Below are 110,232 nucleotides of genomic sequence, written 5' to 3' on the forward strand. Positions count from 1 at the left end.
CAAGCCCATGGCGCGGCGAGGATAGGTAACCGGCGCCTTGTCGGCGCCCCCCTTATCGAGCCAGGTCCGATGGACGCCGGTGACATGGCCGTCCTCGTCGGTCACTGCCGCGATCATCGCAGGCCATGCGGACCGACCTCCGGGCTCATCGTCCTTCGAGGGACGATAGAAGCAGCGCGGATGAAAGCGCAGCGGATCGCACTCGCGCACGTCGTTAATCGCCCGGGCAGCGAGATAGTCCCGGACCAAAGTGCCGGCTGTCGGTCGACAACTCGCCCAAAGCCGCTGTGCCGCTTCGGGCGACCCTTGCGCCCCTTTTCTGGCTTTCGGTCCCGCAGGCGTCATCTCCGGCATCGGCAGGCTCAGGAAATGCCGCGCTTCATTAAGCGTGTCGCGAAACCCCATGTGTGCACAACTCGCAGCAATGACGTCGAGAAGATCGCCATGGTCTCCGGTCGCGGCATCGGTCCACTTGCCTGCCGCCCCGCCGCCCGCGGCGCGCGTGGCGAGCCGGACATAGAGACTTCGGCCCGGACTATTGCTTATGTCGCCAACCATCCAGTAATTGCCTTCGCGGCGGCCGTTGGAGAGATAGCGGCGGCACACCGCTTCGGCATTGTCGGCAAGTCGGCGCGCGATATCAGCGGCGGAACTGGTCATGCGGGGCTCCTTCAGGCGGCCTTGCATTCGAGGGCTCGCGCGATCGGAAATCGATCGACGAGCGCCAAGAACACTTCGGCGCCAGCAGCCCCTGCCGGCACGTAGAACTTCAATTTTCACGAGACGATCTCCAAAATCAAGCCCCCAGCGCTCTGCCGATAAGAATCAGCGCGGTCCGGCCCAATATCGGTGAGCCCGACTATCATGCTGCGCTCCACCTGATCGCTGACGAGAGGCACCAAAGCGATATCAAGACGACACCAGCGGACGATAAGGCCCGCCCTCGTCCATATCCTCCGCCCAAACTTCCATTTGGAAGTCGTCGAGAGTGACACCGCACTGCTCAAGCATCCAGGCTGCGAGGGCCGGATGGTCGGCAACGGCCTCGGCGAACGCGTCGCCATGGCTGCGGCGATCGAACCACCAGCGATCATCTTCGACAATGGACGGATCGCGTTCGATCACGAGCTTCGACGCATCGATTTCGAGCATGGCGGCGAGCAGTTTCTCGCAGTGGACGACATCCAGCGTCTCGCGAGGACCGTGCTGGCGTTCATAGCCGACCGAGAGGTTTGTGCATTCGGGAATGATCCCGGCATATTCATTGGTGTCGGTATAGACGCCCGTATTGTCGGGCCTGTAACCGAAGTCCCGGTTGAGCCCATTGAGCTCCAGTGCGAGGCTCGATGCGAAGGCGTCGGAGCATGTTCGACCAAAGCTTTGATGGGTGATCACGTCATCCACTCCGGCACGATCGAATGCGATGGCCGCTTCGATGCCGCAAAGCAGGTCCGGGCTGTTCCGCTCGATCCAGCGAGATCCCAGGCAGCCCTGCTCCTCTCCGCGATGGAAAAGATATCGTCCAGGGCGGGCCGCAGCGATCATGTTGATCATGATCCATAATCCGGCCCCGTCGTCGGCGCCCAGCGACATGCCGGCCTTGCCGTCACACAATGACGCGACGCCATTCTCATCGATCCCGACAGCCTGCTGCCCGCCTTTGGCAGCTACGGTATCGACGTGGCAGCTCCACAGGACGTGGGGCCGGTCACCGACGGTCAGCATTCTATTTCCGAAGGCATCTGAGCGCATGCCGGTAATTCGGTCGAGATATTCGCGGCAGAAGGCGCGTTCGGTGGCGCTGTCATGGGGGCGAGCCCATGAGAGGATTTCTAGCAGGCCCGCTCGGCCCGACAGGTCATAGGTCATGGAATCAAACTCCTGCGAAGAGTGGAAGTGCGGCAGCAGCCAATTGCGGTGCAGGGACGCGTGACGGATGACCGTCGCCCCGAGACACTTCGAGGTTGGCGGAGACGCAATCGTAGCCGGACCGTTCATGCGATGCACAGCAGGGCGCGTTTTGAAGAGGCTGCTCCCCAGGGTGCTGCGCACGCCGGAGCCACTCTGCGCGCGCCCGATCGCCGGCCGCCTGCCATTTGGCGACCTCAGCCGCGATGCCCGCCATATCCTCTTGGAACTGGCGGAAGGTCAGGACATGAGCGTTGAGCAGGAACGCGTCGTCGTCGGCGAATGCCACGGGAAGATGGTCGTCGCAGAGCCATTCGCCATGATACTCGGTAAGGTCGTCGGCATGGTACCAGTCGCCGCTGGCGTCGCATTGTCGGCAGCAGGTCGCGAGCCACCAATCACCACGATCTTCGACATAGACAGCCCCGAAAGCGTCGACATCCTCCTCGAGCACATCATGCTCGTCGCCATCGGCGAACACGGTGATGAAGGTTTCCGCGTCGCTGTATGGGCGCTCATTGTGGGCGCAGAAGACCGTGTGATCGGTGAAGCAGTGATAGCACCACTCCTCCGACGATCCGTCCCTAAAATAGACGATGTCGTGCTCGCTGCCATCTTGCTCGCAGCGCGGGCAGTACCAGATTCTATCGCCTAGGCCGTTGGTGTTTTCCGACGGAATGCTTCCATGTCCGACAATGAGGAATTTGCCGTCATCGGCCAGATCGTCTCCAGCATCGATGTAGGGGACGACGAAACTGTCGCCGTCCACGATACGCCGAATGCGTGCGCCATTCAGGCTGCCTTTGGAGTACCCCGCATTTTCTAGAAGCAGCTTGAGGCGAGATACGTCACCATAGATGCTGGTATAGATTTTCAGCTCAGGCCAGACCACGCTGCGAGCTCGCGCATCCGCCCGTGAGCCGATGTAGGCGATGGCGGTATCCGGACCGGCATAAACCCTCGTCGGATGGCAGAAGCTGTCGAACTCGTTCGTCTCATGCGCCATGCAGCTCGACGGTCCGCCGACATAAACATCTTCTATTTCGTCAGCATCTTGCGTGATTTTGAGCGTGTCTTCATCGAGCTGCACCGAGAGCCGCGCGCACCAGCCCTCAATTGCGTTATTGTCGAGGTCTGAGGAGAAAAAGCGGTGAAGATAGCGCCCGGGCGACATAACTAGCTGGCGATCGACCTGCCCCTTGGCCGCATTTTCCGTGAAAGCAATTTTCCCGAGCTGTTCAGTTGAAACGTGGCAAAAATGCTCTTCATGCCTTGCTTGGTACCAGGCCTCTTCGTGCCAGGGCGTCGGCGCATAGGTGCCATCGGCAAATCTTAGCTTTTCTCGAGTGGGCCAATCGACGTCGCCGATGTCGGCACCCGCAAGTGCGATCCGAAGCTGGGCGCCCGGCGAATTTGCAAGCAATTGGCGCCGGGCCGCCTCAGCCTCCTCGAAGGAGGGCCAAAGATATTGCTGATCGCCTGTCGGAGCGAAACGGAAATCGATGGTTATCGGCCGCCACTCGTTTTCCGAGTGGGGGCACAGGATTTGAAACTGGGCCATGGACGTGACTCCGCGCAGCCGCGCGCATCAAGGCGCGGGCTGGTCTGATGTGTGAGATTTCGGAATGGTGCGGCGGCGCGAGATCAGCCCGCCGGCGGCGACCGCTGGATCTTGCGGGGTGGGCTCAATCGCTCGATAGGAGCGTCAGGAGGCGGACGCGGGGTGAAGTTTGATACCGAGTGAACCATGGGTTTTCTCCATGGCGAACCGCCACAAGACTCTCTCTTGGCCTCAGGCTCGCCACGAGAATCCCCGTCTTCTCTCACTCTCGGCCTCGCAGCGCGGGGCCGGCGGCGGGGAGGCACGGCTTCTCGCGGCGGGGAAGGGCTGAATGTGATTACGCGGCCAGCGGCAAACCTCGCCACTGGCCGCCGAACTGACAGGCTGCCGGGGGTGTCGCGGCGGGGCACAGATTACTTGAGAAACAGCATTCGCTTTGAATTCAGCTTCCCGCGAAATGCTTCGGCGCGGATCGCCGGCGCGGCAACGAGCTTCGCCCGGCGGTCACGCTGCCTTACGGCGCAGCCGGATCGGAGCGGGCCAAATAAAGCTGTTGCAGGACCCGCACGACCAACCTTTATCGGGCAGTGGCATGGCGCCAAAACGTTCTACGCGATGCCGCGTGTCTGGATCACCGAGCAGTTCCTACACTCAGGTTTCTCTGGAGCATTGAAGTGAATTGGCTCGCCGCTTGCGATCCAAGCGTCGATGAGAGCGCGGTTCGAATACAAAGAGGACGGGCTAGGCTTCCACCATTAGCTGCTGCGCTTCGACACTTTTCCCACACTAGCCGTTTTCGTCGCCCGCCCCACGAGCGAGGCAATAATTTCCCCATGCGCGCATGAGATCGATACGAGCTCCCGGTTTGTCAGCAGTGCCAAGATATGTTGTGCGGCGATAGGCCGCTTGCACGGCATCGGGGGTCTTGTGGGCGAGCGCCGCTTCCACAACAGCATCGGGAAAACCCTCGTTCGCCGCCCAATCGGTGAATGTCGAGCGAAAGCCATGGACATGAAATGGCTCAGCCATGTCACGTAGCACCTTGAGCAGCGTCATATCGGACATCGTCTTCCCACTCGCACCGGGGAAAATCACGTCTGTGTCCGGGAGCCTGAAAGCATGCGCTTTTGCAATCACTTCCAGCGCGGCATCGGACAGCGGCACGATATGCGACTTGCCACGCTTCATATGATCGGCGGGCACAGTCCATAGCCGCGCTTCGATGTCGAGTTCGTCCCAGGTCGCCAGACGCACCTCCTGGCTGCGCGCACCGGTCAGGATGAGTAGTTCCAGCGCAAGCCTGCTGTAGGATGGCTTGCGCTGCAGTGCAGTGATGAAACCGGGCAAAGCCGCATATGGCATAGCCTTGCGATTCTCGGTCTTCTTGAGTTGCCGCGGCAAGCCACGCCCCGCTTTCAGGCTGCTATTACCTGAGGGAGCCTCGCGTGAACGCCAGCCCTTTGCATGCGCATAATCCAGCACGGTGCAGATCCGGTTGCGCACCTGACGGGCGGTGTCGGGTATCTCCTGCCAGATCGGCGTGAGCACGTTTATGATGTCAGCCGCGACAATCGCACCGGTCTGCTCGTCGCCCAGTTTCGGGAAGGCGTAATTCTCAAGGCTGGAAAGCCATTGGCGGGCGTAGATCTCGCTCTTCCATCCCGCCTCGTTCTCGGCGTGATATTGCCTCGCCGCCTCGCGAAACGTCACCTTGGCAGACGCCTCGTCCTTCCGCTCAGCCAATATGTCGCGCCGGTCGACCTTGACCGCCTTGCGAAGCTCACCGGCCTTCTCGCGGACCTGCGCCAAAGTGAACAACTTCGCGCTGCCCAGCCCGATGTCCTGACGCTTGCCGTCGCGCTGCAGGCGAAGGGTCCAAGACGCCCCTCCCCGCTTGTCGACCTTCAAAAACAAGCCGTCACCATCCTGATAGGTGCCCGGATTCGCAAGAGCGGCCTTAACCGCAACCGCCGTGAGTTTGCCCATGGGAATCTTCCCCCACACTTTCTCCCCACATTCTGGGGAACACGAGTGTGGGGGAAAGACAATCTTCCCCCACACTTCCCCCACACTACGCTCCGGCTGCAGGCAAATTGCCCCGGACGCATGCGGACGATGCGTGGATGATACGCTAGGTTTTCCGGGATTTCTAGGGGGTTCGGCGGACACCCTCGGATGGGAGGATGGTGGACAGGGCTGGATTCGAACCAGCGTACGGAAACCCGGGCAGATTTACAGTCTGCTGCCTTTAACCACTCGGCCACCTGTCCATGGGGTCCGCTTTGGGAAGTGGCCCAATGGCGAAACGAGGCTTGCCTGTCAATGGCAGTCATGGGAAAGGCGCGGCCATGAGACAATTTTCCCGTCATCGCCGTACGCAGGGCCCGAGCACGCGCGGCCAGCCCATCCGTTTCTGGGGCCGCCACGCCGTCCTCGCCGCGCTCGCCAACCCCGAACGCACCGTCAAGCGCATCTGGGGCACCCGCGAAGCGCTGGGGCAGCTCGACCTGCCGCCGGTGATTCCAATCAGCTATGCCGAGGTCACCGACCTTGCGCGACTCGTCGCGCGCGATGCGCCGCACCAGGGGCTGGTGATCGAGGTCGACCCGCTCGAGAGCATCTATCTTGGCGACCTGCTGCAGGAAGAGATCGATTCGGACAGCCGCCGTCCGATCATCGTCCTCGACCAGGTCACCGACCCGCATAATATCGGCGCGGTGCTGCGTTCGGCCGCCGCCTTCGATGCCGCAGCGATCGTCACGCAGGACCGCCACAGCCCGCCCGAAAGCGGCGTCATCGCGCGCTCGGCGTCGGGCGCGCTCGAAATCGTGCCGTGGATTCGCGTCGTCAACCTGTCGCGCGCGCTGGAGGAGATCGCCGAAGCGCAATATTGGCGCATCGGCCTGATGGGCGACACCGACACGACGCTGGGGTCGGTCTTGGACGGCAGCAAGGTCGCGCTCGTCCTCGGCTCCGAAGGCGACGGCATGCGCCACAATGTCATGGAGCATTGCGACGTGCTGGCAAAACTGCCGATCTCGCCGCGCATGGAAAGCCTGAACATCTCGAACGCCGCGGCGGTCGCGCTCTACGCGGTCGCGACGGCGGGAGCGTAGCACCGGTAAACCCCGTCATTGCGAGGAGCGAAGCGACGCGGCAATCCAGAGCAGGCGGTAACCGCCCTAGATTGCTTCGCTTCGCTCGCAATGACGAGCGGTTTGATGGAAGGTCAGTCTTCCGCCGCGATTCGCACCTTCAGCCCGTCCATCGCCTCGGTGAAGGGCAGCTGGCACGACAGACGCGATGTGTCGTCGCGGTCGGTGGTCGAATCGAGCAGGTCGTTCTCGTCCTCGCTCATCGCGGGCAGCTGGTCGGTCGCGCCAGCCTCGACATGAACGTGGCAGGTCGCGCACGAACAGCAACCGCCGCACAGCGCGAGCAGTTCGTCGAACCCCGCGTCGCGGATATTTTCCATCACGGTCAGGCCGGTGTCGCCTTCGATCTCATGTTCGGTCCCGTCGCGCGTCACGACAATCAGCTTGGCCATGTGCATCCCCATATCGTTCGATTCGAGTGCGCTATGTCGCGCGTTGCGCGGCAAATCAAGCGCTGCTAGTTAGACAACTCGGAACAAAAGGAGAATATCGGCATGGGCCTGACCCAGCAGCAGCTAAACGCCGGAATCGACGCGCTCGCCGGGATCGAGCCGGGATTCGCGCGCGCGCTCGGCCATGCCGGCTATCCCGAGCCGCGCATCCGCGCCCCCGGCTACACCACCCTGCTGCGCACGATCGTCGGCCAGCAGGTCAGCGTCGCCGCCGCGAACTCGATCTGGAACAAGCTCGAGGCGGCGTTCGGCGAGGGTTGTCCGGTCGAGGTGATGGCGGCGGCCGAATATGACGCGCTGCGCGCTTGCGGCCTGTCGGGACAGAAACAGGGCTATGCGAAAAGCCTCGCGCAACTGATCCTCGACGGCGAGCTGCAATTCGACGCGCTCCCCACCGACGACGAGGAGGCGATCGCCTTGCTTACCAAGGTCAAGGGCATCGGGCGCTGGTCGGCCGAAATCTACCTGCTCTTTGCCGAGGGACGCCCCGACATCTGGCCCGCGGGCGACCTCGCGGTGCAGGAAGCCGTGGGTCGCATCATGCAGCACGAAACCCGCCCGAGCGAAAAGGCGATCCGCGAGATCGCCGAAGCCTGGCGCCCCCACCGCGGCGCCGCCGCGATCTTCAGCTGGCATTGCTATAATATGGCGGTGATTTAGCGCCGAAATATCACAAACTTCGTCATTGCGAGGACCCCGGACTTGATCCGGGGGACGCGGCAATCCAGCGTTCCCTGGCACCGCCCTGGATTGCTTCGCTTCGCTCGCAATGACGAGCTTGAAATTGGGACCGAATAGCCATGACCACAACCCGCGACATCGTCACCGCTTATTATGCCGCCTTCAACGCGGGCGACACCGACGCGATGCTCGCGCTCGTCGCCGACGATCTGCGCCACGACGTCAACCAGGGCGAACCGCGCCACGGCAAGGCGCTGTTCGCTGACTTCAACGCGCATATGACGCGCTGCTATCGCGAACGGCTCACCGACATCCTGATCCTTGCCGAGGGCGAGCGCGCCGCCGCCGAGTTCATAGTCAATGGCACCTATCTCGCCACCGACGACGGCCTGCCCGAAGCGACGGGCCAGACCTACCGCCTGCCCGCCGGCGCCTTCCTGTCGGTGAATGCCGAGGGGCGGATCGATCGCGTCACCACCTATTATAATCTCTCCGACTGGCTGAAACAGGTCGGCGCATGACGGTCACCGTCGCGCCGGTCACGGGCGGCGCCCTCGCCGACGTGCTGCCCGCGCTCGCGCGTCTGCGCATCACGGTGTTCCGCGACTTCCCGTATCTCTACGATGGCGACCCCGCCTATGAAGCCGCCTATCTCGCCGATTTCGCGGCCGCCGCGGGCGCCGTGATCGTCGTCGCGCGCGACGGCAGCGAAATCGTCGGCGCCGCCACCGCGGCCCCGCTGGCGACGCAGGACACCGCCTGGCGCGCGCCGCTCGCCGCCGCCGGCTTCGACATCGCCCGCACCTTCCATTTCGGCGAATCGGTGCTGCGCGGCGAATATCGCGGCCAGGGCATCGGCCACGCCTTCTTCGACCATCGCGAGGCGCAGGCCCGCGCGTGCGGCGCCACCCACGCCGCCTTCTGCAGCGTCATCCGCGCCGCGGATCACCCTGCCCGCCCCGCCGATCACCGCCCGCTCGACACCTTCTGGCACCGCCGCGGCTATGCGCCGCTGGCGGGCGTCACGGCGTGGTTCGACTGGAAGACCGTCGGAGGCGGAGAAGAGCGGCACGAATTGCAATATTGGACGCGTCAACTCTGACAGCGGGCGATCAATCCCACCAGAAATACCACCAGTCCGACGCCATCAATCCCGCCGCGAGCGTCGCAATGTCCTCGACACCCTGATCGACGATGTCGGCGCAATAGGCATATTGTTCGCGCGCCAGTGAAATCGCTTCTTCGCGGGTCGCGGGGCGGCGCTTCACCCGCACGTTGATGACGTCGCCGGTGATCCCGACGATCTCCGCGCCATAATCCTCGCCCCAGCGCCGCATCGCCGCGACATGGATTTCGGGCGGCGGGCAAGCGTTCCATCCACCCCATTTCAGATAGGCGGGCACTTCGAAGGACTGCACGGTGGGCAGGAGCAGGATATGCGCGTGCGGATAAGGGCGCCGGGTCAATATGTCCTCGGCAACGGTGAGCCCCGTTTCCTGCGGCGGCACCGCAGGCCAGTCGCCCAGGTCGGCGACATAGTCCTCATCTTCGGGGCCGAGTTCGGGATGCGCCTTCAGATAGCCGTGCCAGTCGGCCTTCTCCTTGTCTCGCAGGTCCCACAAACTCTTGGGATGCGCGAGCTTCGCCGCCGCCGCCAGCGTGGTCGCGGCCGGTGGCAGGTCGGTCATCGCCATCTGGTCCGCGATGCGGGCCAGATCCTCGTCCCCGCCGACGATTACTGGCCAGACGTCGGGCCGCGCCGTGCGCAGGGCGTCCCAGCGCGCCATCGCCTGCGCCCCGGGCACCTCGATCCGTTCATAGGGTATCGCTTCGATCGCCTTCGCCTCCTCGGGCTGCCAGCGCGGCGCGGGCGCGGGTTCGGCGGCGCGCGTACAGGCGGGCAGAAGCGCCAGCAAAGCGGCCCCCTGTGCGATCATCGCGCGGCGCGAAAGCTCTGATCGCTCGATCCCCATCTCGCATCCCCCGAATTCCGGACACGAAAAAGGCCGGCAGGACCCTGTCCTACCGGCCTTTTTCAGCGACGGCCAGACCGTCTTATTTCTTCGCCGGAGCCTTCTTCGCGGCCGGCTTCTTGGCAGCCGGCTTTTCCTCGGCTTCGTCGGCCTTCGGAGCAGCCGCCTTCTTCGCCGGAGCCTTCTTCGCCGGCGCCTCGGCAGCGGCTTCTTCGGTCACCGCGTCCTTCTTGGCGGCGGGCTTTTTCGCCGCCGCCTTCTTGGCCGGCTTGGCGTCGTGGTCATGATCGTGACCGCAGCCCGGGCCGTGAACGTGGCCGCCGTCGTCGTCGGCTTCGATCGCCGCTTCGATTTCTTCGCGGGTCACTTCGCGATCGCTGATCTCTGCCTTTTCGAACAGGAAGTCGACGACCTTGTCCTCATAGAGCGGAGCGCGGAGCTGGGCCGCGGCGAGCGCGTCCTGCTGGACATATTCCAGGAAGCGCTGGCGGTCTTCGGGGCGATACTGCTGCGCCGCCTGCGAAACGAGACGCTGCATTTCCTGCTGCGACACCTGCACACCATGCGCCTGGCCGATTTCCGAGAGGAGCAGGCCGAGGCGGACGCGGCGGACGGCGATCGAACGATATTCGTCCTTGTCCTTTTCGAGCTCGGCCTTCGCCGCCTCGACGTCTTCCTCGTGGCTCGCTTCATGCTCGAGCTGCTGCCAGATCTGGCCGAACTCGGCCTCGACCATCGTCGGCGGCACTTCGAAGTCATGGCTCGCGGCGAGCTGGTCGAGCAGCTTGCGCTTCATATGGGTCCGGGTCAGGCCGTTCAGTTCCTGCTCGACCTGGTCCTTCATGATCTCCTTGAGCTTGTCGAGGCTCTCGAGACCCAGCGTTTTGGCGAACTCGTCGTCGATCTTCGACGCGGCGGGAACCTTCACTTCCTTCACCGTGACGGCGAATTCGGCGTTGGCGCCCTTGAGGTCCGCGACCGGATAATCGGCGGGGAAAGTCACCTTGACGATCTTGTCGTCGCCGACCTTCACGCCGACCAGCTGGTCTTCGAAGCCGGGGATGAGCTGGCCCGAACCGATTTCGACCGCCATGTCCTCACCGGTGCCGCCGTCGAAGGCGACGCCGTCGACCGACCCTGCGAAGTCGATGATGACCTGGTCGCCGGTTGCGGCCTTCTTGGTATTCGGCGCCTCTTCGAAGCGCTTCATCTGGGTGGCGAATTCCTCGATCTTGGCCATGACCGCGGCATCATCGGCGGGCACCGTCAGGCGCTCGAGCTTCAGCCCGTCGATCGACGGGGTCTCGATGACCGGCAGCACTTCGAGCGCGACGGTGATCTCGGCGTCCTTGCCGGTCTCATACCCCTCGTCGAGCGTGACCGCGGGCTGCAGCGCGGGGCGCAGCTTTTCGCTGGTCATCAGGTCGCGAACGCCGGCTTCGATCGCCTTGTTCAGCGCGTCGGCCGACAGTGCGGCGCCGTGCATCTTGCGGATCAGGTTCGCCGGCACCTTGCCGGGGCGAAAGCCGGGCATGCGCACCGTCGGGGCAATGCTCTTCACTTCGTCATCGACGCGGGCATCGATATCCTTGGCGGTGATGGTCACGCGATATTCGCGCTTCAGGCCTTCGTTCAGCGTTTCGACGGTCTTCATTGCCTTGGTCTTATCCTTGCTCAAAATCTCTATCCGAACCCCGTCTCGACGACGGCGTTCCCCATTTCCGTGCCTCTGCTCGCGAAGATGGTGCGGGCGAAGGGACTCGAACCCCCACATCTTGCGATACTGGTACCTAAAACCAGCGCGTCTACCAATTCCGCCACGCCCGCTTGAGAAGCTTCGGCCGGATGCACGAATACGCGCGAAAAAGCCGCGCACGCCCGTGCGGGCCGCGCGGCGCTATAGCAGACGGACGGATGAGGGCAAGGCCCGCAACGCAGCCGGAACGTCGGGGCGTGCCGGACGTTGGTCGGCTAAGGAGACGAATGATGACAAGCTATAGCGCCAGCCTGCACGTCCATGCGGCCGACCCGCTGCCGAAGCCCAAGCCCGACACGATCGAACCGATGGCGCCACCCGAACATCCGGTCCAGCCGACCCCGCAGGAGGACCCCGCCGGCCAGCCGCTCGAAATCCCCGGGAGCCCCGGCGGCGGCGGCATCGACCAGCCGGGGCGCGGCCCCAGCGAAGTGCCGCCGCAGCAGATATAGAGGCCACCCCCGCCTGTTGCACAGCGATCGGGCGGAGAGAAAATTAGCAAACGAACCACTTGACCCACTCCCTCTCCCGCCGCCACGATGCGGGCGGGGAGAGACGATGATGAAAATATCGACCGGGGCATTTGCCCTGATGCTCGCGGCGCTGGCCGCACCCGCCATTGCGCAGGACGCCACGATTTACTGTGGCGGCCCGATCGTGACGATGGACGGCGATACACCGCAGACGGTGGAGGCCGTCGTGACCAAAGACGGCAAGATCGCCTTTGCCGGGTCGGAGGCGGAAGCGCGCCAGGTCGCCGGGCCTGCTCCCGCGATCCATGACCTCAACGGCGCGACCATGCTCCCGGGCTTCGTCGACGCCCATTCGCATTTCACGGCGGCGACGATGAGCGCGGGCGGGCTCGACCTGCGCGACAAGGCGCACGCGGGCGTCACCGACATTCCCGCATTGCAGGCCGCGATACGCGACTATGCGAAATCGTTTCCCGCCGACCGATGGATCGTCGTCTGGCAATATGATCATGAAACCCTCGCCGAAAAGCGCCACATTACCCGCGCCGAACTCGACGCGGTCGCCGCCGACCGGCCGATCGTCGTGCTCCATGTCTCACTCCATGGCGCCGTGGCGAACAGCGCCGCGCTCAAGGCTGCGGGGATCGACGAAGCGACCCCCGTCCCGCCAGGCGGCATCATGCTCCGCGACGACGCGGGCAAGCTCAACGGCGTTCTCCTCGAAAAGGCGATGTATCTGCTGTTCGCCAAAATGCCGCAGCCGACGGCGGAACAGAAGCTCGCGGCGCTCGACGCCGCGCAAAATGCCTATTTCGCTGAAGGCTATACCCATGCGCAGGACGGCGCGACCCAGCCCCCCGACATCGCCTTCCTGACCAGCCCCGCCGCGCGCGAGCGGCTGAAAATCGACCTTGCCCTCCTGCCCTTCTCGACCGGCCTCGATGCGCTGCTAGCCGATCCGGCGGTCAAATTCGGCGTCTATCAGGACCATGTGAAGCTGCAGGGGATCAAATTCGTCCTCGACGGATCGGTCCAGGCGCGCACCGGCTATTTCACCCGCGACTATCAGCGCGGCAGCCCCGACGGTTCACACCCCTGGCACGGCCAGCCCGTCCTTTCCGAGGAGGAATTCTGCACCCAGGCGCGCAAGGTCCACGATCGCGGCTGGCAGATCTTCGCCCATGCCAATGGCGACGCGGCGATCGACATGGCGATCCGCTGTTTCGACGCGCTCGGGATCAAGGCCGCCGACGATCGCCGCCCGATCGTCATCCACTCGCAGTTCCAGCGTCCCGACCAGCTCGCCGCCTACAAGCGCATCGGCGTCGGTCCCGCCTATTTCTCGAACCACACCTGGTATTGGGCCGATGTCCACCGCACCAATTTCCCGAAAGAGGTCGTCGATTTCATCAGCCCCTTCCGCTCGGCGCGTGCGGCGGGCCTGACGCCATCGAACCACAGCGACTACAGCGTCACCCCGCTCGACACGCGCTTCATGCTCTGGACCTCGATGGCGCGCGTCTCACCGACCGGCGTCGTCAGCGGCCCCGACGAGCGGCTGGGCGCCTATGAAGCGCTGCAGGCGCTCACCACCGCTCCCGCCTGGCAGGTCTTCGAGGAGAAGCGCAAGGGTCGCATCAAAGCCGGCCTGCTCGCCGACTTCGTCGTCCTCGATCGCAACCCGCTGACCACGCCGGTGGACGGCATCAAAGCCATCAAGGTCCTGGAAACCATCAAGGAAGGCCGCAGCGTGTGGAAGGCGGAAAAATGATGCCAGAACGGGAGTTTAATTTCGGCATAGCCGCTCGGGCTTGATTGGAGCTGGCGCCGGTTTCTGATAGGATCGGGGCATCTCGCGACTGGAGAGTCCCTATGCGTTTCCCGCTCGCTATCCTCCTCCTCGCTTCCGCCGCCGTCCCGCTCGCCGCCTCGGCCCAGCCGGCATCCGATGTCGCCGACCTCATCGGCGCGCGCGCCGCGGGCGGCGAAACCCAGTTGCTCGCGCGCGGTTATGAATCGCGCCATTCGACGACCGTCGGCGAACAGCGCTACACCTTCTGGTGGAACCAGCGCACCGGCCGCTGCCTGTCGGTATCGACCGTCGACGGCCGCTATGGCGCGCTGATCGCGGTGCCCCCCGAAAATTGCGATAACGGCCCGCCGCGCGATGCCCATATGCCTCAACCGCACGCCTATGACCGGCCCGCCGAAAGCGGCTATCGCGACCCCGGCTCGCTCGTCCTCGTCTGTTACGGCGCCGGCACCCGTCCCACCGTCGATGTCAAACCGACCTACAAGTGGAACCCGTGGGATCATAAGTGGGAGTGGAGCAACCAGGTCGGCAATAGCGCGCAGGGCTTCACCAGCGACGTCCAGATCGAACTCTACGGCGATCAGGGGCGTATCCACCTCGGCCCGAAGCTCGTCGCGCCGATCCACAGCGGCGACGATCATGGCTGGTGGGACCTCGACAACCTCGTCCTCACCCCCGACCGCATCACCGCCAGCTATCGCATCAACGGGCTCAACAAGCCGAAGCTGACCGTCGACCGCCGCTCGGGCCGGATCACGATCGACGCGATCACCAATTTTTCGGGCCAGTGCAACAGCGGCGACTGGGGCGCGGGCCAGCGGCGTTTCTGAGGCCCAAGCCCCCTTGGCCGCTTAGCCTTCGGTACCCGTCGCCGCGACGGGTGTCGTTTCGACCGCTCCGGCATCCGGCGTCGCGGCGGCGGCCGCCTCGGCCTGCGCCTTCAGGTCGATCACCTTGTCGCGGTCATAGGCGAGGATGCCGGCAACCCGTGGCATGCGTCCGATGGCAAGGCCGAAAAAATTGTCGAGTTTCCCATGGGCGCGAAAATCCGCCTGTTCGTTGGGATAGGATTGCAGGGAAGCGGGCAGGCCAAAGGCGAGCATCCCACCGGGAAAAAATTTCCCGGTGTCGGTGATCCTTCCCGCCTTCACCTCGAACGAAACCGTGCCCATGCAATAGCAGGTTCCGCTCAAGCCGCCCGGTTTCTTGGAAATCGGACCGTAATAGGCATAGCGCCCCGGCTCCAAGCGCAACAAATAGCTGTAGCTCTGCGGGCTTTCGGTCGAGGCCGAGATATGCAGACCATAGAATACCGGATTGCGTTCTTCGATGGGCCCGATCGAGAAATTCTCCGGCGTCGGCTCGATCGGCTTTTCCGGCAACTTTTGCCCCTTGCCGTGGGCGAGGCGGGTGCGAAACTCCCAATCCTCCAGCTTGGCGGGATATTTCTGCTGAACAACCGCCAGCGCCGCCGTCCATTCCGCTTCGTATCGGGCGATCGCCGCCTCATCGGGCAAAAGCAGCAGTACGCCGCCTTGCGGAATCGGACTGCGAATATAGACATAACCGCTCTCCGGCTCGATCTTTTCCTTGCCCGACAACAGGTCCCGCTCCTGGATCGTGTCGGCATAGCCGGCCGGCTTCGCGCAGGCGATCGACGAGACGGCGACCGCCACAAACGCCAGCGCGGGCGTCACCATACGGATCATCGTATCAGAACCTCCGCCGTCGGCTTGGGACCGGACGCCACCCGCGCCTGTTTCATCAGATAGGCGGTACGCTTGTCGTCATCGACGCGATTGAAGCCTTCCTCGAAATGAAAGGCTTGCCAGCGCTCCCTTTCCAGGCCGTAGCGGTCATATCCCTTATATCCCATGCAGTTGCGCATATTGAGCCGCCGAATCTTGCGACGCTCGGTCGACCCAAGGATCGCATCGTCGATTGGCGCGGTGATCACGTTGCTCAAAGCCCCGGCAAGTCCATATTGTGTGGCATAATAACTCGCCAGGACCGGATCACGCCCCGCATAATAGATAAGCCCGCTGGCCAGCGCATCGCATTCGCTCAGATCGTTGAAGGCGGCATCGAAATCCGTGCCGTCGCGATGGAAATAGAAATATTTGTCATATGTCTTGATATCGTCGGGCGTTGCCGCGAACGCGGTGTCCGGCATGGCGACCGCCGCGACTTCCTCGGCGGAGAAGGCCCGCATCGGGGGCGGCGGCTTGATCGCCTGCGCGAAACCCACCGATGGCGTTATCGCCAGACAGATCGCCGCGATCGCGACCGATAGATGGAAATTCCGCATTTCACCCCCACATGCGCACCGATCATCGACCCCCACCGGTCCGCTGAGCGCCTTCCCGGCCTCATCGACCAACTGCAAAGGCCTTGGCTATTTGGCCGCCGCTGCCGACGCAGCCTTCTGCGCGGCGCGTTTGCGCGCCGCTTCCACCCGGTCGGGCGGGTTCATCTTGTCGATGGCGGCCAGGGCTTCGGCTTGCGTCATCGGCGGCGCGCTTTCCATCGGGGGCAGGCTTGCCGCACGATTGATCAAGCCCTGGCACCGGTTTTCCATGCGGAAATCGGGTGAGAGCGCCGCCTTGGACACCGGAAAACTGGCGAGTTCGGCGGGCAGCGCCGGCGTGCCGTCGGCGGGCGCGGCGAACAGCGCGGTCGACATGACGATATTCATCATCGTCCCGAATTCGACGAGATCCTGAGACAATGTGACGCCGGCAAGTTGCGGAACGGCGGACTTTCCATCTTCGCGAGCCGTCCACAGGCTCCCGATATCGGCGACTTCGCCCTGCTTGACCTCGAATTGATAGGTGCCGAGTGACAGGCAGGTTTCGCCGACGTTCGAAATGATCCACTGACCGGGATAGGCCGACAGCAAATAAACCGACTGGCCATCGACTTCCCCGAAACTGCGTCCGGCGTTCACGACAACCAGCACCGTCCGGTCGAAATTGGGCACGGCGGCTTCTTCGTCGCCCGGTTCGAACGGCTTGCCGGTGGCGGCGTTGATCCGGACGAACGCGACGGGAGTGGGCTTTTCGCTGGCGTTGCTCGGACCCATGCGAACCAGGATATAGCCCAATCGCGGATCGAGCTTGATCTTTCCGGGCTTCAGCGGCTCCAGCTTGATCTTCGGAACCTTCGCCGGCTTCTCGGCGGCGGAGGCCGTCGTCACCAGCGGACCAAATAGCATCGCGGCGACGGCGAGGCCGATTGCACTTTTCCTGATCATCGCGACAATTTCTCCGTCGCGGGCACCGGCCCGCTGGCATAGGCGGCCATGCGCTCGACGACTTCGGCGCTCACCAGCCCATCATTGTCGAGGACGATATCGCCCTCGTTGACGAGCGTTTTCCACTGTTCCTGCGGCATGGCGTAACGATCGTAATTCATCATCCCCATGCATTTACGCATGGCGGCATTGCGCATCCGGAACCGGTCGATCTCCGCCATCCGGCCATTGATCATCGCGCCCAACAGCCCGCCGCTGCCGCCGTAACGGTCACGGAACGACAGGATCGGTCGCGCCTGACCGATGCAATAGATCAGGTCGCCTCGCGCCTGATCGATGGAAACCCCGGCCTTGTGAAACAGAAAGAATTTCGCGCCATCGTCGCCCGCATCCGCTTGCTCGGCCTCGGACTCAGGCGCGGCGGCCAGGGCCACCCCCGACCACGCCGGACATGACGATAAAAGCAGCAGCAACGCTGCCGCACCCGTTTTGCGACCCACTGAAAACCCCCGTTTTTCCCCAATAACGGCTTGCTATGACAGTTTTTGCGGGGAGACAAGGGCCTTTGCGGCCACTTTACAACGAACCCTGGACCCTCGCGTCAGCCGAGCGCTTTTTTCAGCAACTCGTTGACGACCTGCGGGTTCGCCTTGCCCTGCATCGCCTTCATCGTCTGCCCGACGAAGAAGCCGAACAAGGCTTCCTTGCCGCCCTTATACTGCTCGACCTTGTCGGCGTTGGCGGCCAGGATTTTGGCGATCTCGGCCTCGATCGCGCCGGTGTCGCTCGTCTGCTTCAGCCCGTCGCGCTCGACGATCGCGCCCGCACCGTCGCCGCTTTCGAGCATCTTCTCGAACACCGTCTTGGCGATCGTCCCCGAAATCGTGCCGTCGGCGACCAGGCCGAGCAATTCGCCCGCCTGCGCCGGGCCGACCGGGCAATCCTCGAAGCTCTTGCCGAGCCGATTGAGCGCCCCGAACAATTCGCTCGTCACCCAATTCGCCGCCGGGGCCGGCTTCGCGCCGGTCGCCAGCAGCGTATCGAACCACAGTGCGCTCTCGACCTCGGCGGTCAGCACATCGGCATTATACGGCGAAATCCCGGCCGCCAGATAGCGTGCGCGCTTGGCGTCGGGCAGTTCGGGCAGGCTGTCGCGGCACTCGGTCAGGAAATCCTCGTCGAGGATCAGCGGCAACAGGTCGGGATCGGGGAAGTAGCGGTAATCATGCGCATCTTCCTTCGACCGCATCGAGCGCGTCTCGTTGCGGTCGGGATCGTAGAGCCGCGTTTCCTGCACCACCGTGCCGCCGCTTTCGATCAGCGCGACCTGGCGCTTCGCCTCGCCCTCGATCACCGCCATCACGAAACGCACCGAATTGACGTTCTTCGTCTCGGTCCGCGTCCCGAATTCGTCGCCAGGCTTGCGCACGCTGACGTTGACGTCGGCGCGCATCGAGCCTTCCTCCATATTGCCGTCGCACGACCCGACATAGCGCAGGATCGAACGCAGCTTGCGCACATAGGCCCCCGCCTCGGCGGGCGAGCGCATATCGGGGCGCGAGACGATCTCCATCAGCGCGACGCCCGAGCGGTTGAGGTCGACATAGGACATCGTCGGATGCTGGTCGTGCATCAGCTTGCCGGCGTCCTGCTCGACATGGATACGCTCGACCCCGATCACCTTGGGTTCGGGGATGCCCGCCTTTTCATCGGCCTCGATCGTCAGCAAACCTTCGCCGACAATCGGATGATAAAGCTGCGAAATCTGGTAACCCTGCGGCAGATCGGCATAGAAATAATTCTTGCGGTCGAACCGCGAATATTTGTTGATCTGCGCCTCGATCGCCATGCCGGTGCGCACCGCCTGGCGGATGCACTCGCGGTTCGGCACCGGCAGCATGCCGGGCATCGCGGCGTCGACCAGCGACACCTGCGTGTTCGGCTCGGCCCCAAACGCCGTCGCGGCGCCCGAGAACAGCTTGGCGTTGGTGGTGATCTGGGCGTGGACCTCAAGGCCGATCACGACCTCCCATTCGCCGGTTTCACCCTTGATGCGATAATCGCTCATCTCTCGTCTCTTCGATTTGAACGGATAATCTCGCGCCAAACCTTCCGCTTGTGCCGGGCACAATCCTGGTCGGTTAGCTGAGAATCCTTCTTTCCAGGTCCCGATAGGAGTTCGCCAATGGCCTGAATAGCCGCTTCGACGATTTCTCCTAATGCGCTCACCACCACTTCTCCGCCCGCGCTGTAAACCCAGCCCGCTCTTCGATCGCCAGCCCGGCGTTCAGCACGCCCTGCTCGTCGAAAGCCTTGCCGATGATCTGCAGCCCCAGCGGCAGCCCTTCACGGTTCAGCGCTGCGGGGACCGACATCGCGGGCAGCCCCGCGAGGCTCGCGGGCACCGCGAACACGTCGTTGAGGTACATCGCCAGCGGATCGGCCATCTTCTCGCCCAGACCGAACGCCGCCGACGGCGCGGTCGGCGCGAGGATCACGTCGCACGCCGCAAACGCCGCGTCGAAATCGCGCGCGATCAGCGTCCGCACCTTCTGCGCCTGCGTGTAGTACGCGTCGTAGAAACCCGCCGACAGCACATAGGTACCGATCATGATGCGGCGCTTCACTTCCGGGCCAAAGCCGTCGGCGCGCGTCGCGGCGTACATATCCTGCAACCCCGCGCCCTCAGGCAAGTCGCGCAAACCATAACGCACGCCGTCATAGCGCGCGAGGTTCGACGACGCCTCGGCGGGCGCGATGATATAATAGGCGGGCAGCGCGTACTTCGTGTGCGGCAGGCTGATCTCGACGACCTCGGCCCCCGCATCCTTCAGCATCGCGATGCCCGCGTCCCACATCGCGTCGATCTCGGGATCGATGCCCTCGAGACGATATTCCTTGGGAATACCGACCGTCTTGCCCTTGAGATCGCTCGACAAGGCCGCTTCCCAATTTGGCACCGGCAGGTCGAGGCTCGTCGCATCCTTCGGATCGAAGCCCGCCATATTTTCGAGCATGATCGCGCAGTCGCGCACATCGCGCGCCATCGGCCCCGCCTGGTCGAGCGAACTCGCGAACGCCACGATGCCCCAGCGCGAGCAGCGGCCATAGGTCGGCTTGATCCCCGAAATGCCGGTGAAGGCCGCGGGCTGGCGGATCGAGCCGCCGGTGTCGGTCCCCGTCGCCGCGGGGCACAGCCGCGCCGCGATCGCGGTCGAGCTGCCGCCCGACGACCCGCCCGGCGCGAGTGCGGCATTGCCGCCATCCTTGCGCTTCCACGGGCTGATGACATTGCCAAAGTAAGAGGTTTCGTTCGACGACCCCATCGCAAACTGGTCGAGGTTCAGCTTGCCGAGCATCCCCGCCCCCGCGTCCCACAATTTCGCCGAGACGGTCGATTCATAGCGGGGCACAAAGCCTTCGAGCATATGGCTCGCGGCGGTCGTCTGGACGCCATCGGTGCAGAACAAATCCTTCATCCCGATCGGCACGCCCGACAAGGGCTTCAGCGTCCCCGCCGCGCGATCGGCATCGGCCGCCTTCGCCGCCGCCAACGCATGCTCGGGGGTCTCGACGATAAACGCATTCAATGCCTTCGCGCCCGCCACATTGGCGCTGAACGCCTCGGCGACCTCGACGGCGCTGAAATCGCCCGCGCGATGCCCGTCGCGGATCTGCGCTACTGTTAGATTCGTAAGATCAGTCATTTATCTCACCGTTCCCCGGCGAAGGCCGGGGTCCAGAGCGTCACAGCGCCCAATTTTTCGTTTCTGGATCCCGGATCGGTCGCGGCTACGCCGCTGTCCGGGATGATCGAATGATGGACCATCATTCGATCACCTTGGGCACGCCGAAAAAGCCGTGCATCGCCGCCGGCGCGTTCGCCAGCACATCGTCGCGGCGGTTGCCGCCGGTCAGCGGGTCGGCGTCGATCACATCGTCGCGCAACCTGAGCGTGTTCGGGATCACCGCGGTCATCGGCTCGACCCCGGTCACATCGACCTCGCCGAGTTGCTCGACCCAGCCGAGGATGCCGTTCAATTCGCCTTCCATCGCGGCGGCTTCCGCATCGCTGATCGCGATGCGCGCCAGCGACGCGATTTTCCTTACCGTTGCCTGATCGATTGCCATTCATCTTGCCTTTGCGGGAGAAGCTGCGCCGCTAGCATCACCGCCGAAATGCTTCAACCATGATCCTCCCTGTGGCGAAGCCATGGGGAGGTGGCAGCGCGAAGCGCTGACGGAGGGGCATTGGCGCGACGTTGCGGCCCCTCCACCATCCGCTTCGCGGACGGTCCCCCTCCCCATCGCTGCGCGACAGGGAGGATCAGATCACTCGAAATCCTCACCGACCGGCTTGCCGTCGACAAAGACCTGCTGCCGCGTCACCGGCCGCACCTCGACCACCGCCTTCTCCAGTTCGTCGATCGTCAACCCCCGCGTCATGTCCCCCGACCGGAACGCGTCATAATTCTCGGACCATTGCTGCGTCTTCGCATCGCGCACCAGCAGCCCGACATTGCCGCCGCGGCTGACCACCGCGATGCGGCTGTCGCCCAGCACATAGGCGATGCACGGCGCGGTCTTGCACTGGCCCTGCGCCGCCAACGCGGCATAGGCCTCCGCCGGCAAGCTACGGCCCGCGGGGAAAATCCGGATCTTCTGCTCGATCGGCTTCGCGCCATAGACCATGTCGCTTTCGTCGATCGCACCACCCGATCCGTTCAATTCCCAGCGATCCTTCGCCTTCAGCGCCCATTCGGCGAGGCCGGCGCGCGTCTTGTCGACCGACTTCGCCAGATCCTTCAGCGCCGCGCGCCCATCGGGTCCGAAATCGAACGCCAGCGCCGCCCAGTCGAATTTTTCCGACGCCACCGCGCCCGATTTCAACCGCGCCACCTGGTCGCGCGTCGAAATCGCGCCGAAATCGACGATCGGCAGCGCGAGGAACAGCGCGAGCAACGTCAGCCCGATCGCCAGCTTCTGTTGCAACGGCCGCAGCACATCGTCGAAGCCCCGGCGCCCCTTCGCCACCGACCACAATCCCGCGACGCCATAAGCCAGCGCGATCATCGCCGCGACGACGCCCCAGATCCGCTCGGGGGTCCAGCCGTACTGGATCACCCGCAAATGCATCGAATAATAAGCAATCACCGCGAGCGGCAGCACCGCGACGACCAGCACCGCCGCCGCCACGCGCAACAGGCTATTGTTCGCGCGGTCGTCGGTGCCATTGCCGATCACCGCATTGGCGAGCAGCACCGCGAACGCCGCCACCGCCATCATCAGCGCCGCGGTCGAGAACCCCGAATCCCACAGCTTGGTCAGCCCGGTGCCGAGCAGCGACAACAGGAAGATCACGAGCGCCGCCGCCAGCACCGGCGCGAGCACCGCCAGCACGATCATCACCAGCCGCTGGAGCGTCGACACCAGCCTGTCGCGCTCGCGCAGCAAACCCACCGCGCCACCGAACGCCGCCCCCGCCAGCATCCACGGGAACCAGCCCTTTTCGAACAGCGTCATGACCAGGTCGATCCCGATCAGCTGGAACATCTGCCCGATCAGCAGCACCAGCAGGAAGGTCAGCCCGGTGAACGCCAGCGCCGCGGCGCCGATCACCGCGTCGGTCCACGCATGACTGTGCAGCCGCTCGTAAGGCATCGCCCACAATTTCCAGAACCGCCAGTCGGGCGCGACGTCGCGCCGCGTCTGGAACAACGGCGTCGCGATCAGCACCGCGAGCAGCCCCGACCAGAAGGGCCATTCGAACACCGACGCGTTCACATTATAGCCGATCGACGTCCACACGATCAGCGCGATCACCGCGCCCCACAACAACGAAAAGCCCAGCGCCCAGTGCCAGCGACGCAGCTCGACCCCGAGCACGAAGACCAGCGTCGAAACCGTGAGGAACGCCGCGAACGCGTTGCGCCCCGGATCGAGGTTGGGTTCGTACCGCCAGTCGATCGTCAGGTGAAAGGCCAGACCGGCGACCGCGCAGATCGCCGCCATGATCCACGGCCGCTGCGGCCAGGGCGCGTCGCTGTCGTCCAGGCGGTGCGACGGATGCGGCGAATCGGGCGCGGGCGCGCTTGCGGGGATGTCGGTCATTCCCCACATCTGGGCTTGTTTAAGCCGCGCGCGCAAGCCAGATAGCACGCGATGGCGCCGGACGACCGGACTGTTGTTTCCGTTCGTGTCGAGCGAAGTCGAGGTACCCCGCAGGCATGCGTCGCCGAGGGGCGGCTCGACTTCAAGCGATCCGAACGGGTAAAGAGGCGCCGAACCCCATCTCTCCCCGTCCCCAATGGAGCCCAAATGGCCCGCAAGTTCCTCTACCTCATCGCCGCCGTCATCTTCCTCATCCTCGGCGTCGGTCTTGCCTATCAATTCGCGCCGGGCTGGTTCGCGCGCACCGCGCTGGTGCCCAGCGCCGAATTCGTCGAACAGACCGCGGCGGCGCCCAATGCCTATGACGATCCGAAAATGTGGTTCTCGCGCCCCGGTCTCGAAAACGACCCGTCGGACTGGCGCCCGCCCGCCGAAGGCGACGAAGCCCGCGCCCCCGACAGCGCCAAGGCGGCGACCGACAAGCTGATCCCGCCCGCGAGGGCCGCCACCGCGGCCACACCGGCCGAAACCGCATCGGCGGACATCGCCCCGCCAAAGGGCGACGCCGCGATCTTCTTTGTCCACCCGACCAGCTATTACAGCCGGTCGAGCTGGAACGCCCCGCTCGACGACCGCGACGCCAATTACCGCGCGACTTTGTTCATGCAGGGCATGGCGAGCGCATTCGGCGATGCCGGCGAAGTCTGGGCTCCGCGTTATCGCCAGGCGACGCTCGGCGCCTTCCTCGCCGAGGACCGCGTCACCGCGGGCAAGGCGATCGATGCCGCCTATCGCGACGTCGAACAGGCGTTCGACGCGTTTCTGGAAAACATCCCCAAGAACAAGCCGATCATCCTCGCGGGCCACAGCCAGGGCGCGCTGCACCTCACCACCCTGCTCAAGAACCGCATCGCGGGCACCCCGCTCGCCAAGCGCATCGTCGCCGCCTACATCATCGGCTGGCCGGTCAGCGTCGACACCGACCTCGCCGGGCTCGGCCTGCCCGCCTGCGAGACCCCCGAACAAAAGGGCTGTATCCTCAGCTGGGCGAGCTTCGCCGAACCCGCCGATCCGTCGATGGTGCTGGGCGCCTATGACGGCACCGTCGGCTTCGACGGCCGCCCGCGCCGCGACACGCGCATGCTCTGCACCAACCCGATCACCGGCATCCCCGACACGACGGCGAAAGCAAAGGCCAACATCGGCACGCTCAAGCCGATCGACGGGTTCAAGGGTGGCTCGCTGATCGCGGGCAAGATCGGTGCCCGATGCGACGACACGCGCGGCCTGCTGATGGTCGGCAACGCCGATATCGCCAAGGACTATGCGCCGAGCTATGTGCTGCCGGGCAACAACTACCACGTCTTCGACATCACCCTGTTCTGGGCGAATGTCCGCGCCGATGTGCTGCGGCGGCTGGCGACCTATGAAGGCAAACCCTCGCCGGTGCCGCCGGCGGCGGAGCCGGTAGCGGTGCCCGCGGCGGCGACGCCAACGCCCAAAACCCCTACCTCTCCGACCTCGTCATCCCGGACTTGATCCGGGATCCATGGCCCGATCTCGCGACCTCGGGCCATGGATGCTGAAACAAGTTCAGCATGACGAAAATAGGGGATAGAGGCAGGTCGATGATCACCACCGCCGCCCCCGATTTCGCCGCCACGCTGCCGAACGGCGGCCGCCTGATGGGCCTCGACGTCGGCACCAAGACCATCGGCGTCGCCGTCTGCGACGCCGGCTGGTCCTTCGCGACCCCCGACAAGACGATCATCCGCAAGAAATTCACCGCCGACCTCGCGACGATCCGGGCCTTCGTCACTACGCAATCGGTCGTCGGCCTCGTCGTCGGCCTGCCGCTCAACATGGACGGCAGCGACAGCCCGCGCACCCAGTCGACCCGCGCCTTCGCGCGCAACCTCCTCCCCCTCGCCCTGCCGATCCTGCTCTGGGACGAACGCTGGTCGACCGCCGCGGTCGAACGCGCGATGATCGCCGCCGACGTCAGCCGCGCCAAGCGCGCCGAACGCGTCGACAGCGCCGCCGCCGCCTTCATCCTGCAGGGCGCGATCGACGCGCTCACGCGCGGATGACCCCATATATCGTCTACTGGCTGATCGCGGCCAACCTTATCGCCTTTGTCCTGATGGTGCTCGACAAGCAGAAGGCAGAGGCCGGCGACCGGCGCATTCCCGAAGCGACGCTCCTCCTCTGGGCCTTCCTTGGCGGGGCGTTCGGCACCGTCCTTGCCGCGCGCCTCGTGCGCCACAAGACGCGCAAACAGCCCTTCGCGACCTGGATGCTGATCTGGCTCTGGCTCGAGATCATCCTGATCCTCGCCTGGTGGCTCGGGCTTCTCGATCAATTGATCCTCCCTGTCGCGCAGCGATGGGGAGGGGGACCGCTCGCATAGCGAGTGGTGGAGGGGCCAGCAGCGCCGCGCCATAGCCCCTCCGTCAGCGCTTCGCGCTGCCACCTCCCCATGGCTTCGCCACAGGGAGGATCACGACTTGCGATTCTCGCAACTCCTGCGTAGACGCTCGGCTTTAATGACAACCTCCACCACCCGACCCGCCAGCGACTATCCGCCCGGCGGCGATGCCTTTCGCCATCGCCACCTGATCGGCATCGCGCAGCTGACCCCGTGGGAGATCAGCTATGTCCTCGACGCCGCCGAGCAATGGGTCGAACTCAATCGCAGCGGCGCCGCGAAGCACGACGACCGGCTCGCGGGCCTCACGATTATCAACGCCTTTTTCGAGAACTCCACGCGCACCCTGCTGTCGTTCGAAATCGCCGGCAAACGCCTCGGCGCCGACGTCGTCAACATGCACGCCGCGCAGTCGAGTGTGAAAAAGGGCGAGACGCTGATCGACACCGCGATGACGCTGAACGCGATGCGCGCCGACGCGATGGTGATCCGTCATGCGTCATCGGGCGCGGTCCAACTCATCGCCGACAAGGTCGACTGCCCCGTCCTCAACGCCGGTGACGGCCGCCACGAGCATCCGACCCAGGCTTTGCTCGACGCGCTCACCATCCGCCGCCGCAAGGGCAAGGTCGAGGGGCTGACGATCGCGATCTGCGGCGACGTGCTGCACAGCCGCGTCGCGCGCTCGAACATCCTCGCGCTCACCCTGCTCGGCAACGAGGTGCGCATCGTCGCGCCGCCGACGCTGACCCCGCCCGCGATCGAGCGCATGCATGTGACCAGCTTCACCGACATGGACGAAGGCATAAGGGACGCCGACGTCGTGATGATGCTCCGCCTCCAGAACGAGCGCATGGACGGCGCCTATTTGCCGTCGCCACGCGAATATCACGCGCTCTACGGCCTCACCCCCAAACGCCTCGAAAAAGCCAAACCCGATGCGATCGTCATGCACCCCGGCCCGATGAACCGCGGGGTCGAGATCGACAGCAGCGTCGCCGACGATCCCGTCCGCTCGACGATCACCGAACAGGTCGAAATGGGGGTCGCGGTGCGCATGGCGTGCCTCGACATCCTCACGCGCCGCAAGCGGGGAGTAGCAGGATGGGCGTGACCCCGCTTCACATCGTCAACGCGCTGCTGGTCGACGGCGACACGCCGCGCCCGGGCAGCCTGCTCGCGGCGGGTGGCCGCATCGCCGCGATCGACCCGACCGAGCTTCCCGATGGCACCGAAACCGTCGATGCCAGGGGCCAGTGGCTCGCCCCCGGGATCATCGACCTCGGCGTCTTCGCGACCGACAAGCCCGCCTTCCATTTCGGCGGCATCACCCGCGCCGCGCTGATGCCCGACAGCGGCCCGCTCGACGGTGCCGGCCTTGTCGAGCGCGCCGCCAAGGGCGGCAAGCCCGACCTGTGGGTCCATCCGATCGCCGCCGCGACCAAGGGCCTCGAAGGCCGGGAACTCGCCGAAATCGGACTGATGAAACAGGCCGGCGCGCGCGCCATCGCCACCGGCCGCGCCCGCATCGCCGACAGCGGCGTCATGCGCCGCGTGCTGAGCTATGCCGCCGCGCTCGGTCTCGTCACGATCATCCACGCCGAGGACGAGGGCCTCACCGCCGGCGCCGTCGCGACCGATGGCGAGATGGCGACCCGCCTCGGCCTCGCCTCCGCCCCCGCCATCGCCGAGGCGATCGCGATCGCCCGCGACCTCGCGCTCGTCGAGGAAACCGGCGCCCCCGTCCATTTCCGCCAGGTCACCACCGCGCGCGGGCTCGACCTGATCCGCGCCGCCAAGGCGAAGGGCCTGCCCGTCCTCTGCGGCATCACCCCGGCGCACCTGCTGCTGTCCGACACCGCGATCGGCGATTTCCGCACCTTCGCGCGCCTCTCGCCGCCGCTCCGGTCGGAGGATGATCGCCACGCGTGCCTCGCCGCGATCGCCGACGGCACGATCGACGTCCTCGCCTCGGGCCACGACCCGCGCGGCCCCGAGGACAAGCGCCTCCCCTTCGCCGAAGCTTTGCCCGGCATGGCCGGCGCCGAAACGCTGCTCGCGCTCGGCCTGAATCTCGTCCGCGACGGTCATGTCACGCCCGGCCGCCTGTTCGAACTGCTCGCGGCCACCCCCGCCGGCCTGCTCGGCGTCGAAGCCGGAAAACTCGCGACGGGCAAGGAGGCCGACCTCATCCTCATCGACGCCGACACGCCCTGGCAGGTCGATGCGAAAAAGATGGCGGCATGGGCCGGCAACACCCCCTTCGACGGCATGCCGGTCCAGGGCCGCGCGACCGCACTCTGGAAGGGTGGCCAAAGAATTCGCTGACGCACTGACGATAGGAAGCGCCCTCTTTCCGCTCGTGTCGAGCGAAGTCGAGACACCCATCGGGGCAGCGCAAGGCCTAGGGGCATCTCGACTTCGCTCGATGCGAACGGGACCGGGGTGCGCGCGCTGAAATGCGCGGCCCGCTCACCCACAAAAAGAAGCCCGCCGGGAAACCGACGGGCTTCAAGAAAAACAGGATGGCCGTTTCCGGCCATCCTGTGCTTGGGTCGCCCCCATGGAATGACCCATTTGACCCCCGCTCGCGCTACCCATATGGGTAGGATCGAAACTTTTTTGCAGGATATGATTATCCGCTGATAAATGGGGACATTCTTCCCCATCCGACCGTCCCGCCCACCGCTGTCGTCTTTTGGGGAAGCCGATGCCGAACGATCAGGTCCAGATTGCGCCGTCCGGCCATAATGCGTCGGCCGAATGGGAGGTCCTCAACGGGCTGATCGGCGAGATTTACGATTCGGTGCTGCACCCCGAACGCTGGAACGAAACCCTCGCCAACATCAGCAACGCGCTCTGCCCGCTGAGCTGGGACGCCGCCTTCATCCTGTGGGAAAGCAGCAATCCGCCCGGCGCCCGTTTCGTCGCGGCGACCGGGCTCGCCGCCGGGGTGCAGGAAATCTATGCCGCGGTCTATGCCGGGCGCCATGAATGGTCGCACAAGATGATGCGCTACGGCAATGGCAGCGTCATCGACAGCAACGACATCATGACCCGCGAAGAGTTTGCCGAGACCGAATTTTCGCGCAATTTCCTGGCCCCCTGGGGGATCGACCGCCTGATCGCGGTGCTGCTCGACCGTCGGGGCGGCGAGCGTCTGGGGCTATTGCTCCCCGGCCCCGGCGACCGCGATGTCGACCGGCTGAAGCGCGGTCTGCGCACGCTCGCGCCGCACATCCAGCGCGCGATGCGGATCAGCGACCGCCTCGCCACGCTCGAACTCGCCGCCGGCGCCGCACGCGCGGCCGCCGACGCCGCGCCCTTCGCGATCTTCAGCCTCGACGACCAGCTCAACATCCTCGCCGCCAATAGCCGCGCCGGGCAATATGAAAAGGCGGGCTTCATCCACATCGCGGGCGACCGCTTCGCCTTCGCCCATCCCGCCAGCCAGAAACGGCTGCACGACCTCTTGCGCAGCCCCAATCCGGCCGGGCTCGCCTTTCAGGCGCTCGGCAAGGACGACCGCGAATGCCCCGTGCTCGTCGCGCGCATCACCCGGCAATCGGCGCCGCAGATCGGCGGCGTCGTGCTCGGCGCGTCGCTGATCGTCACGTTGGGCAGCGCGCCCGGCGAGACCCCGGTGGTCGAGGTCGACCGCGTCGCGCAATGGTTCGGCCTCACCCCGTCCGAAGCGCGCCTCGCGGTCGCGCTCGTTGCCGGCCAGTCGGTGCAGGACTATGCCGCGCGGCGCGCGATCAGCGTCAACGCCGCGCGCTTCCTGCTCAAAGGCGTGTTCCGCAAGACCGGCGCGACCAGCCAGGCCCAGCTCGTCGCCACCCTCGCGCGGCTGCCGGCGGCGAAGGACGGGTAATCCAAATCCTCCCTGTCGCGTAGCGATGGGGAGGGGGACCGCCGCGAAGCGGTGGTGGAGGGGCCGAAACCTTGCACGACGCCTGACGGCGTCGGCCCCTCCGTCAGCGCTTCGCGCTGCCACCTCCCCATGGCTTCGCCACAGGGAGGATGATCAAAAGCAAAAGGGGCGCAGCCTCGCGGCCACGCCCCCTCGTCTCTCCCAAAACCGGAAAGCGCTATATCAGCGCGACGCCAGCCGCACCGGGGTGCCGCGCGCGGCCCACTGGATGCTCTCGCTGCCGCCCATCTGGCGGATGAAACATTTCTGGCCGTCCGCGCGCAACTGGCCGCACAGCCTGTCGGCGTCGGCGCGCGTCTTGATGCCGTTGACGGTCAGACGATAGAAGGTGCGGCCCTTCACGGTCGCGGCGTGGCTCGACGCCGGGAAATTCGCCAGCATCGCGTTGCGCGACTTCAGCGAACCCCATTTTTCCTTGGCGATGCCCAAGCTGTCATAGGCGCCCAGCTGCACCGCCCAGCCCGCGGGCTTTTTGGCGTCGAAGGCCAGCTGCGGCAGGAATTTGGTCGCCAGCGCGCGCGCTTCTTCGTGGAACGGACGCGCGGCGGCGGCTTCGCCCGCGACGCGCGGCGCGGCGCGATAGGGCGCGGCGTTGGCCATGATCACGGGGGCGGCGGCGGGCACCGGCAGTTCGGTGACCGGCACGACGCCATTGGCATCGCGCTGCGGCATCGGCAGTTCGACAGTACGGATCGCGGCGGCTTCGACCGCCGGCGGCGGCGGCGCGAAGCTGTCGACCGGCGCCGGATCGGCGCTCGCCAGCACCATCGGCGCGTCGGCGGCGGCCATCTGCGTGCCGGTGAAATTGCTGAGCGCGAGGCGCACCGGCATCCCGCCATCGGCCTGCGCGGTCACGCCGATCAGGCTCGCGACGCGCAACGCACTGTTGTTGTCATTGGCGAGCTTCGACCATTCGGCCATCCGCCCCTCGACCTTGTCGAGCGACAGGTCCTGCGACGCCAAGATGCGCGCCTGCGCCCAGCGGCCCGACAGCGCGAGCGCGAGCGCGAGATTCTGGCGCGTGCGCGCGGTGGCGCCTTCGGCGCGGGCCGCTTCGCTCAGCACATAGATCGCCGACTCGCTGTCGCCCGCGAGCGCCAGCGCCAGCCCCATGTCGGGTGCGGGCAAGATATCGCGATGCGCGTTGAGCAGCGCCATCGCTTCGCTCGTCTTGTTCTGCGCGAGGTTGGCGAGGGTCAGCGCGATCACCGTATTGGCATCGGTGGTGCCCAATTCCATCGCTTCGGTCAGCGCGGCGGAGGCCGAGGCGAACCGTCCGTCGCTGAGGTAAGCCTGGCCGAGCAGCGCGCGATAGGCGCCGTCGCGCGGGCTCGCCGCGACCGCGGCTTCGGCGTAGGCGACAGCCTTGCTGACCTTGCCGTCGGTAAGCGCGTCGCGCGCCTTGTCGGCGGACTTCACTGCGGTTTCGGGTTTGCCGAGTGCGTTCGACGGCGCATTCGCCATCTTGTTCATGCTGCAGCCGGTGGTCGTGAGGCCGAGCACAAAGCCCGACACGGCAAGCTTCATCAGCATATTGCGGTTCATGACAGGTCCCCCTTGTTCACTTAGGACTGCATCGTCCGGCGCGACGGGCGCGTGGCCGGCAGGCGGCTCGCCATCGCGTCGATTTCGGGCAGCGTTGACAGAAATTCGTCGAGCAGATCGGTCAGGATCACCTGCGAAGAGCGGTTGGTCACCGCGCTCGCCAGCCGCAGCCGCAGATGGCGTTCGGCGTCGAGGCGCAGCGTGAACGCGGCCTTGTCGCGGGCGCGCAGGGCGCGCGACGCGCGCGGCGCCTTCGGCTCGGCGGGCCGCGCTTCGACCTTGCGCGCTACCGCGGCGACGCGGTCGCTCAGCGATTCCTGCTGGCGGACGATTTCGGGAATGACCGGCAACGGCGCGGGGACGAATTCCTCGGCGGCTTCGCTTTCGCCGAGCCAATCGACGACCTCGTGGCCGGCGCTGTCCTCGACCGCATGTTCGGCCTCCAGATTATGTTCGGGCACCGATCCGCTGAGCAAAGGCTTCAGGTCGACCATATGCGTCGGTTCGCTCGACTGTACCGGGTCGACGTCATAGCCCATGTCGTTCCAGCCCAGGTCGTCGTAACCGACCGTGTTGACCGGAACCGGGCCGCTGCCGAGCGGCTGGCGGCGCATCGCGGGGCGCGCGGCGCCCTTGCGGGCGAGCAGGCCGGCGTTCAGCGATGCGAGGGGTTTGGGTTCGCCCATGGCTTCCATCTCCCCTTACTGACCGGCGATGCGGCGGCCGAAACCACCGCCCATCGGACGGACGGCGCCATAGCCGCCTTGCGACGGCATCGGCGCACCGCTGAACACGGTGCGGCGGAAATTCTTTTCCAGCCGGTCGTTCATATAGGACCAGAGCTGGCGGATCTCGTCGGCCGAGCGGCCGTTGGGGTCGACCTCCATCACCGTGCGGCCGTCGATCATCGACGCGGCATAATCGGTGCGGTGGTGCAAGGTGATCGGGGCAACGGTGCCATGCTGCGACAGCGCGACCGCGGCCTCACTGGTGATCTTGGCTTTCGGCGTCGCGCCGTTGACGACGAACACCAGCGGTTTGCCGGCGCGTTCGCATAGGTCGACGGTGGCGCCGACGGCGCGCAAATCGTGCGGGCTGGGGCGTGTCGGGACGACGATCAGCTCGGCAACCCCGATGACGCTCTGGATCGCCATGGTGATCGCCGGCGGCGTATCGATGACCGCGAGCTTGAAGCCCTGCTGGCGCAGGATTTCGAGGTCCGAGGCGAGCCGTGCGACCGTGGTCTGGGCAAAGGCCGGAAGGTCGGTTTCGCGCTCGTTCCACCAGTCGGCGAGCGAACCCTGCGGATCGATATCGATCAGGACAACGGGCCCTGCTCCGGCGAGTTGGGCCTGCACCGCAAGGTGCCCCGACAATGTCGTCTTACCCGACCCGCCCTTTTGTGAAGCCAATGCCAAAACGCGCACAGCTGTCCCCCTAATGTGACCACGAATTGGCGGTGGAATGCCACGCGGGGGCCTAAGATTGGGTTAACGATGTGAAAATGACGGTAAACGGTCCGTTGGACATCATGGTAAACAGCGACTTAAGATAAAACTGTGCCGTATCGGATCAGAAACACTCTGGTCGACGCGTCGCTAACGGGGTGTTAGCCATTACCCCCTAGCGCCGGGCCGGGGACTGTCGCCGCCCGGGTCCGGGCTGCTGACGTCAGTGGAGATTGTCATGCGTCTATTCCGCACCATCGCCTTGCTTCCGTTGCTGTCGGTTGCGATGTCCGCCGCACCCGCCATCGCGGCGCCCGCGACGCCCGCGGCGAGCAAGCCCGCCGCCGCGACGCCCAGCGTCAAGGACGGCGTCGATCAATGGGAGGCCGGCAACGCCCAGCAGGCGGTGTCGATCTGGCGCCCGCTCGCGCTCGCTGGCGATCCCGATGCGCAATTCAATCTCGGCCAGGCGTACAAGCTCGGCCGCGGAGTCCCCGCCGACCTCGCGCAGGCCGAAAGCTGGTACCGCCGCGCCGCCAAACAGGGGCATCTTCAGGCCGAGGACAATCTCGGCCTCGTGCTCTTCACCGCCAACCGCCGCGAAGAGGCGATGCCGATGATCGTCCGCTCGGCGGCGCGCGGAGAGCCCCGCGCGCAATATGTCCTCGGCACCGCGCACTTCAACGGCGACCTCGCCGCGCAGGACTGGCCGCGCGCCTATGCGCTCACCAAGCGCGCCAGCGACGCCGGGCTCGGCATCGCCTCGGCGCGCCTCGCCCAGCTCGACAGCCTGATCCCGCTCGAACAGCGCCAGGCGGGGCTCGCGATGCTGCCCGAGATGGAAAAGGCCGAACAGCGCGAACGCCTCGCCGCGGTCAACGCCGCCGCGCCGCCGCCGCCCAGGCCCGCCGCCTCGCCGGTCAAGACCGCCAGCCTGCCCGTTTCGGTCCCCGGCACCAGCTACACGCCGCCGCCGGTGATCAAGGCCGACCCGGGTCCGCCGCCGCCCCGCGCGCCCGACCACCTGCCCGCGCCGCCGCCGCCCGAGCCGCGTCCCGCGGTGCCGCAACCGATCAAGACCGCCGAGCTGCCGCCGTCGGCCGCCGCCAACGCCGCGGCAAACGCCGCCGCCGAAGCTGCCGCTGCCGCCACCGACGCGAAGGCGGCGCCCGGCACCAGCTACGCCGCGCCGCCCGAAAGCGGCGACCTGCCCCCCGCCGCGCCGCCGAAACGCGCGGCGCCGAAACCCGTGCCCACTCCGGTGAAGGCCGCCCCGCCCAAACCGCAACCCGCCCCGCCCGCTGCTGCGGTTCACGCCGCCGGCGCGGACAATTGGCGCGCCCAGCTCGGCGCCTTTTCGCAGGACGGCAACGCCCGCAATCTGTGGGCCGCGCTCGAACGCAAATATCCCGGCCTCGCCGACCGCCAGCCCTATCTCGTCAAGAACGGCAAGCTCACCCGCCTCCAGGCCGGAAATTTCGCGACCAAGGCCGAAGCCGACAAATTCTGCGCGACCGTCGGATCGGCGAGCCAGCCCTGCGTGGTGATGCGCGGCAAATAGGCGAAACCAATCCTCCCTGTCGCGAAGCGATGGGGAGGTGGCAGCGCGAAGCGCTGACGGAGGGGCCGACGCCGTCAAAAGCTGGCGCAAGGCCGCGCCCCTCCACCACCGCTTCGCGGCGGTCCCCCTCCCCACGGCTTCGCCGCAGGGAGGAATTTCTACCCCCGCAGGATCTTCGCCATCGCCTTGCCCTTGGCAAGCTCGTCGATCAGCTTGTCGAGATAGCGGATTTCGCGCATCAGCGGCTCCTCGACAGTCTCGACCCGCACCCCGCAAACCACCCCGGTGATCAGCGACCGCGACGGGTTCAACGCCGGGGTCCGATCGAAGAAATCCTCGAAATTCGTGCCTTTCGCCAGTTCGGCTTCGAGCGCCGTCTGGCTATATCCGGTCAACCAGCGGAAAATCTCGTCGACCTCGGCCTTGGTGCGCCCCTTCTTCTCCGCCTTGGCGATATAATGCGGGTACACGCTCGCGACGCTGATCGAATAGATGCGGTGCTGGGTCATGCGATCCTCCGACCCGCACGATACCCCCCTTGCCCATCCCCGTCACCCCGGACCTGATCCGGGACCCGCCGTCATATGTCGGATTTGGGGGTGGGGAGCGGCCGTCGCCGATCGCCCCTACCCCATCACCCACTGCCGCCGCGGATAACCCTGCGCCCACAGCAATGCCGTCAGATCATGGTGCCGGATCACCGCCGCCGCCGCCGCGCCCGCCGACGGGTGCGGATAATAGCCCACGCCCAGTCCCGCCGCGGTGATCATCGGGATGTCGTTGGCGCCGTCGCCTACCGCCAGCGTCTCGGCGAGCGGCAGGCCGTGCTTCGCGGCCTCGGCCTTCAGTGTTTCCAGCTTCGCGGCGCTGTCGATAATCGGTTCGAGCACCCGCCCCGACAATTTGCCGCCCGAAATCTCCAGATGGTTGGCGACCACCTTGTCGAAGCCGATCGCCTCGCCCACCGGGTCGGCGAAGGCGGTGAAGCCCCCCGACACCAGCACCGAATAGGCGCCATGCGCCTTCATCGTCTGGATCAGCGTCCGGGCGCCGCGGGTCAGCCGCACCCGCTCCATCCGGCATTCGGCGAGCACGCCTTCGGCGAGGCCGCCGAGCAGCCCGACGCGCTCGAACAGCGCGGCGCGGAAATCGAGTTCGCCGCGCATCGCGCGCGCCGTGATCGCCGCGATCTGGTCCTTGATCCCGGCATAATCGGCGAGTTCGTCGATGCATTCGACGGTGATCATCGTCGAATCCATGTCGGCGACGATCAATTTCTTGGTCCGGTCGCCCAGCGGCTGCACCACGACGTCGAGCGCGCCATGGTCCATCTTCGCCAATTCGGCGCGCGCGCTGACCAGGCTGCCCTGGAACACGATATCGGCGGCGTCGCCGACGTCGAGCCAATGCGGCGCGCCGACCTCGTGCCCCGTCGCGTCGAGCCGGTCGATGCCTTCGCGAACCACCTCGTCGGTCAGCTTCCCGGCTGCTATCAGCGTCGCTACGAACATGGCATCTCCTTCACTCTCTTCGGCCGCGAGGCCGCCCATCGCGCTTATCGCCGGACCGACCGCCAGCGGCAAGAGCGCTTTGGCGGTGGCCCTTGCCGAGGCGCTTGGCAACGGCGTCGTGATCAACGCCGACGCCAGCCAGGTCTATGCCGACCTCGCCATCCTCTCGGCGCGTCCCTCGACCGAAGAGATGGCGGGGATTCCCCACCGCCTCTTCGGCCATATCGACGGCGCCGAGGCGCATAACGCCGCACGCTGGGCCGGCGAGGCGCGCGCGGCCATCTCGGACGCCCAAGCCGCGGATATGGTTCCCATCCTCGTCGGCGGCACCGGCCTTTATCTGCGCAGCCTGCTCTACGGCATCGCTCCCGTCCCCGAAATCGACCCCACGGTGCGCGACGCGGTGCGCGCGATGGACGTCGCCGACGCCCACGCCGCGCTCGCCGCCGCCGACCCCGCCGCCGCCGCGCGCCTCAATCCCGCCGATCGCACCCGCGTCGCCCGCGCGCTCGAGGTCGTCCGCTCGACCGGCCGCACCCTCGCCGACTGGCAGGCGGCGCAGGAGGGCGGCATCGCGGGCGACATCGCGCTCGCCCCCCTCCTCCTGCTGCCGCCGCGCGACTGGCTGCGCGCGCGCTGCGACCTGCGGCTCGAGGCGATGTTCGACGACGGCGCGATGGCCGAGGTCGAGGCTTTGCTGGCGCGCCGCCTCGACCCCGACCTCCCCGTCATGCGCGCGATCGGCGTGCCCCAGATCGCGCGATATCTGCGCGGCGCGATCGACCGCGCCGAAGCCCTCACCCTCGCCCAGGCCGCCACCCGCCAATATGCCAAGCGCCAGTTTACGTGGTTCCGCCACCAGCCACCCGCCGACTGGCCACGCCATGCGGAATCATTAAACAAGGATTCTATCAACAAAATGGCAATAATATTACGTGATATGATGTTGACAGGATAGAATCATACACCTATTGCCCGCCGACCTGTTGCAGCGCACAAGCCTCGCCTTTGTGCGCAACGATCGAGAAACGAGGAGTATAGTCGTGACGGAAATGAGTGGTGCCGACATGGTGGTTCAGGCGCTGGTCGACCTCGGGGTCGATACAGTGTTCGGCTATCCGGGCGGCGCGGTCCTTCCCATCTATGACGCGCTCTACAAGCACCCCACGATCAAGCACATCCTCGTCCGCCACGAACAGGCGGCGACCCATGCGGCGGAGGGTTATGCGCGCTCGACCGGCAAGCCCGGCGTCGTGCTCGTCACCTCGGGACCCGGCGCGACCAACGCCGTCACCGGCATCACCGACGCGCTGATGGATTCGATCCCGATGATCGTGCTCACCGGCCAGGTGTCGACCGCGCTGATCGGCACCGACGCCTTCCAGGAATGCGACACCGTCGGCATCACCCGCCACTGCACCAAGCATAATTATCTGGTGATGGACCCCGAACGCCTCGGCCCGATCCTGCACGAGGCTTTCCATATCGCGACCCACGGCCGCCCCGGCCCGGTGGTGATCGACATCCCCAAGAATGTGCAGGTCGCGACGGGCAATTATGTCATCCCCGAAAAGATCGCGCACAAAAGCTATCGCCCGCAGGTCGAGCCCGACGCCGCGGCCATCGCCGAAGCCGTCGCGCTGATCGCCGCGGCAGAACGCCCGATCTTCTACACCGGCGGCGGCGTCATCAACGCCGGCCCCGATGCCAGCGCGGCGCTGCGCCAGCTGGCGTCGCTCACCGGCGCGCCGGTCACCTCGACCCTCATGGGCCTCGGCGCCTTCCCGTGCGACGATCCCAAATGGCTCGGCATGCTCGGCATGCACGGCACCTATGAATCGAACATGGCGATGAACCGCGCCGACCTGATCATCGCGGTCGGCGCGCGCTTCGACGACCGCGTCACCGGCCGCCTCGACGCCTTCGCGCCCGAAGCCAAGAAGATCCACATCGACATCGACCGCAGCTCGATCAACAAGATCGTCGCCGTGGACCTCGCGATCGTCGGCGACGCCGGCCGCGCGCTCGACGCGATCATCGCCGGCTGGCAGGAGGCGGGCCACAAGGCGCGCGACCTCGGCGAATGGTGGCGTCGCATCGACGGCTGGCGCGCGACGCGCTGCCTCGACTTCCCCGAAAAGAAAGAGGACGCCGCCGAAATCATGCCGCAGCGCGCGGTCCGCGCGCTGTTCGACGCGACCCGCGGCCGCGACCCGATCATCACCACCGAGGTCGGCCAGCACCAGATGTGGGCGGCGCAACATTTCGGCTTTTCGGCCCCCAACCGCTGGCTCACCAGCGGCGGGCTCGGCACGATGGGCTATGGCTTTCCCGCCGCGGTCGGCGCGCAGATCGCGCACCCGAACCGCCTCGTCATCTGCGTCGCGGGCGAAGCCAGCATCCAGATGAACATCCAGGAAATGAGCACGGTCAGCCAGTACCGGCTGCCGGTGAAAATCTTCATCCTCAACAATGAATATATGGGCATGGTCCGCCAGTGGCAGGAACTGACCTATGAAAGCCGCTATTCGAACAGCTATTCGGACAGCCTGCCCGATTTCGTGAAGCTCGCCGAAGCCTATGGCTGGACGGGCCTGCGCATCGACACGCTCGGCGACCTCGAGGACGGCATCGCGAAGATGATCGACACCCCGGGACCGGTGATCGTCGACTGCCGCGTCGCCAAGCTCGCCAACTGCTTCCCGATGATCCCGTCGGGCGCCGCCCACACCGAAATGCTCCTCCAGCCGAGCGACGTCACCGGCACGATGGACGACGAAGCCAAGGCGCTGGTGTGATGCAGCAGAGCGACAATATTCTCCCCTCCCGCTTGCGGGAGGGGTCGGGGGAGGGCCTGTTGGCCAGCCCCATCCCTCAGACACGCCCTCCCCTAGCCCCTCCCGCAAGCGGGAGGGGGAAAGAACCGACATGAAAATCAAAACCGAAGCGGGCGAGCGTCACGTTCTCGCCGTCACCGTCGACAACGAGGCGGGCATTCTCGCCAAGATCACCGGGCTGTTCTCGGCGCGCGGCTATAATATCGAAAGCCTGACCGTCGCCGACATCAGCGCCGATCATGCGCTGTCGCGGATCACCATCGTCACCTCGGGTCCGCCCGCGGTGATCGACCAGATCATCGCCCAGCTCGATCGCCTCGTGCCCGTCCACAATGTCGTCGACCTCGCCGACCAGGGCGCGCATGTCGAACGCGAGATCGCGCTCGTGAAGGTCGCCGGCACCGGCGAAAAACGCATCGAGGCGCTGCGCCTCGCCGACGTTTTTCGCGCCAAGGTCGTCGACACGACGCTGACCAGCTTCATCTTCGAAATCACCGGGAACAGCGACAAGGTCGACCGCTTCATCGCGCTGATGCGCGAATGCGGGCTGGTCGAAGTCGGCCGCACCGGCGTCGTCGCCATCGCCCGCGGGGCGGAGGCGGTTTAGGAATAATTCCAACCATTGTCATTCCCGCGAAAGCGGGAACCCAGGGCGGGGTCAGCCGACGCAAGCTCTGGGTCCCCGCTTTCGCGGGGATGACGAATAGATGAATATATGAAGGGACTTATCCAATGCAGGTTTATTACGATCGCGACGCCGACCAGGATCTGATCAAGAACAAGAAGGTCGCCGTCGTCGGCTACGGCAGCCAGGGCCACGCCCATGCGCAGAACATGCGCGACAGCGGCGTCAAGGAGGTCGCGATCGCGCTCCGTCCCGGTTCGGCGACCGCCAAAAAGGCCGAAGCCGCGGGCTTCAAGGTGCTGACCAACAAGGAAGCCGCCGAATGGGCGGACGTGATCATGATCGCCGCTCCTGACGAGCATCAGGCGAAAATCTACGCCGACGACATCGGCCCGAACATGAAGCCCGGCGCCGCGCTCGCCTTCGCGCACGGCCTCAACATTCACTTCGGCCTGATCGAAGCGCGCCCCGACATCGACGTCTTCATGGTCGCTCCCAAGGGCCCCGGCCACACCGTGCGCAGCGAATATCAGAAGGGCGGCGGCGTCCCCTGCCTGATCGCGGTCGCACAGGAAGCGCAGGGCGCGGGTTCGTCGGGCAACGGCTTCGCCAAGGCGCTCGCCCTCTCCTACGCCTCGGCGGTCGGCGGCGGTCGCAGCGGCATCATCGAAACCAGCTTCAAGGAAGAGTGCGAAACCGACCTCTTCGGCGAACAGGCCGTGCTCTGCGGCGGCATCACCCATCTGATCCAGGCGGGTTTCGAAACGCTCGTCGAGGCGGGCTACGCCCCCGAAATGGCCTATTTCGAATGCCTCCACGAAACCAAGCTGATCGTCGACCTCCTCTATGAAGGCGGCATCGCGAACATGCGCTACTCGATCTCGAACACCGCCGAATATGGCGACATCAAGACCGGCCCGCGCATCATCACCGCCGAGACCAAGGCCGAAATGAAGCGCGTGCTGCAGGACATCCAGTCGGGCCGCTTCGTCAAGGATTTCGTCCTCGACAACCAGGCCGGCCAGCCCGAGCTGAAGGCGAGCCGCAAGGCCGCCGCCGCGCACCCGATCGAACAGGTTGGCGGCGAACTGCGCGCGATGATGCCGTGGATCGCCAAGAACCAGCTCGTCGACAAGTCGAAGAACTGACGGAAAATCCTCCCTGTCGCGAAGCGATGGGGAGGGGGACCGTTCGCGAAGCGAATGGTGGAGGGGCCAGCGACCTCGGCGTCATCGCCCCTCCGTCAGCGCTCCGCGCTGCCACCTCCCCATCGCTCCGCGACAGGGAGGATCGCACGGCCTTCCGCATTCGCAGGCAAAGAGCTAGGACCGCGGCATGTCCTCCGACCTCGCCTTCGCCTGCCAATGCGGCACCGTTTCCGGCACCCTCCTCAACGTCGGTCCGGACCAGGGCGACCATGTCATATGCCATTGCACCGACTGCCAGGACCTGACGCGCCACCTCGGCCACGCGAACCGCGTGCTCGACGCGCACGGCGGCAGCGCGCTCTACCAGTCGCGCTGCGCAAAAATGCGCCTCGACACCGGCCGCGAGCGGCTCGCCTCTGTCCATCTGACCGACAAGCCGACGCTGCGCTGGTATGCGACCTGCTGCGGCATGCCCTTGTTCAACAGCTATGCGAACGGCAAAATCCCCTACATCACGACCCAGCTCGCCGCCTGCGACCCCGCGACGCGCGACACGCTGGCCGGCCCGCCGCGCGGCCACCTCTTCACGCACGACGGCATCGGCGACACCAGCGCGCTGCCCAGGATGAGCATGGGCCGGCTGATGCGCCGCTTCTTCCCGCGGATGATCAAGGACATGCTCTCGGGCGATCGCCGCCGCTGCGAACTGTTCGACGCCCGGACGCTCGAACCGATCGCCACGCCACACCGCCTGACCGGCGAAGAGCGGCGGGCCTTGCGCCGCTAAACTTCGTCATTGCGAGCGAAGCGAAGCAATCCAGAGCGGATTACGCGACTCTGGATTGCTTCGCTTCGCTCGCAATGACGAATGAGGATTAGGATGCCAAACGCCCCCTTCGCCGCCCACCACGCCGACCTCGCCGCACTCGCGGCGGACGACCGCCGCCGCACCCTCGTGCCGCGCGCCGGCATCGACTTCGCCTCGAACGATTATCTCGCCCTCGCCGGCTCCTACGTCCTCAACGAAGCCGTCGCGCGGGGCCTCCAGCGCGGTCTGCCCGCCGGCTCGGGCGGCTCGCGCCTGCTGCGCGGCAACCACGAAGAGCATGAAGCATTGGAGGCCCACGCCGCGCGCCACTACGGCAGCCAGGCGGCGCTCTTCTTCCCCACCGGCTTCGCCGCCAACGCCGCGCTCTTCGCGACGCTGCCGCAGCGCGGCGACCTCATCGTCCACGACGAGCTCATCCACGCCAGCGCGCACGACGGCATGAAACTCGGCCGCGCCGACCGCGCCGCCGCCGCGCACAACGACCCGCAGGGCTTCGACGACGCGATCACCGGCTGGCGCGCCAAGGGCGGCACCGGTACCCCGTGGATCGCGGTCGAAAGCCTCTATTCGATGGACGGCGACCGCGCCCCGCTGGCCGACCTCGCCGCGGTCGCCGACCGCCATGACGCGGTGCTGATCGTCGACGAAGCGCACGCCACCGGCGTCTACGGCCCCGCCGGCGCCGGCCTCGCCCACGCGCTGGCGCCGCGCGACAATCTCATCACCCTCCACACCTGCGGCAAGGCGCTCGGTTGCGAAGGCGCCCTGCTCTGCGGTCCCGCGATCGTGCGCGATTTCATCGTCAACCGCGGCCGCCCCTTCATCTTCTCGACCGCCCCTTCGCCGCTGATGGCATGGCTCGTTCGCCAGGCGCTCGAAATCGTCGCGGGCGAACCCGAACGCGCCGCGCGCCTCCACGACCTCGTTGCCCACGCCGAAACCCGCCTCGCCGCGCTCGGCCTGCCCGCCAGCGGCAGCCAGATCATTCCGGTCGTCATCGGCGACAACGCGCGCACGATGCGCATCGCCGGCGCGCTGCAGCAAGCCGGCTTCGACGTCCGCGGCATCCGCCCCCCCACCGTCCCGCACGGCACCGCCCGCCTGCGCATCGCGATCACCCTCAACGTCGGCGAGGCCGACATCGACCGGATGACCGACACCCTCGCCGCCGCGATGGCCGACGCCTGATGCCGCGCTTCGTCGTCACCGGCACCGACACCGGCATCGGCAAGACCGTCTTTGCAGCCGCGCTCGCGGGGGCGACCGGCGCCCCCTATTGGAAACCGGTACAGGCTGGCCTCGACGACGAAACCGACAGCGAGGTCGTCGCCCGCCTCGCCAACGTCGCGGTAGTGCCCGAGGCCTACCGCCTCGTCACCCCCGCCTCCCCGCACCTCGCCGCCGCGATCGACGGCGTGACCATCGACCCCGACCAGCTCACGCCTCCCGAGGGCGACCTGATCGTCGAAGGCGCCGGCGGCGCCCTCGTCCCGCTCACCCGCACCCTGCTCTACGCCGACATGTTCGCGCGCTGGCGGATCCCGGTGATTATCTGCGCGCGGACCAGCCTCGGCACGATCAACCACAGCCTGCTGACGATCGAGGCCTTGCGCGCCCGCGGCGTCCCGATCCACGGCCTCGCCTTCCTCGGCGACGCGGTCGAAGACAGCGAGGCGATCATCGCCCAGATTTCGGGCGTGCGCCGCTTAGGCCGTCTGCCGATCATCGATCCGTTGACGCCGCAAAAGCTGGCGGCGGCGTTCAGCGCGAATTTCGATCTCGCGGACTTTCAATAGATACTCGTCATCCCGGCGAAGGCCGGGATCCCGCCCTCGCATCCTTTCGCACCGGTGAGATCCCGGCCTTCGCCGGGATGGCGGACTAGTATAAGGCGCGCGAATGACCACCCCCCCTTCCCCCATCTGGCACCCCTTCACCCAGCACGGCCTCGGCGACCCGATCCCGCTGATCGCCCGCGGCGAAGGCGCGCGCCTCTACGATGCCGACGGCCGATACTGGATCGACGCCATCTCCAGCTGGTGGGTCAACACCCACGGCCACGCCCACCCGCGCATCATGGCCGCGATCCGCGCCCAGTCCGAAAGGCTCGACCAGCTCATCTTCGCCGGCTGGACCCACGAACCCGCCGAGACGCTCGCGGCCGAACTGATCCGCATCACCCCCGCCCCGCTCACCCGCGTCTTCTTCTCGGACTCGGGCTCGACCAGCGTCGAGGTCGCGCTCAAGATGGCGCTCGGCTACTGGTACAACATCGGCGAGCCGCGCAGCCGCATCCTCGTCCTCGAACACAGCTATCATGGCGACACGATCGGCACGATGTCGGTCGGCGAGCGCGGCGTCTACAACCGCGCCTGGCAGCCGCTTCTCTTCGACGTCGATACCATCCCCTTCCCCCACGAAGGCCGCGAACAGGCCACGCTCGACGCGCTCGAAGCCGCCTGCGCCCAAAAGCCCGCCGCCTTCATCGTCGAACCGCTCATCCTCGGCGCCGGCGGCATGCTGATCTATCCCGCGTGGGTGCTCGCCGAGATGCGCGCCATCTGCGCCCGCCACAAAATCCTCTTCATCGCCGACGAGGTGATGACCGGCTGGGGCCGCACCGGCACCCGCTTCGCCTGCGACCAGGCCGGCGTCATCCCCGACATCGTCTGCCTGTCGAAGGGGCTGACCGGCGGGAGCCTGCCGCTCGCGGTCACCCTCTGCATCGAACCGATTTTCGAGGCGCACTGGTCGACCGACCGCGCCAAGACCTTCTATCATTCGTCGAGCTACACCGCGAACCCGATCGCCTGCGCCGCCGCCAACGCCAACCTCGAAATCTGGCGCGACGAGCCGGTGCAGCAGCGCATCGACACCCTCGCCGACGCACAGGCCGCGCACCTCGCGATGCTCGGCCACGACCCGCGCGTCGAAAACCCCCGCCGCCTCGGCACCATCGCCGCCTTCGACATCGCCCAGCCCGACGGCGGCTATCTCTCGGCCCTCGCCCCGCGCCTGATCGCCTTCTACCGCGACCGCGGCGTCCTCCTCCGCCCGCTCGGCAACACGCTGTACGTCATGCCCACCTATTGCATCACCCCCGAAGACCTGGCGCAGGTGTGGACCAGCATCGCCGCCTCGCTCGACGCCTTGTAAAACGATCCTCCCTGTGGCGAAGCCATGGGGAGGGGGACCGCTCGCAAAGCGAGTGGTGGAGGGGCCGCGGCCTTGCGCCAACGCCTGCCGCCTTCATCAGCCGGAACCGAACCGCTATCGCCCCGATCCCGCGGGCGTGACTTGCCCGCGGGTTAGGCTTAGGTTCATCTCGCCCGCCTATCGTCGCCACAGGACGGGGACGGTTCGAGGGAATGACGCCAGAATGACCACGCCTGCCCGCCTCCTGCTCCCGCTGCTCGCCGCGCTGGCGCCGATGACGCTCGCCTTCGCCGTACCCGCGCAGGCGCAAGCGCAGGACGACAGCCTCGCCATGTCGTCGCAGCCGCCCGAAAAATTCTCCTTCCTCATCGCCTATGGCAAGGACGAATGCCCCGAGGCCCAGGGCGACGAGATCGTCGTCTGCGCGCAGGAGCCCGAGGCCGACCGCTATCGCGTGCCCAAGGAATTGCGCGAGGAACTGCGCGAAGAGGACAATGTCGGCGGCGGCAGCTGGGCGTCGAAGGTCGAGGGTTACGACGACATCGCCCGCCTCAGCCGACCGAACAGCTGCTCGGTGGTCGGCACCTACGGCTTCACCGGCTGCACCAGCGCGATGCTGCGCCAGTGGTTCGCCGAGCGCCGCTCCACGCCCTAGCGGATCAGCGAAGCGCCGGCATAAGGATCGTTGGGCTGATAGGGCGGCGGTGCGGGCACCGGTGCCGCGGGCGGCACGCTCGCCGCGAACTGCGCCCCGGAGTCGCCCCCCGCCCCCGCCCATTGCATGAACGCCCCCGCGATCGTCGGCGCGCCAAAGACGATGAAACAGCCCAGCACCACCACCGCCCCGCGCCGCACATCGATCCGCCCCGCGAGCATCGCAAAGCCGACCGCGGCGATCGCGATCGTCGCGACGCCGGTGGCGACGGGCCCGGTCGCGACCGCGGCCACCCACTGGCCCGCGGCGACAAGGGCGCTGTCCGGAGCCGGACTCATCGGGATGCTGTTTTCCTGCCGCTTGTCATGACGACGGGACATTAGCCCCGATCGCCCCGATCACATAGCGGATGATGACGCGCGGCCCGATCGAGCCGAATGCCCCGTCGCGCGCGGCCACGCGTTGATGAAGCCCGTATAGTGCCGGTGAACGTGGCGAAAAGTCTGGCGCAATCCATCCTCGTCGGACGGCACGGCGACGATGTGCACATGGTTGGGCATCAGGCAATAGGACCATATCTCCACGCTGGCCCGACGCGACGCATCCGACAGCAGGTCGAGATAAAGTTCATAGCCCCATCTTCAAAGAAGGTCCGCTCGCGCCGATTGCCGCGCTGCGTCACATGATGCGGAACGCCGGGAAGAACGAAGCGAGGAAGCCGGGCCATGACCGCATAATGCGGACGCCGCCCCACCGGCGTCAATGCCATGCGCCCTCAGATGGCGTCACAATGGATCAATTGGGGTTGTTGCACCTGTCACCGTAATTCCGCTCTCACCGCGACTCCGACGCGACAACGAACTTTGAGTTATTGTGGATCAATAATTCGCCATCCTCGCCTTTCACCTCCCAAGATTCGCCATCTTCCGGCCACCTAGGGAACGAAACTCGATCAAAAGCAACCGCCCTTACAGTGAGCCCGGCCCTTTCCCTAGCAACAACAGAAAAAACTGGATAACCGTTTCTTTTATCTTTCAGAATGCGAATGGGAAGAACAACTCTATTTATCAAACCCAGTTCTGTTAATTCACCATTTTTTTCAGAAACTATAGATAATTTACACCCCCCCGATCCACATATGTCCTCACTCATGTAATATATTACAAATATATTGAAATCTTCAACGTACTTATAACTAAATTTAATTCTATCTCTGTAATCATGCCCTCTATACTTATTTAATAAGTATTCCGAAATTTTTAATTCTATTTCAATTTTTGGAAGATGATATTTATTTTCAATGCTTTCATTGACCGTCAATTCATCGCTATTATTTATCTCTTGGCCGCAAGAGCAAATGAGGCCCGCTGAAAGTATAACAGATAGGCGAACTAAAGCCCTCCTCATGTCGGATATGGCATTCAAATGAAACATGACATTATGCCGACAACGCTTGCACCGTAATCCCCGCCGGTAGTGCCCTCATCGATCTTGCTTACATCCCCCGAAAAACTTCCGGCACCAAAATTATAAGCTGCCGCAGCCGCTTGATTCATTACGCCCGCTTGCACGAAATTAGGGTGAGATTACGGTGACAGGTGCAATAACCCCTGAATTGATTTCGGCTTCGGCCCCCGCTTTTGCGGTCGGAGGGTCAGGCCGGTTCTGGCCTCCATATGCTCCAGCCATTCAAGAGAACCGACGGGCCGGCCGATGCTTTCCGCCTTGCGCAGCGCGGCATAACTGAAGGCTTCGTCAAACGCTTCATCCAGAAAGGCCGCAAAATCGCCCACGCGCTCCAAGGCCGGCGCGACCGTGACCACGCCATCGTCGGCACCTTTGCAGAGCGCCCGCACGCTCGACCAATTCCAGTCGATCGCCCGCTTGACGAGCCGGGCACGAACGGGGTTGAGTGCGATATAGCGCAATGCCGCTACCAGATGCGCCTCATCCATCGCCACCGAACTGAACCGTCCCTGCCAGAGGTGGCCCGTGGTGCGCATGCGGGCGTTGATGAAGCCGGTATAGTGCCGGTGGACGTGGCGAAAGGTCCGGCGCAATCCATCCTCGTCGGACGGCACGGCACGGCAACGATGTGCACATGGTTGGGCATCAGGCAATAGGACCATATCTCCACGCTGGCCCGACGCGACGCATCCGACAGCAGGTCGAGATAAAGTTGATAGTCCCCATCTTCAAAGAAGGTCCGCTCGCGCCGATTGCCGCGCTGCGTGATATGATGCGGAACGCCGGGAAGAACGAAGCGAGGAAGCCGGGCCATGACCGCATAATGCGGACGACGCCCCACCGGCGTCAATGCCATGCGCCCTCAGATGGCGTCACAATGGATCAATTGGGGATTGTTGCACCTGTCACCGTAATTCCGGGGATTGTTGCACCTGTCACCGTAATTCCCGTAATTCACCGTAATTCTGTCACCGTAATTCACGCTCATGATCCGCAGGTTGGCTCGATCAGCGAGAGTTTCGAAACCGACTCTTAGCATCATAACTGTAGGTGATCGTCTCGGTCGCCGAAGCCGACACGGAAAGAAGCGGCAGCGCAGCAAAAACCAAAGCGAAACTGCGATATTTATAGACCCCCATCAAATTCGCTCCCGGACGAATCAAACAATGTTCTGCACCGGCTATGCTGCCCCGGTGTCTTGACACCCGTCAATCTGTTCTTTTTGAAAATTCATATCTTTTCTGTTCAATAGCTTGCCAGCCACGCGCATTTGTCGAACCTGGCCATCGGCATGGCATCGGCATCGTCTTCGACCTGCCCCGGAAACGCTGCGTTTCCGCCGCACCGATTGACGCCGCCCCTGCCGCTGGCCTAGCCTGAGCCTCCCCACACAGGAGCTTCCTCATGCGTTACGCCCTCCCCCTCGCCGCCATCGCCGCGATCATCGCGGTTCCCGTCATCGCGCAGCAGAGCGGCCCGCCGGGCGCGCCCGACAAGGCGCGCGTCACCGCGGGCACCTATGCCGCCGACCCCGGCCACACGATGGTCGTGTGGGAAGTCGATCATTTCGGCTTCAGCAAATATTCGGGCCTCTTCGGCGACGTCACCGGCACTTTGGTGCTCGATCCCGCCAATCCCACGGCGTCGAAGGTCGAGGTGACGATCCCCGTCGCCAAGGTCACCACCGCCAGCGCCGGCCTCACCGGCCACCTGCTGCGCGCGGGCAAGGACGGCGGCAAGCCCGACTTCTTCGGCGCCGCCCCCGCCGACGCCAAATTCGTCTCGACCCGCGTCGTCCTCGACGACGACGGCGACGAGGCCAAGGTCACCGGCAACCTCACCCTCAACGGCGTCACCAAACCCGTGACCCTCGACGTCGATTTCCACGGCGCCGGCACCAACCCGTACAACAAGAAGGCGACCGTCGGCTTCAATGCCGAGGCGACGATCAAGCGCAGCGACTTCGGCATCGCCTTCGGCATCCCCGCGGTCAGCGATACGGTCGACCTCGAAATCCACGCGGCGTTCGAGAAACAGTAAGCGGAGCACAGGTGCAACGAAGCGGCGGACGCGTTGGACGGCCTTTTGGCCATCTGACCATCGAACAATTGGAAGCAACCGTCCGATCTGGCGCGGGCGAGGGTACCGAGTTGCTGAGCGTGCTCGGCGAACTCGGCTACCGCAAGACGCCCCGCGCATTGGAACTGAAATCGTTGGTCCAGCGGCTTCTGCGTGCACTCGAGAGCGATCGCCCCGACTGAAAACACACGATCCCGGGCCGCGCCGCCGCGGTCCGGGACGCGTCATTCATCGCCCATCCAGCCCCTCGCGCATAAGCTTCCCGCATCCAAGGGAGGATCCTCATGCGCAAAACCCTGCTGCTCGCCGCCATTCTCGCCGCCACGCCCGCGCTGGCGCAGACCAATCCGCTGATCGACTATCCCGGCTTCCAGGCGCTCACCGCCGAAGTCGGGCCGCAGCGCGCCGAACGCCTGCTCCCCATCGCGCAGTTCAAGGCCGAGGCCGCGAAGCCCGAGGTCCTGCTCCTCGACGCCCGCTCGAAAGACGCCTTCGCGCGCGGCCATATCGCGGGCGCGGTCAACCTGCCCTTCACCGATTTCACCGCCGACAGCCTCGCCGCGGTCGTCGGCGCCAATCCGGACCGCCCCATCCTCATCTATTGCAACAATAATTTCGCGAACGACCGCGCCCCGGTGCCGACCAAGGCGCGCCCGCTGGCGCTCAATATCCAGACCTTCATCAACCTCGTCGGCTATGGCTATGCCAATGTCTGGGAACTCGGCGACGTCGTCGACTTCGACGATCCCGCGGTCGGCTGGGTGAAGGGCTAGCTCCACCCCCCAATCTGTCACACGCGCCCGCTATGCCCGGACGCGGGGCCATCCCCGCCCCGCCCATTGCGCAAGGAGCGTATGTGATGAGCGAACTGGTACGCGAAATCGTCGAAGTGAACGCCTTCATCGAAGGCGATGAGGACAATCCGCTGCTCACCGTCGAGGCCGAGGGTCTGGCCGCGACGACCGGCTGGACCGCCGTCCGGCTCGACGCGCATGTCTATATCACCCCGCCCGAGGACGGCTATCAGGACTTCGACCTCGTCGGCGACCGTCCGGCGGAAGCATCCGCCGACGCCCTGACCCCGGTCGAGGCCGCATGGGAAGGCCCGCTCGACGACTGGGTCGTCGGCGTCCGCGTCCACGCCATCGACAATCTGGTCGAGGACGAGATTTTCGAATTCGAGGAAGAGGATGACGCCGACAGCGAGGCCGCCTGACGCCCGCCGCCGCCGCATCCCCCCTGCGCCGGACCGCGAACGCCGTATCGCGGTCCGGCGACATTTTGCGCCCCTCCCCCTTGCCAAGCGCGACATTTTGCATCATTGGGTCGCCCATGCGCGGCAACGCCCTCCTTCTTCTGCGACTTACACGCCCTTGGGCGTGACGATGACGCTGCGCCCAAGGTGGCGCGCGACCGCCCAAGGGTAATTCGACACCAACTCCCTTCTCGCAGAAGAACCCAGACCCATGACCATGCTCCGCGACCCTTCGGTCAAATATACCGCTTTCCCGCAGGTTCCCCTGGCGACCCGCGACTGGCCCAGCCGCGTCACCACCAAAGCGCCGATCTGGCTGTCGACCGACATGCGCGACGGCAATCAGGCGCTGATCGACCCGATGGATGCCGAAAAGAAAGCGCGTTTCTTCGACCTGCTCGTTCGCGTCGGCCTCAAGGAAATCGAGGTCGGCTTCCCCAGCGCCGGCGCCACCGAGTTCGACTTCATCTCGGGCCTCGTCCGGGGTGGCCGCATCCCCGACGACGTCACCCCGCAGGTGCTGACGCAAAGCCGCGCCGACCTCATCCGCACCAGCTTCGACAGCCTCGCCGGCGCCAAGACCGCGATCGTCCATGTCTATAATGCGGTCAGCCCCGCCTGGCGCCAGATCGTCTTCGGTTTGGAAATGCCCGAGATCAAACAAATCGCGATCGAAGGCGCCAAGCAGCTGCGCGACAACGCCGCGCGCCTGCCGCAGACCAACTGGCGCTTCGAGTACAGCCCCGAGACCTTCTCGACCGCCGAGCTCGATTTCAGCCTCGAATGCTGCGCCGCGGTGATGGACATCCTCCAGCCGACCGCCGAAAACCCGATCATCCTCAACCTGCCCGCGACGGTCGAGGCGGCGACCCCCAATATCTACGCCGACCAGATCGAATATTTCGCCAAGAACCTGCCGAACCGCGACCGCGCGCTGATCAGCCTGCACACCCACAACGACCGCGGCACCGGCGTCGCGGCGGCCGAGCTCGGCCTGCTCGCGGGCGCCGACCGCGTCGAGGGCTGCCTGTTCGGCAATGGCGAGCGCACCGGCAACTCGTGCCTCGTCACCATCGCGCTCAACATGTACACGCAGGGCATCGACCCCGAACTCGACTTCTCGAACATCGACGAGGTCATCGCGACGGTCGAATATTGCAACCAGCTCCCCGTCCACCCGCGCCACCCCTATGGCGGCGAACTCGTCTACACCGCCTTTTCGGGCAGCCATCAGGACGCGATCAAGAAGGGCTTCGCCGCGCGCGAACGCCAGAATGACGAACGCTGGCACGTCCCCTATCTGCCCATCGACCCCGCCGATTTGGGCCGCAGCTATGAAGCGGTGATCCGCGTCAACAGCCAGTCGGGCAAGGGCGGCGTCGCCTGGGTGCTCGAACAGGACAAGGGTCTCAAGCTCCCCAAGAAGATGCAGGCAAGTTTCAGCCACATCGTCCAGGCGCTCGCCGACGAGACGAGCCGCGAACTCGGCGCCGAGGACATCTGGGGCGCCTTCGAAACCGCCTATCTCAAGGTCGAAAACAAGCGCTTCCAGCTCGTCGACTGGTCCGAGAGCCATGCCGGAACCGACCGCATCTTCGCCGGCAAGCTGATGATCGAAGGCACCCCCCGCACCGTCAGCGGCCGCGGCAACGGCCTGATGTCGAGCGTCATCGCGGCGCTGGCTGAGTCAGGCGGCCCGATCATGGACATCGTCGATTACAGCGAACACGCGATCGGCCAGGGCAGCGGCGTACAGGCCGCGGCCTATGTCGAATGCCGCACCGCCGACGGGCGCAGCCTGTTCGGCTGCGGGCTCGACACCGACGTCGCGACGGCGAGCGTTAGGGCGATCTTGTCGGCCGCCAACGGCGCGTAACCCGAGAGGTCGCTGCCCCTCCACCACTGCGTGGTCCCCCTCCCCATGCCTCCGGCCCAGGGAGGATTTGGGCACGCCAATCCTCCCTGTCGCGAAGCGATGGGGAGGGGGACCGCCCGAAGGGTGGTGGAGGGGCACCCGCGCCTTAAGCAATTGAAAAGCACGCCATGCGATCTTCCGCTCTCCGGGGGAGAATTGCCATGCGCCAATGCACCATCGTCATCCTGATCGCAGCGGGCCTTGCCCTGACCGGTTGCGCCAAGCCGTGGGAACCCGAACGCGGCCCCGGGCCGCTCAAATTTGTGGACGCCTGCCCCGGCCGCAAAGCGCCCGTCGTCGCCGACTTCGGTCCGCAAGGTGTCACCGCCGCCTATCATTTCGTCGTGACGGGCGCGTCGGAAAAGGAGATCGCCGCCCTGATCGACCGCGCCGAAAAGGCCGGGCTGGAGGTCCATCTCGCCTCGCTGACGATCGTCATGAACGGCACCGACGCGCTGTTCGCCAGCAGCAAGGCGCCGCTGCTCGACCAGCCCGCGGTCGACGCCGAATTCGCGGCGATCTGCGCGATCAAGGTCCGGAGCACCCACCTGACCAACGTCCAGTACAACCGCGTGGGTATCGAGGATCAGTGGATCCGGATTCGCTGAGCGAAGCACCCGGCCCCTCTACCGCCTCGAGGCCCGCTCCCTTTCGCTTCGCGACAGGGAGGATTTGGCGCCGTCCTCAAAAATCCTCCCTGTGCCGAAGGCATGGGGAGGGGGACCGCCGCGAAGCGGTGGTGGAGGGGCGATAGCGCCGCCCCGTCGCCTCAACGCGACGTCACCAGCGCAACCACCCCCGCCACAACCCCATCCACGTCGCGCAACACATCCGCCGCCGCAACCCGAACCACAACAAACCCCTGCCCGCGCAACCAGTCGTCGCGCACCGCATCGCGCGCCACCCGAAAATCATGCGCCAACCCATCCACCTCAACGATCATCCGCCCCTCGGGCGCATAAAAATCCGCCACATAGACCCCCACCGGATGCTGCCGCCGAAACTTCACCCCACCCGGCCGCCCCCGCAACCGCTGCCACAACAAAACCTCGGGCGGCGACATAACCCGCCGCAACCCCCGCGCCGTCTTGACGGTAGCCTTGGAAGTCTGCCGCAACACGTCCTCCCACAAATCCTCCCTGTGGCCGAAGGCCATGGGGAGGTGGCAGCGCGAAGCGCTGACGGAGGGGCAATGCCGCAACGTCGCCGCCCCTCCACCAACGCCTGCGGCGTCGGTCCCCCTCCCCATGCCTACGGCACAGGGAGGAAGTCAGAAACCCAAATCCGCGCCACCCCGGACCAAACAAATCCTCCCTGTCGCGAAGCGATGGGGAGGGGGACCGCTCGCGAAGCGAGTGGTGGAGGGGCGATGCGACCGCGCAACAATCACCCAACATTAGCTGGACTGAATTTACTTGTCGTCCTAGCCTCCCAATTCTGCACGTCGGAGTTGGGAGGGAACTATGTCGGTCGCAGTAAAAATCCCGAAGAAGGTTCAAGACCGTCTTCTGGCAGGTATCAAGAAGTATCAGCCGATCGTTCGCAAGCTTGTCGCTCGCGATATTTCAGAGGCGGACACCGTCACTGTCATCAAGGACATGCTCAACGACATATTCGGCTACGACAAATATGCCGAGGTAACGAGCGAGCAACAGATCAGGGGCACCTTCTGCGATCTCGCCATCAAGATCGAAGGCAAAATCCAGTATCTGTGCGAAGTGAAATCAGCAGGCACGACGCTGAACGACAACCACCTTCGACAAGCTGTCAACTACGGCGCCCACCAAGGCATCGAATGGGTCATCCTGTCGAACGCCATCGTCTGGAAAATCTATCGGATCAAATTCGCCCAGCCCATCGAATGGGAAGAAGTGCTGTGTTTCGATTTCTCGCAGATCACCAGATCGGCCGACGACATCGCCAAGCTGTTCATGCTGTGCCGCGAGAGTATCAACAGCGAAACGCTCGACGCGTTTCACCGGCAGGCTCAGATCGTAAATCGTTACGTCATTGCTGCGACATTGCTCTCCGACGCCGTAATCGGCTCGATCAGGAAAGAGTTTCGGCGAATTTTTGACGGTTTAAAGGTCACTGATGCCGATCTCCGGGTGATCTTGGCCAACGAAGTCATCAAACGCGATGCGCTAGATGGCGACGGCGCAACGGCAGCCAAAAATGTGATTAAGAAGGCTGAAAGCACGCAGCGTCGACGCGCCGCGAAAGCGGCAAAATCTATGACAACGGATTGATGCAGCAGTCGGCAAGGATGGTCGGATGAACGAGTTTTGGGCTGCCATTGCAGGCGCTATTGTCGGCTCCATTTCGAGCGGCGGTGTGACTTGGTTCTTGCAGCGAGGGCAACTTCAGCAGCAAAGCTCCGAACGAAATGAGGGCCTAGCACGCTCCCTTCTATTCAAAGTCATTAAAATACATTCCGACCTATACAATCTTCGTGATCTAATTTTGGAATGCAAAAATAATGCAAAAGACCGAGGATTGCCGATAGGCTGGCAATCAATCCAGCCCCCGTCAAGCCTTCCTGCAAATATTACATTTGAAGCTGATGAAATGGGGTTTTTCTTGTCTTTAAAGAAGGATGATCTTTTCAACAGACTCATGTCCCTAGACAACACTCACTCGTCAATTCTAGAAAATTTTTCCTTATACTCTCAGAGACGAATGGCGCTGACCGACATGCTACCGGCTGTTATGCAGGGAACGATCGGCGAAGCGGTGTTGAACGACCAGCAATTGGCAATGGTTGCCCCCCGCGCCGCTGAGCTAAGCCAATTGATCGAGGACATCGATGGCCAGCTCGAGAAGTACGTCCCTCAGGCCAAATCCACGCTAGTTGGAGTAAACCAAGCGATTGGCGACACCATTGGACGCGGGATAGATATTCGGTTTGACGACGATATCGCGCACTAACGCCGAGTAAAAATACCTTTCCTAAAAAACACCTATATGGTTCATTCTATCAGTTTCACCTAACCAAAGGAGCGACTCGATGGAAAACCTTGCCCACGAACCCGCCGACATCCCCGCCCCCGCCAGCTACCACTGGACGCCCGGGCTCCAACGCGACTTTCTCGAACATGTCGCCACCACCGGAACGGTGACGATCTCGGCGGCGCGCGTCGGCATGTCGCCCGCCGCCGCCTACCAGCTCAAGCAGCGGCCCGCGGGCGCGGCGTTCCGGCTCGGCTGAGCGGCGGCGGTGCTGATCGCGCGGGGACGGCTCGCCGACGAACTGCTCGACCGCGCGATCTGGGGGCATGAGGAGACGACCACCATCATGCGCGAAGAGGACCGCAGCTTCGTCAAGCGCCGCCGCACCGACGCACGCCTCGGCCTCGCGATGCTCGCGCGGCTCGACCGCATGATCGAAACCCGCGCCCGCGCCGGCGAGGAGATGCTGGCGCAGGTCATCGCCGGCGACTGGACGGGCTTCCTGACGCTGTTCGACGCCGCCGAGGCCGCGCGCACCGCCGCTCCCGCCGGGGACGCGTCCGAAACCGCCCCTGACAGCGCCGGCGCCGCCCGGCCGGAGGGCATGGCCGCCGCCCTCGCGCTCTGGCTCGCCGGGCGCGACAACCGGACCAACCCGCTCGCGGCGCTGTGGCGCGGCAGTGCGATCGCGGATGAAGTTGCGCTATTTTCCGACGATTTCGACGACGACATCGACGTCGAACAAACCCCCGAGGAGGAGGCTGCGGAGATGACCGTCTGGCACGACGACGAACGCGGCGAATGGCGCACCAACTTCCCGCCGCCCGAAGACTTTCTCGGTATCGAGGAAGGCCAGTTCGGCGATGAGACCTATGAGCGCACCCTCGACACCGACGAAGAGGAGGCAATGGAAGCCGCGCGCGCCGCCGAAACCGCCCCGCTGCGCACCGCCGGCGAAGCCGCCCGCCGCGCCTTCTTCGGCCTGCCGGTGCCCGCCAACGACACGGAAAAGAAGGACGAACAGGATGTTTCGCGCAAAGACGCGAAGACGCGAAAGCGTTGAGACCTGAAGGGCGGTGTTCGGGCGATGGCGGACGCAAATATCCTCCCTGTGGCGAAGCCATGGGGAGGGGGACCGCGCCCAAAGGGCGTGGTGGAGGGGCCGAAAACTTGCACGACGCCCGAAGGCGTCGGCCCCTCCGTCAGCGGCTTTGCCGCTGCCACCTCCCCATCGCTGCGCGACAGGGAGGATTTAGGGACCGCCCGCCCCGCACCTTACAATCGCGCCCCCGCATCCCCATATCTCTTCCATCGCGGCACGCCTTTCCGTAAGCCGCCGCGACTGAGAGACAGGCGTGCGCTCCCGCTTACCGACAGGAGCCGTCCCATGGACCAGCCACCCGCCAGCCCCGCCGTCACGCGCCGCACCAACAGTCCGTTCCGCAAGCGCGGCACCCCGCTGCCGTCCGCCGACGCACGGCGCCAGGGCGACATCAGCCAGCTCGCCTATCTCCAGATGGGCGGGCGCGATCCCGCCATCGCCTTCCTCAACACCGATCATGACGCGCTCGGCGGCCGCCCGCTCGCGATCGCCACCGCCAGCGCCGAGGGTTATGCCCGCGTCGCCGGGGTCATCCGCGCCTGGACCGCACCGGCGGACGCGGCATGAGCCGCGCGATGCCAGGGAACGCGGCATGAGCCGCGCCATGAACGTCACCCTCGACGAAGCCGGGGTCACCGACATGTGCCGCACCGCGGGCGTCGCGATCAGCGCGATCGAGCCGCTGCCGAACGGCGGCACCCGCCTCGTCTGCGTCTCGCCCGACGGCGCCGACCAGATGCGGCGCAAGCTCAAGAAACATCTGATCGACGGCGAGGTCGCGCGCCACCGCTTCTACCGCGCCCCCGGCGCACCCGGCGGCTATTGACCGCGCGGTTGACGCAGGCGCGGCGGGCGCGGCATGGCGGGCCATGTTCACCCACCGCCCCTTTACCAGCCGTCTGGCCACCCCCGCCGACCTCGATGCTCTCCGCACCGTCATGGCCCTCGCCATCGCCGAACTGCAAAAGGGCTTCCTCACCCCCGACCAGATCGCCGCCAGCAACGCGGTGATGGGCCTCGATACCCAGTTGATTGCCGACGCGACCTATTTCGTCATCGAGGATGCCGACGGCGCGATCGCCGGCTGCGGCGGCTGGTCGCGGCGCGCCACCCTCTATGGCGGCGACCACAGCAAGGATCTGCGCGACCCCGCGCTGCTCGATCCGCGCGTCGACGCCGCGCGCATCCGCGCCATGTACACCCACCCCGATTTCGCAAGGCGGGGCGTCGGCCGGCTGGTCATGGCGCTCTGCGAAGACGCCGCCCGCGCCGCCGGCTTTGCCCGTGCCGAAATGATGGCGACCTTGTCGGGTGAACCGCTCTACCGCGCTTGCGGCTATACCCCGATCGAGCATGTCGCGGCGCCGGGGCCCGATGGGGTCACCGTACCGCTGATCCGCATGGGCAAGCCGCTCCGACCGGCGCGCTAATCCGCGACCCAATAAGCGGCGGCGCCATCGGGCTCGCCGCCGCGGCGGCAGACGATCTCGCCGTCCAGCGACAGCTCGGCCCAGCCGCCGATCGGCTCAAGCTCCATCATCGCCAGCGCCGCCGCCACATCGGGCGCCTCGAACGCGACACGCTTTTCCATCCCGAACCACCGGTCCTCATAGCGCAGCACATAGGTCGTCGCCGCGCTCGCTTCGACGGGCGGCGGCGCGGCATCGGGAGCCTGGGCGGCGGGACGCGGCAGGCAGTCGCAGCCGCCGTCGCGGCCTTTCGGATTTTGCTGGGGGAGCTTCAAGGGGGCAAAACCTTCGTGGGGGGATCGAAGGGGCGGCATGCGCGACGGGTCGCACGCACCACCGGGCGGACAGGATCAAACGGCTATGGCATCTCCACTGGGGGCCGGTCGCGGCGCGCGCAGGCGCGGCGATGCCCTTGAAAATCTATGCTATTCCATCGCCGTAAAAGGGAAGCATTCTATGCTTCATCGACGGGTGGCCCCTCCGGATCGACCAACGACCGGCATCGGTCGGGTGGGGGCTGTCGTTTCCGGATCGGGAGCATCGGGCATTTTCTCTGGTTCAGGCGGCGGGGGAGCAGCACTGGCCGACGGCTTGTCGCGCTGCCATGGCGTCGCCGCAAGGATGTTACGGTGTACTCTCCGCGACATGGCGATTTCGTCCGCCCGTGTCGGTGCGGGCGTCGCCCCCTCGCCCCGGATCGACACCACGACAAAAATCGCCGCAGACCAACAAACTGCACAATTTGACGAAACAAATACCCATGTCCGACATGGCCTTTTCGGGAAATATTTCGTATTGGTATAGTGTAGAAACACGAGTCGCCTGACTGGGGGAAGGGCTTATGAAACTCTGGTTTGCTCTAATCGTCATCGCCGCATCTTTTTCCATGCTGCATTTTATCATCGCACCCGCCCTGGAAAAAAGCTGGAAGACCAGCGGGAATATCGGCAAATTCGCCAAATTGGGGACGATCGCCGCAACGAAGACGCTCGCCGACTTCCTGAAAATTGCCCTGATCGTCTTTGGCATTGCCTTCCTGATCTTGACCATCCTGTCGTTGATAGCCCCCGTTTTCGGCGCCGGGCTGCTCGATGCCAGCTACGGATTTGTCGCCTGGCTCCACGCGCTCACCGAACCGGTACGCACCTTCCTCGGTGGCGCGATCTTCTGGATCGCCTTGCTGGGACTATTCTGGTGGGCGTGGCGGATGAAGAAGGGCGATCTGACCAAAGCGCTCGAAACCGAGCGGCGGCGACAGATCGACGTCCTGCTGGCCGAAAATGCGACCCTCGCGGACCTGCCGCCGACCGCGGACATGGACAAGCTGGCACAGAATATCGCGACCTGTGACATGCTCGCCGCCGACCTCGCCGGCACCCCGGATGCGGGCGCGCAATCCAAGTTGAAGCAACTCCTCGAATTGCGCGACGCGTTGGTTTCACAATATGCCTTTCTCGATGTCGATCGCCGGATCGACCTGTCCGACGTGTCGATCGCCGACCCCGCGCCGGCAAAAGAGGGTTTCTGGTCCCGGTTGCGCCTCGGGCTTTTCAGCAAGGGCATGCAGAAAAGCCTCTCGGCGTCGGACAAGTTGCTGAGACGCGGCGGCATCGCGGCCGCCTGCCTCCTCGTCATCGGGGTCGGCTCGCCCGTGCTCGCCAATGCCGGGCTTGCCCCTACGCTCGGTTCGATCAACGACATTCAAGTCTATCGATCGCAGCAAGCGGCTCAGGATAGCCTCAAAAAGATCACCAGGGCCGCGGTGCAGGAGCCGGCCGATGCCTTGCCGGCCGCCAGTTCACCGGTACCGAATTATCGTCTGGCGGCCGAGCAGTTCGCCCGCGCCCTTATCGCCTCGTCCGACTGGCGTTCGTCGGTGGCGCGGGCTCAGCCGGACCTTGCGGCGACCACGGCGCGACGGGTGGACCTGCTGGTCGAAGAAGTCGCGATCCGCGACAATATCTTGCGCCAATTCTCGTCCAATGCGGCCGAGCGCGCGATCCCGATCCGGGGGGTCGGCTTTGCCGAAGCCGACGCCATGCCCGAAAGCGCGCGCCGACAATATGGCGAGTTTCGCGATTTTGTCGCTCGCAACGCGGCCGCGCCGCAGGGCAGCCCGCTCGTCGACCGTATCGAACGGTGGATGCGGGCGAAGGCGGGGGCGTCGCCCGCCTTTCGCGAGCGGCTTGCGGCCGGAATGGCGTCTTTTCGACAGCCCGCGACGCTCGGCGACATGTTCGGGACCGTACTCGAGGAAACGCTGTCGTCCTCGCTCGACGCGGCGCTGCCCGATCCTGCGGACCGTGGGCTCTTCGCGGGTCAAGCGGACGACGTAGCGCGCAAGGGCTTGCAGGACCCCGCATCGCGCATGGTGCAGGTCAAATTGACCGAGTTTCTGGCCGATATCGAATCGGGCCGTGGCTACGCCGATGCGATGGCGCGCGTTCAGGCCCGTGGAAACGTCCCCGCTCTGTTCACGCAGGCCGACGCCGTGCGTGCGCGCGCCGCGGTGGTCGATGGTGATCTCAACATGGCACGCGTGGCCGCCACCGCGGATGATCTTCATCCCAGTCTGGAGAAGAGGAATTCGCCGAAAGCCACGACGCGTGTCGAACGGGCCGTGTCGCAACTGCGTCCGGTCGTCAGCGGCGGCGACGACCTGCGGCGGGCGATTGAAGGCTCGGCCGGTTCCTATGAGGATCTCTTTCCCGGACGCGCACAGGCGCATGCCGAATCACCGCTTGGGCGCGCGCTTGCGCGAATTTACGGCTCGACGACCGAACTTCCTGCCGCGGTCACCGAGGCTGCCAGTGGCGGTTTTGGCGGCGGTGGCGGTGGCGGCGGAAGCGCGGCGTCCGGCGACCGCCCCGGCAACACGCGCATGGCATCGCGCAGCTTCACCAGGTTACGCGGTTCGGTCCGCGTGGGCGGGGTCCTGATCGGTGCCGATCCGACCGCCGGCGCGCCCCTCGACGTTCGTGACATCGGCTGGCGTGTCGACGGCGCCACGCTCGCCCTGACGCTCAAACTCGCGGACCGGACAATCGATGTCGGGCGCTTCGACGGCGAGACGATCCAGCAGGCGCTCGCTTATGCCGCCGACGAGCGCCCGACGACGGTGACCATGACCTCGGGGCCGCTGATGCCCAAAATCCTCCGTGTCCACCTGCATCCGAGCCTCGTTGATACCGAACTCGGTTGCCACATGATCGAACTCGATCGCTTCGTCGACACCGCCACCGGCGACTGGTCCGAACGGTCGCTCTGGTCGAATATGGTGAACACCCAGTTGGCCGTCTACAACGCGGCCGCCGGCGACCGCGGCGCACTTGGCATGTTCGATGGGGCCGAAACGCAGTTGTTCGCGGCGGCGATAAACGATGCTTTTCCTGATAGTTGGCGACAATCCGACGCCGCCCAATCGGTGTTCGCGCACGACCCCCAGCGCTTCGACATGGACCTCGTGGGCCAGATGAAACAATGTCGACCGAAGGCCGCCGACGGACGCGAAGCGTATATGCGCTCCGCCGCTGAAAGCTTCACGACGAAGCCGCCGCAGCCTTTTGCGATTTGGAGCGGCGTCCGCGAAGCCGCCTATCCGTTGACCGTCGCCGGTCTGACGCCGACCCAGGCGTCAGCCGACGGCGATCCCGTGCTGCGTTTCATGCTCCAGGTCGCCTTCGAGAACGAGGTCGAGTGCGAAGACGGCGACTGCCCGGAAGCTGGCGGAGTGCCTTGGGAGTTTCCCGTCATTGCCAAGGGGGTCGGCGACCGCACCATGGCCTTCGCCCAAGGCAATCCCGTAGCGGCGCGGATTCTCGGCAAGGCCGAACAATTCACCGCCTTGCAGCGACTGTTTCGCGCCGCGCTCTCCGGAGCGCTCGGCCCGAATTTCCCCCGTCACAAATTGATCGCACTGATGCGCGACGCCGCAAAGGCCGACCCGATCGATCGCGTGCCGACGCCAGACTGGAATCAGTCACGCGAAAGCGCGACGATGCTGCTGGCGTTGCTCAAAGCGGAACCCCGCCGGACCCCCGATGAAAGCGCCCTTGCCGATACGCAGATCGATTTCGTCGGCAGCGTCCTCGAACCCGCCAGCGGCGAACGCTTTTCGGGGACCGAAACGTGCCGCGGCGGCGCCCTCGCCTTGCGTTAGCCGAGCACCCGTTCGCGGTCGGCACCCCGGCTGGTCAGCGCGTCGCCGGGCCCGCGTTGAGCGCTGCCGCCGCCGCGAACAGCGCCTTCAGCCCCGCCTCGTCGATCGGATCGCCCGCGCCGAAATCGATCGCGCGGCGAGCGTTGCCATCCAGGCTCGCGTTGAACAGTCCCTTCGGATCACTCAGCGCCGCGCCTTTGGCAAAGGTCAGCTTGACCTTGTCCTTATATGTCTCGCCGGTGCACACGATCTTGCCGCCCGCATACCAGGTCGGCACCCCGCGCCATTTCCATTCCTCGACCAGGTCGGGGATTGCCGCCTTGATCAGCGCCCTGACCTTCGCCAGCACCTCGCCGCGCCAGTCGCCGAGTTCGGTGATGCGCGCGTCGATCAGCTCCGCCGGGGTTCTGTCTGGGGTCATCCTGCCTTGTCCTTCGCATGCGAAATCCAGCCGGGCAGCGCCGCCGCCTGGCGGATCCAGCTCACCAACAACGCCTCGTCGATCGCCTCATCCTCATGGATATGGAAATAGCGCGCATCGGGGTCCTTCGACCCGACCGGCGGCACCGGGTCAAGTTGCTGGCCGCGAAACCAGGTCAGCTTGATGTAGCGGTTGAAGCAATGAAAGCACAGGAACCACCCCTGCCCCGGCACTCCGTAAAAGGGCGAGTTCCAGCGCACCGCTTTCTCGACCCCCGGCACCGTCCGTTCGATCAGCGCGTCGAGATTCTTCCCCGCCACGCTTTTCCACCCCGGCATCGCGGCGATATAGGCCTGCACCGGCGCGTCGCCGTCGCCCTTGGCGATCTGCGGATTGCCGCCCGACAGCAGCACGACCTCCTTCTTGCTCGCCATGGCTCAGCCTTTCACCCGCCGCCGCGCGGCATATGGCAATGCAAAGAGATACAGCCCGCTTGCCAGCATCAGGAACAAGGGCGGCAGCGGCGAATAGACGAGCCACATCGGCGGCGCTCCCATCGCCATCGCGGCGAAATTGGCTATCACGGTAAGCGTGAACAGGATCGACAGCCAGCGATGGCCCTGCCGCATAAATTGGCTGAAATTCATGAGCCGCTCCTCCAATCGAGGCGTTCGAGCAATTGCTCGAGCTTGCCGAAAAATTGCTGCCACCCCATGCGTGCGCCGCCGAACGCCTGCTTCTGCTCGGGTCGGAAACCGGTCTGCTCCATACGCAGCAAGGTGCCCTTGCCGACCGGGGTCAGCGTGAAGGTCACCACGCTTTCGAGGTTGAACGCCGCATCGGCACTGGCGTGATTCCAAGTGTAGGAGAGCGTCTCGCCCGGCTCGACCTCGAGCACCTCGCAATCGAGCACCCCGCCCCACTCGCCGCGCAACTGAAAGCGGTGGCCGACGTCGGGTACGAAATCATTGGCCATCAGCCATTCGGCGATCAAATGCGGCCGGGTCAGCGCGCGCCACAATTTTTCAGGCGGATGCGCGATCTCGCGCTCGACCACGACGGTGCGAATGTCGCTTGTGCTCATTGATCCATCCTCGCCAGCAAATCCTCCAGCTTGTCGAACCGGCTCTCCCAGAAACCCGCCATCCGGCTCGTCCAGTCGACCAGCGGGGCCAGCGCGCTGCGCCGCGCGCTATAATGGGTCAGCCGCCCCTCGGGCCGATCGACGACCAGCCCCGCAGCTTTCAGCACCGCCAGATGCTTCGACACTGCGGGCTGCGACACCCCGGCCAGCGCGGTCAGCGCCACCACCGTCTGCTCGCCGTCGCGGCACAACCGCTCGAACAGCGCGCGCCGGGTCGGATCGGCGAGGGTCTTGAACAGAATATTCTGGCGATCGGGCATGAAACGGATAACTCACTGGCTATGGGTCCATTTCATAACCAATGAGTTATGAATAAGTCAAGTACCGCGTGACGCGCCATCGACCAGCAAGCCGCGCACGATCAGCTCGGCGGCCTCCATCGCATGGTCGAAAGGTGGCGGCGTCCCTTCCCCGCCCGTCGCCTCGACCAGCGGGCGCAAGGCGATCAGCGCCCCCGCGCCATGCGCCAGCAGGGTGAAGGGCACCGCGACCGCGACCGGCCGGAACAGGCCCTGCGCCTGGCCCGCCTCAAGCAGGCTCTGGATCGGCCAGGTCCTGCTGCGGAAGAAACGGTCGGCAATGAAGGCCAGCCGGTCGCCGGGCGTTGCCCCCTCGACGTTCATCAGTTGGATGATCGCGGGCACCTCGGCCAGCCCGACGACGAAGTTGCGGCACGCGAGCCGCATCCGCCCGACGATGTCGTCGTCGCCCGCGCGGTCGTCCGCGAGCGTCGACATATGCGTGTGGAGCCGGTCCATGCCATAACCCACCGCCGCCTCCCATAGCGCCCGTTTCGATCCGAATTTGGCGTTGAGCAGCCCGTGGCTGACCCCCAGCGTCCGCGCGACCTCGCGCACCGAGGTGCCGTCATAGCCTCTGTCGGCGAAGGCGGTCAGCGCGGCGTTCAGGCACGCCGCGTCATCGACCGTCATCTCGCCGATCGCCGGTCGCCCGCGCTTGCGCACCCCCTGCTGTCCCGTCCCGTTCATCGCCGCTTCCTAGCATCGAAACGCCGGGCTTCAAATTTAATTAGACAGATGGTCATTTAATGCTTAGCCTTCTAATTAATAGAGGGAGAGATTCGATGCCGACCACCAGCGACCAGCTCCGCGAACGCGCCCGCGCGCTCGCACCCGCCATTGCTGCCCGCGCGCCGGACGCCGAGCGACAACGCAAGCCGCACGACGAAACCATCGCCGCGCTGGTCGAGGCGGAAATCCTCCAGATGCTCGTCCCCGCACGCTGGGGCGCCCCCGAATCCAACCTGCCAACGATGTTCGCGGTGGTCGAGGAGATCAGCGCCGCCTGCGTTTCGACCGGCTGGATCGCCTCCTTCTACATCAACCACAATGTCTATGCCGCGAAGTTCAGCGAGGCCTTGCAGCAGGAGATTTTCGGCACGCGCGGCTTCACGCTGATGCCCGGCGCCAATTCGCCGACGATGAACGCGGTGCGCGTCGAGGGCGGCTGGCGCGTCAGCGGTCGCGCCTCATGGGGTTCGGGCGTCATGCACGCCGACTGGGTCTATGTCAGCGGGCTGTCCGCCGAAGGGCCGCGCGCCTTCGCTCTGCCCGTCGCCGACGTCCGGGTCGAGGATGTGTGGCACATGACCGGCATGGCGGGCACGGGCAGCAACGACATCGTGATCGACGATGCCTTCGTCCCCGACCACCGCGTCACCAATGGCGTCGAGTTCCGCGCCGGCCCCACCGCGGGCTCGGCGCTCTACGCCAATCCGCTCTATTCGATGCCGCAACTCCCGCTCGCCTATTGCACCGTCGTCGGCGTCCTCTCGGGTGGCCTGGCCGGCATGATGCGCGCCTACCGCGACATCGTGACCAAGCGCGTGCGCAATTTCAGCGGCTCCGTCGTCAAGGACCAGCAGCACGCGCATGTCGCGCTCGGCGATCTCGAACTGCGCACCATGATCGCACATGATCTCGCGCGCGGCCTGATCGAAAAGGTCGAGTCGATCCTCCACAGCCGCCCCTTCACGCTCGACGACCGCGTCGCGCTCAAGGGCCATCTCGCCTTCGTCTCGCAGCATGTGCGCGACAGCGCCAATGCGATCATGGCCGCCGCCGGGGCGTCGAGCTTCCATGTCGACCAGCCGCTCCAGCGTTTCTGGCGCGACCTCAACACCGTCTGCTCGCACGCCTTCTGGGACTGGGACACCACCCGCGAACTCGTCGGGCGCCAGCAACTGGGACTGGAGCCCAACCACCCGCTGGTCTGAGCCCTTCCCTCAGTAACGCGCACGCACCCCCAGGAAAAAGCTGCGCCCGGGTTCGGGAAAACCGTCGGTCAGCGCATAATTGGCGTCGAACAGGTTGCGCCCGCCGATACCGAGCGTGATCCGGTCGGTGACGTCGAAATCGACACGCAGCGACGCCGTGACATAGCCTTCGGTCTTGTAATAGACCGGCGCCAGCCCGTTCGCCGACGCCGGGGTCACCGTCGTCCGCCCCGACGCAAACTCCAGGCTCGGCACCACCTCCAGCGCCGCGACCGGCTTCCACGCCACATAGGCAAAGCCCTTGTGCGCGGGCACGTCGGTCAGTTCGAACGGGCGGATCAACCCGCCCGGCGGCGGCGTCCCGATGTCGAAGCTGCGATGGATATAGCTGTAGTTGATCCCTGCGTTCAGCGTCCCGCCGAGCCGCAGGTCGACCGCGATCTCGGCGCCATAATAATCCGCCGACCCGATATTCTCGCGCCGGTTCAAATTCTGCGGCGTCCGCACCGACACCAAGGCATCGTCGATCCAGCTATAGAAGACCGCACCCGACACGGTCACCGCGCCCATCGCGCTGCTGGCCCCGATCTCGACATTGGTGGCGCGCTCGGGTTTCAGGTCGGGATTGGCGACGGCGGTCCCGAACTGGCTCGAAAAGCGCTCGAACAAAGTCGGGAAGCGCGCCCGCGACGACAGACTGGCATGGACCTCGGTGCCATTCTCGCCGCGCCAGTCGATTCGCCCCTGCGCATTCCACGCGCTGGCGTTGCGCAGCGGGTAACTGAACAGCCGGTTCGCCCCGGTCGCGCCCGGCGGCAGGCCGAATTCGTCGGCGCGTGCCAGTTCGCGCCAGTCGAAACTGCCGCCGGCGGCAAAGGTCAGCCGCGGCGCCAGCGCCAGCCTGTTCTCGGCGGCGATGCTCCACGTCCGCTCGATGCTGCGCTGGTTGGGTTCGGCGACGCTCGTCGGCAATCCCGGCCGGCTCGTCTGCGCCTCATTATGTTCGTCGCGGCGATAGTGGAGCGCGAGCGCCAGCCGGTCGTCCTCGCCAAAGGTGCGCAGCGCCAGTTCGGCCGACCCGCCATAGGCTTCATCGTCATAGGGGCTGTCGAACGCGCGGTTCAGTATCTGCGTCGTCTGCGTGCGGTCGTCGAACGACTGCAACAGGTTCGCCAGCCGGTTGTAATAGGCGCGCGTCTTCAACGTCGCCCGGTCGCCGAGCGCGGTGGTCGACAGGAAATAGACGCTTTCGACATTCCATTCGGGCCATTTCCAGTTGCGCAGCGACACATTGCTGGTGTCGGTGATGTGCAGCGGCGCATTCTTCCGCCCCTCCTGCCGCGTGTAACTCAGCACATATTCGTCGCTGTCATTGGGCGCAAAGCCGATTTTGGCATTGACGCGCCAGTCGCGCGCATTCGAAAAATCGCGCGCGCCGCCATCCTCATTGACTGTCGGCGCGAAACCGCCCGGCAGATCCCAATGGTCGGTGATGTTGATCGCGTAGCTCGCCTGCGCATAAAATTTGTCCTGCCGCGTGCCGACAAGCCCGAATCCGGTGAAGCCGCCATAATCGAGGTCGGAATCGAGATTGAGCTGCGCCCGCCCCTCGATCTCCAGCGCCTTGGTCGGCGAGCGCGTCACCAGATTAACCGCGCCGCCCATCGCGCCCGGTCCGTCGAGCACCGAGGCATAGCCTTTCGCGACCTGGATCTCGGCCACGTCAGGAGTCAGGAAGCGCCCATAATCGAGCCGGTTGTCGGCGGGCAGGTAGACGCGGATGCCGTCGATCGACAGCGGCACCTGGAACCGGTCGAACCCGCGCACGAACAACAGCCGCTCGTTGCGCGACCCGCCCGAATTGCTCGCCACCACGCCCGGGATCAGGCTCGCGGCATCGTCGAGCGTGCGGCGGTCGAAGCGATAGATCGCCTCCTGCCCGACGCGGTCGCTCTCGATCGCCGCATCGACGCTGCGATAGCCGGTGACGACGATTTTCCCCAGCTCGAAGGCGCTGTCGTCAGCGCCGCTTTTGGATGGAGCCGGCGCGACGTCCTGCGCCCAGGCGGGCACAGCGATCAGGCAGGCGGCATTGAGAAGAATCCGGCGCATCATATCCCCTTTATGCGGTCGCAGGCGGTAGTTGCCGCCGCGAATCTATATATAGCGGTATATAGGTCGTCGGACGGGAGCAAGCCGGAAACGCGGCGATCGCCATCGCCTCTGCACGTACCGCACCCCTCTTAACCACCGCCCGCCAACCGCCACCTTGCGACCTGACAAAGGATCGCTGGCAGCGAACGCGGTCCAAAACCTTGACTTTTTGCAGCACGCCTGCCATATCGGCTCCGCTAACGTCGCCTGCGACGGAAAATAGATGCCCCCTCGGGGTGGATACTTCCCTTCACTCGCTACCAGCCCTGCCGGTGCATTTGCCGGTGGGTTATTTATGTTTTCGTGAAAGGAAACTCCCATGCCGACCGGCACCGTCAAATTCTTCAACACCGACAAGGGCTATGGCTTCATCTCGAATGAAGATGGTTCGGGCGACGCGTTCGTCCACATCACCGCCGTCGAGCGTTCGGGTCTCGCGACCCTGAACAAGGACCAGCGCATCACCTATGAGCTGGAAACCGACAACCGCGGCAAGACCTCGGCCGTGAATCTTCAGTCGGCCTGATTTTGGCCAAAGAAGAAATCATCACCTTCGATGGTGTGATCGACGAAATCCTGCCCGACGCCCGTTTCGGCGTCATGCTTGAAAATGGTCATCGCATCATCGCCTATACCGCTGGCCGGATGCGACGCTTTCGCATCCGGTCGGTCGTCGGCGATGCCGTGAAGATCGAAATGACCCCCTATGACCTCAGCAAGGGGCGCCTCGTCTATCGCGAGCGCGGACCCGGAGGTCCCGGCGGCGGCGCACAACGACGCCGCTGATTTCCCCAAAAAATGACCTGAATATCACGTCAACGACAACAGAAACTACGAGAGACTATGTTTAATCATTCCAATGCCTTTCCGCATGTCGCGGTTCTTTCTTCGCCCAAGGCCCCGCAGCGGGCTCAGGCATCGCGTCGCTCGCCGACGCTCTCGCGCAGCGAGTTGCGACGGCTGATCGCCGACATGATCGACTGATCGACATACACCCCGGCGGCGGCCCTCCCGGCCGTCGCACAAGGAGAAAACGGCCGTGTCCACCACCAGCGACTTCTATCTGGCCCAGGCCGACAAATGCGCCAGCGACGCGGCCGCCACCTCGCTCACCCAGGTCCGCGACCGCAATCTGCGCGCCGAGGCCGCGTGGCGCTCGATGGCCGAAAAAATCCTCCTGACCGAACAGACCCGCGCCCGCCGTGACGCGGCGAAGGACGAAGCGGCCGCCTAATCGGCGCACGCCGCGGCGCGTGCCTGCAGCCATTCGCGCTCGCGCGTATTGCCCGACAGGGCCGCGGCATCTTCGAACGCCGCCCTCGCCTCGCTCCACCGCCCCGCGCGAAACAGGAAATCGCCGCGCGCCGCCGGCAAGGGCGCGTAATTGCGCAGTGCCGCCGTGCCGGCGATCGCATCGACCAGCCGCAACCCCGCCTCGGGCCCGAACGCCATACTGTGTGCCACCGCGCGGTTGAGCTCGACGACGGGCGACGGCATCACCGTGCCCAGCCGGTCATAGAGCCACGCGATCCGGACCCAATCGGTATCCTCGGCCCGCCGCGCCCGCGCGTGACAGGCCGCCAGCGCCGCCTGCAGCGCATAGGGTCCATCGGCGCCGCCCAGCGCCTCGACCTTCGCCAGCGCCGTCAGTCCGCGGTGGATCAGCAACTGGTCCCAGCGCGCGCGATTCTGCTCGGTCAGCGGGACAAAGCCGCCACCGGGTCCCGATCGTGCGGTCAGCCGCGACGCCTGGATTTCCATCAGTGCGAGCAGCGCCAGAACCTCGGGTTCCGCGGGCATCAGCGCGGCCAATATCCGCCCCAGCCGCTGCGCCTCGGCGCAGAGCGGCGGCCGCACAAGCGCCTCGCCTGCGGTCGCGGCATAGCCTTCGTTGAAGATCAGGTAGATCACTTCGAGCACCGAGGCGAGCCGCGCCGCGAGGTCCGCGCCGCGCGGCACTTCGAACGCCACCCCGGCCCTGGCGATCGCCTTTTTCGCCCGCGTGATCCGCGCCGCGATCGTGGCCTCGTTCGACAGGAAGGCGCGCGCGATCTCCCCGACCGTCAGCCCGCCAATCAGCCGCAAGGTCAGCGCCGCCCGCGCTTCGGGCGCGATCACCGGATGGCACGCCGCAAAGATCAGCCCGAGCAGTTCGTCGCCGAGCAGATCGTCGATCGCCGCTTCGACCGCGTCGATGCTCATGTCGCCTTCCCTGTCCAGCTCGCGGGCGATTTCGGCATGCTTGCGCTCCCGCATCGCAGCGCGGCGCATCGCGTCGATCGCGCGCCGCTTCGCCGCCGCCATCAGCCAGGCGCCCGGCCGGTCGGGCACGCCCGATTTCGGCCATTCGGTCAGCGCGATCAGCAGCGCGTCCTGCGCCAGTTCCTCGGCGCGGTCGACATCGCGCGTCATCCGCGCCAGCCCGGCGATCAGACTTGCCCGCTCGATACGGAACACCGCCGCGATCGCCCGATGGGTTTCGTCCTGCGCCATGCCCGCCTTCTCGGCCAGACGTTCCGGGGAGGCAAGCATGGCGGCAAGGCGCGTTATTCGCCCGCCATCCGGTCGCGCAATTTCTGTTCCTGTTCGATGATCTCGGGGGTCAGCGCCTCGCCGAAATCCTCCATTTCATAGAAGGGCCGGATTTCGAGCTCGCTGGGCCCCGGCATCGGGTTCGGACAGCGCTTGGCCCAGGCGACCGCCTCGTCCATGTCCTTGACCTCCCAGACCCAGTAACCCGCGACCAGTTCGCGCGTCTCGGCGAACGGCCCATCGATCACGCTGCGGTTCGGCCCGTCAAAGGCAATCCGCTTGCCCGCCGACGAAGGCTTCAGCCCGTCGCCGTCGACCATTACGCCGGCGTTGACCAGTTCCTCGTTGAACTTGCCCATCGCCTCGAACATCGCGGTCATTTCGGGCGTCGGGTCGATACCCCGCTCGCTATCCTCGGTCGCTTTCACGAACACCATTACACGCATTTTCCGTCTCCTTTTCGCCGGGGCCGGCATGGCCTCCTGCCTAGACGACGAACGGGCGGTTGCGGAATCGACAGGTCACGAATTTTTTTCGTCATGCCGCTATACCGAAGAGCGTTATATGGTGAACCGCGCTTAATCATCTTCACGCGCCGCCGTTAATCGTCGCATGACCACCATTGCACCTTCTTCAGGCGAGCCGGTAGGGCGGCTCCTCGGATGGCTCGGGCTTCGCTCCCCCCGGAACGGCGAATCCCAACCGGCGGCCGAGCCGGGAGGAGTACGCGACCTTGCCCGCCTCACGCGGCGCGACCTTGTCGAGGCGATCGGCACTTTCCTGATCGACAATGATCTCGACGTCACCCCGGCAAACCTGATCCTCGCGCACAGTGCCTTTTCGGGCAAGAACCCGCGCCTCGCCCGCCAGATCACCGCACGCACCGGCAACGGCGGGCTCACGCAGGTATGGCTCGACGAACTGACCGATGAAGTCGCCGACACTTCGGCGCAAGCCGAACTCGAACGGCTCATGGCGCGGCTGGAAACCAATCTCGACGCCTTCCAGGCGCAGAGCAAGACGGCACACAAGCAAGCCGTGGATTATGGCAGTGAGCTCGAACAGCATGTGAGCGATCTCGAACAGCTGCAGAAGACCGGCCAGATCGTATCGAACCTCGCCGACCTCGCCAAGACGATGCTCGAACGCACCCGCAAGGCCGAGGACGATATGCGCAAGAGCGAAGAGGAAGCCAAATTGCTCCGCCGCAGCCTCGAACGCGCCAAGCGCGATGCCGAGATCGACTATCTCACCGGCCTGCCCAACCGCCGTGCCTTCGAGGAACTGCTCGAAGTCCAGTATCGCGAAGCACAGATGGCGATGGAGCCGCTCAGCGTCGCCTTTTGCGACATTGACAATTTCAAGGCGATCAACGACGCCCACGGCCATGAGGCCGGCGACCGGGTGCTCAAGACGATCGCCGACACGCTGTCGCAAATCAGCGACGACCAGTGCCATGTCGCGCGCCACGGCGGCGAGGAATTCGTCATGCTGTTCCGTGGCAAGAATCCGGCTGCGGCCGCCGAACGGCTCGACCAGGCCCGCGAGCATCTCGCGGCGCGCCGCCTGATCAATCGCAAGACCGACGAACCCTTCGGTCAGATCACCTTCTCTGGTGGAGTCGCCGACATCTTCGGCTTCGGCGACGCGCGCGCGGCGCTCAAGGCGGCCGACGACGCGCTCTACCTTGCCAAGCAGAACGGGCGGAATCGCATCGAGATTGCCGCATCGGTCTAAGGCGTAGTGAACCAATCCCCGCGCCGCCCGTTGGACAGCCTGCCCTCCCCTTCTATATGCAGGCTCCATGGACTCCACCAAAGCCAAGCTCGTCATCCGCAACAGTGCTCCCCGTGACGCCGCCGCGATCGCGCGCCTGACCGCCAAGGTCTATGGCCGCGGCGAAGGCTATTCGGCGGCGCAAATCCGCGGCCAGATCAACAATTTCCCCGAAGGTCAGTTCGTCGCCGAATATGAAGGCGCGATCGTCGGCCTCTGCGCGACGCTCATCGTGCCGCAGGCGGCGGTGTTCACCGATCATCGCTGGGGCGCGATCAGCGGCGGCGGTTTCGGCACCAGCCACGATCCCGACGGCGACGTGCTTTATGGCATGGAGGTGTGCGTCGACCCCGATTACCGCCGCCTGCGCATCGGCCAGCGCTTCTATCGCAAGCGCCAGGAACTGTGCCAATCCTACGAGCTGAAGGGCATCGCCTTTGGCGGCCGTATGCCGGGTTACGCCCGCCGCCGCCGCAAATATCCCGACCCGCAGGATTATCTCGACGCCGTCATCGAGAAGCAACTGCGCGACCCGGTGATCAATTTCCAGATCGCGCAAGGGTTCGAGCCGCGCTCGGTGCTCCATCATTACGACCGCCGCGACCTCGACAGCGGCGGCCATGCCGTGTTGATGTATTGGGAAAACCCGCTCGAGCCACAGGACGCCGCGAATCCCAAGGCGCGCGGCGCGGTCCCCGATCGCCTGCCCGCCTCGGTCCGCGTCGCGACCGTCCAATTCCAGATGCGCGGTATCTCGAAGATCGAGGAGTTCGAGGAACAGGTCGAATATTTCGTCGACGTCGCCGCCGACTACAAGGCCGATTTTGTCGTCTTTCCCGAACTTTACACGCTCGAATTGCTGTCGATCGAAAAGAAGAAGCTCGAACCGCAAGCGGCGATCGAAAAGATCGCCGACTATACCGAACGCTATGTCGCCTTCATGGAAAAGCTCGCGGTCAGCTATAATATCAACATCATCGGCGGATCGCACCCGACCCGCGCCGCCAATGGCGACATCCTCAACATCGCCTATGTCTTCCTGCGCGACGGGTCGGTGCACACCCAGCAGAAACTCCACCCGACCCCGTCCGAGCGCCGGTGGTGGAACATCAAGGGCGGCCACGGTGCCGACGCGATCAACACCGATTGCGGGCCGATCGGGGTGATGATCTGTTACGACAGCGAATTCCCCGAACTCGCGCGCCATCTCGTCAACCAGGGCGCGATGATGCTGTTCGTCCCCTTCTGCACCGACGAGCGCCGCGGCTATCTGCGCGTCCGCTATTGCTGCCACGCGCGGGCGGTCGAAAATCAATGCTATGTCATCACCTCGGGGGTCGTCGGCAATCTGCCGAACGTCGAGAATATGGACATCCATTATGCCGAAAGCGCGATCCTGACCCCGTCGGACTTCGCCTTCGCGCGCGACGGCGTCGCCGCCGACACCGCGCCGAACACCGAGACCATTGCGATCGCCGACCTCAGCCTCGCCGACCTGCTCACCAGCCGCCAGAGCGGCGCGGTGCAGAATTTGCGCGACCGCCGCTTCGACCTCTACCGCGTCGACTGGAAGGACGCCCCGACCCCGGGGATAGGGTCGCGCTGAAGCGATGAACGAGAATATCCACGCCGACCGCCCGACATTTGTCACCCATCTCGAATGTTCACTGACCGGCGAGATTTACCCGCCGGACCAGCTTCACGGCCTGTCCGCCGCAGGCCGGCCGCTGCTCGTCCGCTACGATCTCGACGCCATCGGCGCCGCGCTGACCCGCGACACGCTGACGGCACGCCCGACCGATATGTGGCGCTGGCGCGAAATGCTCCCGGTTCGGCACACCGAAAATATCGTTTCACTCGGCGAAATCGAAACCCCGCTCGTCCCGATTCCGCGCTCGGGCGGACCCAACGTGCTGGTCAAGGACGAAGGCCGCCTGCCGACCGGATCGTTCAAGGCGCGCGGCCTTGTGATGGCGGTCGCGATGGCGCGCGAACTCGGCGTCACCAAAATCGCGATGCCCACAAACGGCAACGCCGGCGCCGCGCTCGCCGCTTATGCCACGCGCTGCGGGATCGAGGCGATCGTCCTCGCGCCTGAGGAAACGCCCGAGATCAATGTCCGCGAAATCGCCGCGCAGGGCGCGCGCGTCTGGCGCGTCAACGGCCAGATCGACGATTGCGGCGCGATCGTCGCACGCGGTGCCGCCGAGGGCCGCTGGTTCGACTTCTCGACGCTGAAAGAACCCTATCGGATCGAGGGCAAGAAAACGATGGGGCTCGAACTCGCGGCGCAATTCGGCTGGGAATTGCCCGACGCGATCTTCTATCCCACCGGCGGCGGCACCGGGCTGATCGGCATGTGGAAAGCCTTCGACGAACTCGAAGCGCTCGGCTGGATCGGTCCGAAGCGTCCGCGCATGTACGCGGTGCAGGCATCGGGCTGCGCCCCGATCGTCCGCGCCTATGAGGCGGGCGAGGAGCATGCCGAACGCTGGGAGGATGCCGCGACCGTCGCCGCGGGCATCCGCGTGCCGCGCGCGGTCGGCGATTTCTTGATCCTCCGCGCCGTCCGCGCGTCAGGCGGCGCCGCGCTCGCGGTCGGCGACCCCGCGATCCTCGCCGCGGTCGACGCAGCGGCGCGTCAGGACGGTCTGCTGCTCTGCCCCGAAGGCGGCGCGACGCTCGCCGCCTATCACCAGGCGATCAGGGACGGCCATGTCGATCCCGACGAACGCGTCGTGCTGTTCAACTGCGCGACCGGCCTCAAATATCCGATGCCCGAGGCGCCGCAGTGGCTCGACCGGCACGGGGATATCGATCTCTCGGCGCTCTGATTCCAGCACAGACGGTCCCGTTGATCACATCGTCATTGCGAGCGCAGCGAAGCAATGCAGAGTGGTATACGCTACTCTGGATTGCTTCGCTGCGCTCGCAATGACGAGTTCCCTTTTTTGACAATGGCCGGCTCATCGTTCCCCCTTGCCTCGCTTTCCGTTTACGTTAAGGTCAGTTGCAAAGAGCAACCAACCGGAGTGCGTGATTCATGGCCCTTCCCCCGATCTTCGACCGCCTGCGCCTGCCCGTTATCGGTTCGCCCCTGTTCATCGTCTCGGGGCCCGAACTCGTCATCGCGCAGTGCAAGGCAGGCGTCGTCGGCAGCTTCCCGGCGCTCAACGCCCGGCCGCAGGCGCTGCTCGACGAATGGCTCCACCAGATCACCGAAGAACTGGCGGCATGGGATCGCGACAATCCCGACCGCCTGTCGGCGCCCTATGCGGTCAACCAGATCGTCCACAAATCGAACGACCGGCTCGAAGCCGACATCGCGACCTGCGCCAAGTGGAAGGTGCCGATCACCATCACCTCGCTGGGCGCGCGCGAGGAACTCAATCAGGCGGTGCATGGTTGGGGCGGCATCACCCTCCACGACGTCATCGACGACCGTTTCGCGCGCAAGGCGGTCGAAAAGGGCGCCGACGGCCTGATCCCCGTCGCCGCGGGCGCGGGCGGCCACGCCGGCGTCCAGTCGCCCTTCGCGCTGGTGCAGGAAATCCGCGAATGGTTCGACGGCCCCGTCGCGCTGTCGGGCGCGATCGGCCACGGCCGCTCGATCCTCGCCGCGCAGGCGTGCGGCGCCGACCTCGCCTATATCGGCAGCGCCTTCATCGCGACTGCCGAAGCCAATGCCGATCCGGGCTACAAGAACGGCATCGTCGAGGGCCGCGCCGCCGACATCGTCTATTCGAACCTGTTCACCGGGGTGCACGGCAATTATCTGCGCGGCTCGATCGTCGCATCGGGCATGGACCCAGACAATCTCCCCGAAGGCGACCTCAAGACGATGAACTTCGGCTCGGGCGGCAACACCAAGGTCAAGGCTTGGAAGGACATCTGGGGCTCGGGCCAGGGCATCAGCCCGGTGCGTAGCGTGCTGCCCGTGGCCGACTTCGTCGCCCAGCTCGAAGACCAATATCTTGCCGCGCGCCGCGAGTTGGAGGCGAAAGTTCGGCTTTAAAGGCAGACCGGCGCCTCGATGCCTAAAAGTGATCCTGCGCCCATTTGAGGCTTTCGGGATAGAAGCGCTCGAGCACCTCCCGGCATTCGCTGACGACGTAGCGGACAACCTCGGCGGGCAGTTCGGTCTTCCACGCATCGACATCGCCCGAACGATAATGGGATCCGTCATCGATTTCGCCGGCTCTCCTGCCGACGGAGAGCTTTTCGAAGGTGAAGTTCGCCTGGTCCGGCCATTTCAGCGACCCCGATGCTTCCCCCAGCGCCGCGCGCAAAAAATCGGTAAATTTGTCGAAGCCATCTTCGATGCGCAGGGTTTTGATCGCGGGATCGTCGTAATTCCAGTTTCGTATCGCATATAAGGGTCCGGCCGTTTCCGGATAAAATTCCTCACTGTTACAGAAGGTCGCGGTCATCAGCATGCCGCGCGTTTTGTCGACGCTTTTCAGCATCTCCCTCTGCGCGGCCAGTTGCGGCCATCCATCCAGGCTATGCGTGTGCCTGTGCGAATAATAGGCAGACTGAACGATGTTAAGCGGGTTCCTGACGAGGTGCAGCGCAAAACCCGGAACATGGCCTTTAACCACATCATATTGGGCATTCGACAAGCAGCAGATGCCATCGCCCGTCGGCGGCCGCGTGGATCCCAGATGCGACAGGAACAATGGCTGCCCGCTACCGTCACTCAATTGCCCCAAAAAGGAAACAAGCGCGCTCGACCCACTTTTATGGTGCGTGAAAAAGCTGATCATGCTCCCTCTTTACGGATGTTTGGGAGCAGGCATAGCCCGGCCTCGGCAACCACGTCCTACCCGGCAAACAACCGGTCGATCGCATCGTCGAGATAGGGTCGGTCGGCGAACAACCGCATCGGGTCGCGACGGTTGAGCCAGAAGGTTGTGCCGTGTCGGTCGGTCAGCGACCGCCGGAGGACGTCCTGCAACAACCGCAACCGCATCGCCGCGACGCGCGCTGCCGCGACCGGATCGCGCGCCGCCTGCAACGCATGATATGCGCGCACCTGTTCTACCCGTGCCGCAACGACGTCGCTATACGCGTGATGCGGCCCGCGGTGCAGTGCGTGTCCCGACACCAGCGCCAGCCGCTCGTTGCCCGGCAGCAACAGCCCGTTGCGATCGAAGCGCTGCAGCGCGAAGCCCGCACCGTGCAATTGCGCAAACATCGCCGCCATCTGCGGTCGCTGTAACAGCACGACGGGGATCAGGTGGTGGCGCTGATATCCCGTTTCGGCGGGCGCGGCGCAGGACCAGCGGCATCGGGGCGGATCGGGCGCAGCGCCCCCGCCCATCACCGATCGAAACTGAACTCGACCAGCACCGCCGCCGGCCCGTCGCGCGCGCCGCCCTGCGGGGTCAGTGCGACCCACTCCCCGGCCTGCAGCCCCGGCGTCTGCTGCGGCTGCACGACCGGCCCGTGGAGCATGATGTCGAGCGCCAGGCGCGCCAGCCGCTTGACCATCGCTGCCATGTCCCACCCCGGCGGAACCGCCGCGTCCAGTTCCTGCCCGGCAAAGGCCGCCAGCCCGCGCGTCGCGACATGCGGGTCCGCGGCGCCGTCGCGGCGGCGAAAGGCGATCAGGTGCAGCACCGGCGGCATGCCGCTCGTCTGCATCTCGGCGATCGCGCCGCGAAACTGCCTTGCGTCGGTCCACAACCGCGCCGGCGACCAGAAGATGTGGTCCGCGTCGAAGGCGTCGATCAGCAGCACGATCATCTGGAACAAGGTGTCGAACGGCGCCGCCGCGATCCCGTCGCCCCGCGCCGACCGCACGATCCAGCTCCCCCCGGCATCGCGCCAATCCGCGGGCAGCGGCGTCCCCAGGCTGCTCGTCGCGACATCGCCCGGATTCGCCAGCGCGAAGTCGTCCGGCGCCGCGCGATCGATCGTCACGGTCAGCCCTCCCAGCGTCAGCTGCAACGGCAATCCGCCCGCCCGCGCAGCGTCGGGCCGGAGCCCCATGCGCCGCATCACGCCTTCGAGCGCATCGTCGGCCACCGCTTTCCCTACGATCAACGCAAAGGGCGCGTGCACCTCCGGCCGGGTCGTCGGGTCGCGGCGGGTCAATATCATGGCATCACGCTCTGGGGTCCTGACCCGCTGGCCTCGGTTCGCGGCAGCATCGCAAGACTGCCCGCCTTGTTCAAACGCTTATTGCGACGATACGTCCGAAACGGAGGTGCGTCAGATCGCGACCTGGCTGCCCAGTTCGACGACGCGGTTGGTCGGCAGGCGAAAATATTCCATCGCGCTTTCCGAATTGCGCAGCATCCACGCAAACAGCCGTTCGCGCCAGATCGGCATGCCCGGCGTGCTCGCCGCGATCAGCGTCTGGCGCGACAGGAAAAAGCTCGTCTCGAGCATCTTGAAATCGCCGCCGCATCCGGTGACGCGGTGCAGCGCCGCGGGCACGTCGACCGGCTGCATGAACCCGTAATGCAGGATCAGCCGATGGAATCCCTGCCCCAGATCGTCGAGCGTGCAGAATTTCGCCTCGGGGACGAAGGGCACGTCGGCGATCTTGATCGTCAGCAGGATGATCCGCTCGTGCAGCACCTTGTTGTGCTTGAGGTTGTGGAGCAGCGCGTGCGGCACTCCGTCGGCGCTCGACGTCATGAACACCGCGGTGCCCGGCACCCGCGTCGCGCTGTTCGCCGCCGACTTGACGAACACCGGGATCGGCATCGCGCCGTCGGCCATTTCCTGCTGCATCAGCTTGCGGCCGCGCGACCAGGTGGTGAGCATCGTGAAGATGATCAGCCCGATCGCCAGCGGCACCCAACCACCGTCGGGCACCTTGATCAGATTCGCGCCGAAATAGGCGATGTCGACGATGAAGAAGACCGCCAGCACCGGCAGCGCCTTCCACGCCGGCCACTTCCACAGCGTGAACAGCACGACGCTCAGCAAACAGGTGTCGATGAACATCGCCCCCGTCACCGCGATGCCATAGGCTGCGGCAAGGTTGCTCGACGATCCGAAGAAGAGGACGAGGATGATGACCATCGTCATCAGGAACCAGTTCACCACCGGGATATAGATCTGCCCCGCCGCCGACGCACTGGTATGCTCGACGCGCAGGCGCGGGATGAAGCCGAGCTGGATCGCCTGCTGAGTCAGCGAGAAGGCGCCCGAGATCACCGCCTGGCTGGCGATGATCGTCGCCAGCAGCGCCAGGATCACCACCGGCACCTGCCACGCCTCGGGCATCATCAGGAAGAAGGGATCCTGGATCAGCCCCAGCCGCTGCCCGACGTCGGCCTCGAGCACCATCGCGCCCTGCCCCATATAGTTGAGCATCAGCGCCGGCAGCACAAAGGCGAGCCAGCTGAGCCCGATCGGCCCGCGCCCGAAATGGCCCATGTCGGCGTAGAGCGCCTCCGCCCCGGTCACCGCAAGCACCACCGCGCCCAGCGCGATGAAGGCGGTGAAGCCGTCGACATAGAAGAAGTTCAGCGCATTCAGCGGGTTGAGCGTCGCGATGATAATCGACGGATGGTCGACGATATGCATCACCCCCAGCGTCGCGAGCATCAGGAAATAGCAAAGCATGATCGGCCCGAACAGCATCCCGACCTTTGCCGTCCCACGCGACTGGATCGCGAACAGCCCGATCAGGATCGCGAGCGCGATCGGCACGATATAGGGATCGAAGCCTTGGTTGATATAGCTCAGCCCCTCGGTCGCCGACAGCACCGACATGGCGGGCGTGATCATGCTGTCGCCATAGAAGAGCGCGGTCGCGAACACCCCGAGCAGGATGATCGGCCAGGTCCAGCGCTTCTCACCCGACGACCGGCTGATCAGCGCGAGCAGCGCCAGGCTGCCCCCCTCGCCCTTGTTGTCGGCCTTCATGATCGTCAGCACATATTTGAAGGTGACGACGAGCATCATCGACCAGAAGACGAGGCTCAGCACGCCATAGATGTGCAATCGGTCGGCATCGATCGAATGATGGCCGGCAAAGGTCTCGCGGAACGCGTAGAGCGGGCTGGTGCCGATGTCGCCGAACACGACGCCGACGGCGCCGACCGCAAGCTTCAGCTTGCCGTCACCGTGATGGCCGTGACCGGGTTGGCCGGTTTCGGCGGCGTCGGGCGCGGCGCCGTCGGCGCCGCCTGCCGCCATGTGCGACTCAGCAGTCATCGGGCGCCTTTAGCCCAGCCGTGGGAAAAGGCCAGTGGTAGAAAATGGACCGTGCGCGCGTCACGGCGCCCCGGTGGTCTCGGGGGCCGCGCCGCCCGGCACCCCAGCCGGTGTTTCGGGTGGCAGCTGCGGCCCCATCGCCTGGCGAAGCTGCGCGAGCCGCATCTCGAGGTCGGGGCGCCACGGCGCATCGGAGGGGCTGCGCCGCAGCAATTCGCCCCACACCGCCTCGGCGCCTTTCAGATCGCCGCCCTGCGCCAGCGCGAGTCCGGCGAAGAACGGCGGCGCCGGGTGCGTTGGGTCGCGCCGCGCCGCTTCGTCGAACGCCAGCGCCGACGCCGGCGACATCACCCCGCCGCCATGCGCGACGAGCGCGTTGCCAAGGCCGACCCACAGATCGACATTATCCGGATATTTTTCGAGTCCCTTTTCCAGCGTCTGCGCCGCAAGCTGGGTCCTGCCGGTGCGCGCAAAGCCATCGGACATGCCCAGCCATTGGGCGGCGGGGCCGAACCGGTCGGCCATGCCTTGCCGCGGATCGGTCAGCGCCTGACCGAAACCGGAGTCGTCGGCCGCCGCCGCTACGGGCTTGCCGGGCAGCGCCGGACTGCCCTGCAGCGCATAGCCCGCAAGCCCCAGCATCACCGCCGCCCCCGCGAGCGGCCGCGCCGCCGGCGGCAGCTTGCCCAGCCACATCATCGCACCGATCGTCAGCGCCGCGGCGAGCAATATCCACAGCCAGATCATGCCGCATCCTCCCCCTCGGCATCGCCGCGCCGGAAGCGCCCGAAGGCGAGCCAGCCGCCAAGCGCAAGGAACAGCAGCGGCCCGAGCCACAGGAAGGCGGTCGCCATGTCGAACGGCGGATCGTAGCTCACCCAATTGCCATAGCGCGCGATCAGCCAGTCGCGGATCGCATCGGGGCTTTCGCCCGCGGCGATCTTGCCGCGCACCTCGTTGCGCATGTCGCCCGCCAGCGGCGCGTCACTGTCGGCGATCGACTGGCCCTGGCAAACGAGGCAGCGCAGCGTGTCCATCAGCGCCTTGGCCTTCGCCTCCTGCGCCGGATCGGCGAGCTGCTGATAGGCATAGGGCGCGGGCGGCAACCGGTCCTGCGCCGCGACAGGCGCCGCGACCAGCGTCAGCAGCGCGAGCAGGACGAGGCGCGGCCTCACTTCATCGCCTCCAGCTTGGCGACGATCTCGGGCACCTGTTCGGCGAGGATCACGCCCTGAATCTGTTCGCGAATAATGCCCTTGCCATCGATCAGGAAGGTTTCGGGCACACCGGACGATCCCAGCGCGATCTGCACGCTGCTCTGCACGTCGGACCCGATGCGGTCGAACGGATTGCCCACGTCAGCCAAGAACTGCGCGACATCCTGCGGCCGGTCGCGGATCGCGATGCCGTCGATCGGGACCCCGGCGGCCTTCAATGCCTCGAGCTGCGGCGCTTCGGCGCGGCACGGGATGCACCAGCTGGCAAAGACGTTGACCAGCCGCGGCCGCCCGTCGGCAAGTTGGCTGCTCTTCAATCCCTCGACCCCCGCGGTCGCGGGCGGCAGGTCGAACAGCGGCATCGGCTTGTTGATCCACTGCGACTCGATCAGCTTCTCGCCCGGCACCGTCAGCCGATAGACAAAGGCACCGAACAGCAATCCCATGATCGCCAACGGCACGAACAGGACCCAGCGCGACTTCATTTCCAACGGCCCTCATCCTTGCGCGCGCGCCGTGCCCGCCACAGCGCCAACAATTGCGCGCGGCCAAGCATCGAAAGCGCCGCGCCGAGCGCGATCAGCCCGCCGCCCAGCCATATCCACCACACCAGCGGTTTCCACCATAGCCGCAGCTGGTACCGGTCGGCGGCGCCATCGGCGCCCGGCACCGGCTGGCCGAGCACGACATACAGCTGCCCGCCCGGCCGCGTCAGCAGTGCGGCTTCGTTGGTCTCGGTCGGCGCGGTGCCCATCAGCCCGGGGAACATCCGCGATTCGGGCTTCAGCACATGCGACCCGCCGCCCGACGTCGCGATCAGCGTGCCTTCGATCGCGGTATAATTCGGCCCCGCGACCGGCTGCACACCCTTGAATAATACGTCGAAATCGCCGACCCGCACCGTCTCGCCCGGCGCCGCAGCGACCAGCCGTTCCTTGATGAAGGCGCTCTCGGCGCCCATCCCGGCGAGCGTCACCGCGACCCCGAAATGCGCGATCACCATGCCCCAGGTCGGCAGCGGCGTGCGGCGAAGATTGCGGCCCCACAAGGGTGCGAGGCTGGCAACTGCGACGACGCCCGCAACGGACATGCCGAGCAGCGGCAGAATCCCGACCTTGCCGCCAAAAATCACCAGCAGAACCAGCACCAGCGCCCCGGCAAACGCCGCCATCGGCAGCCGCGACCGCAGTTTCCGGCCATCGTCCTTGCGCCATGCCAGCAACGGCCCCGCGACCATGACGAGGCACAGGATCAGCGCAAGCGGCCCCGCTACCTTGTTATAATAGGGCGGCCCGACCGAAATCTTCTCGCCCATCGCCTCGGCGACGATCGGATAGAGGGTGCCGAGCAGCACCAGCGCGAGGATCGTCGTCAGCAGGAGGTTGTTGATCACCAGCGATCCCTCGCGGCTCAGCAGCGCGAATTTCTTGCCCTCGGCGACCGTCCCGGCACGCAGCGCGAACAAAGTCAGCGCGCCGCCAATATAGATCGCCATCAGCGCGAGCAGGAAGGTCCCGCGCTCGGGATCGACCGCGAAACTGTGCACGCTGGTCAGCAGCCCCGACCGGACGATGAAGGTCCCCACCATCGACATCGAAAAGCCGATCACCGCGAGCATCACCGTCCACGCGCGCAACGCGTTGCGCGTCGCGGTCACCGCAACCGAATGGAGCAGCGCAGCCCCCGCGAGCCAGGGGATCAGCGAGACATTCTCGACCGGATCCCAGAACCACCAGCCGCCCCAGCCGAGTTCATAATAGGCCCAATAGCTGCCGGCGGTGATGCCCAGCGTCAGGAAAATCCAGCTTCCGAGTACCCACGGCCGCATCGCGCGCGCGAACGCCGGGCCGATCTCGCGGGTAATCAGCGCACCGACCGCGAAGCTGAACGCCACCGACAGCCCGACATAACCGACGTAAAGCGTCGGCGGGTGAAAGGCGAGGCCGGGGTCCTGGAGCAGCGGGTTGAGCCCCTGCCCGTCGGGCGGTGCGACCGGCAAACGGTTGAACGGGTTGGACGAAAAGATCAGGAAGGCAAAGAAGCCGAGGCTCAGCGCCGCTTGCGCCGCAAGCGTCGCGATCAGCGTATCCTCGCGCAATCGCCGCTCGAAAATCGCAACCAGCGCGCCGGAAATCCCCAGGATCGTCAGCCACAGCAGCATCGACCCTTCGTGATTGCCCCACGCGCCGGCAACCTTGAACAGCATCGGTTTCAAACTGTTGCTGTTGCGCGCGACCAGCTCGACCGACATGTCCGACCGCACGAACAGCGCGATCAGCAGGCCGAAGGCCGCAGCGGTCAGCACGCCCTGCGCGACGCTCGCCGGCCGCACCAGCGCCGCCAGATCCTTCTGCCCACCACGAAGATACAGCGTCCCCGCGACGAGCGAGAGACAGGCGAGCGCCGCCGCGATCCACAACAGGGCAAGGCCAAGTTCGGCGATCATCTATCCAGCGCCCCCTCCGGCCCACCAAAAAACCTCGTTATTGCGAGCGAAGCGAAGCAATCCAGGGGCGGCCTTGCACCGCTCTGGATTGCTTCGTCGCTTCGCTCCTCGCAATGACGAGTAAAAATAACACTCATGTCTTGGGCGCCGCCTTGGCCACGGCCTTGTCCATGCCTTCCATCTGCGGTGGCATATATTTCTCGTCATGTTTGGCCAGAATCTTGTCGGCCACAAATGTGCCATCGGCACGCATCCGGCCGTCGGCGACCATGCCGCTCTCCTCGGCGAACAGGTCCGGGACGATCCCGGTGAACTGCACCGGCACCGATGCCTTGCCGTCGGTCGCGACGAAGCGGATCGTCACCCCGTCGCCCTGCCGTTCGATGCTGCCCTTGGCAACCATGCCGCCGAGCCGCATCGGCTCGCCGATGATCGCCTTGCCGGCCTTGATCTCCTCCGGCGTGCGAAAATAGGCGGCCTCGTCGCGGAGCGCGCTTGCGCCGAGCACGCCCGCGCCCGCGACGCCCGCGAGCGCCACGACGGCGAGGATCAGTCTTTGATGCTTGGCTTTCATTTCGGGTCCCCGCGCGGCGTCTCGCCGCGCCGATTATTGGCGCGCAGCGCATCGCTGCGCTTCTCAGCCTTCACCATAGCGTGCCAGCTGGACCACAGCACGATGCCGGTCAGCACGGCGGTCAGCCCATAGGCCGCCGCGACAAAGGCCCATTGGCCGCCCCCGCTGATCACCCCGGTCACGCGTCAATTCCCCTCATCGTCGGCGAGCCGCCGCAATCGCGCGGCGACGCGGTTGTCGGCGATGATCCGCCGCATCCGCATCAGCACGATGGCGCCGAACAGCAGCGAGAAACCCGATACAGTCAAACCCAGCGGCCAAAGCAACGCGCCGTCGATGCTCGATCCGCGCAGCGTGATGCTCGGCCCCTGATGCAGGCTGTTCCACCACACGACGCTGCGGTTGATGATCGGGATGTTGATCGCGCCCACCAGCGCATAGATAGCGGCGCCACGCGACAGCGATCCGCCCTGCTTCTGCCCCTCGTCGCCATTGGTCAGCGCGATGAAGCCGGCATAAAGAAAGAGCAGGACGAGCATCGACGTCATCCGGCCGTCCCATTCCCACCAGGTCCCCCATGTCGGCCGCCCCCAGATCGACCCGGTGGCGAGGCACAGCGCCGTGAACAACATCCCCGGCACCGCGATCGCGCGCGCCGCGATCCCCGACAGCGGATGGCGCCAGACGAGCTGGATCAGCCCGGCGATCGCAAGGCTCGTCCAGCCGCCCATGCCGAGCCAGGCCGACGGGACATGGACATATAATATCCGCGCGGTTTCGCCCTGCTTGTAATCGCCCGGCACCACGGCGAGCCCCGCCCAGCTGCCCGCGAGCAGCAACAGCAGCCCGACGCCGAGCAGCCACGGTGTCAGCGGTTTGGCGATTGCCAGGAAACGGGTCGGATTCGCATAGGCGTGCATCGGTTCGCGTCGTCTTTAGGTGAGGCCGATATATCGGTCCAGTGAATTGCCCGGCGCGACCCGGCGGCGCTTCTCTCGCCCGCCCCGCGAACAAGGTCAAGCGCCGCGCTTCGGCGCCCCGCATCGTCTATCGCATTGAGCGAGGTCAAAATTGCCTCACCCCTCGGGCCGCGTCCAGATCCAGCTCCCGGTCACCGCCGCCACGACGATCGGCACCATCATCCACGGCCAGGGCGAAAAGAGCAAAGCGAGCAGGATGCTGAAAGCGAAGGCGGCCGTCGCCGCGACCTTGCCCTTGCGGCTGATCGCCCCCTTCTCACGCCAGGCGAGAATATGGTGCCCGAAATGCGGATGATTGACCAACCACGCCTCAAGCCGCGGCGACGAGCGGGCGAAACAAAAGGCCGCGAGGATAACAAACGGTACCGTTGGCAACAGCGGCAGGAACGCCCCGATCGCGCCGAGCGCGAGCGACAGCCAGCCACAGACGAGGTAGAAATGCCGCTTCATCACGGGCGGGCTTAGCGGAAATTGAGCGGTCCGCCATCCCCGACGCTCGCGCTTTGCCGCTCTGGATTGCTTCGCTTCGCTCGCAATGACGAAGCGTATCAAAATCTCGTCATTGCGAGGAGCGAAGCGACGCGGCAATCCAGAGCATCACCACGCGATGCTCCGTTGCCCCGAAATCACCCGCGCCCGATCAGCTTCTGCGCCATCCGGTCGGCGACGACCGACGCCGGGGTACCGCTCGCCTTGCTCTCGGCCCAGATGTCGGCCAGCCGGCCGGGGATCTGGCGGATGCGGCTCTCGACTTCCTCGGCATTGCCCTGCCCCAGATATTCGAGCGCGACATTGATGATGCCGCCCGCGTTGATCACATAATCGGGGGCATAGGTGATGCCGCAGTCGTGGATGCGCTGGCCGTCGGCGGCGGTCGCGAGCTGGTTGTTCGCGCCGCCCGACACGATCGGCACGCGCAGCTTCGCGATACTCTCTTCGGTCAGGATCGCGCCGAGCGCATTGGGGCTAAGAACGTCCGCCTCAATCTCCATGATCGCCGCCGAATCGGCCAGATCGGCACCCAGTTCGTCCGCCAGCGCCTTGGCGCGCGCCAGATTGACGTCGGCGAGCGTCAGGATCGCGCCATCGGCCGCAAGCCGCCGCGCGACCCCGCCGCCGACGCTGCCGACGCCCTGGATCGCGACGCGCACGCCCTTGGCGCTGTCGGTGCCGAGACCGTTCTTGATCGCGGCGAGTATCCCCAGATAGACGCCCAGCGCGGTCTGCGGACCCGGATCGCCGCCCACTTCGCCGCTCGCCACGGGCAGCCCGCTGACATGCTTGGTCTGATGCGAAATCGCGACGATGTCGGCGACCGACATGCCGACATCCTCGGCGGTAACATAGGCACCGCCCAGCGAATCGACCGCGCGCCCGAAGGCCGCAAGCATCTCGGGCGTCTTCTCGGCGCCCTCGTCGGCCAGGATCACGCCCTTTGCGCCGCCCATCGGCAGGCCCGCCATGGCGTTCTTGTAGCTCATGCCCCGCGACAGGCGCAGCGCATCGGTGATCGCCGCCTTGCGCTGCGGATAATGCCAATAGCGCACCCCGCCCGCGCCGGGGCCGAGGTGGGTCGAATGCACCGCGATGACCGCGGTCAGCCCGCTGGCGCGATCGCGGAACATGTGGACATGCTCATGATCGTCGAAATCGGCGAAATCCCAGACAGCAGACATGCGCGACTCCTCGCGTTAGAAAATTACGTTGATACGTAATAATCCAATAGCGACGATGAGTCACCCCAAATCCCGCATATGCGCGATGATTGAGAAAATGGGGCGACCAACGGGGCTCGAACCCGCGACCTCCGGTACCACAAACCGGCGCTCTAACCAACTGAGCTATGGTCGCCACATAAGCGAAGAGGGCGCGCTAAGCGGCCTCGACAGCGCGCGGCGATAGGCGCGGGAGGCCCCGTTCGTCAAGCATTGTTCGTGAAACATATGCCCCCTAAAAGCGCGGCATGACCGACAGGATCGTCGATATGGCCACTTCGGGCGCCGACCGCACAGCCGATCGCCTCGCCGCCGTGCCTGGCATCCGCCGCGCGCCGACGCCCAAGCTGCAGCAATATATGCTCTCGCGCTTCCTCGACGCCGATACCTGCGCCGCGCTGATCGAGCGCATCGATCGCGACGTGCGCCCCTCGACGATCGCCGATCCCAACGGCGACGAAGCCTTCCGCACCAGCGCGACCTGCGACCTCGACCATCGTGACCCTGTCGTCCGCGCCGTGAATGACAGGCTCCACGCGCTCACCGGCATTCCCCTGCCCTATGGCGAGCCGCTGCAGGGCCAGCGCTATGACGTCGGACAGGAATTTAAGGCGCACACCGATTTTTTCGATCCGCGTGGCTCCGATTGGGAGCAATATTGCGCGATCCCCGGTCAGCGCAGCTGGACGCTGATGATCTACCTCAACGAACCGCCCGCGGGCGGCGCGACGCGTTTCCTCGCGACCGGCAAGATGCACCAGCCCGAGGCCGGAAAGCTGCTCGCCTGGAACAATGTCCGCCCCGACGGCACGACGAACGACGACACGCTCCACCACGGGATGAAGGTGCGCAAGGGACGCAAATATATCATCACAAAATGGTTCCGCGAACGGCCCTGGCCGTGGGCGGAGGGGGAGCTGGACTAGCCAGCTCCCGACCCGAATTACCGCACCAACCGATACTCGAAACTCAGCGTCAGCGTGTTCGCGACCTGGCCCGGCTCGACCGGGGTCGCCTTGGCGTCCATCGCCTGCAGGCGCACCATCGGCATCGGCGGCTGCGGGCCACCAAAGCTGCCTTCGCTGATCGACACCAGCTCGGCACCGCGATATCCCGCGAGCTTGGCATAGTCTGCCGCCTTCGCCTCGGCCGCCTTGATCGCCGTGCCGCGCACACCGACGAGCTGCGCATCGGGGTCCTTCATGGAAAAATAGGGACCGTCGATGTTCGTCCCGCCCGCGGCGACCAGCGCGTCGAGCAGCGGGCCGATGTCGTCGATCTTCGGCGTGGTCGCGCGCACCGTGTTCGACACCTGATAGCCGATGAAGCGCGGCGGCTGGCCCGCCACCTGATTGTTATAGTCATATTGCGGCGACAGGTTGATGCCGCTCGTCTGGATATCCTCGGCCTTGATCCCGCGCGCTTTCGCTGCGGCGATCAGCTTGTCCATCGCGGCGGCATTCTGGCGCATCGCCTCGACCGCGGTCGGCGCGGTCGTCGTCACCCCGGCGCCGACGGTCGCCTGGTCGGGGCGCGAGCGCACTTCCTCGCTGACGCTGAAGGTCAGGATCGGGCCCTGCGTCGTCGCTGTCGTCACCGTCGTTCCCCCTTGCTGTGCAAGCGCGGGCGTTGCCGCCATCAGCGCCAGTCCACTGGCCATAGCGGTGAGCATATGCTTCGTCATGTTCTTCTCCTGTCGGCCGGACCCCCGGCCAGTTCCGGGTCGTGCCCCCCGAACGCAGACGGAGGCGACCCGTTCCGGCCTTTGCCTCCACGGCGCTTGCATGATGCTGAACACCTCAGTAGCGAGCCGTTCATCATGGCAGCCCCGATTTTATCATATGAAGGCCTCGGCCTTGTGCAGGGCAGCGGCTGGCTGTTTCAGAATCTCGACATCTATGTCGGCGAGCGCGACCGCCTCGCGCTGATCGGCCGCAACGGAGCGGGCAAGACGACCCTGCTCAAATTGCTCGCCGGACAGATCGACGCCGACAAAGGCAAGCGCGTGATCGTGCCCGGCACCCATGTCGTGATGCTCGAACAGGAACCCGATTTCCGACCTTTCGATACCCTCATGGATTTCGCCGTCGCCGCGCCCAACGCGCCCGAGGCCTATGAGGTCGCGGCGATCGCCGACCAACTCGGCATCGACATGAGCCGCGCCGCCGCCAGCGCCTCGGGCGGCGAGCGCCGCCGTGCCGCACTGGCAAGGGCATTGGCCCAAAACCCCGACGTGCTGTTGCTCGACGAGCCGACCAACCATCTCGACCTCGCCGCGATCGACTGGCTCGAGAGCTGGCTCGCGCGCTACACCGGCGCCTTTGTCGCGATCAGCCACGACCGTACCTTCCTCACCCGCCTGACGCGCCAGACGCTGTGGCTCGACCGCGGCAGCATCCGGCGCAAGGAAATCGGCTTCGGCGGCTTCGAGGAATGGAGTGATTCGGTCGCGGCGGAGGAAGCCCGCGCCGCACAGCGCCTCGACTCCAAGCTCCGCTTGGAAGCGCACTGGCTTGAGCGCGGCGTCACCGCGCGCCGCAAGCGCAATCAGGGGCGCCTCGAAAAGCTCAAGGAAATGCGCGCCACCCGCGCCGCGATGATCGGCGGTCCCGGCGTCGCCAGGCTCGGCCTCGCCAACGATGATGTCCGCTCCAAATCGGTGATCGTCGCCGAAAATGTCAGCAAAAGCTTCGGCGACCGCCCGATCATCAAGAATTTCGATTTCCGCGTCCAGCGCGGCGACCGCATCGGCATCGTCGGCGCCAATGGCGCGGGCAAGTCGACCTTGCTCAAACTGCTCACCGGCGAAATCGCGCCCGACAGCGGCAAGATCACCCTCGCCCCGACCCTCGACGGCATCGTCATCGACCAGCAGCGCAGCCTGATGTCGCCCGAAAAGCGCGTCCGCGATATCCTCGCCGACGGCGGCGACTGGGTCGAGGTGCGCGGGGTCAAGAAGCACATTCAGGGTTATCTCAAGGAATTCCTCTTCGACCCCGGCGTCGTCGAGGCGAGCGTCGGCGCGCTGTCGGGCGGCGAACGCTCGCGGCTCTTGCTCGCGCGCGAATTCGCCCGCGAATCGAACCTGCTCGTGCTCGACGAGCCGACCAACGACCTCGACCTCGAAACGCTCGACCTGTTGCAGGAAGTCATCGCCGACTATGCCGGCACCGTGCTGCTCGTCAGCCACGATCGCGATTTCCTCGACCGCACCGTCACCGTCACCCTCGGCCTCGACGGAACGGGCAAGGTCGACATCGTCGCCGGCGGCTATGCCGACTGGGAAGCCAAGCGGGTCAAGCCGAACGCGGTAAAAGCGAAGTCCGCATCCACCGGCGCGACGCCTCCCCCGCCGCAGGCGCGCAAAAAACTCAGCTACAAGGACCAACGCGACTATGATCTGCTGCCTGCGCGGATCGAGGCGATCGAAAGAGAAATGGCCGGAATCGAAAGCGACCTGTCCGACGGTGGTCTCTTCACCCGCGACAACGCGCGCTTCAATGCGCTGACCGGCAAGCTCGAAACGCTGCGCGACGAAAAGGCCGCAGCGGAAGATCGCTGGCTCGAACTGGCGGAGGCGGTCGAAGCGCTCGGCTAATGCCCTTGCTCCGAAACGCGCCTTCTCACACAAGGGCCGTTCAGGAACACGGGGGGACTATATTGTGACCGACTATTCGGATCAGCCGGAGTTGAAGGGCGTCGGCGGATGGCTTCTGACCTTCATCATCATCCTGTCGGTTATCTCGCCGATCCGTATCCTTCTCGAAACCGCAAAGATGCTAGAGCTTGATGCGCAGACGGAGGCGCAACTCGGCTCAAGCTGGCAGACCTATTCACTTTTCAGTTGGGTGCTGGCATCTGCAACAATCGCGCTTGCGTGGTTCCTGGCTTACAGACTCGCGCGCGTGCACACCCGGGCATCGGTTCGTCTGGTGGTTCGGGGGTTGTGGGTGCTCGCCTTCGGCCCCCTGATTCTTGATCTGATCGTTGCGTGGACGCTATGGCCCGACCTGATGGCCGCGGGACTCGATGCGACCTATTTCGTCGGAATTTTCCAGGCCGCCGTCTTTGCAACCATCTGGTCGCTCTACCTCACCAAGTCTAAACGCGTCGAGAACACGTTCGTTGAGGACGAAACCGAAGCGAGAAAAATCTTCGGCTGACCTCACCCCGTCCCGTAAAACCGCGCCAGCCGGTCGAGCGCTAGCCCCAGCACCAATTTCCCCGACCGCGCCGGCCAGCCCAGCCCCTTTTCGGCGCAACCGATCCCCTCGCCCGCGCAGATCACCCGCCAGCAAATGTCGGCCAGCCCCGGCCCCACCGCGTCGAGCGCGGCATGGAAGCGCCGGTGCGCGTCGATCCGCGCCAATGATGCGTCCGCCACGCGCGCGCCGCCGCGTGTCTTTGCCGGCGCGGCGGCGTCCCAGCGCATCGTCACCCGCGCCGACAGTCCCGCGCGCTCATAATCGCCGCGCAGCCGCTCGCCTGCATCAAGCTGCGCGGCCGTGAGATGCCCGCGCGCCGCGAGCCATGCGATCGGACTCTCGCCCAAATTGACCGTCACATGCCGCATCACTTGTGGCCCGGCCTTGCCCGGATCGAGCCGGTCGTCGGGATGGATTCGGGTTTCAAGGCGGCGTGCAGGCATGCGAGTCTCCTTCATCGAAACCCCGGCTTGACAATGGAATGTTTTTTAGGAAAGAAGAAACCGATTTGGTTATCAACAAATTTCAACAATGAGGTCGCCATGATCAACAGCATCCGCGCCGTCCGCCGCGCCAAGGGTCTGACACTCGAAGAGGTCGGGCAGCGCTGCAACCCGCCGACCACGGCGCAGACGATCGGCCGCCTCGAAACCGGCACCCGCACCCTGTCGCTCGGCTGGATGAACCGCATCGCCAAGGCGCTCGGGGTCGAAGCGGCGGAGCTTGTGCAACTGCCGCAGGACACCCAGCTCACGGTCACCGCGCTGCTCGGTCCCGACGGCGCGATCGCCCCGACACGCGTCGAACGGGCACTCACCGCACGTCCGGGCGAGGATATGGTCGCGGTGCGCGTGTCTGCGTCGATCGGCGACTATCGCGCCGGCGACGAAATCTGGTGCCGCAAGATCGAGGGCGACTGGGCTGGCGCGCTCAACCGCGACCTGCTCGTCCCGCGCCCCGCCGGCCGCTTCTTCTTCGCCCGCCTGCTCAACGTCGACGGCGAAAAGCTCCATTTGCTCCCGCTCGGCATCGGCCAGCGCCAACAGGTCGTCAGCAACCCGCCCTGGGCGGCGGTCGCGGCCCGGCTGATCCGCAGCCTGTGATCAAAACACTCGTCCTTGCGAGCGAAGCAAAGCAATGACGAATTGATGGGACCTGCGACATGACTCCCCTCCGCATCCTGTCGATCGCGACGCTTTTTCCCGATGCCGCGCGCCCCAACTTCGGGCTGTTCGTCGAAAAAAGCCTGCGCGCCCTCACGGCGCAACCCGGCATCGACCTCACCATCGTCGCCCCAGTTGGCCTGCCGCCCTTCCCGCTGTCGCTCCATCCACGCTACCGCGCGCTGCGCGACCTGCCGCTTCACGAAGACTGGAACGGCCTCACCGTCCGCCGCCCGCGCTTCACGCTGCTCCCAAAAGTCGGTTCGCGCTTCAACCCCGCGAAGATCGCGCGTGCGGTGCTTCGCGCCACCGGCGACCAGTCCTTCGACGTTGTCGATGCGCAATTCTTCTACCCCGACGGCCCCGCAGCCATGCGCGTGGCCGACGCGCTCGACCTGCCCTTTTCGGTGAAGGCGCGGGGTGCCGATATCAGCCATTTCGGCCATGACCCGGTGACCACGCCGCAACTGATCGAGGCCGCCGACAAGGCCGCTGGCCTGCTCGCCGTCTCCGACGCGATGCGCCGCGACATGGCTGCGATCGGAATCGACCCAGCCAAGATCGCCGTCCACTATACCGGCATCGACACCGCCCGCTTCGCGCCCGGCGACCGCGTCGCCACGCGCGCCGCGTTCGGCATGGACGACGCCCCCGTCATCCTCACCGTCGGCGCGCTGATCCCGCGCAAGGGGCAAGCGCTGGTAATCGACGCCCTGCCCAGGCTGCCCGGGATCCATTATTGGCTCGTCGGTGCGGGAGAAGAGGAAGCGCGCTATCGCGCGCTGGCCCAGCGGCTCGGCGTCGCCGACCGCGTCCATTTCCGCGGCCCCATCGCCAATGCTGACCTGCCGGGGCTCTACCGCGCCGCCGACATCGTGGTCATGCCCTCGGCCAGCGAGGGCCTCGCCAACGCATGGGTCGAGGCGCTCGCCTGCGGCACGCCGATCGTCATCAGCGACGCCGGCGGCGCCGGCGAACTCGTCACCTCGCCGGTCGCGGGTCGCATCGTCGCGCGCACGCCTGCGGCCATCGCGGAAGCCGTAAAGGCGATCCTCGCCGCCCCGCCGACTCCGCAGAACGTCGCCGCGACGCTTGCAGGCCGCTTCGACTGGGACCGCAACGGCCGCGAACTCGCCGACCACCTGCGCCGCTGCACCCAAAAATAAGGGGGGCCGAAGCCCCCCTCTGGTTCCCTCGGGACGAGCGATACTCAGACGACCGCGCCGTCGTCCTTGCGCTCGATACGCTCGCCGCCGCCAATGCCCGACGTGGTGCGCGGCACGAAGCTGTCGGGGCCGACCTTCAGCCACACCAGCACCGGAGTCGACATCAGGACCGACGAATAGCCGCCGATGAATACGCCGAACAGCATCGCCGCGGTGAAGCCGAAGATCACGTCGGGACCGAAGATCAGCAACATGCCGAGCGCCAGCACCATCGCCAACGTGGTCATCACCGTGCGCGACAGCGTTTCGTTGATGCTGAGGTTCAGAAGCGGAATGATCTCCATCTTCCGGTACTTCTTCAGATTTTCGCGGATACGGTCATAGACGACGATGGTGTCGTTGAGCGAATAGCCGACGATGGTCAGCAGCGCCGCGACGCTGTTCAGGTCGAACTGCATCTGCGTCACCGCGAACAAACCGAAGGTCAGCGACACCTCGTGGAACAGGCGGCCGAGCGCGCCGACCCCGAACTGCCATTCGAAGCGGATCCAGATGTAGATCGAGATGCCCAGCACCGCGAGCGCCAGGCTCATCGCGCCGGTCCGCAGCAATTCCCCCGACACCTTGCCCGACACGGTTTCGACCGCACCCGTCTTGGCGGTGGGAAAGGCCTTCGCAATTCCTGCGACAAGCTGTTCGCCCGCGCGGTCGGCTGTCGCCTTGTCGCCCTCGGGCAGCGCGGTGCGGATCGATATCGCCTTGTCCGACCCGAATTGCTGGATCGTCGGCTCGCCAAGGCCGATCGTAGCGACCTTCTCGCGAATTTCGTCGATCGGCGGCATTTCCTGCTTGAATTCGACGCGGACCGACTGGCCGCCGACAAAGTCGACCCCGAGGTTCAGGCCTTTGACCGCGACCAGCGCGATCGACACGACCACCAGGAAAAAGCTCATGAAGGAGGCGACTTTCCGCCACTGCAGGAAGTCGATGTTGGTGTCGTCGGGGACGAGTTTGAGCAAGCGCATCGTTTTCGCTCCCTTAAATGTTGATCGACGTCGGACGCGCCGACCGCAGCCAATGGGCGACGAACATGCGGGTGACGGTGACGGCGGTGAAGACGCTGGTGACGATGCCGATCGTCAGCACGACCGCGAAGCCCTTGATCGGACCCGTGCCGAACCAGAACATCAGCGCCGCGGCGATGACGTTGGTGACGTTGGCGTCGAAAATCGCGCGGCTCGCCTCGGTATAGCCCAACTCGACCGCCTGGAAGGTCCGTCGCCCGCGTTTCAACTCCTCGCGTATTCGCTCGTTGATCAAAACGTTGGCATCGACCGCGGCGCCGATCGTCAACACGAAACCGGCGATGCCGGGCAAGGTCAGCGTCGCATTGAACGCAGCCATGATGGCGATGATCAGGAACACGTTGAACGCGAGCGCGATGTTCGCATAAACGCCGAAGCGGCCATAGACGACGAGCATCAGCACCAGCACCGAAACGGTCGCGATGATCCCGGCGATGGCGCCCTTGCGGATCGAATCGGCGCCCAGTTCGGGCGTGACCGTGCGTTCCTCGACGACGTCGAGCTTGACCGGCAGCGAACCCGAACTCAGCGCGATCGCGAGCTGGTTCGCCGACTGTACGGTGAAATTGCCTGAAATCTGCGCGCTGCCGCCCAGAATCGGTTCGTTGATCGACGGTGCCGACAGCACCTTGCCGTCGAGTACCATCGCAAAGCGCTTGCCGACATTCTGGCCGGTGACGCGCGCGAAGGTATTGGACCCCGCCGAATCGAAGCGCAGCGACACCGCCGGCATCTGCTGCTGGTTGAAATCCTGCTTGGCGCTGATCAACTGGTCGCCGCTGATCATCACCTGGCGACGCAGCACCTCACCCGGGGCACCGCCGCCCTCGCCGGGCGCATAGGGAACGAGCTCGCTGCCGACCGGGACATTTGCCGCGCCATTTGGACCGACACCGCCATTCGGATCGACCATGCGGAACTCGAGCCGCGCGGTCTGCCCGAGCAGGTCCTTGAGCGCCTTCGGGTCCTGCAGGCCGGGGACCTGCACCACGATGCGGTCGTTGCCTTCGCGAATGATCGTCGGTTCGCGCGTGCCCAGTTCGTTGACGCGCTTGTCGACGATGTCGCGCGCCGATTCCATCGCGCGGGCGACCGCCTGGTCGCGCCCGGCCGCGGTCATCGTCATGACGATTCGCGTCGTGTCGACGACATCGACGCGCCAGTCGCGCTGGCCGGTCATGCCCGCGCCCTGCGTTTCCTTGGCCAGCCGGTCGCGCGCGTCGTCGAGCTGCTTCTGGTCGCGGATCAGGAAACTGATCGTGCTGCCCGACGCCTTGAAATCGCCGATCGCGATATCGTCGTCGGGGCCGCGCTCGCCGCGCATCGCCGCACGCACCGTCTTTTCCATGTTGGCGAGCTGCGTTTTGTTGAGGTCAGCAAGGTCGGCTTCGAGCAACAAGTGGCTGCCACCGGCAAGGTCGAGGCCCAGATTGACCTTGATCTGCGCAAAGCCGGGCAACTGGTCGACGGTCTTTTGCGGCAGAAAGCTGGGAATGGAGAACAGGATGCCGAGCAGCAGGATGATACTGATGCCGACGGTCTTCCAGCGCGGGAAATCGAGCATGTTTTTGGTCCGATAACTTGGGTGCGGGGTCGCGCGGCGCGCAACCCGCCGGATCAATCGTTGGCGGGTTTGCCGCCGGGCTGCAGGACGTCGGACAGGGTCGCCTTGACGACCTTGATCTTCACCCCTTGCGCGATTTCCACGTCGGCGAAGTCATCGTCCACGCGCGTCACCTTGCCGACGATGCCGCCGCCGGTCACCACCTGGTCGCGCGGCTTCACCGCCGCGATCTTCGCACGATGATCCTTCATCCGCACCTGTTGCGGGCGGATCAGGAAGAACCAGAACACGACGAAGATCAGGACCATCGGGATAAGCTGTGCGAAGGGGAAGGCGGCTCCCCCGGTTCCGGCCGCCTGGGACAGAAGCAATGTCGTCGACATGAATGAAAAACTTTCCGTTCGATGCAGCGCCATCCCCACCCGGGACAGGCGCGCAAGATAATGGCGCGGCGCCTATCACGCGGGGGCGCGGCGTGCAACCGGCGCCGCAAGCCGTCCCCCCCGGCAAGCAGGGCGGAAATGGGGCGCCGCCAAGCGAGTTCAAGGCGCGCCGCGACGATATTGCATTGCCCTCGCCTCTCCGCTTGCATCGCCGACCAAGCCGCGCTAGGGGCCTCGCCTGCCCAATCGGGCCGGTCGGGACGTAGCGCAGCCTGGTAGCGCATCACACTGGGGGTGTGGGGGTCGGAGGTTCGAATCCTCTCGTCCCGACCAATTTATCAAGTATTTTCAGATACTTACGAGGCGCCTGCGGGTCGGTCGATAAGGGGTCAAGCCCCTTTTTGCCCTCTGGTGGTGCACTGGTGGTGCAAGCAAGCCAGAACCTTCTGGAAACAAAAGCGACAGAACGCATCCATTTTGAACGTGCAGGAGGCGTCATTCCGAATTGCAGAGGCGCGTCACCGCACCTAAGATTCGGTTGGCATGCAGCAGCAATTGCCTCTCCGCCCGTCCGATCTGGTCAGAGTTTGGGACGGCTATATCGCGTTCCTGAAGCAGCCTGCCGGAACCGCAATCGACGCGGTGATCCCGCCCCACGCGTTGGCGGCGATGACAGATGCAGCGCGCAGGGGCCGCAAGCGCCGCAGGTTGCTCAATGTCTTACGGATCGCTTCGGCCATCGTCGCCTCGGTTGGCGCGATCGTCAGCGTGGCAGTGAACCCCATGATCATCGGCATTGGCATGTTGTTGATCGGTGGTGTGGGATTTATCGGAGCGCACAACCGGTCCAAAATAAGAGACGAACCGGAGATCGACGAAGTCGTTGCTGGGCCGGACGCGACCCTCGAACGCAATTTGCGTGCTCTCGACGATTTCCGCAATCTGATCGCCAGCGGCGACATTCCGTGCGCGGAGCGATTGCCCGATGGCACTCTCAAACCCGTCGCGCCAACGGCTCTTAGCGCCTTTGCCGCCGACCACGGCACGCTCCTCATCTTGAGCCGTGACCAAACCCTCTGGCAATGCATCCCGCGCCGACCGATCCCGATGAGTTCCTTATGGGTTCGCATGGGCGGACGGGTAGCCCCGGCCTTGGTCACTTCACGCGTTTTGCTGGACACGCCCGACCGGGAACTGTTCGACCGACGCATCGAGTGGTTGCTCTCGCACGCCCAGCAGCCCACTCCCCGAGCCCGTTCGTTTTGCGAGGCGGTCCAGATTATCGTCGCGTTGCGACGTCCCGAGTTCGACGGGCTGACATTCGAAAGGAAGAAGGAACTGCTCCGCGGCGAGGGCTTCGGCGAGAGCCGCATCGAGAAAATACATGCCGGGATATATCCCGCATTCAACAATTTCCTGCGCACCCTGCCGATGCATGAATTTCCGTGAATGTGGAACTGAATAGCTTCCAACGCCCCTCACCGCCACGTCCTGCATTCCCACGAATGAAAGGACGCCTAAATGCCTCCCGATCGAGACCAGCTCCTCACCGTCGCTGAGGTGCTCAGAATCACCGGCTTCAAGTCCCGCACCACTCTCTATCGCCGCGCCCGAAACGGTCGCTTCCCCTGCCCCTGCCATATCGGCGCAGGCAAAATTCGCTGGCGCTCGGGCGACGTTGAGGACTGGCTGAGCAGCCTCCAGCCCCGCCGCTACTGACCTTCCCGACAATTCACAAAGGCACTTCGCCGCAAGGAGGAATCATGCGCGTTTTCTCTCGCCCCAATCTCACATTCTCTGCCCCCGATAATATCGCCGACGAAATGCGCCCGCTGGTCGCGGGCCTTGTCGCCGACGATGCCGACGGCCGTGCTTATCGCTCAGCCATCCGTCATTGGCTTTGGTCGGAGCGTCCGGTCATCGAGACCTTCGCCGGTCGCCGGGTGGCGCTTCAAGTCGAAGGCCCGGAGATGATCGCCGGTCAGCACCGCTTTCCGATGGGCGGAGTGATCAGCGGAATTTGCGGCTGGCGTCGGCTTGGACCGGTTGAGACCAAAGAGCTTCTGTTCGACCTTCGCGCCGAGATCGATGTCACCATCAATCGCTGGCTATTCAAACATGCATTGACCGACGTTCCCGACTTCCAGCGTCCATCGGTCAATCGCGCCAGAGATGACGCGGAAGCCATCGCATCGATGGAAGCCTGGGTCCGCCGTAATAGCCAGATCGAAGCCCTTCATGCTTCGCGATGAGAGCGCCCGCCATCACGGGCGGAGGGGCTGCGATGCTACGCATCGAGCCGACAATTTGGATACACACCTCACGCACGGGTGCATCCAGCTTTTCCGCCATTTCTGGCGGCAGCGTTCCGGCGGCGCGCAGTTTGGACGGCCCGCAAAGAGCGCATTTCTGGTACTTTCGGAGGCAGCGGATCGGCATCGCCGGGGAGACGAACGATGACTCTCGCCCGCTACAACATCCGCCTGCCCGCCGCGCTCGATAAGAGCCTCCGAACGCTCGCCGAACGGGAGGGGATCAGCGCCTACGCGACGCTTCAGCGCTGCGTAAAAACCGGGATCGCGGCGCAATCGAACCCGCCAGCGAGGGACGTGGATTTTGGCGAGATCGTGTCCGAACTGGCATCGGTCAGCACCCGCATGGTCGGTGTCGAACGACTCCTCGACCGGGCGCTGTTCACCGCCTGTGCCGCATATTGTTATGCACGCAGCGCGGCGCTCGGATCAGAAGAATCCGACGAGGACATCACCGCCGACATCAACGCAGCTTACGATCGACAGCGACGGCGCGCGCAGGAGGATCGGTGATGACCGAACGCCCGGATCGCCGCATTCATGCCGATGCCTTGCGTCGTCACAATCGGATCAATCGTGCAGCACGCTTCAAACGGCAGTTTGCCATCATGATGGCAACGGTCGGCCTGGGTGCCCTCTCAATGCCCTACATGATGCAAAGCGAAAACGAGCGATGGGCGGTCGGCGTTTACGCCTATGCCCGTGGCGCGCTCTGGATCGCCTCAGGCACTGAGACCGAACCGGAAATTACTGTGACCTATGAGGGATCGCGATATCTGGTGCCCGCCCGCGATGTCGTCGCCAGTCCACATTATAGCGGTGCCGTTTCGAGCTTGCTGAGCCAACTGCGCAGCGGAGCCTTGCTCGGTTTTGCCGGATGGCTGTCCGGGCTGATCTTACTGAGAGGTGTTAGGGCGCAGCGCCGGGAACGCGCCCTCAGGGATCGCGTCATCGCCGGAACACAGGTCACAACCGAAAAGAAGCTCGCCAAACTGACCCGCGCAGAAGCCGGGACCAACGCGCTCGCAATCGGCACGGTCCCAATACCGGCGCGACTGGAAACCCGGCACATGGCGATGATCGGCACGACAGGTAGCGGCAAGACCACCGCGCTACGGCAGATGCTCGACGGCATAGAGGCGCGCGGCGAAGCCGCCTTGGTCTATGACACCAGCGGCGAATTCATCGCCCATTATTACCAGCCCGAGCGCGGCGACATCATCCTCAATCCGTTCGATGCCCGCTGCGCCTATTGGTCGCCCTTTGCCGAGATAGCGCATCCGGCCGACGCCGACCGCATTGCGAACCAGTTGATTACCGAGACCGGCCAGCACGACCGCGATGTTTGGCTGGAAACCAGCCGCATCCTTGTCGCCAACATGATCCGGGCGTTGTGGCGCGAGGGCAAAGGCACGCTGCCCGACCTCCTTCATGCGCTGCAAACGCGGGAGAAGGATGACCTCAAGACATGGCTCGGCAGCAGCTCGTCGGCCCGAACCTTTGCCGAGGACGCAGACCGGGCGACCGGCAGCGTCCTGTTCATGCTCGCCAAGGCAGCAAACCTCATCCAGTTCCTGCGGACCGACGGTGGCGAAGGGGCGCCCTTTGCGTTTCGCGATTTCATCCAGAAACTGGACGCCTGCGAGGGTCCGAAGCCGTGGATATTTGTGCCGCGCAAGGAGGATTATTTCGATGCGTCGAAACCCTTGCTCGCGTGTTGGCTCGAATGCGCGGCGAGCGCGGTGCTCGGACTGTCCCCATCCTCCGACCGGCGCATCTGGTTCGTCCTAGACGAACTTGCCGATTTGCCGCGCGTCGATAATTTGGCGCGGTTGCTTCCCGAAGGCCGCAAGTTCGGCGCCGCCGTCGTTCTGACCTTTCAGGCGCTCGGCCAGATGCAGCATCGCTACGGGTCCCAACTCGCCGAATCCATGCTTGGCTGTTGCAACACCAAGCTGTTCCTCCAGCTTGGCGACGGCGAAACCCGGCGCTGGGCAAGTCAGGCGGTCGGCGAGTGCGAGGTCGAAATCCACACGATGACCGACGCATTGGCCGCAGGTGACGACAGGCCGCGAACGACCTTGAGCAAGACGCGCACACGGCGGCCCGCCATTTTGGAAAGCGAATTCCGCCTGCCCAAATATAAGGGCTTTCTCTTGTTCCCCGATGGCCTGCCGGTCGCGCCGATTGCCCTCACCGCCGATCATCTCGCGCGCCGCGGCATGGCAGGCCAGCCGGGATTTGTCGCGGGCGATCCGAAAAACAGTCTGTGGGAGCAGGCAAAGCCGCCCCCGCAGGCCGATGTTGCGCCCATGCCAACGCCCACGCCTTCGCCGCCCGCTCGTCATCGTAAGCGTCAGGGGCCGGTTTGATGGTCGCGTCGGTATCGGCACTGACCAGCTCAGCGCAGGCCAGCAGCTATTACGAAGCCGACGATTATTATGCCGAGGGCGGCCTATCGCCGTCCACATGGCAAGGCAAAGGTGCCGAGGAACTGGGCCTGTCGGGTGAAGTGGACCGCAATGCCTTTCGCGAATTGCTCGACGGCGAGGTCGGCGACCAGCAACTCGGCACGATCCGTGAGGGCCAGCTTGAACATCGACCGGGATGGGACGTCACCCTGAGCGCGCCCAAGTCGGTGTCGATCATGGCGGAGGTAGCAGGAGACCGGCGGTTGATCGAGGCGCATGGGCAGGCGGTGAAGACCGCGCTCGCCCATGTCGAAACACATATGGCGGCGACCCGCGTCCGACATGGCGGCACCGTGGCCCGCGAATCAACCGGCAATCTCATTGTCGCCAGCTTTCAGCATGGCACCAGCCGCGCGCAAGACCCGCAGCTTCATACCCATAACGTCATCATGAACGCCACGCGGGGCGAGGATGACACATGGCGCAGCCTTGAGCCGCGCGCGATCTACCAGCTTCAGAAACAGATTGGTGCGATTTACCGGCAGGAACTTGCCCTGAAGGTGCGAGAACTCGGTTACGAGATCGACACGAGCAAGGAGTCGATGTTCGAGATCAGAGGCGTTTCCGCCGACGTGTTGAAGGCGTTCAGCACCCGCAGCGCGGAAATCGAGGCCGCGCTAGAAGAGCGCGGAACATCGCGTGATGCGGCCAGCTCCACCGAGAAGCAGGTCGCAGCGCTCGACACCCGGCAGGCGAAGGTCGCGGTCGAACAATCGTCGCTCGTCGCCGATTGGCGAGAAACTGCCGATCGTGCTGGCTTCGGTTCGGAAGCCCGCATTGCGATGATCAAGGAAGCCCAATCCGTCGCGACCAGCCGCGCTGTGCTTTCTGATCCATCATCACAAGCGCTCATCGCCGTGGCCTTCGCAGCTGACAAGCTAGGCGAACGGCAGTCGGTGTTTTCTGCCGCCGCATTGCAGGAAGAAGCCGGGCGCCTTGCATTGGGTAAGGCCAGCTATGCGCAGATTGCGATAGCCCTGGACGCGGCGACAAAACAGGGCGAACTGATCGACCGCACATATCTGGATCGGCGTGGCGCTGCGTTTGCAGGGTTCACAACCCGCCAGAATGTCGAAGCTGAAAGGACTCTGCTCGGGATCGAGGGACGCGGGCGCGGCGCAATGGCTCCTATTGCCTCGCCAATGGTTGCCGCGAAGGCTGTCGCACGTGCCGCCGCGCAATCTGAGCAGTCCGGCTTTGCGTGGAACGCCGATCAGCGAGTAGATATTCGCGCTGCGCTCGCCAGATCGGGCGCGCTTACCGGTCCCGCCGCCACCGTGACGGCACTTGCCAACAAGGGACTCAGCCGCGCCGAGGCACGCGATCCAATGAGCTATGACGAGGGGGATGTGGTCCGCTTCACCCGGGACTATAGCGACAAGGGTGTGACGCGCGGCGAAGCCTATCGCGTCGAAAGCATCGACCGCGCCAAATCCGCCATCGCCCTGAAATCAGAGGATGGGCGCGAGGTCGATTGGCGGCTTCGCCAATGGGGTGCGGGAAATGTGCAGGCATTTTCACCGCAGTCGATCGAGCTCAGAACCGGCGACCGCATACGGTTTACGCGCAACGATCGCGCAGAGGGTCGGATCAACGGCGCGCGTGCGATAGTAACCGCGATTGATGAGCAATCCCGCACCGCCACCGTTCGCAGCGCGCGGGGTAAGATCGAGACCCTCCATTTTGATGCAGCCCGCGACCAGCACATCGCCCACGCCTACGTCGATACAGCCTTCGCCGCCCAAGGCCGGACAGCCGACCATGTGATTATCCACGCCGACAGCCGCGCCACCAATCTGGTCGATCAAAAATCCTTCTATGTCGGGATTTCACGCGCGAAACAGTCGGCGACGATTTTTACGAATGATCGGGGGAAACTCGTATCGGCTATCAATGAACGAGCCGGGTCGGTCCAAACGGCGCTTGCGCAGGCGACCCTAAATGCGCCTGCAGCCAGCAAGCCGACCGCTTCGGGGCTTTCTAGGACATTGTCGTCTATATCCGGATTGGGGCTTTCTTGAAAACCGTTGGTCCGAAACTCTTCTAGGTGTTGGTGCCGTCACAAGGATAGAGCGCCCTGATTGGCACCGAAATGTCCAATGTAGGCTCGTTGCTCCACTTCATCCGGTCACTGCGAACAAACTCAGCGAGTTGATCGACGAACTCGATTTCATCCTTGGAAAGATTCTCACCTTGTCCAATCGCGGGCCCTCCGCAAGCTTGGCCGTCGTTTCGCAGAATATCCATCGCCTGAAGGGATAGCCCAGCGAACTCGGTGGCGCCGGTCTTTTCGGCGTCCGTCGGCTCGATTGGCCAGAATATGAGCCCCTTGATCCAGCCACCGCGACGGGTCCGCGTGTGCATAAAATCGTCATGCCGTACAAATTTCTCCATGGCGGCGGCCCGCTGGCTGATCCCCTCCCTGCTGTCAAAGGGGGATGACACATCCACAGCGCTGAATATTCGGATTCCGAAATAGGCAACGATGCACGCGATCGCGAATGCCCAAGGCATGATCTTGATGGCTCGGCGTAGCTCCGGGCTCTTAAGAGATTCCTTGGTGAGATGGGGTATCAGGTTCTCAATAGTATAATCGGTCGCACGATTCCAACTCGCGTGAGACTTGCTTCTGAATTCTGCAAGCTCGCGCTGAGCGGTTTCGACGGCATCGCTTCCGGGCCGCTCTCGAAGCATCATGTCAACATACACATTGCGTTCCTTCGCGAAGCGTTCCTCTTCGGCTGGCAATGCGGCCTTCACCTTTTTCCACTCACGCGGGTCCTCTTCTGTGTCCATCAGATCGCGTAGATGACCGATATTGCTCGCTATCTGAATTAGTTCAGCAAGTTTCACACTGCTCATATGCCTATCGCCCCTAACGTCTGGCACCAACGGTAGCAGCGCGACTTTAGCAATGATCGATACCAAAACAGTAAACGGTTCTGGGCTGGTCCGGTCGCTGATGACGGCACCAACGGCCTCGATACTTTTGATCACAGGCCTGAACCTGCGCGATTGATTGTTCTTGCCAAACAGGGCGATATTCCCGAAGATTCATGGTGATGCGCACTGATCTCGATCATCTACCAGCGACCAAACAGCGCGAGCTTGAGCGCATCGTGGAGATATTGTTCGACGAGTTTGGTCAGTTCACTGAGAATGCGACTGGACGCCGCAAGGGCGCCCGAATTCTCAAAATTATCCTGTTCGGCAGTCACGCGCGCGGCGATTGGGTCGATGCGCCGCTGTCCGCGAACCAGTATAAATCCGACTACGACATTCTCGTTGTCGTCAGCCAGAAGGAACTGACCGACCGCGCCGCCTATTGGGCGAAGGCGGAGGAGCGGCTGATCCGCGCCTATACGATCGAGAAGACGCTGCGCACGCCGGTGAATTTCATCGTGCATTCTCTGCACGAGGTGAACGACGGGCTGGCGCATGGCCGGGTATTCTTCATGGAGGTCGCGAAAGACGGAGTTGCGCTTTACGAGGCCGACGACCGGGACCTTGCAACGCCGAAGCCGAAGACGCCAGAACAAGCTTTGGCAGCTGCGAAGGAATATTTTGAAGAAGGCATGGCTGGTGCGATGTCTCGGCAAAAGCTAGCGAAGTACGCGCTGGGAGAGGGATTGCTGAAGGATGCGGCATTCGATTTTCATCAGACGACGGAGCGCCTCTATTCCTGCATGCTTTTGACGCTAACCTATTACACGCCCTACAATCACAACATTGCCTTCCTTCGGTCGCTCGCCGAAGGGCTTGATCGTCGTGTTCACGGCGTTTGGCCGGAAACCAATCGCAGCGAACGGACAATGTTCCAAAAGCTCAAAGAAGCGTACACCAAGGCCCGTTATTCAAAACATTACCGGATCAGCGAAGTGGAACTGACCTGGCTCGACGAGCGAGTGGAGGAGTTGGGCCGCATCGTCCATCAGGTCTGCACCGACAGGATCTCCGAACTCGAACGCGCGACATGCGAATGTCCGCCAGGTGGCTGATGCAGAACCGCAGGGCTCGACTGAGGTCGTAACGCTCGACGATTTGAGAAGCGCCAATATCAACGCGCTTCTAGCTGACAACGATGGGAGTGATGCTTTTGCCCTCACAAAACCACTTCGGGTAGCGCGCACGGAAGCCGAAGAACGCGGCGACAAAAGACGATGCAAGGTGCTCGGCTTCCTCCATGATATCCTCAATATCCATCTGAGGGTCGACGACAGGGCAGAGCCATTTGGTCCTATGTTCCAGTCGTCGCAGGGACGTACCTGTACAGCGAGTGATTTTCGCGGCGAGCAAAATGAAATTTTGGCCGAGTTCGCGGTCGAGATTGAGCATCCCGTCCTGAAAGCGCGTCTTGCCGACATTTCTTGGTACAATGACCGGAAGCTTGGCGATGCAGGAAGACTCGCAGTTAGCGCGTATGCGGAGACGATTGACAGACGGCTGTCCGGCGAATTGCACCGCACTCACGGCGATGATGGTCATCTTCTCGATCTGGCAGATATTGCGCAACGAATGATGAGCGTTGCCGCGCGTCTTTACAAGATCAGCGCATTTCCCGAGTCGGTGACGGATATCCTGACTTGCCTATTCGCCGCCTGCATCGCAGCCCGCTCCTATGTCGCGTTCATCAAAGTTTCAGAGATCGGCCTCGCGTTCAGGATCTTCGAATGGGACAAGGTTCTGATCGGTGCCGAGGAAATTGCCAAGCATTCGGAAAAACAAGATTATCCAATGGCTGTGCAAGGCGTATGGGAGCTTGCAGCTCGCGGCTACGGCGTCCTAGGCGACACCGACAATAAAAAGCGGTGTCAGCGCGAAATTGTCGCGCAGGACCTCAAGATGCGCGATCAAGTATCCCAAGCGTCAGCCGAAGCGCATTGGGTGCGCATGGCGATCGACAAGCTGCGCCAGTTTGGCGGCAACAAAGAATGGATTGCCGAACTTCGCAAAGAGCTACGCGATCTTGAAGAAGCATCGCTTGACGATTTTGGGGGCATCCCGTTTGAACTGGATGTTACCGACTTGGCCACCGGCACGATAGCAGTCTTCGAGAAGCTTACCTTGCCCGACATTCTCCTGCAATTCGCCTTGCTCAATCAGCCTCAATCCAAGGCAGCGCTGGAACAGGCAGTCGATGAATCTTCCGAAAAATTCGTGATGAGTTCTCTGTTCGGCGGAAGTTATGCTGATCGCGACGGCAAGGTCTATGCACAAACCGGAGCGAAGCCGGAAGGCGACGAGGGCAAGGAAGATTGGTATAAAGCCCAATCCTTGATGCATTTGGAAATCCACCGCCGGTTCGTCGTCTCAGGACGGATAGAGCCGGCACGACAGACGGTGATGGCCAACTTCCCGCTTGAGCAGCGTCATTTCCTCCCCATCGTCCACCACAGCCCATTTGTGCAAAACGGGTATCACCTGACATTCTCACTTGGCTTCGCTCGGCTCTGGCAGGGCGATTTTGTCTCGGCATCGAATTTGCTCATCCCTCAACTCGAAAATGCGATCCGTTACGTCCTCAAGAATGCCAACGCTCATAGCGCCAAGATGATGTCGGACCTCACTCAGGACGACCGTTCGTTGAGCAGCCTTCTCGATAATATGCGCAAAGAGATGGAACAGGTCTTCGGCGTAGATCTCGTTCACGAAATTGATCTGTTGTTCAATTATCGGCCCGGTCCTGCCCTACGGCATCAGGCCGCGCACGGAAAAATGATGGACGGACAATGCTATAGTTCCGATGCGATTTACGGCTGTTGGCTGATCTATCACATGACCTGCTTGCCCCTCATAAGTCATTGGAAAGAATTGATCGGTCCAGAGATTGAAGCGCAGACCTTTTGATCTGCTCCGCCTAATAAATTGGCAGAGATTGCCGACTTCAGAAGGTAATTTTTGCAGGAATCCTACCCCTCGCTCGACTTGCCCCAACTTCGAAATACTGGCATAACTGCCCTCACGGGATGGAGTGGCTGGCGGCCATCCCGAGGATAATCCTGCCAGGCATCATTTAGGTTCGGCCACCACGGTCGGGCAGTTGCTGAACGCCGCATCAACGGCCCAGCGGACACCGCTTGCACATCCGCGCGCCAATGCGCGGACCGCCGCTGTGCGAGCTTACCATGACCACCTCAACGAACGACGTTTACGCGCGCGAAGTCGTAATGGCACGCGTCGGCCATCTTGTCCGCCGCAAGCAACGCGAGATCGAGCGGATCACGCGCATCTTGCGCGGATGTTTCGATCCTGATCGGATGCAGGCGCCCGAGCCGGGTGCCATCAAACGGATCATCCTGATCGGTCCCTATGCGCGGCGAAGTTGGTACGAAGACAGCCGGACGATCGACTTTTCCGATTATGAATTCTGGGTCATCGTCAATCATCCGCTGTTCGTGGACGAATGCTGCTGGCGGCGCGCCCGCGATGTCATCCGGCGCGAGCTTGGCGACCGCTGCGCGGTCGATGTCCAAATCTACTCCAAATCCGATATCCGCACTGCCAAGGCCGAACGCGACACCTTCATTCTCGACCGGATCGAGGCCGGTATCACGCTCTACCGCGCCTCGCGGGACGCGCCGCTCCCCACCCGAGATCGTCGGGAGGCGCGGCCATGACCAGCACCGGCTCGTTCGCCTCATTCGACGAATTCTATCGGTCCCAGAACCGCCGTCTGTTCCACTATTTCAGGAGGAGGGTCGGTCGCGAGGAAGCGCCCGATCTCGTCCAGCAAGCCTTTACCGGGATGCTGCGCTGCGGAGCATTCGAGAGAGTGGAAAACCCCGAAGCCTACTTGTTCCGCGCTGCCCGCAATCTCGTCATCAATCAGGCCAGAGAGAAGAAACGGCGTCCGAGCGTTGTCTATCCCTTCGACGACGAGCGCGATTGCCCAGTCCTCCCGGAACAGGAACGGCGGATCGAGGCCGCCGAACTACGACGTATATTTCGTCGAACGCTTCGCGCGATGCCACGCAGAACCCGGCGCGTCTTCTTGATGCACCGTCTGCGAGGCATGACCTATCGCCAAATCTCGGAGCGGCTGGGTATCGGTGAGAAGGGCGTCGAATATCACATGATGCGCGCGTTGGCTCGATGTCGCCGGGCGACGATCCCGCCAGAGTAGATGGCAACATCTGCACTCTCCGGGAGTTTCAGTTTTTGTAGCCCGTATTGCAATATGGATGGCTGAGCTGGCCATTGTCCAAATCGCCGAGACCGCCATCTTCTTTTCGCTCGATATGATCGAAGCTATGCGACAGTGCAGGTTCAAGCCGTCCGTTGCATATTGGGCATTTCATTGCAGCACTTAGGGACTGACGGATAACGATTGCAGATTTCGTGGTCTCGCTGAACGACTTGCCCTCGACCTTTTCACGGAGGTCTACGATACTTCCCTTGAGCCGCGCGGAAGATGCGACGCCGTCGATCGAGAGTTCGTTTCCGGGCGTCTTGACGAGATAATCGAGAATCTCGGCAACGCGCTCGGTCCGGACGCGGCTACTGATTTGTTGCAGGATTTGCGAGATCAACGGCTTATTGGCGATAAGAAAGTCTTCGATGCCTCCTCGCCGTTCGGTGAATTTCTGAAAGAAGGCACTGTCGTTGTTGAGCAATTTCCCTTTGATGAGATAGACCATTCCCAGGAACAGATCGGGTAGATATTTCCCTCGATCCGAATAGAAATAAACTGCGGGATGCAAGCCCAAGCTCTCCCCGCTATTCCCGGAAATGCGCCGGAGAATTGCGATGCAATTCTGCAATGTCGCGACGGTGAGCGTCCCGTCATCATCGGGAACGGCCGATGCCAACGCCGGCTTGCGCAAGGTCTGCGTTCCGTCAGTGATGGAAAGGAAGCGGATCAGCAAAGACAATGCGTCAAGCGTTGAAGCAGAACCGCCCAGCGGCAATTGCATCGTCGTTATGGGGGTGCTCAGTTCGGGCTGAAATAGGAGCTGATTGGCCTCCGAAGCGAGCTTTTCAATGCGCTTCCTCGTCGGTTCGTCGAACTTAGACCAATATTTATGACCGGTCGCAGCGCGCACGATGGACCGGGCTGCAATTGCAGGCGCGCGGCTCCTGTTGCGAAGCAATTCCTCTTCGGTTTTGTCGAGCGGGGTTCCTTGCGTGTTGATTTTAAAGAACGATGCTTCAGCAACTTCAGCATCACCGGTGACCCATTGCAGATCGAGCTGGCGCGAACCCAAATGTTTCAACCGCTTGGTAGTCTTCACATCGTACTCGATATCAGGCTGATTTGCGCGGGCGGCGAGTTTGTCCATGAGCGACTTGTAACTGCCCACCTGTTTCTCGACGGCGGTACGCATCGCTTTGGCCGTCTTTTTCTGTTCCTCCGGGATTTCTCCCGCAAAGAAGGAAATCGATCGCGCACCATCACCATAGTCATCTTCGATCCAAGCGCGCAGGGCGCTAAGCCGGTGTGCGCCGTCGATTGCGAAAATGTAGCCTTCGTCAGACTGCCACAAAATCACTGACGGGACCAGGTCCCCGTCGATGAAGCTCTGGATGAAGGTCACGGCCTGCGCAGGCGACCACTGATTAGTCTCACGCTGGAAATCAGGCTTGCGTAGCGAGAGAACAAATGCCGACTCTGATCTCAGATTTTCAAAGGTGATCGAGCTTGCGAGCCGGGCGCTCGCCGAATTTCCGACGTTTTGATCTGTACCCCTCTGCCAGAAATCAGCACGAAGAATCATTGCGTCCATAACGAGCCGTTTGGCCATTAAAATCTCCGGTCTCTCGAGTTTACGTGAATCCGTCTTTATTCAGTAGTGGTAACTGGCAAGACAAATAGGATCCAATCAGGATCGTTCTTTTATCAGATCTACGAAGTCACGCACTGCCATGAGCCATTCACGCTGTTCAGCATGATAGGATTCGTGGATGCCGGCCGGCACTACGAGCTGCAACAGCTGAGATTTCATCTCGTCCGTCTGCGCCCGCGATATTGACGGCTCAAGCGTAAGTAGATGCTTCAGGGGGATGCGGTACGCTTCGGCAAGCACCTGACGCCACCGGTCTTTGCAGGTGGTTTTCACCGCGAGCATACGGAGTTTCTCGGGAGCGAAAGCAAGGTCAGCATATTCGGCTTCGCCAGGAAACAAAAAGTCCGCTGCATTGCGCTTTTCAGTGGTCGCTTCGCGCTTGTAGCGAACGTCACATGCGACAAGCAGAGCTTCTACATGGTGGGCGAAGGCATATCCCGCCCGCGACTTACGGCGATTTTGAACGCTCAGCGAGAAGGACAGAAATCCGTCAACATCAGCCTTGTCACCTTCGAAAAA

Annotated in this window: 116 protein-coding genes, 4 tRNA genes and 1 pseudogene (2 of these 121 running past the window's edge); 62 read left to right on the top strand and 59 right to left on the bottom strand. The window is 64.6% G+C overall.

Annotation, left to right across the window (positions count from 1 at the left end; genetic code table 11):
- The 5 genes from AC3WS4_RS00290 to AC3WS4_RS00310 all read right to left on the bottom strand — a co-directional run.
- Positions 1-660, bottom strand: the 5' portion of a protein-coding gene (locus AC3WS4_RS00290) for a DUF7146 domain-containing protein (RefSeq protein ID WP_062183721.1). It extends 375 nt beyond the left edge of the window; 660 of the gene's 1,035 nt are visible here — the first part of the coding sequence; the start codon lies at positions 658-660; its stop codon lies beyond the left edge, outside the window.
- Between the two features lie 249 nt (positions 661-909).
- Positions 910-1,869: a M28 family peptidase gene (locus tag AC3WS4_RS00295; protein ID WP_062179239.1), complete on the bottom strand. Its 960-nt coding sequence runs from the start codon at positions 1,867-1,869 to the stop codon at positions 910-912.
- Between the two features lie 4 nt (positions 1,870-1,873).
- On the bottom strand, positions 1,874-3,469 hold the full coding sequence (locus AC3WS4_RS00300) for a hypothetical protein (RefSeq protein ID WP_062179236.1): 1,596 nt from the start codon (positions 3,467-3,469) through the stop codon (positions 1,874-1,876).
- Positions 3,470-4,255: 786 nt separating this feature from the next.
- Positions 4,256-5,455, bottom strand: a complete 1,200-nt coding sequence (locus AC3WS4_RS00305) for a tyrosine-type recombinase/integrase (protein WP_062179233.1) — start codon at positions 5,453-5,455, stop codon at positions 4,256-4,258.
- 198 nt (positions 5,456-5,653) lie between these two features.
- Positions 5,654-5,739, bottom strand: a tRNA-Tyr gene (locus tag AC3WS4_RS00310).
- 78 nt (positions 5,740-5,817) lie between these two features.
- On the opposite strand from AC3WS4_RS00310, the gene rlmB reads away from it, so the two are divergent.
- A complete protein-coding gene (rlmB, locus tag AC3WS4_RS00315; RefSeq protein WP_056349858.1) occupies positions 5,818-6,585 on the top strand; it encodes a 23S rRNA (guanosine(2251)-2'-O)-methyltransferase RlmB in 768 nt (255 codons plus the stop codon).
- Positions 6,586-6,698: 113 nt separating this feature from the next.
- Here the strand turns inward: rlmB and AC3WS4_RS00320 are convergent, their stop codons facing one another.
- Positions 6,699-7,016 (bottom strand): 2Fe-2S iron-sulfur cluster-binding protein, encoded by a 318-nt coding sequence (locus tag AC3WS4_RS00320; RefSeq protein WP_187140459.1) that lies wholly within the window; start codon positions 7,014-7,016, stop codon positions 6,699-6,701.
- 102 nt (positions 7,017-7,118) lie between these two features.
- Here AC3WS4_RS00320 and AC3WS4_RS00325 point away from each other — a divergent pair, with 102 nt between their 5' ends.
- From AC3WS4_RS00325 to AC3WS4_RS00335, 3 genes are all read left to right on the top strand, one after another.
- Positions 7,119-7,736, top strand: coding sequence for a DNA-3-methyladenine glycosylase family protein (locus AC3WS4_RS00325; RefSeq protein WP_492740313.1), 618 nt, complete (start codon positions 7,119-7,121; stop codon positions 7,734-7,736).
- Between the two features lie 140 nt (positions 7,737-7,876).
- Positions 7,877-8,278, top strand: a complete 402-nt coding sequence (locus tag AC3WS4_RS00330) for a ketosteroid isomerase-related protein (RefSeq protein WP_492740312.1) — start codon at positions 7,877-7,879, stop codon at positions 8,276-8,278.
- Positions 8,275-8,859 (top strand): GNAT family N-acetyltransferase, encoded by a 585-nt coding sequence (locus tag AC3WS4_RS00335; protein ID WP_492740310.1) that lies wholly within the window; start codon positions 8,275-8,277, stop codon positions 8,857-8,859. Before AC3WS4_RS00330 ends, AC3WS4_RS00335 begins: the two co-directional genes overlap by 4 nt.
- 10 nt (positions 8,860-8,869) lie before the next feature.
- On the opposite strand, the gene AC3WS4_RS00340 is transcribed toward AC3WS4_RS00335, so the two are convergent.
- The 3 genes from AC3WS4_RS00340 to AC3WS4_RS00350 all read right to left on the bottom strand — a co-directional run bounded on the left by AC3WS4_RS00340 (position 8,870) and on the right by AC3WS4_RS00350 (position 11,557).
- Complete coding sequence (locus AC3WS4_RS00340) at positions 8,870-9,694, bottom strand: DUF4253 domain-containing protein (protein ID WP_492742553.1); 825 nt, start codon at positions 9,692-9,694, stop codon at positions 8,870-8,872.
- Positions 9,695-9,812: 118 nt separating this feature from the next.
- The gene (gene tig / locus AC3WS4_RS00345) at positions 9,813-11,384 is read right to left on the bottom strand and encodes a trigger factor (protein ID WP_492740308.1); all 1,572 of its coding nucleotides are present in this window, start codon (positions 11,382-11,384) and stop codon (positions 9,813-9,815) included.
- Positions 11,385-11,472: 88 nt separating this feature from the next.
- Positions 11,473-11,557, bottom strand: a tRNA-Leu gene (locus AC3WS4_RS00350).
- Between the two features lie 159 nt (positions 11,558-11,716).
- On the opposite strand from AC3WS4_RS00350, the gene AC3WS4_RS00355 reads away from it, so the two are divergent.
- The 3 genes from AC3WS4_RS00355 (at position 11,717) to AC3WS4_RS00365 (ending at position 14,602) form a co-directional block, all read left to right on the top strand.
- Positions 11,717-11,938 (top strand): hypothetical protein, encoded by a 222-nt coding sequence (locus AC3WS4_RS00355; RefSeq protein WP_492742555.1) that lies wholly within the window; start codon positions 11,717-11,719, stop codon positions 11,936-11,938.
- A gap of 109 nt (positions 11,939-12,047) precedes the next feature.
- Entirely contained in the window at positions 12,048-13,730 is a 1,683-nt protein-coding gene (locus tag AC3WS4_RS00360) for an amidohydrolase (RefSeq protein WP_492742557.1), read from the top strand.
- A gap of 101 nt (positions 13,731-13,831) precedes the next feature.
- Complete coding sequence (locus AC3WS4_RS00365) at positions 13,832-14,602, top strand: hypothetical protein (protein WP_492740305.1); 771 nt, start codon at positions 13,832-13,834, stop codon at positions 14,600-14,602.
- Between the two features lie 21 nt (positions 14,603-14,623).
- Here the strand turns inward: AC3WS4_RS00365 and AC3WS4_RS00370 are convergent, their stop codons facing one another.
- From AC3WS4_RS00370 to AC3WS4_RS00405, 8 genes are all read right to left on the bottom strand, one after another.
- Positions 14,624-15,481 carry a hypothetical protein gene (locus tag AC3WS4_RS00370; protein ID WP_492740304.1) on the bottom strand — a complete coding sequence of 286 codons (858 nt, stop codon included), beginning with the start codon at positions 15,479-15,481 and terminating at the stop codon, positions 14,624-14,626.
- Positions 15,478-16,152: a hypothetical protein gene (locus AC3WS4_RS00375; protein ID WP_492742559.1), complete on the bottom strand. Its 675-nt coding sequence runs from the start codon at positions 16,150-16,152 to the stop codon at positions 15,478-15,480. The genes AC3WS4_RS00370 and AC3WS4_RS00375 overlap by 4 nt, the downstream gene beginning before the upstream one ends.
- Positions 16,153-16,167: 15 nt before the next feature.
- On the bottom strand, positions 16,168-17,025 hold the full coding sequence (locus AC3WS4_RS00380; RefSeq protein WP_492740302.1) for a hypothetical protein: 858 nt from the start codon (positions 17,023-17,025) through the stop codon (positions 16,168-16,170).
- Positions 17,022-17,459: a hypothetical protein gene (locus AC3WS4_RS00385; RefSeq protein ID WP_492740301.1), complete on the bottom strand. Its 438-nt coding sequence runs from the start codon at positions 17,457-17,459 to the stop codon at positions 17,022-17,024. Before AC3WS4_RS00385 ends, AC3WS4_RS00380 begins: the two co-directional genes overlap by 4 nt.
- Before the next feature lie 167 nt (positions 17,460-17,626).
- A complete protein-coding gene (gene gatB / locus AC3WS4_RS00390; RefSeq protein WP_492740300.1) occupies positions 17,627-19,093 on the bottom strand; it encodes an Asp-tRNA(Asn)/Glu-tRNA(Gln) amidotransferase subunit GatB in 1,467 nt (488 codons plus the stop codon).
- 157 nt (positions 19,094-19,250) lie between these two features.
- On the bottom strand, positions 19,251-20,732 hold the full coding sequence (gene gatA, locus AC3WS4_RS00395; RefSeq protein WP_492740299.1) for an Asp-tRNA(Asn)/Glu-tRNA(Gln) amidotransferase subunit GatA: 1,482 nt from the start codon (positions 20,730-20,732) through the stop codon (positions 19,251-19,253).
- 121 nt (positions 20,733-20,853) lie between these two features.
- A complete protein-coding gene (gatC, locus tag AC3WS4_RS00400; protein ID WP_056349827.1) occupies positions 20,854-21,156 on the bottom strand; it encodes an Asp-tRNA(Asn)/Glu-tRNA(Gln) amidotransferase subunit GatC in 303 nt (100 codons plus the stop codon).
- Positions 21,157-21,357: 201 nt separating this feature from the next.
- A complete protein-coding gene (locus AC3WS4_RS00405; RefSeq protein WP_492740298.1) occupies positions 21,358-23,136 on the bottom strand; it encodes a DUF4153 domain-containing protein in 1,779 nt (592 codons plus the stop codon).
- A 207-nt stretch (positions 23,137-23,343) separates the two neighbouring features.
- Here AC3WS4_RS00405 and AC3WS4_RS00410 point away from each other — a divergent pair, with 207 nt between their 5' ends.
- The 6 genes from AC3WS4_RS00410 to AC3WS4_RS00435 all read left to right on the top strand — a co-directional run bounded on the left by AC3WS4_RS00410 (position 23,344) and on the right by AC3WS4_RS00435 (position 29,438).
- Entirely contained in the window at positions 23,344-24,675 is a 1,332-nt protein-coding gene (locus AC3WS4_RS00410; RefSeq protein WP_492740296.1) for a DUF3089 domain-containing protein, read from the top strand.
- A gap of 89 nt (positions 24,676-24,764) precedes the next feature.
- On the top strand, positions 24,765-25,226 hold the full coding sequence (gene ruvX / locus AC3WS4_RS00415) for a Holliday junction resolvase RuvX (RefSeq protein ID WP_056349821.1): 462 nt from the start codon (positions 24,765-24,767) through the stop codon (positions 25,224-25,226).
- Positions 25,223-25,546, top strand: coding sequence for a DUF1294 domain-containing protein (locus AC3WS4_RS00420; protein WP_492740294.1), 324 nt, complete (start codon positions 25,223-25,225; stop codon positions 25,544-25,546). Before ruvX ends, AC3WS4_RS00420 begins: the two co-directional genes overlap by 4 nt.
- 136 nt (positions 25,547-25,682) lie before the next feature.
- A complete protein-coding gene (locus AC3WS4_RS00425) occupies positions 25,683-26,678 on the top strand; it encodes an aspartate carbamoyltransferase catalytic subunit (RefSeq protein ID WP_492740293.1) in 996 nt (331 codons plus the stop codon).
- The gene (locus AC3WS4_RS00430; RefSeq protein ID WP_492740292.1) at positions 26,675-27,892 is read left to right on the top strand and encodes a dihydroorotase; all 1,218 of its coding nucleotides are present in this window, start codon (positions 26,675-26,677) and stop codon (positions 27,890-27,892) included. The genes AC3WS4_RS00425 and AC3WS4_RS00430 overlap by 4 nt, the downstream gene beginning before the upstream one ends.
- A gap of 382 nt (positions 27,893-28,274) precedes the next feature.
- Positions 28,275-29,438, top strand: coding sequence for a helix-turn-helix transcriptional regulator (locus AC3WS4_RS00435; RefSeq protein ID WP_187140440.1), 1,164 nt, complete (start codon positions 28,275-28,277; stop codon positions 29,436-29,438).
- Between the two features lie 222 nt (positions 29,439-29,660).
- Here the strand turns inward: AC3WS4_RS00435 and AC3WS4_RS00440 are convergent, their stop codons facing one another.
- From AC3WS4_RS00440 to AC3WS4_RS00450, 3 genes are read right to left on the bottom strand one after another with little or no spacing between them, the layout of a single operon-like run.
- Positions 29,661-31,043: an SPOR domain-containing protein gene (locus tag AC3WS4_RS00440; RefSeq protein ID WP_492740290.1), complete on the bottom strand. Its 1,383-nt coding sequence runs from the start codon at positions 31,041-31,043 to the stop codon at positions 29,661-29,663.
- A 20-nt stretch (positions 31,044-31,063) separates the two neighbouring features.
- The gene (locus AC3WS4_RS00445) at positions 31,064-31,729 is read right to left on the bottom strand and encodes a hypothetical protein (protein ID WP_187140438.1); all 666 of its coding nucleotides are present in this window, start codon (positions 31,727-31,729) and stop codon (positions 31,064-31,066) included.
- A gap of 15 nt (positions 31,730-31,744) precedes the next feature.
- Positions 31,745-32,470 (bottom strand): AAA family ATPase, encoded by a 726-nt coding sequence (locus AC3WS4_RS00450; RefSeq protein ID WP_056349814.1) that lies wholly within the window; start codon positions 32,468-32,470, stop codon positions 31,745-31,747.
- Between the two features lie 259 nt (positions 32,471-32,729).
- Between AC3WS4_RS00450 and AC3WS4_RS00455 the strand changes: the two genes are divergently transcribed.
- A complete protein-coding gene (locus tag AC3WS4_RS00455; RefSeq protein ID WP_492740289.1) occupies positions 32,730-34,052 on the top strand; it encodes an SPOR domain-containing protein in 1,323 nt (440 codons plus the stop codon).
- A gap of 158 nt (positions 34,053-34,210) precedes the next feature.
- Here the strand turns inward: AC3WS4_RS00455 and AC3WS4_RS00460 are convergent, their stop codons facing one another.
- Together AC3WS4_RS00460 and serB are read right to left on the bottom strand one after the other, a co-directional pair.
- Positions 34,211-34,561 (bottom strand): DUF2200 domain-containing protein, encoded by a 351-nt coding sequence (locus tag AC3WS4_RS00460; protein ID WP_492740288.1) that lies wholly within the window; start codon positions 34,559-34,561, stop codon positions 34,211-34,213.
- 117 nt (positions 34,562-34,678) lie between these two features.
- A complete protein-coding gene (gene serB / locus AC3WS4_RS00465) occupies positions 34,679-35,563 on the bottom strand; it encodes a phosphoserine phosphatase SerB (RefSeq protein WP_492740287.1) in 885 nt (294 codons plus the stop codon).
- Here serB and miaA point away from each other — a divergent pair.
- The 9 genes from miaA to AC3WS4_RS00510 all read left to right on the top strand — a co-directional run bounded on the left by miaA (position 35,562) and on the right by AC3WS4_RS00510 (position 44,813).
- The gene (gene miaA / locus AC3WS4_RS00470; protein ID WP_492740286.1) at positions 35,562-36,521 is read left to right on the top strand and encodes a tRNA (adenosine(37)-N6)-dimethylallyltransferase MiaA; all 960 of its coding nucleotides are present in this window, start codon (positions 35,562-35,564) and stop codon (positions 36,519-36,521) included. The two genes, serB and miaA, sit on opposite strands and share 2 nt — an antisense overlap.
- A gap of 85 nt (positions 36,522-36,606) precedes the next feature.
- Entirely contained in the window at positions 36,607-38,361 is a 1,755-nt protein-coding gene (locus tag AC3WS4_RS00475) for an acetolactate synthase 3 large subunit (protein WP_492740285.1), read from the top strand.
- 130 nt (positions 38,362-38,491) lie between these two features.
- Positions 38,492-39,007 carry an acetolactate synthase small subunit gene (gene ilvN, locus AC3WS4_RS00480; protein ID WP_056349802.1) on the top strand — a complete coding sequence of 172 codons (516 nt, stop codon included), beginning with the start codon at positions 38,492-38,494 and terminating at the stop codon, positions 39,005-39,007.
- 125 nt (positions 39,008-39,132) lie between these two features.
- A complete protein-coding gene (ilvC, locus tag AC3WS4_RS00485; protein ID WP_056349800.1) occupies positions 39,133-40,173 on the top strand; it encodes a ketol-acid reductoisomerase in 1,041 nt (346 codons plus the stop codon).
- A 187-nt stretch (positions 40,174-40,360) separates the two neighbouring features.
- The gene (locus AC3WS4_RS00490) at positions 40,361-40,960 is read left to right on the top strand and encodes a DUF6151 family protein (protein ID WP_492740284.1); all 600 of its coding nucleotides are present in this window, start codon (positions 40,361-40,363) and stop codon (positions 40,958-40,960) included.
- A 93-nt stretch (positions 40,961-41,053) separates the two neighbouring features.
- Positions 41,054-42,190: an 8-amino-7-oxononanoate synthase gene (locus AC3WS4_RS00495; protein ID WP_492740282.1), complete on the top strand. Its 1,137-nt coding sequence runs from the start codon at positions 41,054-41,056 to the stop codon at positions 42,188-42,190.
- On the top strand, positions 42,190-42,798 hold the full coding sequence (gene bioD / locus AC3WS4_RS00500; protein ID WP_492740281.1) for a dethiobiotin synthase: 609 nt from the start codon (positions 42,190-42,192) through the stop codon (positions 42,796-42,798). Before AC3WS4_RS00495 ends, bioD begins: the two co-directional genes overlap by 1 nt.
- A gap of 103 nt (positions 42,799-42,901) precedes the next feature.
- Positions 42,902-44,158, top strand: a complete 1,257-nt coding sequence (locus AC3WS4_RS00505) for an adenosylmethionine--8-amino-7-oxononanoate transaminase (RefSeq protein WP_492740280.1) — start codon at positions 42,902-42,904, stop codon at positions 44,156-44,158.
- 223 nt (positions 44,159-44,381) lie between these two features.
- Positions 44,382-44,813 carry a hypothetical protein gene (locus tag AC3WS4_RS00510; protein WP_492740279.1) on the top strand — a complete coding sequence of 144 codons (432 nt, stop codon included), beginning with the start codon at positions 44,382-44,384 and terminating at the stop codon, positions 44,811-44,813.
- Here the strand turns inward: AC3WS4_RS00510 and AC3WS4_RS00515 are convergent.
- The 4 genes from AC3WS4_RS00515 to AC3WS4_RS00530 form a co-directional block, all read right to left on the bottom strand.
- Positions 44,810-45,193: a TrbC/VirB2 family protein gene (locus tag AC3WS4_RS00515; RefSeq protein WP_492740278.1), complete on the bottom strand. Its 384-nt coding sequence runs from the start codon at positions 45,191-45,193 to the stop codon at positions 44,810-44,812. The two genes, AC3WS4_RS00510 and AC3WS4_RS00515, sit on opposite strands and share 4 nt — an antisense overlap.
- Positions 45,194-45,211: 18 nt before the next feature.
- Positions 45,212-45,397, bottom strand: a complete 186-nt coding sequence (locus AC3WS4_RS00520) for a transposase (protein WP_492742561.1) — start codon at positions 45,395-45,397, stop codon at positions 45,212-45,214.
- Positions 45,398-45,647: 250 nt separating this feature from the next.
- Positions 45,648-46,133 carry a hypothetical protein gene (locus AC3WS4_RS00525; RefSeq protein ID WP_492742563.1) on the bottom strand — a complete coding sequence of 162 codons (486 nt, stop codon included), beginning with the start codon at positions 46,131-46,133 and terminating at the stop codon, positions 45,648-45,650.
- A 266-nt stretch (positions 46,134-46,399) separates the two neighbouring features.
- Positions 46,400-46,894: a transposase gene (locus AC3WS4_RS00530; RefSeq protein WP_492742565.1), complete on the bottom strand. Its 495-nt coding sequence runs from the start codon at positions 46,892-46,894 to the stop codon at positions 46,400-46,402.
- Positions 46,895-47,684: 790 nt separating this feature from the next.
- Here AC3WS4_RS00530 and AC3WS4_RS00535 point away from each other — a divergent pair.
- The 6 genes from AC3WS4_RS00535 (at position 47,685) to AC3WS4_RS00560 (ending at position 52,137) form a co-directional block, all read left to right on the top strand.
- A complete protein-coding gene (locus tag AC3WS4_RS00535; RefSeq protein WP_492740275.1) occupies positions 47,685-48,320 on the top strand; it encodes a YceI family protein in 636 nt (211 codons plus the stop codon).
- A 68-nt stretch (positions 48,321-48,388) separates the two neighbouring features.
- Entirely contained in the window at positions 48,389-48,541 is a 153-nt protein-coding gene (locus AC3WS4_RS00540) for a hypothetical protein (protein WP_492742567.1), read from the top strand.
- 102 nt (positions 48,542-48,643) lie between these two features.
- On the top strand, positions 48,644-49,132 hold the full coding sequence (locus AC3WS4_RS00545) for a rhodanese-like domain-containing protein (protein ID WP_492740274.1): 489 nt from the start codon (positions 48,644-48,646) through the stop codon (positions 49,130-49,132).
- Between the two features lie 86 nt (positions 49,133-49,218).
- Positions 49,219-49,575 carry a hypothetical protein gene (locus AC3WS4_RS00550; RefSeq protein WP_492740273.1) on the top strand — a complete coding sequence of 119 codons (357 nt, stop codon included), beginning with the start codon at positions 49,219-49,221 and terminating at the stop codon, positions 49,573-49,575.
- Positions 49,576-49,825: 250 nt separating this feature from the next.
- Positions 49,826-51,490 (top strand): 2-isopropylmalate synthase, encoded by a 1,665-nt coding sequence (gene leuA / locus AC3WS4_RS00555; protein WP_492740272.1) that lies wholly within the window; start codon positions 49,826-49,828, stop codon positions 51,488-51,490.
- Between the two features lie 200 nt (positions 51,491-51,690).
- Entirely contained in the window at positions 51,691-52,137 is a 447-nt protein-coding gene (locus AC3WS4_RS00560; RefSeq protein ID WP_056349771.1) for a hypothetical protein, read from the top strand.
- A 161-nt stretch (positions 52,138-52,298) separates the two neighbouring features.
- On the opposite strand, the gene AC3WS4_RS00565 is transcribed toward AC3WS4_RS00560, so the two are convergent.
- Complete coding sequence (locus tag AC3WS4_RS00565; protein ID WP_492740271.1) at positions 52,299-52,685, bottom strand: endonuclease domain-containing protein; 387 nt, start codon at positions 52,683-52,685, stop codon at positions 52,299-52,301.
- Between the two features lie 307 nt (positions 52,686-52,992).
- Here AC3WS4_RS00565 and AC3WS4_RS00570 point away from each other — a divergent pair, with 307 nt between their 5' ends.
- From AC3WS4_RS00570 to AC3WS4_RS00600, 7 genes are all read left to right on the top strand, one after another.
- Complete coding sequence (locus tag AC3WS4_RS00570) at positions 52,993-53,778, top strand: hypothetical protein (RefSeq protein WP_492740270.1); 786 nt, start codon at positions 52,993-52,995, stop codon at positions 53,776-53,778.
- 25 nt (positions 53,779-53,803) lie between these two features.
- Positions 53,804-54,457, top strand: a complete 654-nt coding sequence (locus AC3WS4_RS00575) for a hypothetical protein (protein ID WP_492740268.1) — start codon at positions 53,804-53,806, stop codon at positions 54,455-54,457.
- Positions 54,458-54,536: 79 nt separating this feature from the next.
- Positions 54,537-54,737: a hypothetical protein gene (locus tag AC3WS4_RS00580; RefSeq protein WP_492740267.1), complete on the top strand. Its 201-nt coding sequence runs from the start codon at positions 54,537-54,539 to the stop codon at positions 54,735-54,737.
- A gap of 9 nt (positions 54,738-54,746) precedes the next feature.
- A complete protein-coding gene (locus tag AC3WS4_RS00585) occupies positions 54,747-55,541 on the top strand; it encodes a hypothetical protein (protein WP_492740266.1) in 795 nt (264 codons plus the stop codon).
- Between the two features lie 324 nt (positions 55,542-55,865).
- Positions 55,866-56,147, top strand: coding sequence for a hypothetical protein (locus AC3WS4_RS00590; RefSeq protein WP_492740265.1), 282 nt, complete (start codon positions 55,866-55,868; stop codon positions 56,145-56,147).
- A gap of 25 nt (positions 56,148-56,172) precedes the next feature.
- Complete coding sequence (locus AC3WS4_RS00595) at positions 56,173-56,406, top strand: hypothetical protein (protein ID WP_187139474.1); 234 nt, start codon at positions 56,173-56,175, stop codon at positions 56,404-56,406.
- 43 nt (positions 56,407-56,449) lie between these two features.
- On the top strand, positions 56,450-57,010 hold the full coding sequence (locus AC3WS4_RS00600; RefSeq protein ID WP_492740264.1) for a GNAT family N-acetyltransferase: 561 nt from the start codon (positions 56,450-56,452) through the stop codon (positions 57,008-57,010).
- Here the strand turns inward: AC3WS4_RS00600 and AC3WS4_RS00605 are convergent.
- Positions 57,007-57,324, bottom strand: coding sequence for a hypothetical protein (locus AC3WS4_RS00605; RefSeq protein WP_492740263.1), 318 nt, complete (start codon positions 57,322-57,324; stop codon positions 57,007-57,009). The two genes, AC3WS4_RS00600 and AC3WS4_RS00605, sit on opposite strands and share 4 nt — an antisense overlap.
- Before the next feature lie 611 nt (positions 57,325-57,935).
- Between AC3WS4_RS00605 and AC3WS4_RS00610 the strand changes: the two genes are divergently transcribed.
- On the top strand, positions 57,936-61,208 hold the full coding sequence (locus tag AC3WS4_RS00610; RefSeq protein WP_492742569.1) for a hypothetical protein: 3,273 nt from the start codon (positions 57,936-57,938) through the stop codon (positions 61,206-61,208).
- A gap of 34 nt (positions 61,209-61,242) precedes the next feature.
- Here the strand turns inward: AC3WS4_RS00610 and AC3WS4_RS00615 are convergent, their stop codons facing one another.
- From AC3WS4_RS00615 to AC3WS4_RS00640, 6 genes are read right to left on the bottom strand one after another with little or no spacing between them, the layout of a single operon-like run.
- Complete coding sequence (locus tag AC3WS4_RS00615; protein WP_492740261.1) at positions 61,243-61,629, bottom strand: DUF1801 domain-containing protein; 387 nt, start codon at positions 61,627-61,629, stop codon at positions 61,243-61,245.
- A complete protein-coding gene (locus AC3WS4_RS00620) occupies positions 61,626-62,063 on the bottom strand; it encodes a DUF1801 domain-containing protein (protein ID WP_492740260.1) in 438 nt (145 codons plus the stop codon). Before AC3WS4_RS00620 ends, AC3WS4_RS00615 begins: the two co-directional genes overlap by 4 nt.
- A 3-nt stretch (positions 62,064-62,066) precedes the next feature.
- Entirely contained in the window at positions 62,067-62,276 is a 210-nt protein-coding gene (locus AC3WS4_RS00625) for a hypothetical protein (protein ID WP_492740259.1), read from the bottom strand.
- Entirely contained in the window at positions 62,273-62,713 is a 441-nt protein-coding gene (locus AC3WS4_RS00630; protein ID WP_492740258.1) for an SRPBCC family protein, read from the bottom strand. The genes AC3WS4_RS00625 and AC3WS4_RS00630 overlap by 4 nt, the downstream gene beginning before the upstream one ends.
- The gene (locus AC3WS4_RS00635; protein WP_492740256.1) at positions 62,710-63,033 is read right to left on the bottom strand and encodes an ArsR/SmtB family transcription factor; all 324 of its coding nucleotides are present in this window, start codon (positions 63,031-63,033) and stop codon (positions 62,710-62,712) included. The genes AC3WS4_RS00630 and AC3WS4_RS00635 overlap by 4 nt, the downstream gene beginning before the upstream one ends.
- A 57-nt stretch (positions 63,034-63,090) precedes the next feature.
- Positions 63,091-63,762, bottom strand: a complete 672-nt coding sequence (locus AC3WS4_RS00640; protein ID WP_492740255.1) for a TetR/AcrR family transcriptional regulator — start codon at positions 63,760-63,762, stop codon at positions 63,091-63,093.
- Between the two features lie 95 nt (positions 63,763-63,857).
- On the opposite strand from AC3WS4_RS00640, the gene AC3WS4_RS00645 reads away from it, so the two are divergent.
- Positions 63,858-65,009 carry an acyl-CoA dehydrogenase family protein gene (locus AC3WS4_RS00645; RefSeq protein WP_492740254.1) on the top strand — a complete coding sequence of 384 codons (1,152 nt, stop codon included), beginning with the start codon at positions 63,858-63,860 and terminating at the stop codon, positions 65,007-65,009.
- A 9-nt stretch (positions 65,010-65,018) separates the two neighbouring features.
- On the opposite strand, the gene AC3WS4_RS00650 is transcribed toward AC3WS4_RS00645, so the two are convergent.
- Positions 65,019-67,121, bottom strand: coding sequence for a TonB-dependent receptor plug domain-containing protein (locus tag AC3WS4_RS00650; protein WP_492740253.1), 2,103 nt, complete (start codon positions 67,119-67,121; stop codon positions 65,019-65,021).
- 361 nt (positions 67,122-67,482) lie between these two features.
- On the opposite strand from AC3WS4_RS00650, the gene AC3WS4_RS00655 reads away from it, so the two are divergent.
- Genes AC3WS4_RS00655 through AC3WS4_RS00670 form a run of 4 tightly spaced genes read left to right on the top strand, consistent with a single transcriptional unit; the run spans position 67,483 to position 68,397 of the window.
- On the top strand, positions 67,483-67,689 hold the full coding sequence (locus tag AC3WS4_RS00655) for a cold-shock protein (RefSeq protein WP_056349747.1): 207 nt from the start codon (positions 67,483-67,485) through the stop codon (positions 67,687-67,689).
- 2 nt (positions 67,690-67,691) lie between these two features.
- On the top strand, positions 67,692-67,949 hold the full coding sequence (gene infA, locus AC3WS4_RS00660; protein ID WP_056349745.1) for a translation initiation factor IF-1: 258 nt from the start codon (positions 67,692-67,694) through the stop codon (positions 67,947-67,949).
- Positions 67,950-68,006: 57 nt separating this feature from the next.
- Positions 68,007-68,147 carry a hypothetical protein gene (locus AC3WS4_RS00665; protein ID WP_492740251.1) on the top strand — a complete coding sequence of 47 codons (141 nt, stop codon included), beginning with the start codon at positions 68,007-68,009 and terminating at the stop codon, positions 68,145-68,147.
- A gap of 55 nt (positions 68,148-68,202) precedes the next feature.
- On the top strand, positions 68,203-68,397 hold the full coding sequence (locus tag AC3WS4_RS00670; RefSeq protein WP_056349743.1) for a hypothetical protein: 195 nt from the start codon (positions 68,203-68,205) through the stop codon (positions 68,395-68,397).
- Here the strand turns inward: AC3WS4_RS00670 and AC3WS4_RS00675 are convergent.
- Positions 68,394-69,656 carry an RNA polymerase sigma factor gene (locus AC3WS4_RS00675; protein ID WP_492742571.1) on the bottom strand — a complete coding sequence of 421 codons (1,263 nt, stop codon included), beginning with the start codon at positions 69,654-69,656 and terminating at the stop codon, positions 68,394-68,396. The genes AC3WS4_RS00670 and AC3WS4_RS00675 overlap by 4 nt on opposite strands.
- A 125-nt stretch (positions 69,657-69,781) precedes the next feature.
- Positions 69,782-70,141 (bottom strand): annotated as a pseudogene (locus AC3WS4_RS00680) (YciI family protein); the annotation flags it as partial.
- 166 nt (positions 70,142-70,307) lie between these two features.
- On the opposite strand from AC3WS4_RS00680, the gene AC3WS4_RS00685 reads away from it, so the two are divergent.
- The 4 genes from AC3WS4_RS00685 (at position 70,308) to AC3WS4_RS00700 (ending at position 75,486) form a co-directional block, all read left to right on the top strand.
- Positions 70,308-71,432 (top strand): GGDEF domain-containing protein, encoded by a 1,125-nt coding sequence (locus tag AC3WS4_RS00685; protein WP_492740249.1) that lies wholly within the window; start codon positions 70,308-70,310, stop codon positions 71,430-71,432.
- 67 nt (positions 71,433-71,499) lie between these two features.
- Positions 71,500-73,077 (top strand): bifunctional GNAT family N-acetyltransferase/carbon-nitrogen hydrolase family protein, encoded by a 1,578-nt coding sequence (locus AC3WS4_RS00690; RefSeq protein WP_056349737.1) that lies wholly within the window; start codon positions 71,500-71,502, stop codon positions 73,075-73,077.
- A gap of 4 nt (positions 73,078-73,081) precedes the next feature.
- Entirely contained in the window at positions 73,082-74,305 is a 1,224-nt protein-coding gene (locus AC3WS4_RS00695) for a threonine synthase (protein WP_492740247.1), read from the top strand.
- A gap of 209 nt (positions 74,306-74,514) precedes the next feature.
- Complete coding sequence (locus tag AC3WS4_RS00700) at positions 74,515-75,486, top strand: NAD(P)H-dependent flavin oxidoreductase (RefSeq protein ID WP_492740246.1); 972 nt, start codon at positions 74,515-74,517, stop codon at positions 75,484-75,486.
- 22 nt (positions 75,487-75,508) lie between these two features.
- On the opposite strand, the gene AC3WS4_RS00705 is transcribed toward AC3WS4_RS00700, so the two are convergent.
- The 14 genes from AC3WS4_RS00705 to AC3WS4_RS00770 all read right to left on the bottom strand — a co-directional run bounded on the left by AC3WS4_RS00705 (position 75,509) and on the right by AC3WS4_RS00770 (position 86,717).
- Positions 75,509-76,237: a hypothetical protein gene (locus AC3WS4_RS00705; RefSeq protein WP_492740245.1), complete on the bottom strand. Its 729-nt coding sequence runs from the start codon at positions 76,235-76,237 to the stop codon at positions 75,509-75,511.
- Between the two features lie 56 nt (positions 76,238-76,293).
- A complete protein-coding gene (locus tag AC3WS4_RS00710; RefSeq protein WP_492740244.1) occupies positions 76,294-76,794 on the bottom strand; it encodes an AHH domain-containing protein in 501 nt (166 codons plus the stop codon).
- On the bottom strand, positions 76,794-77,576 hold the full coding sequence (locus tag AC3WS4_RS00715; RefSeq protein WP_492740243.1) for a hypothetical protein: 783 nt from the start codon (positions 77,574-77,576) through the stop codon (positions 76,794-76,796). The genes AC3WS4_RS00710 and AC3WS4_RS00715 overlap by 1 nt, the downstream gene beginning before the upstream one ends.
- A gap of 111 nt (positions 77,577-77,687) precedes the next feature.
- Positions 77,688-79,649 carry a potassium transporter Kup gene (locus tag AC3WS4_RS00720; RefSeq protein ID WP_082545115.1) on the bottom strand — a complete coding sequence of 654 codons (1,962 nt, stop codon included), beginning with the start codon at positions 79,647-79,649 and terminating at the stop codon, positions 77,688-77,690.
- A 60-nt stretch (positions 79,650-79,709) separates the two neighbouring features.
- Positions 79,710-80,396, bottom strand: a complete 687-nt coding sequence (locus AC3WS4_RS00725) for a tetratricopeptide repeat protein (RefSeq protein WP_492740242.1) — start codon at positions 80,394-80,396, stop codon at positions 79,710-79,712.
- On the bottom strand, positions 80,393-80,824 hold the full coding sequence (locus tag AC3WS4_RS00730) for a cytochrome c-type biogenesis protein (RefSeq protein WP_187139457.1): 432 nt from the start codon (positions 80,822-80,824) through the stop codon (positions 80,393-80,395). Before AC3WS4_RS00730 ends, AC3WS4_RS00725 begins: the two co-directional genes overlap by 4 nt.
- A complete protein-coding gene (locus AC3WS4_RS00735) occupies positions 80,821-81,351 on the bottom strand; it encodes a DsbE family thiol:disulfide interchange protein (protein ID WP_056349720.1) in 531 nt (176 codons plus the stop codon). The genes AC3WS4_RS00730 and AC3WS4_RS00735 overlap by 4 nt, the downstream gene beginning before the upstream one ends.
- Positions 81,348-83,312 carry a heme lyase CcmF/NrfE family subunit gene (locus tag AC3WS4_RS00740; RefSeq protein ID WP_056349718.1) on the bottom strand — a complete coding sequence of 655 codons (1,965 nt, stop codon included), beginning with the start codon at positions 83,310-83,312 and terminating at the stop codon, positions 81,348-81,350. Before AC3WS4_RS00740 ends, AC3WS4_RS00735 begins: the two co-directional genes overlap by 4 nt.
- Positions 83,313-83,445: 133 nt before the next feature.
- Positions 83,446-83,886, bottom strand: coding sequence for a cytochrome c maturation protein CcmE (gene ccmE, locus AC3WS4_RS00745; RefSeq protein WP_492740241.1), 441 nt, complete (start codon positions 83,884-83,886; stop codon positions 83,446-83,448).
- Positions 83,883-84,068, bottom strand: a complete 186-nt coding sequence (locus AC3WS4_RS00750) for a hypothetical protein (protein ID WP_492740240.1) — start codon at positions 84,066-84,068, stop codon at positions 83,883-83,885. The genes ccmE and AC3WS4_RS00750 overlap by 4 nt, the downstream gene beginning before the upstream one ends.
- 3 nt (positions 84,069-84,071) lie before the next feature.
- A complete protein-coding gene (gene ccmC, locus AC3WS4_RS00755; RefSeq protein ID WP_056349713.1) occupies positions 84,072-84,806 on the bottom strand; it encodes a heme ABC transporter permease CcmC in 735 nt (244 codons plus the stop codon).
- Between the two features lie 156 nt (positions 84,807-84,962).
- Positions 84,963-85,316 carry a YbaN family protein gene (locus AC3WS4_RS00760; RefSeq protein ID WP_492740239.1) on the bottom strand — a complete coding sequence of 118 codons (354 nt, stop codon included), beginning with the start codon at positions 85,314-85,316 and terminating at the stop codon, positions 84,963-84,965.
- A gap of 176 nt (positions 85,317-85,492) precedes the next feature.
- Positions 85,493-86,542 (bottom strand): Glu/Leu/Phe/Val family dehydrogenase, encoded by a 1,050-nt coding sequence (locus tag AC3WS4_RS00765; protein ID WP_492740238.1) that lies wholly within the window; start codon positions 86,540-86,542, stop codon positions 85,493-85,495.
- 98 nt (positions 86,543-86,640) lie between these two features.
- A tRNA-His gene (locus tag AC3WS4_RS00770) sits at positions 86,641-86,717 on the bottom strand.
- A 112-nt stretch (positions 86,718-86,829) separates the two neighbouring features.
- Between AC3WS4_RS00770 and AC3WS4_RS00775 the strand changes: the two genes are divergently transcribed.
- Positions 86,830-87,507: a prolyl hydroxylase family protein gene (locus tag AC3WS4_RS00775; protein ID WP_492740237.1), complete on the top strand. Its 678-nt coding sequence runs from the start codon at positions 86,830-86,832 to the stop codon at positions 87,505-87,507.
- Positions 87,508-87,524: 17 nt separating this feature from the next.
- On the opposite strand, the gene AC3WS4_RS00780 is transcribed toward AC3WS4_RS00775, so the two are convergent.
- Positions 87,525-88,265: an SIMPL domain-containing protein gene (locus AC3WS4_RS00780; RefSeq protein WP_492740236.1), complete on the bottom strand. Its 741-nt coding sequence runs from the start codon at positions 88,263-88,265 to the stop codon at positions 87,525-87,527.
- Between the two features lie 135 nt (positions 88,266-88,400).
- Here AC3WS4_RS00780 and AC3WS4_RS00785 point away from each other — a divergent pair, with 135 nt between their 5' ends.
- Positions 88,401-90,179: an ABC-F family ATP-binding cassette domain-containing protein gene (locus tag AC3WS4_RS00785; protein ID WP_492740235.1), complete on the top strand. Its 1,779-nt coding sequence runs from the start codon at positions 88,401-88,403 to the stop codon at positions 90,177-90,179.
- 64 nt (positions 90,180-90,243) lie between these two features.
- Positions 90,244-90,744, top strand: a complete 501-nt coding sequence (locus AC3WS4_RS00790; protein WP_187139449.1) for a DUF2569 family protein — start codon at positions 90,244-90,246, stop codon at positions 90,742-90,744.
- Positions 90,745-90,746: 2 nt separating this feature from the next.
- Here AC3WS4_RS00790 and AC3WS4_RS00795 read toward each other — a convergent pair whose 3' ends face one another.
- Positions 90,747-91,229 carry a DUF6456 domain-containing protein gene (locus tag AC3WS4_RS00795; RefSeq protein WP_056349703.1) on the bottom strand — a complete coding sequence of 161 codons (483 nt, stop codon included), beginning with the start codon at positions 91,227-91,229 and terminating at the stop codon, positions 90,747-90,749.
- Between the two features lie 99 nt (positions 91,230-91,328).
- Here AC3WS4_RS00795 and AC3WS4_RS00800 point away from each other — a divergent pair, with 99 nt between their 5' ends.
- Both AC3WS4_RS00800 and AC3WS4_RS00805 read left to right on the top strand, forming a co-directional pair.
- On the top strand, positions 91,329-91,889 hold the full coding sequence (locus AC3WS4_RS00800; RefSeq protein WP_492740234.1) for a helix-turn-helix domain-containing protein: 561 nt from the start codon (positions 91,329-91,331) through the stop codon (positions 91,887-91,889).
- 59 nt (positions 91,890-91,948) lie between these two features.
- On the top strand, positions 91,949-93,115 hold the full coding sequence (locus AC3WS4_RS00805) for a glycosyltransferase (RefSeq protein WP_492740233.1): 1,167 nt from the start codon (positions 91,949-91,951) through the stop codon (positions 93,113-93,115).
- Positions 93,116-93,159: 44 nt separating this feature from the next.
- Here the strand turns inward: AC3WS4_RS00805 and secF are convergent, their stop codons facing one another.
- The 3 genes from secF to yajC are packed head-to-tail and all read right to left on the bottom strand — an operon-like array spanning position 93,160 to position 96,180.
- Entirely contained in the window at positions 93,160-94,140 is a 981-nt protein-coding gene (gene secF / locus AC3WS4_RS00810) for a protein translocase subunit SecF (RefSeq protein WP_056349696.1), read from the bottom strand.
- A 13-nt stretch (positions 94,141-94,153) separates the two neighbouring features.
- Entirely contained in the window at positions 94,154-95,764 is a 1,611-nt protein-coding gene (gene secD / locus AC3WS4_RS00815; RefSeq protein ID WP_056352039.1) for a protein translocase subunit SecD, read from the bottom strand.
- 53 nt (positions 95,765-95,817) lie between these two features.
- Positions 95,818-96,180 (bottom strand): preprotein translocase subunit YajC, encoded by a 363-nt coding sequence (yajC, locus tag AC3WS4_RS00820; protein WP_235535793.1) that lies wholly within the window; start codon positions 96,178-96,180, stop codon positions 95,818-95,820.
- 223 nt (positions 96,181-96,403) lie between these two features.
- On the opposite strand from yajC, the gene AC3WS4_RS00825 reads away from it, so the two are divergent.
- The 7 genes from AC3WS4_RS00825 to mobF all read left to right on the top strand — a co-directional run bounded on the left by AC3WS4_RS00825 (position 96,404) and on the right by mobF (position 102,951).
- Positions 96,404-96,480 (top strand) — tRNA-Pro (locus AC3WS4_RS00825).
- A 210-nt stretch (positions 96,481-96,690) separates the two neighbouring features.
- Positions 96,691-97,596, top strand: a complete 906-nt coding sequence (locus AC3WS4_RS00830) for a hypothetical protein (RefSeq protein WP_492740232.1) — start codon at positions 96,691-96,693, stop codon at positions 97,594-97,596.
- 72 nt (positions 97,597-97,668) lie between these two features.
- Positions 97,669-97,866 (top strand): helix-turn-helix transcriptional regulator, encoded by a 198-nt coding sequence (locus tag AC3WS4_RS00835; protein ID WP_088474277.1) that lies wholly within the window; start codon positions 97,669-97,671, stop codon positions 97,864-97,866.
- 44 nt (positions 97,867-97,910) lie between these two features.
- A complete protein-coding gene (locus tag AC3WS4_RS00840; protein WP_492740230.1) occupies positions 97,911-98,399 on the top strand; it encodes a hypothetical protein in 489 nt (162 codons plus the stop codon).
- Between the two features lie 204 nt (positions 98,400-98,603).
- Positions 98,604-98,972, top strand: coding sequence for a hypothetical protein (locus tag AC3WS4_RS00845; RefSeq protein ID WP_492740229.1), 369 nt, complete (start codon positions 98,604-98,606; stop codon positions 98,970-98,972).
- Positions 98,972-100,831, top strand: a complete 1,860-nt coding sequence (locus tag AC3WS4_RS00850; RefSeq protein WP_492740351.1) for a type IV secretion system DNA-binding domain-containing protein — start codon at positions 98,972-98,974, stop codon at positions 100,829-100,831. The genes AC3WS4_RS00845 and AC3WS4_RS00850 overlap by 1 nt, the downstream gene beginning before the upstream one ends.
- Positions 100,831-102,951: a MobF family relaxase gene (mobF, locus tag AC3WS4_RS00855; RefSeq protein ID WP_492740228.1), complete on the top strand. Its 2,121-nt coding sequence runs from the start codon at positions 100,831-100,833 to the stop codon at positions 102,949-102,951. Before AC3WS4_RS00850 ends, mobF begins: the two co-directional genes overlap by 1 nt.
- A gap of 22 nt (positions 102,952-102,973) precedes the next feature.
- Here mobF and AC3WS4_RS00860 read toward each other — a convergent pair whose 3' ends face one another.
- Positions 102,974-103,927 carry a hypothetical protein gene (locus AC3WS4_RS00860; RefSeq protein ID WP_492740227.1) on the bottom strand — a complete coding sequence of 318 codons (954 nt, stop codon included), beginning with the start codon at positions 103,925-103,927 and terminating at the stop codon, positions 102,974-102,976.
- A gap of 65 nt (positions 103,928-103,992) precedes the next feature.
- Here AC3WS4_RS00860 and AC3WS4_RS00865 point away from each other — a divergent pair, with 65 nt between their 5' ends.
- The 4 genes from AC3WS4_RS00865 (at position 103,993) to AC3WS4_RS00880 (ending at position 108,053) form a co-directional block, all read left to right on the top strand.
- Entirely contained in the window at positions 103,993-104,928 is a 936-nt protein-coding gene (locus AC3WS4_RS00865; RefSeq protein WP_492740225.1) for a nucleotidyltransferase and HEPN domain-containing protein, read from the top strand.
- A complete protein-coding gene (locus tag AC3WS4_RS00870) occupies positions 104,921-106,777 on the top strand; it encodes a DUF7380 domain-containing protein (protein WP_492740224.1) in 1,857 nt (618 codons plus the stop codon). The genes AC3WS4_RS00865 and AC3WS4_RS00870 overlap by 8 nt, the downstream gene beginning before the upstream one ends.
- Before the next feature lie 278 nt (positions 106,778-107,055).
- Complete coding sequence (locus tag AC3WS4_RS00875) at positions 107,056-107,547, top strand: hypothetical protein (protein WP_492740223.1); 492 nt, start codon at positions 107,056-107,058, stop codon at positions 107,545-107,547.
- The gene (locus AC3WS4_RS00880) at positions 107,544-108,053 is read left to right on the top strand and encodes a sigma-70 family RNA polymerase sigma factor (RefSeq protein WP_492740221.1); all 510 of its coding nucleotides are present in this window, start codon (positions 107,544-107,546) and stop codon (positions 108,051-108,053) included. The genes AC3WS4_RS00875 and AC3WS4_RS00880 overlap by 4 nt, the downstream gene beginning before the upstream one ends.
- 28 nt (positions 108,054-108,081) lie before the next feature.
- Here the strand turns inward: AC3WS4_RS00880 and AC3WS4_RS00885 are convergent, their stop codons facing one another.
- A complete protein-coding gene (locus AC3WS4_RS00885; RefSeq protein WP_492740220.1) occupies positions 108,082-109,671 on the bottom strand; it encodes a GmrSD restriction endonuclease domain-containing protein in 1,590 nt (529 codons plus the stop codon).
- A 78-nt stretch (positions 109,672-109,749) separates the two neighbouring features.
- On the bottom strand, positions 109,750-110,232 hold the final stretch of the coding sequence (locus AC3WS4_RS00890; protein WP_492740219.1) for a type II restriction endonuclease. It continues 732 nt past the right edge of the window; only the last 483 of its 1,215 coding nucleotides appear in the window; the start codon falls outside the window, past its right edge; its stop codon occupies positions 109,750-109,752.

Source organism: Sphingopyxis sp. EU05-FHT14B03, assembly GCF_058790875.1.

Bases quoted from the DNA above. Each gene is read 5' to 3' on its own strand.
- AC3WS4_RS00295 (WP_062179239.1), bottom strand. From the start codon at position 1,869: ATGACCTATGACCTGTCGGGCCGAGCGGGCCTGCTAGAAATCCTCTCA.
- AC3WS4_RS00300 (WP_062179236.1), bottom strand. From the start codon at position 3,469: ATGGCCCAGTTTCAAATCCTGTGCCCCCACTCGGAAAACGAGTGGCGG.
- AC3WS4_RS00305 (WP_062179233.1), bottom strand. From the start codon at position 5,455: ATGGGCAAACTCACGGCGGTTGCGGTTAAGGCCGCTCTTGCGAATCCG.
- rlmB (WP_056349858.1), top strand. From the start codon at position 5,818: ATGAGACAATTTTCCCGTCATCGCCGTACGCAGGGCCCGAGCACGCGC.
- AC3WS4_RS00320 (WP_187140459.1), bottom strand. From the start codon at position 7,016: ATGGCCAAGCTGATTGTCGTGACGCGCGACGGGACCGAACATGAGATC.
- AC3WS4_RS00325 (WP_492740313.1), top strand. From the start codon at position 7,119: ATGGGCCTGACCCAGCAGCAGCTAAACGCCGGAATCGACGCGCTCGCC.
- AC3WS4_RS00330 (WP_492740312.1), top strand. From the start codon at position 7,877: ATGACCACAACCCGCGACATCGTCACCGCTTATTATGCCGCCTTCAAC.
- AC3WS4_RS00335 (WP_492740310.1), top strand. From the start codon at position 8,275: ATGACGGTCACCGTCGCGCCGGTCACGGGCGGCGCCCTCGCCGACGTG.
- AC3WS4_RS00340 (WP_492742553.1), bottom strand. From the start codon at position 9,694: ATGATCGCACAGGGGGCCGCTTTGCTGGCGCTTCTGCCCGCCTGTACG.
- tig (WP_492740308.1), bottom strand. From the start codon at position 11,384: ATGAAGACCGTCGAAACGCTGAACGAAGGCCTGAAGCGCGAATATCGC.
- AC3WS4_RS00355 (WP_492742555.1), top strand. From the start codon at position 11,717: ATGACAAGCTATAGCGCCAGCCTGCACGTCCATGCGGCCGACCCGCTG.
- AC3WS4_RS00360 (WP_492742557.1), top strand. From the start codon at position 12,048: ATGAAAATATCGACCGGGGCATTTGCCCTGATGCTCGCGGCGCTGGCC.
- AC3WS4_RS00365 (WP_492740305.1), top strand. From the start codon at position 13,832: ATGCGTTTCCCGCTCGCTATCCTCCTCCTCGCTTCCGCCGCCGTCCCG.
- AC3WS4_RS00370 (WP_492740304.1), bottom strand. From the start codon at position 15,481: ATGATCCGTATGGTGACGCCCGCGCTGGCGTTTGTGGCGGTCGCCGTC.
- AC3WS4_RS00380 (WP_492740302.1), bottom strand. From the start codon at position 17,025: ATGATCAGGAAAAGTGCAATCGGCCTCGCCGTCGCCGCGATGCTATTT.
- gatB (WP_492740300.1), bottom strand. From the start codon at position 19,093: ATGAGCGATTATCGCATCAAGGGTGAAACCGGCGAATGGGAGGTCGTG.
- gatA (WP_492740299.1), bottom strand. From the start codon at position 20,732: ATGACTGATCTTACGAATCTAACAGTAGCGCAGATCCGCGACGGGCAT.
- gatC (WP_056349827.1), bottom strand. From the start codon at position 21,156: ATGGCAATCGATCAGGCAACGGTAAGGAAAATCGCGTCGCTGGCGCGC.
- AC3WS4_RS00405 (WP_492740298.1), bottom strand. From the start codon at position 23,136: ATGACCGACATCCCCGCAAGCGCGCCCGCGCCCGATTCGCCGCATCCG.
- AC3WS4_RS00410 (WP_492740296.1), top strand. From the start codon at position 23,344: ATGGCCCGCAAGTTCCTCTACCTCATCGCCGCCGTCATCTTCCTCATC.
- ruvX (WP_056349821.1), top strand. From the start codon at position 24,765: ATGATCACCACCGCCGCCCCCGATTTCGCCGCCACGCTGCCGAACGGC.
- AC3WS4_RS00420 (WP_492740294.1), top strand. From the start codon at position 25,223: ATGACCCCATATATCGTCTACTGGCTGATCGCGGCCAACCTTATCGCC.
- AC3WS4_RS00425 (WP_492740293.1), top strand. From the start codon at position 25,683: ATGACAACCTCCACCACCCGACCCGCCAGCGACTATCCGCCCGGCGGC.
- AC3WS4_RS00435 (WP_187140440.1), top strand. From the start codon at position 28,275: ATGCCGAACGATCAGGTCCAGATTGCGCCGTCCGGCCATAATGCGTCG.
- AC3WS4_RS00440 (WP_492740290.1), bottom strand. From the start codon at position 31,043: ATGAACCGCAATATGCTGATGAAGCTTGCCGTGTCGGGCTTTGTGCTC.
- AC3WS4_RS00445 (WP_187140438.1), bottom strand. From the start codon at position 31,729: ATGGGCGAACCCAAACCCCTCGCATCGCTGAACGCCGGCCTGCTCGCC.
- AC3WS4_RS00455 (WP_492740289.1), top strand. From the start codon at position 32,730: ATGCGTCTATTCCGCACCATCGCCTTGCTTCCGTTGCTGTCGGTTGCG.
- AC3WS4_RS00460 (WP_492740288.1), bottom strand. From the start codon at position 34,561: ATGACCCAGCACCGCATCTATTCGATCAGCGTCGCGAGCGTGTACCCG.
- miaA (WP_492740286.1), top strand. From the start codon at position 35,562: ATGGCATCTCCTTCACTCTCTTCGGCCGCGAGGCCGCCCATCGCGCTT.
- serB (WP_492740287.1), bottom strand. From the start codon at position 35,563: ATGTTCGTAGCGACGCTGATAGCAGCCGGGAAGCTGACCGACGAGGTG.
- ilvN (WP_056349802.1), top strand. From the start codon at position 38,492: ATGAAAATCAAAACCGAAGCGGGCGAGCGTCACGTTCTCGCCGTCACC.
- ilvC (WP_056349800.1), top strand. From the start codon at position 39,133: ATGCAGGTTTATTACGATCGCGACGCCGACCAGGATCTGATCAAGAAC.
- AC3WS4_RS00490 (WP_492740284.1), top strand. From the start codon at position 40,361: ATGTCCTCCGACCTCGCCTTCGCCTGCCAATGCGGCACCGTTTCCGGC.
- AC3WS4_RS00495 (WP_492740282.1), top strand. From the start codon at position 41,054: ATGCCAAACGCCCCCTTCGCCGCCCACCACGCCGACCTCGCCGCACTC.
- bioD (WP_492740281.1), top strand. From the start codon at position 42,190: ATGCCGCGCTTCGTCGTCACCGGCACCGACACCGGCATCGGCAAGACC.
- AC3WS4_RS00505 (WP_492740280.1), top strand. From the start codon at position 42,902: ATGACCACCCCCCCTTCCCCCATCTGGCACCCCTTCACCCAGCACGGC.
- AC3WS4_RS00510 (WP_492740279.1), top strand. From the start codon at position 44,382: ATGACCACGCCTGCCCGCCTCCTGCTCCCGCTGCTCGCCGCGCTGGCG.
- AC3WS4_RS00515 (WP_492740278.1), bottom strand. From the start codon at position 45,193: ATGTCCCGTCGTCATGACAAGCGGCAGGAAAACAGCATCCCGATGAGT.
- AC3WS4_RS00535 (WP_492740275.1), top strand. From the start codon at position 47,685: ATGCGTTACGCCCTCCCCCTCGCCGCCATCGCCGCGATCATCGCGGTT.
- AC3WS4_RS00545 (WP_492740274.1), top strand. From the start codon at position 48,644: ATGCGCAAAACCCTGCTGCTCGCCGCCATTCTCGCCGCCACGCCCGCG.
- AC3WS4_RS00550 (WP_492740273.1), top strand. From the start codon at position 49,219: ATGAGCGAACTGGTACGCGAAATCGTCGAAGTGAACGCCTTCATCGAA.
- leuA (WP_492740272.1), top strand. From the start codon at position 49,826: ATGACCATGCTCCGCGACCCTTCGGTCAAATATACCGCTTTCCCGCAG.
- AC3WS4_RS00560 (WP_056349771.1), top strand. From the start codon at position 51,691: ATGCGCCAATGCACCATCGTCATCCTGATCGCAGCGGGCCTTGCCCTG.
- AC3WS4_RS00565 (WP_492740271.1), bottom strand. From the start codon at position 52,685: ATGGCCTTCGGCCACAGGGAGGATTTGTGGGAGGACGTGTTGCGGCAG.
- AC3WS4_RS00570 (WP_492740270.1), top strand. From the start codon at position 52,993: ATGTCGGTCGCAGTAAAAATCCCGAAGAAGGTTCAAGACCGTCTTCTG.
- AC3WS4_RS00575 (WP_492740268.1), top strand. From the start codon at position 53,804: ATGAACGAGTTTTGGGCTGCCATTGCAGGCGCTATTGTCGGCTCCATT.
- AC3WS4_RS00580 (WP_492740267.1), top strand. From the start codon at position 54,537: ATGGAAAACCTTGCCCACGAACCCGCCGACATCCCCGCCCCCGCCAGC.
- AC3WS4_RS00590 (WP_492740265.1), top strand. From the start codon at position 55,866: ATGGACCAGCCACCCGCCAGCCCCGCCGTCACGCGCCGCACCAACAGT.
- AC3WS4_RS00595 (WP_187139474.1), top strand. From the start codon at position 56,173: ATGAGCCGCGCCATGAACGTCACCCTCGACGAAGCCGGGGTCACCGAC.
- AC3WS4_RS00600 (WP_492740264.1), top strand. From the start codon at position 56,450: ATGTTCACCCACCGCCCCTTTACCAGCCGTCTGGCCACCCCCGCCGAC.
- AC3WS4_RS00610 (WP_492742569.1), top strand. From the start codon at position 57,936: ATGCTGCATTTTATCATCGCACCCGCCCTGGAAAAAAGCTGGAAGACC.
- AC3WS4_RS00615 (WP_492740261.1), bottom strand. From the start codon at position 61,629: ATGACCCCAGACAGAACCCCGGCGGAGCTGATCGACGCGCGCATCACC.
- AC3WS4_RS00620 (WP_492740260.1), bottom strand. From the start codon at position 62,063: ATGGCGAGCAAGAAGGAGGTCGTGCTGCTGTCGGGCGGCAATCCGCAG.
- AC3WS4_RS00625 (WP_492740259.1), bottom strand. From the start codon at position 62,276: ATGAATTTCAGCCAATTTATGCGGCAGGGCCATCGCTGGCTGTCGATC.
- AC3WS4_RS00630 (WP_492740258.1), bottom strand. From the start codon at position 62,713: ATGAGCACAAGCGACATTCGCACCGTCGTGGTCGAGCGCGAGATCGCG.
- AC3WS4_RS00635 (WP_492740256.1), bottom strand. From the start codon at position 63,033: ATGCCCGATCGCCAGAATATTCTGTTCAAGACCCTCGCCGATCCGACC.
- AC3WS4_RS00640 (WP_492740255.1), bottom strand. From the start codon at position 63,762: ATGAACGGGACGGGACAGCAGGGGGTGCGCAAGCGCGGGCGACCGGCG.
- AC3WS4_RS00645 (WP_492740254.1), top strand. From the start codon at position 63,858: ATGCCGACCACCAGCGACCAGCTCCGCGAACGCGCCCGCGCGCTCGCA.
- AC3WS4_RS00650 (WP_492740253.1), bottom strand. From the start codon at position 67,121: ATGCGCCGGATTCTTCTCAATGCCGCCTGCCTGATCGCTGTGCCCGCC.
- AC3WS4_RS00655 (WP_056349747.1), top strand. From the start codon at position 67,483: ATGCCGACCGGCACCGTCAAATTCTTCAACACCGACAAGGGCTATGGC.
- AC3WS4_RS00665 (WP_492740251.1), top strand. From the start codon at position 68,007: ATGTTTAATCATTCCAATGCCTTTCCGCATGTCGCGGTTCTTTCTTCG.
- AC3WS4_RS00675 (WP_492742571.1), bottom strand. From the start codon at position 69,656: ATGGCGCAGGACGAAACCCATCGGGCGATCGCGGCGGTGTTCCGTATC.
- AC3WS4_RS00685 (WP_492740249.1), top strand. From the start codon at position 70,308: ATGACCACCATTGCACCTTCTTCAGGCGAGCCGGTAGGGCGGCTCCTC.
- AC3WS4_RS00690 (WP_056349737.1), top strand. From the start codon at position 71,500: ATGGACTCCACCAAAGCCAAGCTCGTCATCCGCAACAGTGCTCCCCGT.
- AC3WS4_RS00695 (WP_492740247.1), top strand. From the start codon at position 73,082: ATGAACGAGAATATCCACGCCGACCGCCCGACATTTGTCACCCATCTC.
- AC3WS4_RS00700 (WP_492740246.1), top strand. From the start codon at position 74,515: ATGGCCCTTCCCCCGATCTTCGACCGCCTGCGCCTGCCCGTTATCGGT.
- AC3WS4_RS00705 (WP_492740245.1), bottom strand. From the start codon at position 76,237: ATGATCAGCTTTTTCACGCACCATAAAAGTGGGTCGAGCGCGCTTGTT.
- AC3WS4_RS00710 (WP_492740244.1), bottom strand. From the start codon at position 76,794: ATGGGCGGGGGCGCTGCGCCCGATCCGCCCCGATGCCGCTGGTCCTGC.
- AC3WS4_RS00715 (WP_492740243.1), bottom strand. From the start codon at position 77,576: ATGATATTGACCCGCCGCGACCCGACGACCCGGCCGGAGGTGCACGCG.
- AC3WS4_RS00720 (WP_082545115.1), bottom strand. From the start codon at position 79,649: ATGACTGCTGAGTCGCACATGGCGGCAGGCGGCGCCGACGGCGCCGCG.
- AC3WS4_RS00725 (WP_492740242.1), bottom strand. From the start codon at position 80,396: ATGATCTGGCTGTGGATATTGCTCGCCGCGGCGCTGACGATCGGTGCG.
- AC3WS4_RS00735 (WP_056349720.1), bottom strand. From the start codon at position 81,351: ATGAAGTCGCGCTGGGTCCTGTTCGTGCCGTTGGCGATCATGGGATTG.
- AC3WS4_RS00740 (WP_056349718.1), bottom strand. From the start codon at position 83,312: ATGATCGCCGAACTTGGCCTTGCCCTGTTGTGGATCGCGGCGGCGCTC.
- ccmE (WP_492740241.1), bottom strand. From the start codon at position 83,886: ATGAAAGCCAAGCATCAAAGACTGATCCTCGCCGTCGTGGCGCTCGCG.
- ccmC (WP_056349713.1), bottom strand. From the start codon at position 84,806: ATGCACGCCTATGCGAATCCGACCCGTTTCCTGGCAATCGCCAAACCG.
- AC3WS4_RS00760 (WP_492740239.1), bottom strand. From the start codon at position 85,316: ATGAAGCGGCATTTCTACCTCGTCTGTGGCTGGCTGTCGCTCGCGCTC.
- AC3WS4_RS00765 (WP_492740238.1), bottom strand. From the start codon at position 86,542: ATGTCTGCTGTCTGGGATTTCGCCGATTTCGACGATCATGAGCATGTC.
- AC3WS4_RS00775 (WP_492740237.1), top strand. From the start codon at position 86,830: ATGACCGACAGGATCGTCGATATGGCCACTTCGGGCGCCGACCGCACA.
- AC3WS4_RS00780 (WP_492740236.1), bottom strand. From the start codon at position 88,265: ATGACGAAGCATATGCTCACCGCTATGGCCAGTGGACTGGCGCTGATG.
- AC3WS4_RS00785 (WP_492740235.1), top strand. From the start codon at position 88,401: ATGGCAGCCCCGATTTTATCATATGAAGGCCTCGGCCTTGTGCAGGGC.
- AC3WS4_RS00795 (WP_056349703.1), bottom strand. From the start codon at position 91,229: ATGCCTGCACGCCGCCTTGAAACCCGAATCCATCCCGACGACCGGCTC.
- AC3WS4_RS00800 (WP_492740234.1), top strand. From the start codon at position 91,329: ATGATCAACAGCATCCGCGCCGTCCGCCGCGCCAAGGGTCTGACACTC.
- AC3WS4_RS00805 (WP_492740233.1), top strand. From the start codon at position 91,949: ATGACTCCCCTCCGCATCCTGTCGATCGCGACGCTTTTTCCCGATGCC.
- secF (WP_056349696.1), bottom strand. From the start codon at position 94,140: ATGCGCTTGCTCAAACTCGTCCCCGACGACACCAACATCGACTTCCTG.
- secD (WP_056352039.1), bottom strand. From the start codon at position 95,764: ATGCTCGATTTCCCGCGCTGGAAGACCGTCGGCATCAGTATCATCCTG.
- yajC (WP_235535793.1), bottom strand. From the start codon at position 96,180: ATGGCGCTGCATCGAACGGAAAGTTTTTCATTCATGTCGACGACATTG.
- AC3WS4_RS00830 (WP_492740232.1), top strand. From the start codon at position 96,691: ATGCAGCAGCAATTGCCTCTCCGCCCGTCCGATCTGGTCAGAGTTTGG.
- AC3WS4_RS00835 (WP_088474277.1), top strand. From the start codon at position 97,669: ATGCCTCCCGATCGAGACCAGCTCCTCACCGTCGCTGAGGTGCTCAGA.
- AC3WS4_RS00840 (WP_492740230.1), top strand. From the start codon at position 97,911: ATGCGCGTTTTCTCTCGCCCCAATCTCACATTCTCTGCCCCCGATAAT.
- AC3WS4_RS00845 (WP_492740229.1), top strand. From the start codon at position 98,604: ATGACTCTCGCCCGCTACAACATCCGCCTGCCCGCCGCGCTCGATAAG.
- AC3WS4_RS00850 (WP_492740351.1), top strand. From the start codon at position 98,972: ATGACCGAACGCCCGGATCGCCGCATTCATGCCGATGCCTTGCGTCGT.
- mobF (WP_492740228.1), top strand. From the start codon at position 100,831: ATGGTCGCGTCGGTATCGGCACTGACCAGCTCAGCGCAGGCCAGCAGC.
- AC3WS4_RS00865 (WP_492740225.1), top strand. From the start codon at position 103,993: ATGCGCACTGATCTCGATCATCTACCAGCGACCAAACAGCGCGAGCTT.
- AC3WS4_RS00875 (WP_492740223.1), top strand. From the start codon at position 107,056: ATGACCACCTCAACGAACGACGTTTACGCGCGCGAAGTCGTAATGGCA.
- AC3WS4_RS00880 (WP_492740221.1), top strand. From the start codon at position 107,544: ATGACCAGCACCGGCTCGTTCGCCTCATTCGACGAATTCTATCGGTCC.
- AC3WS4_RS00885 (WP_492740220.1), bottom strand. From the start codon at position 109,671: ATGGCCAAACGGCTCGTTATGGACGCAATGATTCTTCGTGCTGATTTC.